101 protein-coding genes and 2 pseudogenes (2 of these 103 running past the window's edge) are annotated in these 114,461 nt (G+C 73.9%); 43 read left to right on the forward strand and 60 right to left on the reverse strand.

What is annotated here, in order from left to right; all coding sequences use genetic code 11:
- From ligD (ABDB74_RS12275) to ABDB74_RS12290, 4 genes are all read right to left on the reverse strand, one after another.
- Window positions 1-211, reverse strand: partial view of a non-homologous end-joining DNA ligase gene (ligD, locus tag ABDB74_RS12275; RefSeq protein WP_346618831.1) — the start only. 707 nt of this gene lie to the left of the window's left edge; the window shows 211 of its 918 coding nt (coding positions 1-211); its start codon is at window positions 209-211; its stop codon lies beyond the left edge, outside the window.
- A 46-nt stretch (window positions 212-257) separates the two neighbouring features.
- The gene (gene ligD / locus ABDB74_RS12280; protein WP_346618832.1) at window positions 258-1,229 is read right to left on the reverse strand and encodes a non-homologous end-joining DNA ligase; all 972 of its coding nucleotides are present in this window, start codon (window positions 1,227-1,229) and stop codon (window positions 258-260) included.
- 1 nt (window position 1,230) lies between these two features.
- The gene (locus ABDB74_RS12285) at window positions 1,231-2,268 is read right to left on the reverse strand and encodes a Ku protein (RefSeq protein WP_346618834.1); all 1,038 of its coding nucleotides are present in this window, start codon (window positions 2,266-2,268) and stop codon (window positions 1,231-1,233) included.
- A 143-nt stretch (window positions 2,269-2,411) separates the two neighbouring features.
- Window positions 2,412-2,987: a DUF1360 domain-containing protein gene (locus tag ABDB74_RS12290; protein WP_346618836.1), complete on the reverse strand. Its 576-nt coding sequence runs from the start codon at window positions 2,985-2,987 to the stop codon at window positions 2,412-2,414.
- A 195-nt stretch (window positions 2,988-3,182) separates the two neighbouring features.
- Between ABDB74_RS12290 and ABDB74_RS12295 the strand changes: the two genes are divergently transcribed.
- A complete protein-coding gene (locus ABDB74_RS12295; RefSeq protein WP_346618837.1) occupies window positions 3,183-3,596 on the forward strand; it encodes a hypothetical protein in 414 nt (137 codons plus the stop codon).
- Between the two features lie 261 nt (window positions 3,597-3,857).
- Window positions 3,858-4,256: an STAS domain-containing protein gene (locus tag ABDB74_RS12300; protein WP_346618839.1), complete on the forward strand. Its 399-nt coding sequence runs from the start codon at window positions 3,858-3,860 to the stop codon at window positions 4,254-4,256.
- A gap of 69 nt (window positions 4,257-4,325) precedes the next feature.
- Here the strand turns inward: ABDB74_RS12300 and ABDB74_RS12305 are convergent, their stop codons facing one another.
- A complete protein-coding gene (locus ABDB74_RS12305) occupies window positions 4,326-5,348 on the reverse strand; it encodes a DNA topoisomerase IB (protein WP_346618841.1) in 1,023 nt (340 codons plus the stop codon).
- 58 nt (window positions 5,349-5,406) lie between these two features.
- Window positions 5,407-7,236 (reverse strand): SpoIIE family protein phosphatase, encoded by a 1,830-nt coding sequence (locus ABDB74_RS12310; protein WP_346618842.1) that lies wholly within the window; start codon window positions 7,234-7,236, stop codon window positions 5,407-5,409.
- A 222-nt stretch (window positions 7,237-7,458) separates the two neighbouring features.
- Between ABDB74_RS12310 and ABDB74_RS12315 the strand changes: the two genes are divergently transcribed.
- Window positions 7,459-7,956, forward strand: coding sequence for an ATP-binding protein (locus tag ABDB74_RS12315; RefSeq protein WP_346618843.1), 498 nt, complete (start codon window positions 7,459-7,461; stop codon window positions 7,954-7,956).
- The gene (locus ABDB74_RS12320; RefSeq protein ID WP_346618845.1) at window positions 7,953-8,900 is read left to right on the forward strand and encodes an RNA polymerase sigma factor SigF; all 948 of its coding nucleotides are present in this window, start codon (window positions 7,953-7,955) and stop codon (window positions 8,898-8,900) included. The genes ABDB74_RS12315 and ABDB74_RS12320 overlap by 4 nt, the downstream gene beginning before the upstream one ends.
- Before the next feature lie 92 nt (window positions 8,901-8,992).
- On the opposite strand, the gene ABDB74_RS12325 is transcribed toward ABDB74_RS12320, so the two are convergent.
- Both ABDB74_RS12325 and ABDB74_RS12330 read right to left on the reverse strand, forming a co-directional pair.
- Window positions 8,993-10,222, reverse strand: a complete 1,230-nt coding sequence (locus tag ABDB74_RS12325; protein ID WP_346618846.1) for an SPFH domain-containing protein — start codon at window positions 10,220-10,222, stop codon at window positions 8,993-8,995.
- A gap of 78 nt (window positions 10,223-10,300) precedes the next feature.
- Complete coding sequence (locus ABDB74_RS12330; RefSeq protein WP_346618847.1) at window positions 10,301-10,738, reverse strand: NfeD family protein; 438 nt, start codon at window positions 10,736-10,738, stop codon at window positions 10,301-10,303.
- Window positions 10,739-10,811: 73 nt separating this feature from the next.
- Here ABDB74_RS12330 and ABDB74_RS12335 point away from each other — a divergent pair, with 73 nt between their 5' ends.
- On the forward strand, window positions 10,812-11,543 hold the full coding sequence (locus ABDB74_RS12335) for a hypothetical protein (protein WP_346618848.1): 732 nt from the start codon (window positions 10,812-10,814) through the stop codon (window positions 11,541-11,543).
- 49 nt (window positions 11,544-11,592) lie between these two features.
- Window positions 11,593-13,041, forward strand: coding sequence for an argininosuccinate synthase (gene argG, locus ABDB74_RS12340; RefSeq protein ID WP_346618849.1), 1,449 nt, complete (start codon window positions 11,593-11,595; stop codon window positions 13,039-13,041).
- Window positions 13,042-13,140: 99 nt separating this feature from the next.
- On the opposite strand, the gene ABDB74_RS12345 is transcribed toward argG, so the two are convergent.
- The 4 genes from ABDB74_RS12345 to ABDB74_RS12360 all read right to left on the reverse strand — a co-directional run bounded on the left by ABDB74_RS12345 (window position 13,141) and on the right by ABDB74_RS12360 (window position 16,366).
- Entirely contained in the window at window positions 13,141-14,283 is a 1,143-nt protein-coding gene (locus ABDB74_RS12345; RefSeq protein ID WP_346618850.1) for a ferrochelatase, read from the reverse strand.
- Between the two features lie 69 nt (window positions 14,284-14,352).
- A complete protein-coding gene (fabI, locus tag ABDB74_RS12350; RefSeq protein ID WP_346618851.1) occupies window positions 14,353-15,126 on the reverse strand; it encodes an enoyl-ACP reductase FabI in 774 nt (257 codons plus the stop codon).
- Window positions 15,126-15,830, reverse strand: coding sequence for a beta-ketoacyl-ACP reductase (locus ABDB74_RS12355; RefSeq protein ID WP_346618853.1), 705 nt, complete (start codon window positions 15,828-15,830; stop codon window positions 15,126-15,128). The genes fabI and ABDB74_RS12355 overlap by 1 nt, the downstream gene beginning before the upstream one ends.
- Before the next feature lie 116 nt (window positions 15,831-15,946).
- Complete coding sequence (locus ABDB74_RS12360; RefSeq protein ID WP_346618854.1) at window positions 15,947-16,366, reverse strand: hypothetical protein; 420 nt, start codon at window positions 16,364-16,366, stop codon at window positions 15,947-15,949.
- A 69-nt stretch (window positions 16,367-16,435) separates the two neighbouring features.
- Here ABDB74_RS12360 and ABDB74_RS12365 point away from each other — a divergent pair, with 69 nt between their 5' ends.
- Entirely contained in the window at window positions 16,436-17,224 is a 789-nt protein-coding gene (locus ABDB74_RS12365) for a crotonase/enoyl-CoA hydratase family protein (protein ID WP_346618855.1), read from the forward strand.
- Window positions 17,225-17,232: 8 nt separating this feature from the next.
- Here the strand turns inward: ABDB74_RS12365 and ABDB74_RS12370 are convergent, their stop codons facing one another.
- The 3 genes from ABDB74_RS12370 to ABDB74_RS12380 form a co-directional block, all read right to left on the reverse strand.
- A complete protein-coding gene (locus ABDB74_RS12370; protein ID WP_346618856.1) occupies window positions 17,233-17,739 on the reverse strand; it encodes a hypothetical protein in 507 nt (168 codons plus the stop codon).
- 154 nt (window positions 17,740-17,893) lie between these two features.
- Window positions 17,894-18,814, reverse strand: coding sequence for a diacylglycerol kinase family protein (locus ABDB74_RS12375; RefSeq protein WP_346618858.1), 921 nt, complete (start codon window positions 18,812-18,814; stop codon window positions 17,894-17,896).
- An 82-nt stretch (window positions 18,815-18,896) separates the two neighbouring features.
- On the reverse strand, window positions 18,897-19,613 hold the full coding sequence (locus tag ABDB74_RS12380; protein ID WP_346618859.1) for a CPBP family intramembrane glutamic endopeptidase: 717 nt from the start codon (window positions 19,611-19,613) through the stop codon (window positions 18,897-18,899).
- A gap of 2 nt (window positions 19,614-19,615) precedes the next feature.
- Here ABDB74_RS12380 and ABDB74_RS12385 point away from each other — a divergent pair, with 2 nt between their 5' ends.
- The 4 genes from ABDB74_RS12385 to paaI all read left to right on the forward strand — a co-directional run bounded on the left by ABDB74_RS12385 (window position 19,616) and on the right by paaI (window position 21,645).
- Window positions 19,616-20,005, forward strand: a complete 390-nt coding sequence (locus ABDB74_RS12385; protein ID WP_346618861.1) for a hypothetical protein — start codon at window positions 19,616-19,618, stop codon at window positions 20,003-20,005.
- Window positions 20,002-20,199: a DUF6186 family protein gene (locus ABDB74_RS12390; RefSeq protein ID WP_346618863.1), complete on the forward strand. Its 198-nt coding sequence runs from the start codon at window positions 20,002-20,004 to the stop codon at window positions 20,197-20,199. Before ABDB74_RS12385 ends, ABDB74_RS12390 begins: the two co-directional genes overlap by 4 nt.
- Window positions 20,200-20,334: 135 nt before the next feature.
- Window positions 20,335-21,189 (forward strand): 3-hydroxyacyl-CoA dehydrogenase family protein, encoded by an 855-nt coding sequence (locus tag ABDB74_RS12395; protein WP_346618864.1) that lies wholly within the window; start codon window positions 20,335-20,337, stop codon window positions 21,187-21,189.
- A 15-nt stretch (window positions 21,190-21,204) separates the two neighbouring features.
- Complete coding sequence (gene paaI, locus ABDB74_RS12400; RefSeq protein ID WP_346618865.1) at window positions 21,205-21,645, forward strand: hydroxyphenylacetyl-CoA thioesterase PaaI; 441 nt, start codon at window positions 21,205-21,207, stop codon at window positions 21,643-21,645.
- Window positions 21,646-21,675: 30 nt separating this feature from the next.
- Here paaI and ABDB74_RS12405 read toward each other — a convergent pair whose 3' ends face one another.
- The gene (locus ABDB74_RS12405) at window positions 21,676-22,281 is read right to left on the reverse strand and encodes a TetR/AcrR family transcriptional regulator (RefSeq protein WP_346618866.1); all 606 of its coding nucleotides are present in this window, start codon (window positions 22,279-22,281) and stop codon (window positions 21,676-21,678) included.
- Window positions 22,278-23,615, reverse strand: a complete 1,338-nt coding sequence (gene paaK, locus ABDB74_RS12410) for a phenylacetate--CoA ligase PaaK (RefSeq protein WP_346618867.1) — start codon at window positions 23,613-23,615, stop codon at window positions 22,278-22,280. Before paaK ends, ABDB74_RS12405 begins: the two co-directional genes overlap by 4 nt.
- Before the next feature lie 229 nt (window positions 23,616-23,844).
- On the opposite strand from paaK, the gene paaA reads away from it, so the two are divergent.
- From paaA to ABDB74_RS12450, 8 genes are read left to right on the forward strand one after another with little or no spacing between them, the layout of a single operon-like run.
- Complete coding sequence (gene paaA, locus ABDB74_RS12415) at window positions 23,845-24,813, forward strand: 1,2-phenylacetyl-CoA epoxidase subunit PaaA (RefSeq protein ID WP_346618868.1); 969 nt, start codon at window positions 23,845-23,847, stop codon at window positions 24,811-24,813.
- A 44-nt stretch (window positions 24,814-24,857) separates the two neighbouring features.
- Window positions 24,858-25,181, forward strand: coding sequence for a 1,2-phenylacetyl-CoA epoxidase subunit PaaB (paaB, locus tag ABDB74_RS12420; RefSeq protein WP_407062173.1), 324 nt, complete (start codon window positions 24,858-24,860; stop codon window positions 25,179-25,181).
- Between the two features lie 14 nt (window positions 25,182-25,195).
- Window positions 25,196-26,107 carry a 1,2-phenylacetyl-CoA epoxidase subunit PaaC gene (gene paaC / locus ABDB74_RS12425; protein WP_346618870.1) on the forward strand — a complete coding sequence of 304 codons (912 nt, stop codon included), beginning with the start codon at window positions 25,196-25,198 and terminating at the stop codon, window positions 26,105-26,107.
- 5 nt (window positions 26,108-26,112) lie between these two features.
- A complete protein-coding gene (gene paaD, locus ABDB74_RS12430; protein WP_346618872.1) occupies window positions 26,113-26,607 on the forward strand; it encodes a 1,2-phenylacetyl-CoA epoxidase subunit PaaD in 495 nt (164 codons plus the stop codon).
- Window positions 26,607-27,683 carry a 1,2-phenylacetyl-CoA epoxidase subunit PaaE gene (gene paaE / locus ABDB74_RS12435; RefSeq protein WP_346618873.1) on the forward strand — a complete coding sequence of 359 codons (1,077 nt, stop codon included), beginning with the start codon at window positions 26,607-26,609 and terminating at the stop codon, window positions 27,681-27,683. The genes paaD and paaE overlap by 1 nt, the downstream gene beginning before the upstream one ends.
- 51 nt (window positions 27,684-27,734) lie before the next feature.
- Window positions 27,735-28,964, forward strand: coding sequence for a homogentisate 1,2-dioxygenase (locus tag ABDB74_RS12440; RefSeq protein ID WP_346618875.1), 1,230 nt, complete (start codon window positions 27,735-27,737; stop codon window positions 28,962-28,964).
- Window positions 28,964-30,166, forward strand: a complete 1,203-nt coding sequence (gene fahA / locus ABDB74_RS12445; RefSeq protein ID WP_346618877.1) for a fumarylacetoacetase — start codon at window positions 28,964-28,966, stop codon at window positions 30,164-30,166. Before ABDB74_RS12440 ends, fahA begins: the two co-directional genes overlap by 1 nt.
- The gene (locus ABDB74_RS12450) at window positions 30,163-30,441 is read left to right on the forward strand and encodes a zinc-ribbon domain-containing protein (RefSeq protein WP_346618878.1); all 279 of its coding nucleotides are present in this window, start codon (window positions 30,163-30,165) and stop codon (window positions 30,439-30,441) included. Before fahA ends, ABDB74_RS12450 begins: the two co-directional genes overlap by 4 nt.
- A 78-nt stretch (window positions 30,442-30,519) precedes the next feature.
- Here the strand turns inward: ABDB74_RS12450 and ABDB74_RS12455 are convergent, their stop codons facing one another.
- From ABDB74_RS12455 to ABDB74_RS12490, 8 genes are all read right to left on the reverse strand, one after another.
- Window positions 30,520-31,713, reverse strand: a complete 1,194-nt coding sequence (locus tag ABDB74_RS12455; protein WP_346618879.1) for a ferritin-like domain-containing protein — start codon at window positions 31,711-31,713, stop codon at window positions 30,520-30,522.
- Window positions 31,710-32,570 (reverse strand): PhnD/SsuA/transferrin family substrate-binding protein, encoded by an 861-nt coding sequence (locus ABDB74_RS12460; RefSeq protein ID WP_346618881.1) that lies wholly within the window; start codon window positions 32,568-32,570, stop codon window positions 31,710-31,712. The genes ABDB74_RS12455 and ABDB74_RS12460 overlap by 4 nt, the downstream gene beginning before the upstream one ends.
- Window positions 32,570-33,733 carry an acyl-CoA dehydrogenase family protein gene (locus tag ABDB74_RS12465; protein WP_346618882.1) on the reverse strand — a complete coding sequence of 388 codons (1,164 nt, stop codon included), beginning with the start codon at window positions 33,731-33,733 and terminating at the stop codon, window positions 32,570-32,572. Before ABDB74_RS12465 ends, ABDB74_RS12460 begins: the two co-directional genes overlap by 1 nt.
- A gap of 444 nt (window positions 33,734-34,177) precedes the next feature.
- Window positions 34,178-35,773: an MFS transporter gene (locus ABDB74_RS12470; protein WP_346618883.1), complete on the reverse strand. Its 1,596-nt coding sequence runs from the start codon at window positions 35,771-35,773 to the stop codon at window positions 34,178-34,180.
- A gap of 299 nt (window positions 35,774-36,072) precedes the next feature.
- Window positions 36,073-37,491, reverse strand: coding sequence for a vanadium-dependent haloperoxidase (locus ABDB74_RS12475; protein ID WP_346618885.1), 1,419 nt, complete (start codon window positions 37,489-37,491; stop codon window positions 36,073-36,075).
- 1,405 nt (window positions 37,492-38,896) lie between these two features.
- Window positions 38,897-39,646: a 4'-phosphopantetheinyl transferase superfamily protein gene (locus ABDB74_RS12480; RefSeq protein ID WP_346618887.1), complete on the reverse strand. Its 750-nt coding sequence runs from the start codon at window positions 39,644-39,646 to the stop codon at window positions 38,897-38,899.
- 29 nt (window positions 39,647-39,675) lie between these two features.
- Window positions 39,676-43,689 carry an amino acid adenylation domain-containing protein gene (locus ABDB74_RS12485; RefSeq protein ID WP_346618889.1) on the reverse strand — a complete coding sequence of 1,338 codons (4,014 nt, stop codon included), beginning with the start codon at window positions 43,687-43,689 and terminating at the stop codon, window positions 39,676-39,678.
- Window positions 43,686-48,731, reverse strand: a complete 5,046-nt coding sequence (locus tag ABDB74_RS12490; RefSeq protein ID WP_346618890.1) for an amino acid adenylation domain-containing protein — start codon at window positions 48,729-48,731, stop codon at window positions 43,686-43,688. Before ABDB74_RS12490 ends, ABDB74_RS12485 begins: the two co-directional genes overlap by 4 nt.
- 107 nt (window positions 48,732-48,838) lie before the next feature.
- Here ABDB74_RS12490 and ABDB74_RS12495 point away from each other — a divergent pair, with 107 nt between their 5' ends.
- Complete coding sequence (locus ABDB74_RS12495) at window positions 48,839-50,530, forward strand: ABC transporter ATP-binding protein (RefSeq protein ID WP_346618892.1); 1,692 nt, start codon at window positions 48,839-48,841, stop codon at window positions 50,528-50,530.
- Between the two features lie 40 nt (window positions 50,531-50,570).
- Entirely contained in the window at window positions 50,571-50,789 is a 219-nt protein-coding gene (locus tag ABDB74_RS12500) for a hypothetical protein (protein WP_346618894.1), read from the forward strand.
- Between the two features lie 190 nt (window positions 50,790-50,979).
- On the opposite strand, the gene ABDB74_RS12505 is transcribed toward ABDB74_RS12500, so the two are convergent.
- Window positions 50,980-51,636, reverse strand: coding sequence for a response regulator transcription factor (locus ABDB74_RS12505; RefSeq protein ID WP_346618896.1), 657 nt, complete (start codon window positions 51,634-51,636; stop codon window positions 50,980-50,982).
- Entirely contained in the window at window positions 51,624-52,889 is a 1,266-nt protein-coding gene (locus tag ABDB74_RS12510; RefSeq protein ID WP_346618898.1) for a sensor domain-containing protein, read from the reverse strand. The genes ABDB74_RS12505 and ABDB74_RS12510 overlap by 13 nt, the downstream gene beginning before the upstream one ends.
- A 156-nt stretch (window positions 52,890-53,045) precedes the next feature.
- Between ABDB74_RS12510 and ABDB74_RS12515 the strand changes: the two genes are divergently transcribed.
- The 7 genes and pseudogenes from ABDB74_RS12515 (at window position 53,046) to ABDB74_RS12545 (ending at window position 61,440) form a co-directional block, all read left to right on the forward strand.
- On the forward strand, window positions 53,046-53,270 hold the full coding sequence (locus ABDB74_RS12515; protein ID WP_346618900.1) for a hypothetical protein: 225 nt from the start codon (window positions 53,046-53,048) through the stop codon (window positions 53,268-53,270).
- Entirely contained in the window at window positions 53,267-54,031 is a 765-nt protein-coding gene (locus tag ABDB74_RS12520) for an ABC transporter ATP-binding protein (RefSeq protein WP_346618902.1), read from the forward strand. Before ABDB74_RS12515 ends, ABDB74_RS12520 begins: the two co-directional genes overlap by 4 nt.
- Before the next feature lie 3 nt (window positions 54,032-54,034).
- Window positions 54,035-56,572 (forward strand): FtsX-like permease family protein, encoded by a 2,538-nt coding sequence (locus tag ABDB74_RS12525; protein ID WP_346618904.1) that lies wholly within the window; start codon window positions 54,035-54,037, stop codon window positions 56,570-56,572.
- 258 nt (window positions 56,573-56,830) lie between these two features.
- Window positions 56,831-57,259, forward strand: a pseudogene (locus tag ABDB74_RS12530) (IS3 family transposase); the annotation flags it as partial.
- 253 nt (window positions 57,260-57,512) lie between these two features.
- Entirely contained in the window at window positions 57,513-59,609 is a 2,097-nt protein-coding gene (locus ABDB74_RS12535; RefSeq protein ID WP_346618906.1) for an MMPL family transporter, read from the forward strand.
- A complete protein-coding gene (locus ABDB74_RS12540; RefSeq protein ID WP_346618908.1) occupies window positions 59,609-60,781 on the forward strand; it encodes a histidine kinase in 1,173 nt (390 codons plus the stop codon). The genes ABDB74_RS12535 and ABDB74_RS12540 overlap by 1 nt, the downstream gene beginning before the upstream one ends.
- A complete protein-coding gene (locus tag ABDB74_RS12545; protein WP_346618909.1) occupies window positions 60,778-61,440 on the forward strand; it encodes a response regulator transcription factor in 663 nt (220 codons plus the stop codon). Before ABDB74_RS12540 ends, ABDB74_RS12545 begins: the two co-directional genes overlap by 4 nt.
- 161 nt (window positions 61,441-61,601) lie before the next feature.
- On the opposite strand, the gene ABDB74_RS12550 is transcribed toward ABDB74_RS12545, so the two are convergent.
- Window positions 61,602-62,087: a hypothetical protein gene (locus tag ABDB74_RS12550; protein WP_346618911.1), complete on the reverse strand. Its 486-nt coding sequence runs from the start codon at window positions 62,085-62,087 to the stop codon at window positions 61,602-61,604.
- The gene (locus ABDB74_RS20700) at window positions 62,018-62,536 is read right to left on the reverse strand and encodes an SDR family oxidoreductase (RefSeq protein WP_407062119.1); all 519 of its coding nucleotides are present in this window, start codon (window positions 62,534-62,536) and stop codon (window positions 62,018-62,020) included. Before ABDB74_RS20700 ends, ABDB74_RS12550 begins: the two co-directional genes overlap by 70 nt.
- Before the next feature lie 176 nt (window positions 62,537-62,712).
- Between ABDB74_RS20700 and ABDB74_RS12555 the strand changes: the two genes are divergently transcribed.
- Window positions 62,713-63,684 carry an NADPH:quinone oxidoreductase family protein gene (locus tag ABDB74_RS12555; RefSeq protein WP_346618912.1) on the forward strand — a complete coding sequence of 324 codons (972 nt, stop codon included), beginning with the start codon at window positions 62,713-62,715 and terminating at the stop codon, window positions 63,682-63,684.
- 43 nt (window positions 63,685-63,727) lie between these two features.
- On the opposite strand, the gene ABDB74_RS12560 is transcribed toward ABDB74_RS12555, so the two are convergent.
- The 7 genes and pseudogenes from ABDB74_RS12560 to ABDB74_RS12590 all read right to left on the reverse strand — a co-directional run bounded on the left by ABDB74_RS12560 (window position 63,728) and on the right by ABDB74_RS12590 (window position 72,324).
- Window positions 63,728-64,684 carry a VWA domain-containing protein gene (locus ABDB74_RS12560; protein ID WP_346618914.1) on the reverse strand — a complete coding sequence of 319 codons (957 nt, stop codon included), beginning with the start codon at window positions 64,682-64,684 and terminating at the stop codon, window positions 63,728-63,730.
- Window positions 64,681-65,709 carry a DUF58 domain-containing protein gene (locus ABDB74_RS12565; RefSeq protein WP_346618915.1) on the reverse strand — a complete coding sequence of 343 codons (1,029 nt, stop codon included), beginning with the start codon at window positions 65,707-65,709 and terminating at the stop codon, window positions 64,681-64,683. The genes ABDB74_RS12560 and ABDB74_RS12565 overlap by 4 nt, the downstream gene beginning before the upstream one ends.
- 260 nt (window positions 65,710-65,969) lie before the next feature.
- Window positions 65,970-66,890 (reverse strand): annotated as a pseudogene (locus ABDB74_RS12570) (AAA family ATPase); the annotation flags it as partial.
- 358 nt (window positions 66,891-67,248) lie between these two features.
- Window positions 67,249-68,586 (reverse strand): NlpC/P60 family protein, encoded by a 1,338-nt coding sequence (locus tag ABDB74_RS12575; RefSeq protein WP_346618916.1) that lies wholly within the window; start codon window positions 68,584-68,586, stop codon window positions 67,249-67,251.
- Window positions 68,587-68,763: 177 nt separating this feature from the next.
- Window positions 68,764-70,299, reverse strand: coding sequence for an AMP-binding protein (locus ABDB74_RS12580; RefSeq protein ID WP_346618917.1), 1,536 nt, complete (start codon window positions 70,297-70,299; stop codon window positions 68,764-68,766).
- Window positions 70,300-70,582: 283 nt separating this feature from the next.
- A complete protein-coding gene (locus ABDB74_RS12585; protein WP_346618919.1) occupies window positions 70,583-71,341 on the reverse strand; it encodes an NAD-dependent deacylase in 759 nt (252 codons plus the stop codon).
- The gene (locus ABDB74_RS12590; RefSeq protein WP_346618920.1) at window positions 71,338-72,324 is read right to left on the reverse strand and encodes a phosphatase PAP2 family protein; all 987 of its coding nucleotides are present in this window, start codon (window positions 72,322-72,324) and stop codon (window positions 71,338-71,340) included. Before ABDB74_RS12590 ends, ABDB74_RS12585 begins: the two co-directional genes overlap by 4 nt.
- 253 nt (window positions 72,325-72,577) lie before the next feature.
- On the opposite strand from ABDB74_RS12590, the gene ABDB74_RS12595 reads away from it, so the two are divergent.
- From ABDB74_RS12595 to ABDB74_RS12610, 4 genes are read left to right on the forward strand one after another with little or no spacing between them, the layout of a single operon-like run.
- Window positions 72,578-75,448 carry an aconitate hydratase gene (locus ABDB74_RS12595; RefSeq protein ID WP_346618921.1) on the forward strand — a complete coding sequence of 957 codons (2,871 nt, stop codon included), beginning with the start codon at window positions 72,578-72,580 and terminating at the stop codon, window positions 75,446-75,448.
- A gap of 25 nt (window positions 75,449-75,473) precedes the next feature.
- Complete coding sequence (locus tag ABDB74_RS12600) at window positions 75,474-76,235, forward strand: SDR family oxidoreductase (protein WP_346618923.1); 762 nt, start codon at window positions 75,474-75,476, stop codon at window positions 76,233-76,235.
- Between the two features lie 5 nt (window positions 76,236-76,240).
- Window positions 76,241-76,957: a sirohydrochlorin chelatase gene (locus ABDB74_RS12605; RefSeq protein ID WP_346618925.1), complete on the forward strand. Its 717-nt coding sequence runs from the start codon at window positions 76,241-76,243 to the stop codon at window positions 76,955-76,957.
- A 5-nt stretch (window positions 76,958-76,962) separates the two neighbouring features.
- Complete coding sequence (locus ABDB74_RS12610; protein ID WP_346618926.1) at window positions 76,963-77,127, forward strand: hypothetical protein; 165 nt, start codon at window positions 76,963-76,965, stop codon at window positions 77,125-77,127.
- Between the two features lie 82 nt (window positions 77,128-77,209).
- Here ABDB74_RS12610 and hppD read toward each other — a convergent pair whose 3' ends face one another.
- Complete coding sequence (hppD, locus tag ABDB74_RS12615) at window positions 77,210-78,415, reverse strand: 4-hydroxyphenylpyruvate dioxygenase (protein ID WP_346618928.1); 1,206 nt, start codon at window positions 78,413-78,415, stop codon at window positions 77,210-77,212.
- Window positions 78,416-78,587: 172 nt separating this feature from the next.
- Here hppD and ABDB74_RS12620 point away from each other — a divergent pair, with 172 nt between their 5' ends.
- Window positions 78,588-79,091 carry an Lrp/AsnC family transcriptional regulator gene (locus ABDB74_RS12620; protein ID WP_346618929.1) on the forward strand — a complete coding sequence of 168 codons (504 nt, stop codon included), beginning with the start codon at window positions 78,588-78,590 and terminating at the stop codon, window positions 79,089-79,091.
- Between the two features lie 270 nt (window positions 79,092-79,361).
- Window positions 79,362-79,994, forward strand: coding sequence for a DUF881 domain-containing protein (locus tag ABDB74_RS12625; RefSeq protein WP_346618930.1), 633 nt, complete (start codon window positions 79,362-79,364; stop codon window positions 79,992-79,994).
- A gap of 10 nt (window positions 79,995-80,004) precedes the next feature.
- Here ABDB74_RS12625 and ABDB74_RS12630 read toward each other — a convergent pair whose 3' ends face one another.
- The 5 genes from ABDB74_RS12630 to ABDB74_RS12650 all read right to left on the reverse strand — a co-directional run bounded on the left by ABDB74_RS12630 (window position 80,005) and on the right by ABDB74_RS12650 (window position 85,794).
- The gene (locus ABDB74_RS12630; protein ID WP_346618931.1) at window positions 80,005-80,469 is read right to left on the reverse strand and encodes an SgcJ/EcaC family oxidoreductase; all 465 of its coding nucleotides are present in this window, start codon (window positions 80,467-80,469) and stop codon (window positions 80,005-80,007) included.
- Between the two features lie 255 nt (window positions 80,470-80,724).
- Window positions 80,725-82,617: an ABC transporter ATP-binding protein gene (locus ABDB74_RS12635; RefSeq protein WP_346618933.1), complete on the reverse strand. Its 1,893-nt coding sequence runs from the start codon at window positions 82,615-82,617 to the stop codon at window positions 80,725-80,727.
- An 87-nt stretch (window positions 82,618-82,704) separates the two neighbouring features.
- Window positions 82,705-83,496 (reverse strand): enoyl-CoA hydratase/isomerase family protein, encoded by a 792-nt coding sequence (locus tag ABDB74_RS12640; protein ID WP_346618934.1) that lies wholly within the window; start codon window positions 83,494-83,496, stop codon window positions 82,705-82,707.
- A 73-nt stretch (window positions 83,497-83,569) separates the two neighbouring features.
- Window positions 83,570-83,797 carry a helix-turn-helix domain-containing protein gene (locus ABDB74_RS12645; RefSeq protein ID WP_346618935.1) on the reverse strand — a complete coding sequence of 76 codons (228 nt, stop codon included), beginning with the start codon at window positions 83,795-83,797 and terminating at the stop codon, window positions 83,570-83,572.
- A 395-nt stretch (window positions 83,798-84,192) separates the two neighbouring features.
- Complete coding sequence (locus ABDB74_RS12650; protein ID WP_346618936.1) at window positions 84,193-85,794, reverse strand: ABC-F family ATP-binding cassette domain-containing protein; 1,602 nt, start codon at window positions 85,792-85,794, stop codon at window positions 84,193-84,195.
- 84 nt (window positions 85,795-85,878) lie between these two features.
- Here ABDB74_RS12650 and ABDB74_RS12655 point away from each other — a divergent pair, with 84 nt between their 5' ends.
- Window positions 85,879-87,681, forward strand: a complete 1,803-nt coding sequence (locus ABDB74_RS12655) for an SCO7613 C-terminal domain-containing membrane protein (RefSeq protein WP_346618937.1) — start codon at window positions 85,879-85,881, stop codon at window positions 87,679-87,681.
- A gap of 95 nt (window positions 87,682-87,776) precedes the next feature.
- Here the strand turns inward: ABDB74_RS12655 and ABDB74_RS12660 are convergent, their stop codons facing one another.
- From ABDB74_RS12660 to ABDB74_RS12695, 8 genes are read right to left on the reverse strand one after another with little or no spacing between them, the layout of a single operon-like run.
- On the reverse strand, window positions 87,777-88,181 hold the full coding sequence (locus ABDB74_RS12660) for a metal-sulfur cluster assembly factor (RefSeq protein WP_346618938.1): 405 nt from the start codon (window positions 88,179-88,181) through the stop codon (window positions 87,777-87,779).
- A complete protein-coding gene (gene sufU / locus ABDB74_RS12665; RefSeq protein ID WP_346618940.1) occupies window positions 88,178-88,663 on the reverse strand; it encodes a Fe-S cluster assembly sulfur transfer protein SufU in 486 nt (161 codons plus the stop codon). Before sufU ends, ABDB74_RS12660 begins: the two co-directional genes overlap by 4 nt.
- A 13-nt stretch (window positions 88,664-88,676) precedes the next feature.
- Window positions 88,677-89,990, reverse strand: coding sequence for a cysteine desulfurase (locus tag ABDB74_RS12670; protein WP_346618941.1), 1,314 nt, complete (start codon window positions 89,988-89,990; stop codon window positions 88,677-88,679).
- Window positions 89,987-90,760, reverse strand: a complete 774-nt coding sequence (gene sufC, locus ABDB74_RS12675; protein ID WP_346618943.1) for a Fe-S cluster assembly ATPase SufC — start codon at window positions 90,758-90,760, stop codon at window positions 89,987-89,989. Before sufC ends, ABDB74_RS12670 begins: the two co-directional genes overlap by 4 nt.
- 15 nt (window positions 90,761-90,775) lie before the next feature.
- Window positions 90,776-91,141 (reverse strand): non-heme iron oxygenase ferredoxin subunit, encoded by a 366-nt coding sequence (locus ABDB74_RS12680; protein ID WP_346618944.1) that lies wholly within the window; start codon window positions 91,139-91,141, stop codon window positions 90,776-90,778.
- Window positions 91,142-91,143: 2 nt separating this feature from the next.
- Window positions 91,144-92,460, reverse strand: coding sequence for a Fe-S cluster assembly protein SufD (gene sufD / locus ABDB74_RS12685; protein WP_346618946.1), 1,317 nt, complete (start codon window positions 92,458-92,460; stop codon window positions 91,144-91,146).
- On the reverse strand, window positions 92,460-93,899 hold the full coding sequence (gene sufB, locus ABDB74_RS12690) for a Fe-S cluster assembly protein SufB (RefSeq protein WP_346618947.1): 1,440 nt from the start codon (window positions 93,897-93,899) through the stop codon (window positions 92,460-92,462). The genes sufD and sufB overlap by 1 nt, the downstream gene beginning before the upstream one ends.
- The gene (locus ABDB74_RS12695; RefSeq protein WP_346618948.1) at window positions 93,896-94,681 is read right to left on the reverse strand and encodes a winged helix-turn-helix transcriptional regulator; all 786 of its coding nucleotides are present in this window, start codon (window positions 94,679-94,681) and stop codon (window positions 93,896-93,898) included. The genes sufB and ABDB74_RS12695 overlap by 4 nt, the downstream gene beginning before the upstream one ends.
- A gap of 251 nt (window positions 94,682-94,932) precedes the next feature.
- Between ABDB74_RS12695 and ABDB74_RS12700 the strand changes: the two genes are divergently transcribed.
- A complete protein-coding gene (locus ABDB74_RS12700) occupies window positions 94,933-95,877 on the forward strand; it encodes a COX15/CtaA family protein (protein ID WP_346618950.1) in 945 nt (314 codons plus the stop codon).
- 54 nt (window positions 95,878-95,931) lie between these two features.
- Here ABDB74_RS12700 and ABDB74_RS12705 read toward each other — a convergent pair whose 3' ends face one another.
- Complete coding sequence (locus ABDB74_RS12705) at window positions 95,932-96,846, reverse strand: DUF559 domain-containing protein (protein WP_346618952.1); 915 nt, start codon at window positions 96,844-96,846, stop codon at window positions 95,932-95,934.
- Between the two features lie 134 nt (window positions 96,847-96,980).
- A complete protein-coding gene (locus ABDB74_RS12710) occupies window positions 96,981-97,913 on the reverse strand; it encodes a heme o synthase (protein ID WP_346618953.1) in 933 nt (310 codons plus the stop codon).
- A gap of 291 nt (window positions 97,914-98,204) precedes the next feature.
- Between ABDB74_RS12710 and tkt the strand changes: the two genes are divergently transcribed.
- From tkt to pgl, 6 genes are all read left to right on the forward strand, one after another.
- On the forward strand, window positions 98,205-100,418 hold the full coding sequence (tkt, locus tag ABDB74_RS12715) for a transketolase (RefSeq protein WP_346618954.1): 2,214 nt from the start codon (window positions 98,205-98,207) through the stop codon (window positions 100,416-100,418).
- 38 nt (window positions 100,419-100,456) lie between these two features.
- Window positions 100,457-101,557 carry a transaldolase gene (gene tal / locus ABDB74_RS12720; RefSeq protein WP_346618956.1) on the forward strand — a complete coding sequence of 367 codons (1,101 nt, stop codon included), beginning with the start codon at window positions 100,457-100,459 and terminating at the stop codon, window positions 101,555-101,557.
- 49 nt (window positions 101,558-101,606) lie between these two features.
- Window positions 101,607-103,208 (forward strand): glucose-6-phosphate isomerase, encoded by a 1,602-nt coding sequence (locus ABDB74_RS12725; protein WP_346618957.1) that lies wholly within the window; start codon window positions 101,607-101,609, stop codon window positions 103,206-103,208.
- Between the two features lie 100 nt (window positions 103,209-103,308).
- Entirely contained in the window at window positions 103,309-104,826 is a 1,518-nt protein-coding gene (gene zwf, locus ABDB74_RS12730; RefSeq protein WP_346618958.1) for a glucose-6-phosphate dehydrogenase, read from the forward strand.
- A 40-nt stretch (window positions 104,827-104,866) separates the two neighbouring features.
- The gene (locus ABDB74_RS12735) at window positions 104,867-106,000 is read left to right on the forward strand and encodes a glucose-6-phosphate dehydrogenase assembly protein OpcA (RefSeq protein WP_346618959.1); all 1,134 of its coding nucleotides are present in this window, start codon (window positions 104,867-104,869) and stop codon (window positions 105,998-106,000) included.
- On the forward strand, window positions 105,997-106,809 hold the full coding sequence (gene pgl / locus ABDB74_RS12740) for a 6-phosphogluconolactonase (protein WP_346618960.1): 813 nt from the start codon (window positions 105,997-105,999) through the stop codon (window positions 106,807-106,809). The genes ABDB74_RS12735 and pgl overlap by 4 nt, the downstream gene beginning before the upstream one ends.
- A gap of 3 nt (window positions 106,810-106,812) precedes the next feature.
- Here pgl and ABDB74_RS12745 read toward each other — a convergent pair whose 3' ends face one another.
- From ABDB74_RS12745 to whiA, 8 genes are all read right to left on the reverse strand, one after another.
- Window positions 106,813-107,154 carry an RNA polymerase-binding protein RbpA gene (locus ABDB74_RS12745; protein WP_346618962.1) on the reverse strand — a complete coding sequence of 114 codons (342 nt, stop codon included), beginning with the start codon at window positions 107,152-107,154 and terminating at the stop codon, window positions 106,813-106,815.
- Between the two features lie 129 nt (window positions 107,155-107,283).
- A complete protein-coding gene (gene secG, locus ABDB74_RS12750) occupies window positions 107,284-107,517 on the reverse strand; it encodes a preprotein translocase subunit SecG (protein WP_346618963.1) in 234 nt (77 codons plus the stop codon).
- Between the two features lie 56 nt (window positions 107,518-107,573).
- The gene (locus ABDB74_RS12755) at window positions 107,574-109,346 is read right to left on the reverse strand and encodes an ABC transporter substrate-binding protein (RefSeq protein ID WP_346618964.1); all 1,773 of its coding nucleotides are present in this window, start codon (window positions 109,344-109,346) and stop codon (window positions 107,574-107,576) included.
- A gap of 50 nt (window positions 109,347-109,396) precedes the next feature.
- On the reverse strand, window positions 109,397-110,209 hold the full coding sequence (gene tpiA, locus ABDB74_RS12760; RefSeq protein WP_346618966.1) for a triose-phosphate isomerase: 813 nt from the start codon (window positions 110,207-110,209) through the stop codon (window positions 109,397-109,399).
- Window position 110,210: 1 nt separating this feature from the next.
- Window positions 110,211-111,416, reverse strand: a complete 1,206-nt coding sequence (locus ABDB74_RS12765; RefSeq protein WP_346618967.1) for a phosphoglycerate kinase — start codon at window positions 111,414-111,416, stop codon at window positions 110,211-110,213.
- Window positions 111,416-112,420: a type I glyceraldehyde-3-phosphate dehydrogenase gene (gene gap / locus ABDB74_RS12770; RefSeq protein WP_346618969.1), complete on the reverse strand. Its 1,005-nt coding sequence runs from the start codon at window positions 112,418-112,420 to the stop codon at window positions 111,416-111,418. Before gap ends, ABDB74_RS12765 begins: the two co-directional genes overlap by 1 nt.
- Window positions 112,421-112,542: 122 nt before the next feature.
- A complete protein-coding gene (locus tag ABDB74_RS12775) occupies window positions 112,543-114,198 on the reverse strand; it encodes a diguanylate cyclase (RefSeq protein ID WP_346618970.1) in 1,656 nt (551 codons plus the stop codon).
- A gap of 239 nt (window positions 114,199-114,437) precedes the next feature.
- Window positions 114,438-114,461: the final stretch of a DNA-binding protein WhiA gene (whiA, locus tag ABDB74_RS12780; protein WP_346618972.1), read on the reverse strand. 957 nt of this gene lie beyond the right edge of the window; only the last 24 of its 981 coding nucleotides appear in the window; its start codon lies off the right edge, out of view; its stop codon occupies window positions 114,438-114,440.

Consider the following 114,461-nt stretch of genomic DNA (forward strand, 5'->3'; position numbering starts at 1 on the left):
TGTTCTTCTCGAAGAAGGCCTGCCCCTCCACACCGTCGGGCCAGCGGGTGAAGGTGACCGGCCGGCCGGAGAGGTGCGGCAGCAACGCCGGTGCGATGCGGACGTAGTAGTCGATCACCTGCGCCTTGGTGAACGAGACCTCCGGGAACAGGACCTTGTCCAGGTTGGACACCTCGAGCTGCCGCCCGTCCACCCGGACCCGCTGCCTCACGGGTGCCTCCGTGCCCGGGGACGGTGGACCGCACGCGTCGGTCCGCTCACGGCTCCACCACCACGTCGGCGACGTCGACGTCGTCCCGCAGCCCGCGCCACGACGCGTGGCGCAGCCGGCCCTCGGCGGTCCACCCGGCGAAGGCGACCTCGCCCACGAGCTCCGGCTCCACCCACTGCGCGTCCCGGGTGACCTCCCGCGGGAGGTCACCGGCGAACGGGCTGGTGCGCCGCGGGGTCACCGCGGCCTGCAGCTCGCGCAGCGCCCGGTCGGTGAACCCGGTGCCGACGTGACCGGCGTAGACCAGCCGCCCGTCGTCGTCGTGGACGCCGAAGAGCAGCGAGCCGATCGTCCCGGCCCGCCGGCCGGCACCGGGCCGCCACCCGCCGACGACGACCGACTGCGTGCGCACGTTCTTCACCTTCACCCAGTCGGGGCTGCGCGCCCCGGGCCGGTACGGCGAGTCCAGGCGCTTGGCGACGACGCCCTCCAGCTGGTTCTCCCGGCTCGCGGCGTGCACCCGCGCTCCCCCGCCCCGGAACCACGGCGTGGTCACCCAGCGCCGGCCACCCGGGGGCAGCGCCTCCAGCCGCTCCCTCCGCTCGGCGTAGGGCAGCCCGGTCAGATCCGCGCCGTCGTGGGCCAGCAGGTCGAAGACCAGGTAGGTCACCGGGCGGGCGGCGGCCAGGCGCGGGACCTCCGGGCCGGTGCGGTGCATCCGGTTCTGCAGCGCACCGAAGTCGGGGCGGCCGGCCGCGTCCATCGCCACGATCTCCCCGTCCACGACCGTCCGCCGGCCGCCGACGCCGGCGGGCAGCGCGGCCAGCTCCGGATAGCGGACGGTGATGTCGCCACCCTTGCGCGAGGCGAGCGCCAGGCGGTCGCCGTCGACCGCGGCGACCGCGCGGACGCCGTCCCACTTGAACTCGTAGCCCCACGCGTCGTCGTCGGCGGTCGGCAGCTCGCCCGCGACCGCCAGCATGGGCAGCGGGAGCTCGGCCGGGCCGGGCGCGACCACCTCAGGCGGTGCGGCGGGAGCGCTTGGCCGGCGGCTCCTCGCCGGCGGCGGCCTTCGTGGCGGCCGCCTTCTTCGCGGCAGCGGCCTTCTTCGCCGGAGCGGCCTTCTTCGCGGCGGTGCTCTTCTTCGCCGCCCGCTTCGCGGCGGGCGCGTCGTCGGCCCCCGCCGCGGAGGCCTTCCGCGCCGGCGCCTTCCTGGCCGGCGCCTTCCTGGCCGGCGCGGCCTTCGCCGGCGCCTTCTTCGCCGGTGCGGCCGGGGCCGGGTCGTCGCCGCGGGCCCGCTCGACGCTGCGCCGGAGAGCGCTCATCAGGTCGACGACCGCGGCGCCGCTGTCGGCCACCTCCGGCACCGGCTGGACGTCGCCGCCGGTCGCCTTCGCCTCCAGCAGCGCGGTCATCGCCTCGCGGTAGTCGTCGGTGAACTCGGTGGGGTCGAACTCGCCGGACATGGAGGCGATCAGCGCCTCGGCCATCTGCAGCTCCTGCGGCCGGACGGCGATGTCCTCGTCGAGGAAGGCGAAGTCGGGGCGCCGGATCTCGTCGGGCCAGCGCATGGTGTGCAGCACGAGGACGCCGTCGCGGACCCGCAGCGCCGCGAGCGACTCGCGCTGCCGGATGGCGATCTTGGTGATCGCCACCTGGCCGGCGTTGTCCAGCGCGTCCCGCAGCAGGACGTACGGCCGCGTCGCGGCGCCGTCGGGCTCGAGGTAGTAGGTCTTCTCGAAGTGGATCGGGTCGATCTGCTCCTGGTCGACGAACTCGAGCACCTCGATCTCCCGCCGCGAGCTCAGCGGCAGCTGCTCGAAGTCCTCGTCGGTGAGGATGACCAGCTGACCGTCGGGCAGCTCGTAGCCCTTCGCGATGTCGCCGTACTCGACCTCCTCGCCGTCGATGGAGCAGACCCGCTTGTACTTCACCCGGCCGCCGTCGGCGGCGTGCACCTGGTGGAAGCGGATGTCGTGGTCCTCGGTGGCGGAGTAGAGCTTCACCCCGATGCTGACCAGGCCGAACGACACGGCGCCGCGCCAGATCGATCGCATGCCGTCCTCCTCCAGCCCCGCCGTCCCGGGCGTCCGGCGACCCCGACCGGGTCAAGATCGCAGGATAGGTCCGGAGCCGTACCCGCGGCAGCCCGGACGACGCCTCCGCTCCCCCTGACGGAGGACGGCGGGGACGGCCGTGGTCAGACCTGCACGTCGGCCTCGTCGTCGGCGGGGGCCAGCGCCCCGTTCTGGATCGCGTCGTACACGAACTGCAGGACGTCCGAGCCGGCCACCGTGGTCATGGTCAGGGCCGCCAGCCGCGTCGCACGGGGTGCGGAGACGTAGCCGAAGACGAACGCCGTCCCGACCCACTGCGCCAGGCAGAACGGGCAGGTCAGCAGCTCTCCGACGGCGTGCTTCACCCCGCCGTGCTCGCGCACCTCCTCGGCCACCTCCGCGTGACCCGACGGCCCCTGGAACGCGGTGAAGGGCGCCCGGAGCGGCGCGGTCACGGGGTCCTTGGCCAGCCGGCGGGCCAGTCGGAACGTCGCGATCGTGAGGAGTGCGGCGTCGCCGAAGGGGATCCGCTCCGGCAGCTCGCGCCCCGAGGCGCGCACCACCGCCGCCCCGGCGGTCACCAGGCCCACGTACACCCCCATGGCGCCGAGGTCGCCGCCCAGCGGCCGGGCCTCCCCGTTCCCGTACTCGCGCTTCTGGATCCGGGCCCACCTGCGGAGGGGGGCGCCCATCCGCTGCACCTCGTCTGCGATCGCCATGCGGCCCCAGCTACCCCCTGCGGTCCGCCCTCATGCCGTGACCCGGCACCCAGTGCGCCGACGCACACGGGCGCATGCCCGTGGGCACCCCGGGTAGGGCGGTGGTCCGACGCCGGTCCCCCGACCGGCTCCGGCGTCCCCGCGGGGACGCCACGAGGACGACGCGCGCACGCCGCGCAGAGACGGAGGCACCGCATGACGCAGCCCGAGGGCCAGACCGCGCGCGACATCTTCCCCGAGGACGACGGCATCCCCGAGGTGTCGCAGGACGACTCCCCCACGATGGACCGGGCGGAGGACCCGCAGTTCGAGCCGATGCCCGGTGAGCGGGCCAACGCCAGCGTCGACTTCGGCACGACCGCCTTCGAGCAGTCCGAGGGCGAGTCGCTCACCGGCCGGCTCGATCGGGAGCTCCCCGACGACGCGGCCGACGTCCGCCCGGCCGAGGACCCCGACCGCGCCGACGCCCAGCTGGAGCAGGACACCTCCACCACGCCCGACAGCGACTCGGGGACCAACCGCACCGCCGACGACATCGAGGCCACCGCCGACGCCCCCGTGGGCGGCGAAGGTCCCGAGGAGGGCGCGGTGCACGTCATCGACGGCTGACCCGCCGCCGCGCCTCCGCCGCCGCCCCACCTCCGGGACCACCTGCATGGGTGTTCCGCGGGGGTGGGTTGGCGCGCGCCCGCTCGGTTGTCTACGTTGAGTCAGCGGTTCAGCAGGTAGCCGCGCCGTGCCGGACCGCGTGGTCCGGCACGGGACACGATCGACCACCGGTGGGACGGGGACGTCGAGTCCCCGGAACGCACAGCGGTAGATTGTCCGGGCGGCCCGCCGTCCGGATGCCGCCGAGAGGAGCAACAGTCCGTGACCACTTCCGACCTGCCTGCCGAGGGGCAGCCCGACGTGTCGACCGAGGGCACCGAGGCGCCCTTCGACGACGTGATCACGCTCTCGACCTCCACCGATGAGGACGGCACGGTCACGGTCACGGTCGTCGGCGAGGTGGACACCTTCACCGCCCCCGTGCTGCGCTCAACGCTGGACAGCCAGCTCGAGCAGCAGCCGCGGGAGCTCGTGATCGACCTCTCCGGCGTCCAGTTCCTGGGCTCCGCCGGCCTCGCCGTCCTCGTCGAGACGCAGAAGTCCGCCCGCAGCCGCGACGTCGCGCTGCGCCTGATCGCCACCACCCGCGCGGTCACCCGCCCGCTCGAGGTGACCGGCCTGATCGACCTCTTCACGATCGCCGACAGCCCCGCGCGCTGAACGTCGCCGGGCCCGTCCCGGCGTACGACGAAGGCCCCTCCGCACCGCGGCGGGGGCCTTCGTCGTGTCTCAGCCGGAGAGCAGGGCGCAGACGGCCTGCTCCAGCACCTTCTGGGTGTCCCGGTCGGCCACGCCCTCCGTCGCCAGGGTCTCGTCCGCGGCGTGCAGGGCATCGGCCACGGTCTCCCCGTGCTCGAAGCGGTCGACCACCCGGGGGTCGACGTAGCTGGCCTTGCAGACCGCCGGTGTGTTGCCCAGCTGCTCGGACACCGTCCGGTAGGCGGCGTTGACGACCTTCTTCCGCGCGGTCTTCGTCGCCGGCGGCGGCACCTCGGCCAGGATGGCGGCCATGAGGACGGTGGCGTTCCAGGTCCGGAAGTCCTTCGCGGTGATCTCCGCTCCGCTGATCTCCTTCAGGAACGCGTTGATCTCGTCGCTGGTGACGTCCCGCCACACGCCGTCGTCGGTCCGGTAGGCCAGCAGCTCCTCGCCGGTGCCCTCGGGGCGCTCCAGGAGCTGCCGCACCACGGTGGCCGTGGGGCGGTCGGTCAGCTCGACCTCCCGCTCGATGCCGCCCTTGGCCGTGTAGGAGAAGAAGGTCCGCTCCCCGCGCACCCGGACGTGCTCACGGCGCAGCGTGGCCAGGCCGTAGGTGCCGTTCTCCTCCGCGTACTGCTCGCTGCCGACGCGGAACGCACCCAGGTCCAGCAGCCGGATCGCGGTGGCCAGCACCCGCTCACGGTTCAACCCCCGGGTGCGCAGCGCCGAGACGACGGCGTCGCGCACGTCGGGCAGCTGCCGGGCGATCTCCAGCACCCGCTCGTGCTTCTCCGCGTCGCGACGGGCCCGCCAAGCGTCGTGGTACCGGTACTGACGCCGGCCGGCCGCGTCGACGCCGGTGGCCTGGATGTGGCCGTTGGGCCACGGGCAGATCCAGACGTCCTTCCAGGCGGGCGGGACGGCCAGCGCCCGGATCCGGTCGAGCCGGTCGTCCTTGATCAGCGCACCGTCGGTGTCGTAGTAGGCGAAGCCCCGCCCCGCCCGCCGGCGTCGGTACCCGGGGCCGTGCACGTCGCTGCGCCGCAGTCTCACGGGCGGTGGATGAGCACCGTGAGCGGTCGGCAAACCCGCCGCGACGGTGGGTCACCCCTCAGCGCAGGTCCACCAGGCCGTTCAGGCCGCTGATCTCCAGGACGTGCCGGGTGACGCCACCCTCCGGCGCGTGCACCACCAGGCGCCAGGCCTCGTCCCGGGCGATCCGCGCCATCGCCAGCACCACCCGCACCGCCGCGCTGCTGAACAGCGACACCCGGCACAGGTCGAGCTCCATCCGGGCGGCGCCGCCGTGGCTGGCCTCGAGCATCCTGATCCGCAGTTGCTCGGCGGCCGGGGCGTCGACCGCGCCGCTGACCCGTACCACCGGACGGTCGCCCTCCCGGTCGACGACCACCTCGGCGTTGTCGCAGACCCGGTACTGGTCGAGCTCCTCGTCGGGCGTCCGGCGCAGCCGGAAGCTCAGCGTCACCGTGGTGCCGTGGTCCTCCTCCAGCGTCACGCCGTCCACGAGCTGGCGCATGATCAGCAGGCCGCGCCCGCGGTCGCCGGGATCCCGGTCCGGCGGGCGCCACGTCCCTTGGTCCTGGACGGTCACCGTGAGCATCCCGTCGACGTCGACCTTCGCCGTCACCGACATCGGCCCCGGTTCGGCACCCCGATAGGCGTGCTCGGCGGCGTTGGCGCACGCCTCCCCGACGGCCACCATGACGCCCACCCGGTCCTGCTCGCCCATCCCGAGGCCGGCCAGCCAGGCGTTGAGCCGGCGCCGGACCCCCGGGAGCGCCGACGGCACGGCCACCAGGTCCAGATGCAGCGACTCGTGCGGGGTGGCCCGCCGGTGGGCCACCAGGACGGCGACGTCGTCCAGCCAGCCGTGCGGCCGGCGAACGCCCTCGGCGACGGCCGCGGCGAGGCCGCTGCCGGCCTCCACGTCCAGGGCACCGGGTACGGCCAGCACCTCGCGGGCGACCTCGCCGAGCCGGTCCAGCGCCTCCGCCGGGGCGTCGGCGGTGCCGAGGACGGCACCGTTGGAGAAGAGCACCAGCGTGGCGCCCTGCGGCAGCCGGTCCTCGTGCACCGGCGTGGGCGCGCCCGGCAGGCTGCCGAGGGGCGGGCGCGGCGTCACCTCCAGGAACGACGTGTCCCCGTCGGCCCCGATGACCAACGGCGCCGGGTGCCCGGCCGCGCTGTACACGAGCCACCCCGTGGCGGCGTCGAGCACGCCGTAGAAGATCGACGCGCCCTCGACGTCGTCCATCTGGGCGGCGAAGTCGTCGAGCGCGCCGAGCACCGCGCCGGGCTCCGGGTCGCGCAGGAGGGTGGAGCGCATCGCCCCGCGGAGGCGGCTCATCGCCCCGGCCGCCGGGACCCCGTGCCCGACGGCGTCGCCGACCACGAGCGCGACCCTGCCCTTGCCGAGCGGCACCGCGTCGTACCAGTCACCGCCGGCGACGGAGACGTCGGTCGCCCGGTGGTAGCTGCCGGACAGCCGCAGGTCGGGGAGCAACGGCAACGACGGCGGGAGCAACGACAGCTGCGCGAGGTGGACGTTGCCGGCGGTGTCGGTACCGAACTCCTCGACGATCACGACGGCCCCCGGCTCCCCCGCCACCGTCATGGGGCGGGCGGTCACCGTGGCCAGGGGGCCGTCGACGCCCAGGGCCCCGTGCGCCGTCTCCGGGCGGCCGGTGCTGATGGCGATGTCCACCAGGTCGGCCACCGGCCGGCCGGCGACCTCGGGCAGACCGTTGCGCCCCGCGTCCAGCGCGCGCGCCCGCGCATTGGCCCAGAGCGGTCCCGCACCGTCGGACGCCAGGCAAAAGACGGCGTCGGGGGCGCTCTCGAGCGCGGCGAGCAGGACGGCCGACCCCGTGTCCAGGGTGCCGTCGGGTGCGGGTGGCAGACTGCCGGAACTGGCGCTCATCTCGGGCCAGGAAACAACAGCGTCCCGCCCGCGGCAACCGCGCCCGGATCGTGATCGACATCGCGGCGGCGGGCAGGTTTCAGCGGCCGGGTGCCGCGGGTAACCAGCAGTCTTGTGCCAACGGGATGACGGTCCGGCCCCGCCGGTGGCCCGACCGCCCGACACGACGGACCGCCGCGACTCGAGAGCCGAGCGCGCCGGGAACGAAGGAGCGGACGACGGATGGTCGACTCGAGGGGCACCCTCGCGCAGGACGGACGACGTGTGGAGCGGCTGGAGCTGCGGGTGCCCACCACACCGACCCAGCTGCCCGCCGTGCGGGCGATGGCCGGTGACCTGGCGATGCGCATGGACTACGACCTCGACGCGGTGGAGGACCTCCGCCTGGCCGTCGACGAGGCCTGCGCGACACTGACGACGATCGCCCTCGGCGACGCCCCGCTGACGGTCGTCTTCGAGACCACCCGCGCCGGTCTCCGCATCGACGCCTGGGTTCCCACCGCCTCCGGCACCGAGGTGCCGACCGACGGCTTCGGCTGGGTCGTCCTGGCGGCGCTGGTGGACGCGGTCGAGGGACGCCGGTCCAGCCAGGGCGAGGTGCCCGCGGGGAACGGCTCCGACGCCCCGGTGGCCGTGATCTCCCTGGTCAAGTACCTGCCCGGGCACAGGCCGGCCGAGACGGGGAGCGACTCGGGGCAGAACCTCTCGGTGGCCCGGTGACCCGGTCGGCCGCCGCCGACTCCCTCGAGGAGGAGCCGCTGAACGCCACCCCCGGCGCCGACGCGACGCCGGCCGAGGAGCCCTCGGCCGACGCCGTGGAGGAAATCGCCGCCGCCGAGCCCGCTACCGCCGAGCCCGCCGTCGCCGAGCCGGCCGTCGAGGCCGACACACCGCCGCTGTCGGAGAACCGGCGCCGGGCCGAGCGCACCGCGCCGTTGTTCGCGGAGCTGGCCACGCTGGAGAAGGACGACCCGCGGCGCGAGCGGCTGCGGGAGATCCTGGTCGAGGAGCACCTGCCCCTGGTCCGGCACTTCGCCCGCCGGTTCAGCAACCGCGGTGAGCCGTTCGACGACCTGCTCCAGGTGGGCACGCTCGGCCTGATCGCCGCGATCGACCGGTTCGACCCCACCCGCGGGGTGGAGTTCCTGTCCTTCGCGGTGCCCACGATCACCGGGGAGATCAAGCGGCACTTCCGCGACCAGGGCTGGTCGGTGCGGGTCCCGCGCCGGCTCCAGGAGCTGCACCTGTCGCTGAACTCCGCCGTCGGCGAGCTCGCCCAGAAGAACGGTCGGGCGCCCACGCCGAGCGAGCTGGCCGAGCACCTGGGGATCCCGCGCGCCGAGGTGCTCGAGGGGCTCGCCGTCGCGAACGCCTACCGCAGCAGCTCGCTCGACGAGCGGCTCTCCGGCGAGGACGACTCCCCCACGCTGGCGGCGACGCTGGGCGCGGAGGACGCCGCACTCGAGGGCGTGGAGTACCGGGAGTCGCTGCAGCCGCTCCTGGCCACGATCCCGGCTCGTGAGCGCCGGATCCTCATCCTGCGGTTCTTCGGCAACATGACGCAGTCGCAGATCGCCGCCGACATCGGCATCTCGCAGATGCACGTCTCCCGGCTGCTCAGCCAGACCCTGGCCAAGCTCCGCGAGGGCCTGCTCAAGGACTGAGCCGTCCGTCGTCCCCTGGACGAGTGGCCGCGAACACCGGTGGCCCGGAACCCGTGCGGTTCCGGGCCACCGGCGTCCGACGTCGGGACGGGCTACTGCGGGGGCAGCTGCGGCGGGCCGTCCGGCGCGTCCGGATCCGTGCTGCCGTTCCGGTTGCGCGGGTCGGCAGCCGGACCGCTCTCCCGCACGTCCTGGGCGACCTGGGACAGCGGCGGCGGCGTCGGCACCGCGGGCGCGGTGTCGGTGATGCTGGACAGCTCGATCTTCGCCTCGGGCTGGTCGGCCGCCCGGGGCAGCTGCGACTCGAACCAGCTGCTGGTGTCGAGCCCGCCGTCCTTCGGGCCGCTGCCGCCGTCGCCGGCCGGCACGTCCATCCAGGACTTCCCTTCGGCGGCGCCGCCCAGGTTCGCCAGCCCGTCCAGCGCCTTGCTGAACTCGCTCGGGACGATCCACATCTTGTTGGCGTCGCCCTGGGCGATCTGCGGCAGCGTCTGCAGGTACTGGTAGGCCAGCAGCCCCTGGTCGGGCTTGCCGTCGTGGATCGCCTGGAAGACCGTCTCGATGGACTTCGCCTGGCCCTGCGCCTGCAGGTACAGCGCCGCCCGCTCACCCTCGGCCTTGAGGATGCGGCTCTGCCGCTCGGCCTCCGCCTCGAGGATGGCGGCCTGCTTCTTGCCCTCGGCCGAGAGGATGGCCGCGGCCTTCTCGCCCTCGGCGGTGGTGATCGCCGACTGGCGCGCGCCCTCGGCGGTCAGGATGATCGCCCGCTTGTCGCGGTCGGCGCGCATCTGCTTCTCCATCGAGTCCTGGATGGAGGGCGGCGGGTCGATCGCCTTGATCTCCACCCGGGCGACCCGCAGGCCCCAGGGGCCGGTGGTGCCGTCCAGCACGGTGCGGAGCTGGCTGTTGATTCCGTCGCGCCCGGTGAGCGCGCCCTCCAGGTTCAGCCCGCCGACCACGTTGCGCAGCGTCGTGGTGGTCAGCTGCTCCATGCCGGTGATGTAGTTGGCGATGCCGTACACGGCCAGCCGGGGGTCGGTGACCTGGAAGTAGACGACGGTGTCGATGCCGACCTGGAGGTTGTCGGCGGTGATGACCGGCTGCGGCGGGAAGGAGATGACCTGCTCGCGCAGGTCGATCGTCGCCCGCACGCGGTCGATGAACGGCACCAGGAGGGAGAGACCGGGCGACAGCGTCCGGCTGTACCGGCCCAGCCGCTCGACGACCTTGGCCTGGGCCTGGGGCACGATGGTCACGCTCTTGGCGATCACGACGATCACCAGCAGGGCGACGACGATCAGTGCGATGAGTGCCGCATCCACAGCGGGCTCCCTTCGTCGGGGGTCACCGTCGATCCTCCCCCGCCGTGTCCACCCCGGTCAGCACCAGGGGGTCTCGGATCACTCCAGCGCGTCGCCGACGACCGCCGTGGCGCCCTCGACCTCGAGGATCCGCACCGTCGTGCCGGCGGGGAAGCTCTCGCCGCTGTGCTGGGTGCGTGCGGTCCACTCGTCGGCGCCCAGCCGGATCCGCCCGCCGGAAGAATCGACGTCCTGGGTCACCTTCGCGGTCTGGCCGATGAGGGTGTCGACGCCGTCGAGCTGCAGCGGGGTCCGGTTCGTGAGGTGCTTGGCCGCGATCGGGCGGACCAGGACCAGCAGCGCCCCCGAGACGATGATGAAGGTGATCAGCTGCAGCCACGTCGCCCCGCCCAGCAGCGCGACCGACATCGCGCCCAGCGCGCCGCCGGCCAGCATGAGCAGGACGAGGTCGAGGGTCAGCATCTCGCCGACGGCGAGCACTCCCGCACCGATGAGCCAGAGCAGCCAGGCAGCCATGGCCCGAGTCTCGCAGAGTTTCGGCCCCTGGTCGGCTCCGAGCCACCCGGCCGCGCCGACGTAGCCTCGGCCGGTGCACGACTTCCCCGCCGGCCGCCTCGCGGTCTGGGCCACCGCCTGGCTGTCCGGACGGACCTCCTACGACGAGGCGCTGGATGCGCTCACCGGTGCGCACGCCCACCTGGTGGCCGGGATGCCGGGGAACCCGGAGGCGGCGCCGCTGGGCACGGCGCTGGCGGCGCTGCGCGGGCTGGGCGAGCGGCGGCTGCGCCTGGTGCTGCCCGTGCCCGGCGACGTGCGCGGCCTCCCGGCGGTCCCCGGGCTGGCGCCGGCCGGCCTGGAAGCCGGCCAGGCCGCCGTCGGTGATCGGGTGGTGCTCGTGCCGCGGCCCGGCCCGGAGGTGGTGGCCTGGACGGCGTTCCCGCTGGACGGTGCCGCTCCGGCCCCGCCCGTCGAGGGGACGCTGCGGGCGGCGTCCGGCGCGCTGGACCTGGCCGTCGGCGACGCGGCGCGCACCCTGGCCGGACTCGACCTGGCCCGCTGGCACCCCGAGGTGCCGGCGCTGCTGGCCGACCTGGCCCGGCCGAAGCCGGCGCCCGGGCTGCCCGCAGACCACGACCCGCTCGCGTTGTCGGTGCTGGGCCGGGCGCAGCGGCTGGCGGCCGTGCTGGACCTGGCGACGTCCGACGCACCGGGCGGGGCGGTCAACCGCGTCCAGGCCAGCGCCCGGGACGCAGCCCTCCGGCCGCTGTCGGACGCCGTCCGCGACGCGGTCGTGGCGGCGTACAACGCGATTCCCCGCTGAACCACCCCCGCGTGTGCATGGTCATGCATCGCCATGAATACTTGTGCTCGTGTCCAAGGTGCTCACGTCCCTCCCGACCGGCGAACGCGTCGGCATCGCGTTCTCCGGCGGTCTCGACACGTCCGTCGCCGTCGCGTGGATGCGCGACAAGGGGGCGGTGCCCTGCACCTACACGGCGGACATCGGGCAGTACGACGAGCCCGACATCGCCTCGGTGCCCGGACGGGCCACCGCGTACGGCGCCGAGCTCGCCCGGCTCGTCGACTGCCGCGCCGCGCTGGTCGAGGAGGGCCTGGCCGCGCTGACCTGCGGCGCCTTCCACATCCGGTCCGGCGGCCGCAGCTACTTCAACACGACCCCGCTCGGCCGGGCGGTCACCGGCACGCTGCTGGTCCGGGCGATGCTCGAGGACGACGTCCAGATCTGGGGCGACGGCTCGACCTACAAGGGCAACGACATCGAGCGGTTCTACCGCTACGGGCTGCTGGCCAACCCGGGGCTGCGCATCTACAAGCCGTGGCTGGACGCCGACTTCGTCACCGAACTCGGCGGGCGCACGGAGATGTCGGAGTGGCTGGTCGCGCACGGCCTGCCCTACCGCGACAAAGCCGAGAAGGCCTACTCCACCGACGCCAACATCTGGGGCGCCACCCACGAGGCCAAGACGCTGGAGCACCTCGACACCGGCATCGAGACCGTCGAGCCGATCATGGGCGTGCGGTTCTGGGACGAGTCGGTGGAGATCGCGCCCGAGACGGTGACGATCGGCTTCTCGCAGGGCCGGCCGGTCACCATCAACGGGCTGGAGTTCGACTCCCCCGTCGACCTGGTGCTGGCGGCCAACGCCATCGGCGGCCGGCACGGCCTGGGCATGTCCGACCAGATCGAGAACCGGATCATCGAGGCCAAGAGCCGGGGCATCTACGAGGCGCCGGGCATGGCGCTGCTGCACGTGGTCTACGAGCGGCTGGTCAACGCGATCCACAACGAGGACACCCTCGCCACGTACCACAGCGAGGGCCGGCGGCTGGGCCGGCTGATGTACGAGGGCCGCTGGCTGGACCCGCAGGCGCTCATGCTGCGGGAGTCGCTCCAGCGCTGGGTCGGCATGGCGGTCACCGGTGAGGTCACCCTGCGGCTGCGGCGCGGCGAGGACTACTCGGTCCTCGACACCTCGGGGCCGGCGTTCAGCTACCACCCGGACAAGCTGTCGATGGAGCGGACGCAGGACTCCGCGTTCGGACCGGTGGACCGGATCGGGCAGCTGACCATGCGCAACCTCGACATCGCCGACTCCCGCGCCCGGCTGGAGCAGTACGCCCGGATCGGCATGGTCGGCGGCGCGACGCCCACCGCGATCGGGGCCGCCCAGGCGGCGGCGACCGGCCTCATCGACGCCTCCGAGCCCGGCGGTGCCGAGGCGATCGCCTCGCGCGGGGAGGTCTCCGCGCACGACGAGTTGCTCGACCGCGCCGCGATGGAGTCCGGCACCGACTGAGGGCGGCCGCGCTTCGCGGGTGTTGTTCGCGCTGAGGGGGTCCTGCAGCACCCCCTCAGCGCGAACAACACCCCCGGAGCAGAGCGCCGGGGCCCTACGTCAGCTGGTCGGGCGCGGGCGGGGCGGCACGAAACAGCAGCTGGCGGGGCAGTTGGTGCCCAGCCGCGGCTCGCCGCCGGCCCGTCGCTCGGCGAGCAGGTCGACCAGCGACCGCACGAACTCCGGGTGCGTGCCGGCGGTCGCCGCGCGGGCGAAGGCCAGGCCGACCTCCTCGGCGGTCTCCTTCGCCTCGTTGTCGAGGTCCCAGATCACCTCGAGGTGGTCGCTCACGAAGCCGACCGGGAAGAGGACGACGGCCTTCTCGCCGGCCTCGGCCAGCGCCGTCAGGTGGTCGTTGACGTCCGGCTCCAGCCACGGCACCGACGGCGGGCCGCTGCGGCTCTGCCACACCAGGTCGAACGCCCGCCCGGGAGCGGCGAGGTCGACGACCTGCTGGGCGGCGGCCATCAGCTCGGCCTCGTAGGCGTGGCCCTCCGGCCCGGCGACGGCGGCCATCGTGTCGGGGATGCTGTGCGCGGTGGCGACCACGCGGGCGCCGTCCCGGACGTCGTCCGGCAGCTCGGCGAGCGCCGCGGTCAGGGCCTCGGCGTTGGCCCGCACGAAGCCATCGGCGTCGAAGTAGTGCGGCAGCTTCTCGGCGGTCGGGCCCCCGGGCGCCGCGGCATCCCCGGTGAGCGCGGTGCGGGCCCGGGCGATGTCCTCGTGGTACTGCCGGCAGCCGGAGAAGGACGCGTAGGCCGACGTCGCGAGCACGTAGGCGTGCTGGATTCCGTCGTCGGTCATCTGCTGCCAGACGTCCTCGACGTAGGGCGCCCAGTTGCGGTTGCCCCAGTAGACCGGCAGGTCGATCCCCGCCGCACGCAGCTGCATCTCCAGGGCCGCGATCAGCGCCTTGTTCTGGTCGTTGATCGGGCTGACGCCACCGAAGTGGTGGTAGTGCTCGGCCACCTCCTCCAGCCGATCCCGCGGGATGCCGCGGCCGCGGGTGACGTTCTCGAGGAAGGGCATGACGTCGTCGTGGCCCTCGGGACCGCCGAACGACAGCAGCAGCAGCGCCTCCCGCCGGCCGGGCGGGGCGGGCTCGGCCGACGGCGGGACACCGCCGTTGTTGCGGACGGCGAGCGAGGGGTCCTCGTCGGGTCGCTGGCCGGCAGGGGTGATGTCGACGATGGCGCGGGGCACGTGGGTTCTTTCCTCTTGCGGGGTGCCGCCGGATGCACGCGCGGTCCGGCGGAGTGGCTCTGTGACGGGTCACACGCCTACGGCGTGGAACCCCCCGTCGACGTGGACGATCTCGCCGGTGGTGGCCGGGAACCAGTCCGACAGCAGCGCGACGACGGCCTTGCCGGCGGGCTCGGTGTCGGTGACCGACCAGCCCAGCGGGGCACGGCCCTCCCATGCCTCCTCGAACTGCTTGCTGCCGGGGATGGACTTCATGGCCATGCTGCGCAGCGGACCTGCGGCGACGATGTTGGACCGCACGCCCTCGGGGCCGAGCTCGCGGGCCACGTAGCGGGAGGTGGACTCCAGCGCCGCCTTCGCCGCCCCCATCCAGCCGTAGACCGGCCAGGCGACCGAGGCGTCGAAGGTGAGCCCGACGACCGAGGAGGGGTTCGCCAGCAGCGGCCGGCAGGCCTGGGTGAGCGAGGCGTAGGACCACGCCGACACCTGGAACGCCGTCGCGGCGTGCTCCCAGGCGACCTCGGGGAAGCCCTCCCCCATCGCCTCCTGCGGCGCGAAACCGATGGAGTGGACGACGCCGTCGAGGCGGTCGACGCCCTGCTCCCGCAGCCGGTCGGCGAGCGTGGCCAGGTGCTCGGTGTCCGTGACGTCGAGCTCGACCACCGCGGCCTCCTGCGGCAGCCGCTTGGCGATCCGCGTGCACAGCGACAGGGCACGGCCGAAGTTGGAGAGGACGACGGTGGCGCCCTGCTCCTGGGCCAGCCGGGCGGTCGCGTAGGCGATCGACGCCTCCGTCAGGACGCCGGTGATCAGGACCTTCTTGCCCTCGAGAATCCCGCTCATCAGTGCCCCATCCCCAGTCCGCCGTCGACCGGGACGACCGCCCCGGTGATGTAAGCCGCCGCGTCGGAGGCCAGGAAGCGCACGACGCCGGCGATCTCGCCGGCGTCGGCGTACCGCCCCAGCGGCACCTGCCCCAGGATCTCCTGCTGCCGGGCCTCCGGCAGCTCCGCGGTCATGTCCGTGGTCACGAACCCGGGCGCCACCACGTTGGCCGTGATGTTCCGGCTGCCCAGCTCGCGGGCGATCGAGCGGGCCAGGCCCACGAGGCCGGCCTTGCTCGCCGCGTAGTTCGCCTGCCCGGCCGAGCCCAGCAGCCCGACGACCGAGGACACGAAGACCATCCGGCCCGAGCGGGCGCGCACCATCTTGGCGCTGGCCCGCTTGGCCACCCGGTAGGCGGCGGTCAGGTTCGCGTCGACGACGTCGGTGAAGTCTTCTTCCTTCATCCGCATCAAGAGGCCGTCGCGGGTGATGCCGGCGTTGCTGACCAGCACCTCCACCGGCCCCTGGTGCTCCTCGACCTCGCCGAACGCGCGGTCGACGTCCTCGGCGCTGGTGACGTCGCACCGCACCCCGAACAGCCCGTCGGGGGCGCCGCTGCCGCGGTGGGTCACCGCCACGGAGTCACCCTGCTCGGCGAAGGAGCGGGCGATGGCCAGCCCGATCCCCCGGTTGCCGCCGGTCACCAGCACCGACCTGCCCACGTGCCACTCCCCTGCGCCGACGATCCGGTTACTCGTCGAACCTATCCCGTGGTCGCAGGTCACACCGCCTACCGGCCGGTACGGAACCACCGCCGCGCACCGGCGGGCGGCGCCTGTCAGCGGGCGTCGGGGGTCCGCGGTGCTCGGGATCGCCGCAGCCAGCCGCCCCCGAACAGCGCCCAGAGGACGAGGACGGGCTGGAAGAACAACCGTGCGAGGCGCTCGCGGTCGGTGTCGAGACCGAAGGCGTCGGTGCCTTCGAGGTACTGCGCGACGTTGCCGGGGATGACGACCACGAAGAACGCCGCCAGCAGCGCACCGATCAGCCGCCGCTGGCCGGGAAGCACGAGGAAGGCCACGCCCAACGCGATCTCGACGACGCCCGAGGCCACCACCGTCAGGTCCTCGTCGACCGGGAACCAGTCGGGCACCTGGGCCCGGAACTCCTGCCGCTGGGTGGTCAGGTGCAGCACGCCGGCGCCCACCATGACCGCGCCGAGCAGCAGGCGGGCAGCGGTGCGGGCGGCCGAGGTCATGCGCGGACCCTAACCGCGGGCCCGCGCCGCGCGTTGACAGCCGGACCGGGCCGCCCGTAGACAGCGGGGATGGCTGACGACGTCCCGCGCCGGGTGGCGCTCACGGTGGCCGACGGCGTGGCGACCGTCCGGCTGGACCGCCCCGAGAAACTGAACGCGCTGGACCACGCGATGTTCGAGCAGCTCGTCGCGGCCGGGACCGAGCTCGTCGAGCGGGACGACGTCGGGGCGGTGGTGCTCACCGGGGCCGGGCGGGCGTTCTGCGCCGGCCTGGACTTCGGCCGGTTCGCGGCGATGGCCGAAGGCGGCGAGCGCGTCGTCGTCCCCCGCGAGCCGCTAGGCGCGGCGGGCGCGCTGGCCCAGCAGACCGTGCACGTCTGGTCGCTGGTCCCCGCGCCGGTGATCGCGGCGGTGCAGGGCGTGGCGTTCGGCGGCGGCCTGCAGATCGCGCTCGGCGCCGACATCCGGCTGGTCGCCCCCGACGCGCAGCTGTCGCTGATGGAGATCCTCTGGGGCATCGTGCCCGACATGTGCGGCACGCAGCTGCTGCCCGAGCTGGTCGGCCGCGACGTCGCCAAGGAGCTCGCGTTGACCGGGCGCAAGGTGTCGGGCACCGAGGCGGTGCGGCTCGGGCTGGCCACCCGCGAGGCCGCCGACCCGCTCGCCGCCGCGCTGGAGCTGGCCACCGAGATCGCCGGGCACAGCCGCAGCGCGACCCGGGCGGTCAAGCGGCTGGTCGACCTCGCCGGCCGGGTGCCGCTCGCCGAAGGACTGGCCGCCGAGCAGGCGGAGATCGGCGCGCTCATCGGCTCGCCGGAGCAGGCCGCCGTCGTCCGGCGCCGGCTGGGGAAGGGCTGAGCGGCGCCCTACAGCGCCACGTGGCAGTACAGCCGGGCATCCCCGGCCGAGCGCACCAGGTCCCGGAGTCGGGAGAGGAACTCGACGAGGTCCTCCGGCGGGATGTCCGCGAGCTCCTCGGTGCGGTTCCACGCCGCCGCGATCTCCCGCAGGCGAGTGTCGTCCACGGTGACCAGGGCGGCCCGCAGCCCGTCGGTCACCGCCAGCACCATCCGGTCCCCGGACGGAGTGCACGCGATCTCGGCCCCGTGCCGCGGATCCTCCTGTACCGAGTCGTACGGCACGCCGGTGAGGAGTTCTGCGAGCGTGCCGAGCGCCACGACCGGGTCCACGCCCCGCGAGGCGAAGCCGGGGTAGCCGGGACCGAGCTCCGTCACCACGGGCTCCCTGCGGAACAGCCCGGTCTTCCGGTGGCCGGTGACCTCCGGTCGGCCCAGCGGCCCACCCGGCCGCGACAGGGCACGGGCGGCGGCCCCGTCGTCCTCGGCGAGGAAGTAGTCCAGGTCGATTCCCATGAGAGACGATCCTGGCAGGCCGGGCGCGGCATTCCGGGTCCCCGCCGCCCTGCCCCACCCGGGCGGGCCAGGGCGTGCACGTCAGCCCCTCGGCCGCGTCGACCACGTGTTCGCGGGTGCGCCTCCAGCCCGCCCGGTGCGTGACAGGGCGTGCCTACCGCGGCGCCAGCACCGACCAGGCGGCCGGCTCCACCCGCCACGTCCGCGCGTCCGCGAGCTCGTCGAGCTCGCCGTCGGCGTCGACGTCGACCGGGCCGCCCGAGACGCGCACCTCCCGGCCGCGGGTGACGAGGACGTCGGGCCGGTCCACGTGCCCGCCGGTGGTCAGGGCCGTCCCGAAGGCGACCCGCGCGACCGGGCCGGTCGCGATGCTCACGACGACGTCGAGCCATCCGTCGTCGGGCCGGGCACCCGGGGCCAGCGCCGTACCACCGCCGATGGTCGAGCCGTTGCAGACGCCGAGCATCAGGACGCCGCGGCCGCCGTCGGCCGCCCACCCCTCCGCCTCGTGCGTGGCGATCCGGCCGTCGATCTCCACCCGCAGGTCCCAGCCGGTGCCGGCCACCCCCGCGATCGCGGCACCCAGGGGGTAGGCCGCCGCGCCGAGCCGGCCCTTGAGCCGGACGGCCTCGGCCGCGGCCTCGGCGCCGACGCCGGCGTGGACGGCGTTGACCACCACCTGCCCACGGTCGTCACGCACCAGGTCCAGGGGCCGGGGTGTCCCGGCAAGCACCGCCGCGGCACCTTCGGCAGGGTTCAGCGGCAGCCCGAGCGCGCGGGCGAGGTCGTTCCCGGTGCCGCAGGCGATGATCCCCACCGGCGCGTCGGGTGCCAGCCGCCCGGCCCGGTCGAGCGCCCGGACCACGGCGTGCACCGACCCGTCGCCGCCGAGCACGACCACGCGCCGGTCGGGCTCGCCGCCGAGCACCTCGTCCAGTTCCGCGGCGTCGGAGGTGGCGGCCACGACGACGTCGGCGCCCGTGCGCAGCTCGGTCGTCGCCGCCTGAACCGCCTCGTCGTGGGCGGTGCCCGCGGCCCCGTTCACGACCAGGAGCAGACCGGGGGTGTCGGACATGGGGCCTCCTGCCTCGTCGGGTCACGACCGTAGTGCCGCCTCCACCTGGGAGGACGGCCGGCCGGGACCGGGCCGGCCCCGGTCAGCCGAGCCGGTGGGCGGCGGCCGCGGCCAGGATGCCGAGCGAGTTCGTCGCCAGGTGGAGCAGCGTGGGCGCGAGGAGGCTCCCACTGCGCAGCCGGAGCCAGGCGAACAGTCCACCGGCGACGGCCGTGGCCAGGCAGCCGAGCAGCACGAGCACGGCCGTCCGGACCGGCCCGTCGGCGAGGTCGTTGGCCGCCACGGCGCTGAGCGTGGGCCGGACGTGCCAGATCCCGAAGACGGCCGCGGAGACCGCTGCCGCCCTGCTCGCGGGCAGCAGGCGGGCCAGCGCGCCGAGCAGCACGCCGCGGAAGGCGACCTCCTCCCACAGCACCGTGCCCAGCGGGATGCGGACCAGCACCTGGTAGGCGATCCCCGGGGCATCCAGCCCGGCGACGCGGGCGTCGGCGAGCAGCGGGCGGAGCGCGGGGACGGCGAGGCCGACGGCGTAGCCGCCGGCGACGACGGCGGCGCAGGCCCCACCCCACCGGAGCCCGGCGCCCAGGCGGTGCCGGGCGAGCCCCAGCTCCGCCCACGACAGGCCGCCGGCCCGCGCCGCCACCAGGAGCGCCGCGGTGGCGGCGAGGTTCGCGGCGACGTAGGACCCGGGATAACCGGGCAGCCGGGTCACGACGACGTTGTTCCAGGCGCTGAGGAACAGCACCGACGACGCCGCGAGGACCAGCACCCGTCGGCCGGCGGGTGGGCGAACATGCACCGGTGGTGTCTTCCCGCTCCACCCGCCGGCTCACCTACCTCGCGGTGTCCGTCGCCTGCGTCGCCGCCGTCGCGTGGTTCGGAGAGCTGACCACCGGCGCACTGCTGGCCGTCGGCGGCGCCGGGGTGCTCGTCGCGGCCCGGGGACTGGCCGGCCACGCCGGCGAGGCCGCACCCCCGGTCGGCCGCCGAGGCCTGCCGTGGCTCGGCTGGCTGGTGGTGGCCCTGGTCTGGGAGGTCGTCACCCTGCTCGATCCCGGCCTCCCGACCCTGAGCGATCTCGCCGATCCGGTCCTCGCCTCCCCGGCGGCCCGCGCGGCGGCCACCGTGGTCTGGCTGGTGGCCGGGGCCTGGCTGGTCACCCGGCCCGCCCACCGGCCGGAGCGACCGTGAGCGGCGGCGCGGTGTCCCTCCTCGGCTTCACCGCGCTGGTGGTCTGGGGAGCGGCCCTGGAGCTCTCCGCGCACCGCGGGGACGGCCGGGCGACCCTCGCGGAGGCGCTCGCGGCAGCCATGCGCACGACCCCGGGGCGGGCGGCGGTGCTCGTCGGCTGGATCTGGCTCGGGGTGCACTTCCTGGCCCGCTGACCGGCGCGGAGGGGGGCGCGAACCACCCCGACTTCGAGCCGGCCGTCGTCGGTGGGATGGCATGGTGTGCACCAGCTCACCGGTGGACGGGAACGGCACCGCGCGTGCGGCGACACGCGCCAGCGAGGAGGACACATGAGCGACCTGCCCGCCCGCGTGGGCGTGATCGGCGGCGGCCGGATGGGCGCCGGGATCGCGCAGGCGTTCCTGACCGCGGGCGCGCGGGTGGACGTGGTGGAGGCCGGCGGCGACGCCGCGGAGGCCGCCCGCGCCCGGGTGGCCGACGGCCTGGAGGAGGCCGCCCGCCGCGGGAAGCTGGACGGCGACGTCGAAGCCGTCCTCGGCCGGCTGACCCTGCTCGACTCCCCCGCCGACCTCGACGCGGGGACCGGGCTGGTGGTCGAGGCCGTGCCGGAGCGGGCGGACCTGAAGGCCGAGGTGCTGCGCGCCGCCGAGTCCGCCGTCGGGCCCGACGCCGTCCTGGCGACGAACACCAGCTCCCTGTCGGTGACCGAGCTGGCGGCCGCGCTCGACCGCCCCGCACGGTTCCTCGGCCTGCACTTCTTCAACCCGGTCCCGGCGTCGAAGCTGGTGGAGGTCGTGGTCGCCGCCGGGACCGACCCCGGGCTGGTCGGGACGGCCGGCCGCTGGGTGCGGGCGCTGGGCAAGACCGAGGTCGTCGTCACGGACTCCCCGGGGTTCGCGTCCTCGCGCCTGGGCGTGCTCCTGGGCCTGGAGGCCATCCGGATGCTCGAGGAGGGCGTTGCCGACGCCGAGGCCATCGACACCGCCATGGAGCTGGGCTACCGCCACCCGATGGGCCCGCTGCGGTCGACCGACCTGGTCGGGCTCGACGTGCGGCTGGCGATCGCCGAGTACCTGCACCGGACCCTCGGCGAGCGGTTCGCGCCGCCCCAGCTGCTCCGCGACAAGGTCGCCGCCGGCGAGCTCGGCCGGAAGAGCGGCCGCGGCTTCCACACCTACGACTGACCGGGAGACCCACCCATGACCGCCCCGTCGCCGCAGCGCGTCGCGGAGGATGCGGTCCGCCGCTACCTGGCCGACGACGCGACCGCCCGGGCGCTCGGCGTCACCGCGAGCGCGATCGGCCCCGGGGCCGTGACGACCCACCTCACGGTCCGCCCCGAGATGCTCAACGGCGCCGGGAGCGCGCACGGGGCGGTGCTGTTCGCCCTCGCCGACATCGCCTTCGCCCTGGCCTGCAACTCGCACGGGTACCCGGCGGTCGGGCGCTCCTGCAGCATCGAGTACCTGGCGCCCGCGTCCGCCGGTGACGCCCTCAGCGCCACCGCCGTCGAGCGCGTCGTCGTCGGGCGGGGCGGCATCTACGACGTCGCCGTGACCCGGGACGGCGACGGCGCGCTGCTGGCCGAGATGCGCGGGCACAGCCGCCGGGTCGGCGCCGTCCCGGCCGAACCGGCCTGACGACGGCCCACCGCCCGCCACCCGGATCGGTCAGGTCCGGGTGCGGAGCCCTTCGAAGCTCGTGCGGATCAGGGCGTCGGCGAGATCGTCGGCGGAGAGCCCGCCGTCGGGGCGGTACCACTCGGCGAGGGAGTTGACGGCACCGAACAGCAGGCGGCTGGTGACGGCAGGGTCGACGTCGGGCCGGACGTCGCCCTCCTCCTCGGCCGCGCGCACCAGGTCGGTGACGAACCGGTCGAAGGCGCGCCGCCGGGCCAGGGCCGCCCGCTCGACCTCGGAGTTGCCCCGCACCCGCAGGAGCAGGGTGACGGAGGGCAGTTCCGCGGCGAGCACCCGGACGGAGCCGCGGACGACGTGCTCGAGCCGGTCGATCGCCCGGCCGCGGGTCGCCCCGGGTTCCTCGGTGACGGCGAAGAGCGCGTCCAGCGCACGGTCCAGCGCCAGCCGCAGCAGCTCCACCTTGCTCGGCACGTGGTGGTAGATCGCGGACTTGGTGACCCCCAGGCGCACCGCGAGCTCGTCCATGCTCGTGGCCTCGAAACCCCGCTCGATGAAGGCGGCCACCGCGATGTCGAGCAGCGACTCCAGCGAGTGCCCGGGGCGCCCCCGCCGTCCGTTGCCGGTGGTGAGCGTCATCGGGAGCGCTGGTCCGACAGGCGCTGCAGCTTGCCGACCGACCGGGGCAGGCTCTCCGGCTCCACGACGACGACCTCGACGCTGGTGCCGACGGTGTCCTTCACCTGCGTGGCCACCTCCGCGGCGGCCGGCGGCCGGCGCTCGGCCGGGCAGTCGGGGCGCGCCTCGACCTCGACGGTCAGGTGATCCATCCGCCCGCGGGTCGACAGCACCAGGCGGAAGTGCGGTGAGAGCCCCGGCGTGCGCAGCACCACCTCCTCGATCTGGGTCGGGAAGAGGTTCACCCCGCGCAGGATGATCATGTCGTCGGTGCGGCCGGTGACCTTGTCCATCCGGCGCATCGCCGGGCGGGCGGTGCCGGGACGCAGCCGGGTCAGGTCGCGGGTCCGGTACCGGATGACCGGCATGGCCTCCTTCGTGAGGGAGGTGAAGACCAGTTCGCCCTCCTCGCCCTCGGGCAGGGGCTCACCGGTGAACGGGTCGATGACCTCCGGGTAGAAGAGGTCCTCCCAGACGTGCAGGCCGTCCTTGGTCTCCACGCACTCCTGGGCGACGCCGGGGCCCATCACCTCGGACAGGCCATAGATGTCGATGGCCTCGATGTCGAGCCGCTGCTCCATCTCCTGGCGCATCTGCTCGGTCCACGGCTCGGCGCCGAAGATGCCGATCTCCAGGGAGGACGAGCGCGGGTCGATGCCCTGCTTCTCGAACTCGTCGATGACCGTGAGCATGTAGGACGGCGTCACCATGATCAGCCGGGGCCCGAAGTCCTGGATGAGCTGCACCTGGCGCGGGGTCATGCCGCCGGAGACGGGGACGACGGTGCAGCCGAGCTTCTCCGCGCCGTAGTGGGCGCCGAGCCCGCCGGTGAACAGGCCGTAGCCGTAGGCGTTGTGCAGCACGTCCCCCGGGCGCCCGCCGGCGGCGCGGATCGACCGGGCCATCGCCGTCGCCCACGTGTCGATGTCCCGCTCGGTGTAGCCGACGACCGTCGGCTTGCCGGTCGTCCCCGACGAGGCGTGCACCCGCCGGACCTGCTCGCGCGGGACGGCGAACATGCCGAACGGGTAGTTCTCCCGGAGGTCGGCCTTGCCGGTGGTGGGGAACCTGGCCAGGTCGGCGAGGTCACGGCAGTCGTCCGGGTGCACGCCCGCGGCGTCGAACGACCGCCGGTAGTGCGGCACGTTGTCGTACGCGTGGCGCAGCGTCCAGCGCAGCCGCTCCAGCTGGAGGGCGCGCAGCTCGTCGACCCCCATGCGCTCGGCCGGGTCGAGCGTGCCCGGATCGGGCGCCTCCCCCAGGCGTCTCGCGGTCGGACCCGTCGCAGCCGTCATGGCCGATGCCTCCGTGTTCAGACCCTCGTCACCGGACGGGCCGGCGGGCAGCAGGCAACCGATTACCGACCAGATGGTCAGGTAACCAACCCCTCACCGGGGGCGCTGTCAAGTCCGGGCGCACCGTCCCGCGGCACGGGGTTGTGAGGCGGCGTGAACTCCGGCACACTGATTACCGACCATACGGTCAGTAAATGCGCTGACCGTCGTCGCACCCGAGGGGACGTCGATGTCCGCACCCACGATCGAGCGGCCGACCGCCGACGACGAGGCCGCGCTGCAGGCGCGGTTCGACGCGGTCATCGCCGCCGAGCACCGGATCGAGCCGCGGGACTGGATGCCCGAGGGCTACCGGAAGACGCTGGTCCGCCAGATCGCCCAGCACGCGCACTCGGAGATCATGGGGATGCAGCCCGAGGGCGACTGGCTGCTGGCTGCGCCGAGCCTGCGGCGCAAGGCCATCCTGCTGGCCAAGGTGCAGGACGAGGCCGGCCACGGCCTGTACCTGTACTCGGCGGCCGAGACCCTCGGCGCCGACCGGGCCGACCTCACCGACAAGCTGATCGAGGGCCGGCAGAAGTACAGCTCGATCTTCAACTACCCGACCCTCGCCTACGCCGACGTCGGGGTCATCGGCTGGCTGGTCGACGGCGCCGCGATCTGCAACCAGGTGCCGCTGTGCCGGTCCTCCTACGGGCCCTACGCCCGGGCGATGATCCGGGTCTGCAAGGAGGAGTCGTTCCACCAGCGGCAGGGCTTCGAGCTGCTGATGACGATGATGCGCGGCACTCCCGAGCAGCGGGCGATGGTGCAGGACGCCGTCGACCGGTGGTGGTGGCCCTCGCTGATGATGTTCGGCCCGCCGGACGACGACAGCCCCAACTCGGCGCAGTCGATGGCCTGGGGCATCAAGCGGCACAGCAACGACGAGCTGCGGCAGCGCTTCGTCGACATGTCGGTGCCGCAGGCGCAGGTCCTCGGCGTCACGCTCCCCGACCCGGAGCTCGCCCACGACGCGGAGACCGGCCACTACCGGTTCGGCGCGATCGACTGGGACGAGTTCAAGCGGGTGGTCGGTGGGCAGGGCCCGTGCAACGACGAGCGGATCACCCGCCGGCGCGCGGCCCGCGACGACAACGCCTGGGTGACCGAGGCCGCCACGGCCTACGCGCGGAAGCACGCCGGGGTGGCTGCCTGATGAGCACCGACCTGACCAGCGAGGGCGGGCACGGCGCCGTTCCCATGGGCCCGGAGGTGCCGGTCGAACCGAAGCCCGCGACCACCCGGCGCGACTGGCCGCTCTACGAGGTGTTCGTCCGGGGCAAGCGCGGCCTCAACCACGTGCACGTGGGCTCGCTGCACGCGGCGGACGACGAGATGGCCGTGCACAGCGCACGCGACCTCTACACCCGGCGCAACGAGGGCGTCAGCATCTGGGTGGTCAAGGCCGCCGACATCACCGCGTCCAGCCCCGACGAGAAGGACCCGATGTTCGCCCCGAGCGGCGACAAGGTCTACCGCCACCCGACGTTCTACGAGATCCCCGAGAACGTCCCCCACATGTGAGGCGAGATCCGGCCATGGCGCACGAAGAGACGGTCTACGAGGCGCTCGACCACGCGCCCGGGGACGAGGGGCACTGGGCCTTCGGCACCGGGTTCGACGAGCCGCTGGCCGGGGTCGACACCACCGTGCCCGACGGCGTCGACCCGGCCGATCTCGGCACCTACTGCCTGATGCTCGGCGACGACGCCCTCGTGCTCGCGCAGCGGCTCACCCAGTGGGTCACCGCCGCCCCCGAGCTGGAGGAGGAGGTCGCCGTCGCGAACGTGGCGCTGGACCTGCTCGGCCAGGCCCGGCTGCTGCTCGCCCGGGCCGGCTCCGTCGGGGTGCTCGGCCGGTCGCGCGAGAGGGCGACCGCATCGATCCCCGACGAGGACGCCCTGGCCTACTTCCGCGACCCCGACGAGTTCCGCTGCACCGACCTGGTGTCCGCGCCCAACGGGGACTTCGCGCGGACGATGGTCCGCCTGCTCGTGGCCTCGACGCTGCGGCTGGCCCTGTTCGCCCGGCTGCGCGGGTCGCGGGACCCGGTGCTCGCCGCGATCGCGGCCAAGGGCGTCAACGAGCTGACCTACCACCGCGACCACGCCGCCCGCTGGGTGCTGCGCCTCGGCGACGGCACCGAGGAGTCCCACCGCCGGGCGCAGGCCGGCGTCGACGCCGTCTGGCCGCTGCTCGACGACGTCTTCGGCGCCACGGACGTCGAGCGGCGGCTCATCACCGCCGGCGTCGCCGTCGACCCGGCCGGCACCCGTGACGAGGTGACCGGCGTGCTCCGCCAGGTGCTGGACCGGGCGACCCTGACGACGCCCGCCTGGCCCGACGGGACGCCGCCACGCGGCCGCGTCGGCGTGCACGGCCCCGAGCTGACCGACCTGCTCGGCGAGCTGCAGGGCCTGGCCCGGCAGCACCCGGCGGCCACCTGGTGACCGCCGTGACCAACGACCCGCGGGCCGTCGCCGAGACCGTCACCGACCCCGAGCTGCCGGCCCTCACCCTCGCCGACCTCGGCGTGCTGCGCGACGTCCGCGTGCACGACGGCACCGTCGTCGTCGACATCACCCCCACCTACAGCGGCTGCCCGGCCATGGGCGTCATGCGCGCCGACCTGCTGCACGCCCTGCACTCGGCCGGGTTCGACGACGTCGAGGTGCGCACCGTGCTCTCCCCCGCGTGGAGCACCGACTGGATCAGCGAGGACGGCCGCCGCAAGCTCAGCGCCGCGGGCATCGCGCCGCCCGGCCGCGCGCCCGAGCGCACCGAAGGCCCCGTGCCCCTGCAGCTCGGACCGACCCGGCGGACGGCGCCGTGCCCGCTGTGCGGCTCCCCCGACACCGAGGAGCTCAGCGAGTTCGGCGCGACGGCGTGCAAGGCGCTCCGCCGGTGCCGGAGCTGCCGCGAGCCGTTCGAGCACGTGAAGGAGATCTGATGAGCGCCCCGCCGCGCCGCCGGCCGCAGTTCCACCCGCTGACCGTCGCGGGGGTCGAGCGGCTCACCGACGACGCCGTCGCCGTCACCTTCGACGTCCCGCCCGAGCTCGCCGACGACTACGCCTTCCGGCCCGGGCAGGCGCTGACCCTGCGCCGGATCGACGGCGACCGCGACGAGCGCCGCTCGTACTCCATCTGCGCCCCGATGGGGGCCGCGCCACGGGTCGGCGTCCGGGAGGTCCCGGGCGGGTTCTTCTCCTCCTACCTGGTGCACGAGGTGCAGCCGGGCGACGAGATCGACGTCCTCCCGCCGTCGGGCACGTTCACCGCCGACCTCTCGCAGCCCGGCGACCACGTCTTCGTCGTCGCCGGCTCCGGCATCACGCCGGCGCTGTCGCTGGCCGGGACGGTGCTGCGCGACGGCGTGTCCACCGTGACGGTCTTCTACGGCAACCGGCGCACGAACACGGTCATGTTCGCCGACGAGCTGGCCGACCTGAAGGACCGCTACGGCGCCCGGCTGCAACTGGTGCACGTGCTCTCCCGCGAGCAGCGCGACGCCGAGCTCACCAGCGGCCGGCTCGACGGCGACCGGCTGCGCACGCTCGTCGACAACCTGGTCGACGCACCACACGTCGACCACTGGTGGCTGTGCGGGCCGCACGGGATGGTGCAGGACGCCCGGGAGCTCCTCGCCGGGCTCGGGGTGCCCGCGGAGAAGGTGCACCAGGAGCTGTTCTACGTCGACGACGTCCCACCGGAGCCCGTCCGGGGTGACGAGGAGACGGTCGACGGGCCGAGCGCCCAGGTGACCGTCGTCCTCGACGGCCGGACGACGACGCTGGCCCTGCCGCGCGACGAGCCGGTGCTCGACTCGGCGCAGAAGGTGCGCGGCGACCTCCCCTTCGCCTGCAAGGGCGGCGTGTGCGGGACCTGCCGGGCGCGCGTGACCGACGGCGAGGTGACCATGCGGCGCAACTACGCGCTCGAGCCCGGGGAGGTCGAGGCCGGCTACGTCCTGACCTGCCAGTCGCTGCCGGTCTCCGACGCCGTGACCGTCGACTACGACGCCTGAGCCCCGCGGTGGCCCCGCCGCCCGCCCGCTCCATCCCCGCCTGAAGGAGGCATGTCCGTGGCGTTCTACCGGCAGGTGGGCGAGGTCCCACCGAAGCGGCACACCCAGTTCCGCCGGCCCGACGGCGGCCTGTACTCCGAGGAGCTCGTCGGCGAGGAGGGGTTCTCGTCGGACTCCGCGCTGCTCTACCACCGGGGCATCCCGTCGGCGATCGTCGACGCCCGCCCGTGGGAGCTCCCCGACCAGACGCTGACCCCCAACGCACCGCTGGTGCCGCGGCACCTCAAGCTGCACGACCTCTTTCCCGGCGAGGAGGCCACGTCATTCCAGGAGCGCGGGTCCACCGATGCGGTGACCGGCCGGCGGCTCGTGCTGGGCAACGGGGACGTCCGCATCTCCTACGCCGTCTCCTCGGTGCCCTCGCCGTACTACCGGAACGCGACCGGTGACGAGTGCGTCTACGTCGAGCGCGGCGCGGCGACGGTGGAGACCTCGTTCGGCGCCCTCGAGGTGGGCCAGGGCGACTACGTGATCCTGCCGCGGACCACCACGCACCGCTGGGTCCCGACCGGGAACGAGCCGCTGCGGACGTACGTCGTCGAGGCCAACAGCCACATCGCCCCGCCCAAGCGGTACCTCTCCCGGTACGGGCAGTTCCTCGAGCACGCGCCCTACTGCGAGCGGGACCTGCGCGCCCCCACCGAGCCGCTGCTGGCCGAGGGCACCGACGTCGAGGTCTACGTCAAGCACCGCGGCGCCGGCCCCGGCGGGCTCGCGGGCACCGTCCACGTCGTCCCGGAGCACCCCTTCGACGTCGTCGGCTGGGACGGCTGCCTCTACCCGTACGCCTTCAACATCGCCGACTTCGAGCCGATCACCGGCCGGGTCCACCAGCCGCCGCCGGTGCACCAGGTCTTCGAGGGCCACAACTTCGTGATCTGCAACTTCGTGCCCCGGAAGGTCGACTACCACCCGCAGGCGGTGCCGGTTCCCTACTACCACTCCAACGTCGACTCCGACGAGATCATGTTCTACGTCGACGGCGACTACGAGGCCCGCAAGGGGTCCGGCATCGGCAAGGGATCGGTCTCCGTGCACCCGGGCGGGCACTCGCACGGCCCGCAGCCGGGCGCGGTGGAGCGGTCGCTGGGGATCGAGTACTTCGACGAGCTGGCCGTCATGGTCGACACCTTCCGGCCGCTGGATCTGGGTGAGGCAGGCGTCGCCGCCGACGACGGGAAGTACGCCTGGACCTGGTCGGGACGGGGCCCGTCGTCGTGATGACCGGCTGGCTCGACCTGCCGGCCGACACCGGCTTCGGCCTCGGCAACCTGCCCTACGGCGTCTTCTCCACCGCGGGCACCCGGCCCCGCACCGGGGTGGCGATCGGCGGCTCGGTCCTCGATCTGCACGGCGTCACCGGCGACGACGCGCACGCCACCGGTTCCCTCAACGCCTTCATGGCCCGGGGCCCGGAGGCGTGGGGGGCGCTGCGGTCGGACCTGACGGAGTGGCTCACCGACGCGGCGCACCGCGAGCGGGTCGAGCCGCACCTGGTCCCGCAGGGCGAGGTGACGATGCACCTGCCGGTCGAGGTGGCCGACTACGTCGACTTCTACAGCTCCCGGCACCACGCGGAGAACCTCGGCCGGATGTTCCGCCCGGACTCGGCAGCGCTGACGCCGAACTGGAAGCACCTGCCGATCGGCTACCACGGCCGCTCCGGCACGGTGCGGGTCTCCGGCACCCCGGTGGTCCGCCCGTCCGGTCAGCGCAAGGCGCCCACCGACGACGCTCCCACCTTCGGGCCCTCGCAGCGCCTGGACATCGAGGCGGAGGTCGGCTTCGTCGTCGGCACGCCCTCGGACCTCGGCCGCCCGGTGCCGCTGGGCGCCTTCCCGGAACACGTGTTCGGCGTCTGCCTGGTCAACGACTGGTCGGCCCGCGACCTGCAGTCCTGGGAGTACGTGCCGCTCGGCCCTTTCCTCGGCAAGTCGTTCCTCACCTCGGTGTCGCCCTGGGTGGTGCCGCTGGCCGCACTGGACGAGGCCCGCGTGGCCCCGCCCGCCCGCGACCCGAAGCCGCTGCCCTACCTCGACGACACCGGCAGCGAGCCCTGGGGCCTGGACATCGCCATCGAGGTCCACCTCAACGGCGAGCTGATCTCCTGCCCGCCTTTCGACCTCATGTACTGGACGCCGGCGCAGCAGCTCGCGCACATGACCGTCAACGGCGCCAGCCTGCGCACCGGCGACCTGTACGCCTCCGGCACCGTCTCGGGCCCCCGGCCGGACCAGCGCGGCTCGTTCATCGAGCTCTCCTGGGGCGGGGAGGAGCCGCTCCGGCTCGCCGACGGCTCGACCCGCACCTTCCTCGAGGACGGCGACGTCGTCACCCTCACCGCCACCGCGCCGGGAGCCGGCGGCAGGCGGATCTCCCTCGGCGAGGTAACCGGCCGGATCGAGCCGGCATCCGCGCGATGAGCACGACCGCACCCCACCGCACCGCCACCGACGCCCGCGCGGTGGGCAGGCCTGCTCCCTACGCTGACGTGATGTTCTTCCTCTTCGGTCTCGGCACCAAGCAGAAACCCCTCGGTCCCGGCGAGACCCGCACCTGCCCGAACTGCCACAACACCACGCGCTGGACCCGCGTCCGGCAGTACAAGCAGTTCTCGCTGTTCTTCGTGCCGGTCGCCCGCTGGAAGCGCCGGCAGCTCGAGGTGTGCGGCATCTGCGGCACCACCGTCGCGGTCTGAGCCCACTCCCCTGCCGCGTTGCCGAGCGTCGTCGTCGGTACGCGGATCGCCGTCGGAGGCGGACGAGGTCGCCTCCGACTACATGAAGTTGCCCGTGTGGAGCGCAGAGAGCTCCGAGGCTTCGTCGTCCGGGAAACCGAGCCTGTGCAGCCGCTGACGCCTGCCGTCGTCCATGGCGCCGTGCAGGTCCTGGACCGCGCGATAGCCGCGAGCGATCGCCTCGGGCGTCCAGGAACCGGCCGCGAGGAGCACGAGGGAGTCGAAGACGTCCGCATTGAGTCCTGCGGTGTCGGCCAGCGCGTCGTGCCGCCGCTCGACCGCGGCCCGCAGTCGTCCTCTCAGTGTGGGGTCGAGCCTGCCCTGGTGCTCGAGGTGTGCGACCCCGAACGCCACGTGCCTGGCCTCGTCGACGCGAGCGAGACGGGTGACCTGTCGGGTCACCGGGTCCGGCGCGTGTTGGTCGAGGAAACCGAGCAACGACAGGAAACTGCCCTCACCGAGCACGGACAGCAGGAACGAGGCGAGGGAGAAGTCCGGCTCGTCGAGCAGCGAGTGGAGCGAGGCCCGCCCACCGGCCGAGCTCGTCCCCATGTCACTGCCGGTCAACAGGGCGCGACGGGTGAAGATCTCCATGTGGCGGGCTTCGTCGGCGGCCTGCACCGCGAGCAGTTGGAGCACCTCGTGGAAGTGCGGATGGACTCGGGCCAGCAAGCGGGACGGGATGACCAAGGCGGCCTTCTCGTTCTCGACGAGGTAGGTCATCACCTGGACGACGGCGGTCTCGATCTCGGGCGCCAGTGGATCCTGGATCGCCCAGTCGACCGCCGTCGCCGGATCCCACTGGGCGGCCGCCGCGTGGGCGTAGAGGCGAGGTGCGAGATCGGCCCAGACGACGTCCCGATCGGCGATGTCGAAGCCCGGGGTCGGACCACCGGCCTCCACGAGAGCGCCACGAGCCGCGAGCCCCCAGTTCGCCGGTGGGTGGCGGACGATCCCTGCGGGAGTCGGCCCGCCGGCCCGCTCCGCCCCAGCCCACCGCCGCTCCTCGGCTTCCCCGCGGACCACGTCGTACCCGCCGTCGGGGTCGACGGAGAATCCGTGGCCCTGGGCCCGGCACCAGGCGCGCAGGTGGACGCCGAGCGAGGGGTCGGTCCCGCGGACCCGCAGCCGACCGCGGACCGGGAGAGACTGGAGCCCTCGTTGCACCAGCATGTGCGCACCGTTGTCGAAACCGAGCCGCGCCAGGTCCAGCAGCGCGGCGGGAGCGGTCACGGCGCGTACCCCGCATCTCCGATCGAGCCGTCCCGGCCATAGAAGCCGCTCTCGTCGACGGCGTCGACCAATGGGCCGTAACCACTGACTCGACCTCGGCGCCACTCGTGCAACCCCTCCAGATCCATCAGCGGACGCACCTCGGGATCGGCGTACGACATCGAGAGCAGCAGCTCGATGAAGCGGTGGGTCAGTTCGGAAGGGCCGGTGTCGACCGTCGTCATCGTGCAGTGGTCGAAGACCGGTGTCTGCGCCAGCACCCGCGTCGTCTCGCTCGGCAGGACGCCCTCCTGGAGGAAGAGCAGGTGGTTGCCGTCGATCATGCAGGCGGCATCCACTTCCCCGGCCATCAACGCCCGGGCAGCGTCTCGTTCGCCGCCGATGTGGTCGCCGTGAAGACCGACCCCGACGTCGAAGTGGTGGACGGACAGGTCGTTGTCCGGATCCAGGTCGCTGGCCCGCAGGAGTGACAGCGGCAGCAGCGTGGCCTGCGGTGAGTCGATGGCACCCGTACCCACCGACCGTCCCTTCAGGTCCGTGACCGAGGTGATGCCGGAGTCGGTGCGGACCACGATCACCGAGGTGAGGTCCTGATCCGTGTCGCGCATGACCGTCGAGCGGACCGTGCGTCCCCTGGCAGCGGCCAGACGGTCGGCCCGTATCCACGCAAGGGGTGAGTTCCATGCGGCGTCCAGGTGACCGGCGACGAGGTCCTCGACCTGGCGCTCGTAGTGGGAGTAGAGGACGAAGTCGAACGGCAGGCCCGCGGCGCGGAACCACCTGCGAAACCCCTCCCAGATCGTCACGACCTTGGCGTCGTACGCGACGGCACCCATCACGAGCACGTCCCCAGGCATCAGGCGTCCGCCCCGTCGAACAGCGGCAAGCCGAGGCTGATCCGGCCGACGAAGTCCTGGAGGGCCGCGGTCGTGGGTGCCATGACGCGTGCCGCGAGCGTGTCACGGAAGCGGCGCTCGACTCCCAGTTCCTTGCGGAAGGCTGCACCGCCGCAGAGCTTCATCACCCCGTCCGCGACGTCGGAGGCCGCCTCCGCGGCGACCGCCTTGACCTCCAGCACACGGAGCGTGCCGTCGCCCCGTCCGGAGGCCAGTGCCGCCAGGGTGTCGGCGAGGAAGGCCTCGACGCCGTCGACGACCATCCGAAGCCGGGCGAACTCGGCACGCGCCACCGGTTGTTCCGCGAGCGAGGCGCCGAGATGCTCCAACCGGGTGTGCGTGAGATGCGTCGACGCGTCAGCGAGGAGCGCCCGCATCAGCCCCAGGGAGAAGGCGGCGTTGCCCACGAGGAACGTGGGCAGTGCCGTGGCCAGCGCAATGGTCAACCCCTCACCGTCATGTCCCAACTGCGCGTCGGTGGCCACTCGAACGCCTCGGGCCTGGATCGGCCGGGAGGAGTTCCCGCGGAGCCCCACGCCGTCGAACGGTCCACTGATGGTCAGTCCGGGAGCGTCCGCCGGCACGAACCAGAGGGTCATCGGTCCCTTGGCGCGAACCGGGCGGCTGGACCACACGTAGCTGTCGGCCTCACCCGCCGAAGTCACCCAGCTCTTGGTCGCGTCGAGCTGGACGTGGTCGGCGTGCGGTGTCGCGCTGCTCATCGGCGCCCAGAAGTGGCTACGTGACCCCGGTTCCGAGAAGGCCAGCGTGCTGACGTGTTCACCTCGGGCGATCGCCCGCCGGACCTCCTCGGGCCCGTGCGCCTCCAGCACGGCGCTCGCCGCGTAGTGCATGAGCAGAACCATCGCCGCTGACCCGTCGGCCGCTGCGACCCGCTCGACCACCGCAGCCATGTCCGCCAGCGATCCACCGTGCCCACCGACCTCGCGGGAACTCAGGAGACCGAGAGCTCCCGCCCGCGCCAGCGCATCGAGGCTGGCTCGGGGGAAGGTGCCGGTGGCGTCGATGGCGACCGCCTCGGGGCCCACCGTGTCGGCGAGGGCAGCGGCCAGTCGGCTGGACAGGTCCGACGTGGGACCCTCAACGATGGGGGTGGCGGTCATGTCGGAAGCCTGCCGCGCTGCCGAGCGAGGGGCCAGAGCCGCGATCGCCGTTGAACCCTGAACGCGATCGGCCGACCGCTGCCGGCCGCGCAGACGCCGTCGCTACACCGCCCGGCTGGAGCCGACTCTGCCTCACGGGGCTGCCGGCCTCGTCGGTTGGACGTCGGCGCGAGACTCCTGCCCCCGGGTCCGCCGACGAGACCCTGCCTGCCGTCGCCGTCGCTCGGTGTCACCGACCACGACGACGATGGTCACCGATCGCCCCGGACCGCGGAGCCCGGTCGAGGTGAGGCGCTGGGCGGTCCACGTGCTGCTCAGGAAGGCGTGCTCCGGTCGTCCTCGGTCGGCGTCCGGCGGCCGGCGGCCGGGCACCGCCTGGGAGTTCCTCGTGCTCGGGCGCCCGATCGGGGGCGCACCTCACCGCCGGGTCTCGCTCGCCCGGACCTACATGGCTGCGCGATCACGCCGAGCGGTCACCGTCCCCGAGCAACGTGAGTCCACCGGTGCCCCCGGAGGAGGGCAGTCAGATGGACCCACCGGTCTCGACACGCTGTTCTCCTCCGCAGCGAGAGCTGGAGCCGGCGCCCGGACCAGCCACCGCCGCCGGGCGCCCAGCAGGAAGGCCGCAGCCGCCGTGGCGACTGCCAGAACGGCCGTCGCCGCGAGGACACCGCGAGTCGTGGAGACGAATTGCGCCAGCAGCAATGGTCCGCACAGCCCGCCCAGTCGATTGAAGAGCGAGACCCTTCCCGTTGCACGCCCCCGCGTGTCATAGCCGGTCAGGGTCGCAGCGATGGGGAGGAAGACGGCCGCCATCGTGTTGACGAGGAAGAGCACCGCGGCCAGCACTCCGACAGCGAGCCAGCCGATCGACGCGATCGTGCCGACTGCAGTCAGGGCGATCATGACGCAGGCGGCACCCCCCGCGAGGACCGCGAGAAGGGTGATCGGCCCGGTCCTGCGGTATGCCACGGCAACGACCAGAGCACACGGCACCATCACCAGGGCCGTCATCGTGAGCAGCTGATTCGCGGTCGTGACGGACACCCCGCCCGATCTGGCTACGGAGGGCACCCAGGTGGCGAGCCCGAACGTCAGCAGGCCGATCAGGAAGGCGAAGAGTTTCTGGACGTCGCGCGACAGCACCAGCACCACCGATGCACTGATGTCGTCACCGAGAGCCGGGGACTCAGGACTTCGACGTCGAGCCGGGATGACGGGCGTCAGTGCGATCAGGACGAGCCCCGTCGGAGCACCGATCAGCCACAGGACTCTCCAGCCGAAGATCGGCTCGAGCCACAGTGCGGACCCTGCCGCCACCAGATAGCCGACGGCCGTCGCTACGACGGACAACCCCACGACCCAGTGGGCCCGCCGTCCGTGGAACTCGTCGGCGAGCACGGTCACCAGGAGGGGGGCCAGACCGCCCACCGCGAGCCCCATGACGGCACACATGACGAGGTTCCCCGCGAAGCTCGGCATCGAGCCGCACATGCTCGTGACTGCGAACCCGAGAGTGGCCAGCAGATACGCCGGTCGCCGTCCCAACCGGTCGGCGAGGCTCCCGAAGACGATGGCCCCCAGAGCCGTGCCACTCAGGCCGGCCACTGCGAGGAAGGACGCGGCCTGGGGAGAGATCCCGTACTCGGCGCGCAACCCGGGGATGACGAAGCCCAGCGTCGACGTCTTGCTGATGTCGATGGTCAGTCCGAACGTGGCGACCGTCGCGACCGCGAAACCGCGAGCTGACGACGGCGAACCGTCGGACGGCCCGGGCGGTGGACGCGTCGGGCGGAGGGCCGCCCCGAGAAGGAAGAGCACGATCCCCACTCCGGCGACGTACATCTCGGGCATGTCGGCAAGCGGCATCCCGTGCAGCGCGCGGGAGGCCTCCGTCGACTGCATCTGCATGGCCGGCGCCATCTCCCGCATCCGGAAGGTCCGGACCAGGTTGACACCGGTGGCGACCACGGCGATCAGGACGCCGGCCGCCATGACCGTGGAGACGTACGGGGTCCTGTGGTCGTGCGAGGCCTTCACGAGCGCTCCGAGGACTCGACGAGAGCTGGATGGACGGCGTCTTCCCGGCCCGCACCACCCACCCAGGCCGCGCTCCCCTCCCAGGCGGCACCCGGTGCCACGGACCCCTGACGGTCTCGTCGGCCACCGTCCCGCCGGCGCCAAGGCCTGCTCCTGATCGGGAGGGCGCCGGCCCGCCCGATCAGCACCGACCCGCGGAACCCGCCGTCCGACCTCAGCTCACACCGCCTGCCCTGAGCGCGAAACGCTCCCGCGCGTGTCCCCGACCCGGTCGGTGCCGTCACCGCGGCGACGGTCGGTCACCTTCCTCCGAGCTTGTTCTGGATGAACGTGTACGCCGCGTCCCCGATACCCGTGGCGTACTGGGCCGTGTTCTCGATCGACGACCGGAAGTGCACGCCGGCCCAGAATCTGCTCAGGCTGCAGTCGTTGGCCATGTCGGTCCACGTGTCCCAGTGCAGGACGAGGTCGTTGGCCGGTGTCACCCCGGGCTCGACGAAGGACGACCCCTTCATCCGTGGGAGGGTGATGTCGATCTGGTCGGTGCCGAGGAATCGTCGCGCCGCCTGGGCGTAGGCGAGGCAGAGCGCCGCCGAGCCGGAGGGGTACTCCGGGTGATCCGCCGTCGTGAGGTAGCTCCGCCACTCGGAGCCCCTGATGTCGCTGACGGTCCCCTTTCCGGGGCCACCCCAGGCGGTCAGCTTCTTGTTGCCGTAGAGATGGCGGATCGCGCTGAACGGACGGACCGAGTCGAACTTCCGCTTGAAGTACCAGCTGGCGACGGCAGCATCGAATATGGCGATCTCCACCGTGGCGACGTAGTGGATGGTCTTCTCGATGTCCATCCGACCCGCCATCGCCGCTGCACCGCCGGCGACGATCCCGAGGGCGAAGATCTTGTCGTTGAACAGTTCGGCGATCATCTTCTGCCGGTCAGTCATCTGCGCCGACGCATCGATCACCTCGTCCACCTGTCGCCTGTACGACGGCCCACGGTGGTGCATGCTCTTGAACGGGGGCGACAATGTGAGATCTGACGGTCTGCCGTAGGTGATCGGCTTGACCTGACCGTACTGCGGTGTCACGAACTGCTGAACCGTGAAGATGCCGTCCCTGGAGATTATGTTCGGCTGCCAGCGGGACGGATCAGTCAACTCGTAGGCGGTATTGACCGGCCGATATCCGGTGTAGTCCGCATAGGGCTGTCGATTGTACGTACGCCCCCCCGCGTCGCCCGCACGGTTCGAGCCGTCGTTGCGCCGTGCTTCCAGGACCATTCTGGCCGCGAGATTGCCGATTCCGGCCGGAGAGGTTCGGTTCTCCTCCCTGTTGTCGGGATCGAGGCCGGCCGACGCCACCATCGCGCGCCACTCGGCATGGGCGTGCGGAAAGGTGACGTTCAGCGTCGTATAGGCAGCGTAGATGACCGCCGTGTTCTTGTTCCGGATCGTGTCCTCGCTCCGGGGACGGCGACCGAGGTCGGAGAATATGCCGACGGCCGTCTGGTGGTACGGAGCGATGGCGTCGAACCAGGCCAGCTCGGGCAGCAAGAGCTGATCGACGACGAGTGTGGCATCCGATCCGTCCGGCGTCTGCAGCCGCTGCACCCGCTCGAGGGGAGGGTAGATGACCTCGAACAGGGCGTTTCCGTGATCGATGTCGAATACGCCACCGACCGGTGGCGCAGCCTCGGCCCGCCCGGCCGCCAGATGCTGCATGACCACTGTGGCGGCGGCGACGGATCCGGCCGTCGCCAACATCTGACGTCGACTCAGGCTCACACTCTCGGATATCACAGGAAATCGCCCTCCATATCGCTGCTGTCGAATCGGGACCGTATCGCTGCACGCTTCCTCGTCGCACCACCGGCCGATGGAGTCGATTCCCGGGGCTCGAAATCCGAACCGATATGCACGGCAGGATCACCGCAGGACCAGTGGGTTACGCTGACCATCACCCGGATACACGGGGAGAGAATTCCGGTTCCAGTCGACCGGATTGCAGTCGGGACACTTTGCGGGTCTGCCAGGAGAAGCGTCTCGCCCGCAGCCCGATGGTCACATCCGGTACACCGGGGGTCAACGCAGAGCGCGAATGACGAGCTGAACAGGAAAGCAGTCGACCGGCCCGTTTTCGACGCTCCGGGCGGCGGGCCCGGCCTGGGCGCAGGCGGGGACGGGTCGTCGCCCGGTAGTGGCCGGAACCGCCGCGGTATGGACCGTCGAGACGGCGCTGCGAAGCCCTCGCGCTCGGAACGCGCGCAAGATCGGCCTTTCTGGCACGACTCCGGCGAGTGCATCGCGCCGGGCACAGGGATGCGCTCCGGGCCGATCGGACGTCGATCCCCGCGGCCTGCACGGTGCCTTCCGGGATCGTCGGTGGTTCGAGCGATGCAGGGGTCCGCAAACGTCCGGATGACGACCGCAGGATTCCGCCGTTGCGCGCCGTCGCGGAGGGGATATCGGCGCGTCCACGACGATCGCCCGACTCCTGCGGCTCGTTCGTGTGGGGAATCTGCACAGTCGAACGCACGACCGCGGTGGTTCCTGGCGCGGTTCCCACAGCCACGGAACAGCGCGGTGCCGCTACGCTGCGCGCAGCGTGGACAGGCGGAAGCCGCCGGTGCGGCGATCTCGCTGGTGTCCCCGCCGCTCTCACGCTGCCCGGCGTCAGGGCACGCGTCAGGGCGGTCGGCGAGCGACGCCACGAGTGCCCGGGCAACACCGTGTCGTCCAGCGACTGCCCCATGCACGGCACGTCTGCGTCGGCAGGCATGGCAGGCAGGCGGGGGATCTCCGCAAGGACCATCCCTCTCCGGTACGGCTGGCGTACGCGTGGATCCGATCGACCATGCGGCACGCCGGCCTCGGGCCGGCGAGCCCGTCGTGTTCACCGCCGTCGGCGGGCACGTCGATCCCGACGTGAGCGGTCTTCGGGTCTACTCCCCTCGCTGCAGTATCGGCCGACCACCGCCGCAGTCCGACGAGGGGCGACTCCGCCCGGGTGGACCAGCACGAGGCCGGGCCCCGGCTGAGGCCCGTGCCGTGAATGGCTCTGGCCCCACCTGAATGCGAGCCGGGGACCACCCGGCTTCGCGACCTGCCCACCGCGCGGCGACGCCGGTCAGCGAACTTCGCCCACGTCGTTCCCGGTGGTGCTCGTCTCCGCCGGGTCGTCCATCGCACCGTCGTGCCGGGCACCGGACCGGCCGGGGGCGATCCGGCCCTCGGCCGACCACCCGACGGCCACGGCGAGGGCAGCGAACCCGTCCGGGACCGGCACGTCCGCCAGGACCATCTCGCCGGGCAACGCTCCGTCGACCGACACGGTTGCGACCGGGAGCCGGGCGTCCACCACGAAGCTGCGCAGATCGCGGTGCAGCCCCTCGCCGGTGCACTTCACCACCGCCTCCTTGCGCACCCAGGTGGCGAGAAAGCGCTCGGGTGCGGCGGGGCCACCCCGGGCGATCCACCGGGCCTCCGCCGCCGGCAGCACGTGCTGCGCGACCACCAGGCCGTCGGGGGGTCCGGGTGCCTGCTCGAGGTCCACACCGACCGGTACGTCGGCGAGCGCGACCAGGGCGCGGCCGCCGCTGGAGGACACGGAGCAGTACCGACGGTGGCCGCCGGGGGTCTCGGCCGTCCGGGGGCCCGCGCCCACCGGCACGCGGACGTCCTCGACCCGGCAGCCCGCCTCGGCCGCGACGATGCCGCGCAGCAGTGCCCGCCGGGCCAGCAGCCGATCCGCCTCGCACGACCCCAGCCGTGCCCACCGGGCGTGGTCGTCCCCGGACAGCCCGGCCCGTGCCGCGTCGCACGGGTGCGACCGCAGGTCGAGCGACCACAACTCGATCCCCGCGACCGGCGAGGGCATGCGCCGTGACCTCCGCAGCGCGCCGTCGGTCACGACCACCGGCCCAGCACCTCCTCGATGCGCTGGGTGGTCTGCTCGACGTGCGGCTGCACTAGGAGGCTGATGTGGTCACCGGGCACCGGAACGGTCGCCACATCCGGCGTCCAGCGGTGCCAGCCGAGGTCGGCCCAGCGGCTCTCCCCCCGGCTCGCCTCGGCCACGAGCACGGTCAGCGGGAAGTCGACCGGGCGCATGCGCAGACGCAACACCGCCTGGGAGTCCTGGTGCAGGCGCAGCGAGTGGATCGCATTCGACGGCAGCACCGTGTCGCCGGCGGCGGGCGCCCGTACCCGGCGGCGGGCGAGGACCAGGCGGCTGCGGACCCCGTCGGCGGCAGCGACGACGTGGCGCAGCGGCGTGCGGGACCACAGCGGGGGGGCGTAGGTGTCCAGGAGGACGGTTGCCCCTCTCCGGTCGCCCAGCCGGCGAGCCGCCTCCACCGCGACCAACCCGGACGCGGAGTGGCCGAGCAGGTGGACCGGCCCCGGCGGGAACCGCTCGCGCAACGTCGCGGCGACGAGCTCCCCCGTCAGGGCGAGATCCGGGACGTCGTAGCCCAGCGGCGGCATGGGCCGGATGAGCGCCCACACCGGCCGCTCGGGATCCAGCCGGGCCAGGAAGTGCCGCAGCACCAGGCTGGTCTCCCCGTCCCGGGTGACCAGGACCGTCGGCGCGAGGCGTCCCGTCGCCCGGACGGCCACCAGCCGGGGCTCCCGCTGGGGACAGGTCGCGTCCCGGCCCAGGTTCTCGTAGGCCAGCGCCGTCATGCCCCTCGGGGTCGACCGGCTCAGCAGTTCGTGCAACGGGATGGCGGCCCCCAGCACGGCGCTCAGCTGGCCGGTGAGCCGGGCCGCCAGGAGGGAGTTGCCACCTGCCTCGAAGAAGTCGTCGTCCGGGCCGACGTCCTGGCGGTCGAGCACCGAACGCACGACCGACAGCACGACCGGTCCCAGACCCCGGCGGGTGATGTCGTCGAGGTCCGACGATACGGCCGCCGTCGACCGCGGAGGCGCCTCTCTGCGCAGGGCGTGCCGGTCCAGCTTGCCGCTGGGCAGCCGGGGCAGGGCCGAGCGCAGGACCACCGCCTCCGGCAGCCACGCCGCGGGAAGCCGTGCCGCGAGGTGCTCCCGCACGCCGACCAGCTCGGGTTCGACGAACAGCACCAGGTGCCGGTCGCCCGGGCCCTCGATCATCTCCACCGCGGCATCGCGGACACCCGGCATCGACCGGGCCACCGCCTCCACCTCGCCGAGCTCCACCCGCTGCCCGCGCAGTTTCACCTGCCGGTCCCGACGTCCGACGTAGTCGAGCCGGCCGTCCTCGCGCCACCGCACGACGTCCCCCGTGGCGTACCAGCGCACCTGCCGGCCGCCGTCGTCCGGGACGACGGAGAACGGCCCGTCCCCGGCCGGCATCCGACGGCCGGGGGCGTCGGGGTCGTCGTACCCGTCGGCCACGCACGGACCGCCGAGGTGCAGCTGCCCGGCGGTCCCTACCGGGACCCGCCTGCCGTGCCGGTCCAGCACGCGGGCGAGCGTGCCCGGGTGCGGCCGGCCGATCGGCGGCCGGCGGCCGCCGGTCAGGTCGTCGGTGGTGATCATCGCCGCCGTGGCGGTCACCACGGTCTCGGTCGGGCCGTAGACGTTGAGGAGCTGCGCCTCCGGCACGGTCAGCTGGTGCAGCCCGGGGATCGCCGCGGGCATGACCTCGCCGCCCACGCACAGCCGCCGGCAGGAGGTCAGGGCGCCGGGTCGCGCCACCCGCAGCACCGCCTCGTACAGCGCGGGGACGAAGAACGTGTCCGTGATCCCGTGCTGCTCGATCAGGTCCGCGAGGGCCAGCGGGTCGACGGCCTGCCGGTCGTCGGCGAGGGTCAGGCGGCCGCCGACCGCCAGCACCCAGAACAGGTACATCGCCGCGTCGAAGGTGAGCGACGAGTGCAGCAGGTAGCGGACGCCTGAGGGCGCGAGCGTGGTGCGGTAGGAATCGACGCGCGCCACGATCGCGCTGTCGGGGACCCGCACCGCCTTCGGCCGTCCCGTGGAGCCCGAGGTGAACAGGACGTAGGCCAGGTCGTCCGGCGACCGCTGCGGCCAGGCGTCCGGCGTCCGGGCGGGGGCCCGCGACGGAGCACCCAGGTCGTCGACCGCGACCGCGATCCGGCCGGTCGCCTCGGCGAGCGCCCCGGCCCAGCTCTCGGCGCCCACGACGACCGACGCGCCCGACCGGCGGAGCAGGTCGGCCTGCCGGGCGGACGGATGGGCGCTGTCGATCGGCAGGAACGTGCCGCCGGCCCGGAGCACGGCGAGCAGCGCGACGACCATCCCGGGGACCCGCCGGCTGGACACCGCGACCCGCGTCCCGGTGGTCACCCCCGCATCGGCCAGGGCGCCGGCGAGCCGCTCCGCCCGGGCGACGAGGTCGGCGCCGGACCAGCAGACGTCACCGGCCACCAGCGCCGGCTCCGGCGAGCGCGCCACGGCCTGCCACACGGTGGTCACCAGGTCGCTCCGGGGCACGTCGTCGAGCCGCCCCTCCCACGACCGGATCAGCGCCGCCTCCGCCTGCTCCACGCGCTCGGCGCCGGCGACCGGGACGTCCGGTGCACCGCAGATCAGCTCCACGAGCCGGACGACGTCCGCGACCAGCCGGCCGGCCGCCTCGTGACCGATCCGCACGCTGTCGTACTCCAGCCGCAGGCCCAGCCCACCGTCGCGGCTGACCACCGTCCACGCCAGGTCGGCCTTGGCCTCCCCCAGCGGTGGATCCAGGTGGATCACCGCGGGACCGGCCGCTCCGAGGGTCGAGCTCTCACCCCCGTCCAGCCAGGTGACGTACGCGTGCAGGGGGACATCGGTCGTGGAGGACGCGCCGGCCTGCCGCAGCCGGTCGACGACCCGGTCGAACGGCGGCGGCTGCTGCAGCGCGGCGGCCACCGTGTCCCGGATCCCGGTCATCACCTGGTCGGGCGAGCGGGTCAGGGCATCCGGCAACGGCACCGCGACCGTCTCCACGAGGAAGGACACCACGTCCTCGCCGTCGTCGAGCCGCCACCGCAGGTCGACCGGGACGCCGAGCACCGGGGTGTCGACGTCCAGGGTCTCGGCGATCGCCGCCCCCAGTCCGGCGCACACCACCGCGAACGGCGCGACGTCGTGGGCGCCGGCGGTCCGGTGGACGGCCTCGGCCAGGGGGCCGGGCAGGTCGGTGCGCAGCACGGCGACCGGCCCCGGCCGGCCGGCGCCGGCCTGTCCCTGCCCCGCCTCCACCCCGGCCTCCAGCAGCGCGTCGGCGGAGGCGGTCACCGCGTCCTGCGACTCCGGCGAGGTCTGCAGCCGGCGGACCTCGCGGGCGACGTCACGGGCCGATCGCGGCACCGGCCGGTCGAACCCGGCTCTCGTGACCAGCGCGTCGTACCGCGCCCCCACCTCGTCGACGAGCACGGCCAGCGAGGAGGCGTCGCAGGCGAGGTGGTGCACGACGAGGACCAGCAGGTGCTCCTCGTCGCTCCAGCGCCCCAGCCCGGCGCGCCAGATCCGGCCCTCGGCCGGCGAGAACGGTTCCTCCACGAGGATCCGGACCCAGGCCAGGGCCGCCTCGTCGAGCACCTCCTCGGCACCGTTCCCGGTCCGGCTCGACCGCCCCCCGGCCGGACCGGGCCCGGCCCCGGCCAGCCGGGTCGCCACCACGTCCGGCTCGATCCGGTCGTCGACGACCTGCACCGGGCCGTCGGGGCCGCCGTCGACCCGGCTGCGGAGCCACTCGTGCCGGGTGGGCAGCGCCCGGACCGCGGTGAGGAGCGCCTCCTCGTCGAGCGGGCCGGACAGCCTCATCACGACGCTCTCGGCGTAGGCCACCGAGCCCGGGTCGAGCTGCTGCAGGAACCACAGCCGCTCCTGGTTGGGCGCCAGCCGGGCCGGCGCGTCCCTCCGGGCGCGGAGCGCCTCGGCGAGCCGCCGGCGCTTCTCGTCCGCGAGCGGGGACCCCGGCGCGCCGGTGCTCACTGCTCCCCCAGCCGGGCCAGCAGGGCGGTGACCTGGTCCTCGGGGAGCTCGTCGATCCGGGCGAGCAGTTCCTCGACCTCCGTCATGCTGAGCTCCGCGACGGCGGGGGGTGGCGCGGGCGGCTCCGTGTGCGGCGCACCCTCCGGCAGGAGCCGGTCGATCACCGCCGCGACATCGGCCACCCGAGGAGCAGCGAGCACCTCCCCCATCGGCAGGTCGACCGCGAAGTCCGCCCGCAGCCGGGCGACCATCCGCGCAGCCAGCAGGGACTGGCCGCCGAGCGCGAAGAACGACTCGTCCGCGGGCACCGGACGGCCCAGGAGCTCCGCCCAGACCGCGGCGACCCGTCGCTCGGTCGGCGTCCCGGGCTCCCGCCCGCCGGTGACGAACGCGGTCCGCGGGCGCGGGAGCCGACCCCGGTCGATCTTCCCGGTGGTCGTCTCCGGCATGGCGTCGAGCACGACCAGTGCCTGCGGGACCATCCACTCGGGCAGCTCCCCCAGCAGCTCCCTGCGCAACCGGTCCGCCGGGTCCTCGCCCACGGGCTGCCTGTCGCCGGCCACCTGGACCCAGCCCACCAGGACCGGGGCTCCGCTGACCACCTCGACGGCGTCCACGGCTGCGCGGAGCACTCCCTCGCAGCGCTCGAGGACCGCCTCGACCTCCCCGGGCTCGATGCGCCGCCCGCGCACCTTCAGCTGCCGGTCGGTCCGGCCGAGCAGGTCCACCTCGCCGTCCGCCGTCCAGCGCGCCCGGTCACCGGTGCGGTACCAGCGCCGGCCGTCGCGGACGACGAACCGCTCCGCGGTCCGCACCGGGTCACCGAGGTAGCCGTCGGCCAGCAGCTCCCCGCCCAGCAGCAGCTCACCGGTGACGCCGGGGGGCAGCCGGTGGCCCGCGGCGTCGCCCACCCGTGCGAGCACGCCGGCGATCGGCCGTCCCACGGGGACCCGGCCCGTCTCCGCGCCCGTGCAGGTGTGCGCGAGCGCCCACACGGTGCACTCGGTGGGCCCGTACTCGTTGACGAGGGTGGCCCGGGGCAGGACGGCCCGGTGCGCGCTCACCAGCGACGGCGGGCAGGCCTCGCCACCGAGTGTCACCAGCCGCAACGAGGCCAGGCTGTCGGCCGCGGCCAGGTCGAGCAGCAGTCGGTGGTGCGACGGCACGATGTCCAGCTGGCCGACCCCGTGGCGGTGCACCAGCCCGGCCAGCAGCTCCGGGTCCAGGCGCTCCTCCTCCCGGGCCATCACCAGGACGCCGCCGGTCCAGAGGTACCAGCCGATGATGCCCAGCCCCGCGTCGAAAGCGAGGTCGTGGCTCACCAGGGCCACCGGCGGCCGGTCGGGATAGGCCTCCACCCGCGCCACCGTCGAGGCCGCGAAGGCCGCCTGACCGACGACGACACCCTTGGGCTCCCCGGTGCTGCCGGACGTGAACAGCACGTACGCCGCGGGTCGGGGGGCGCTGTCCGCCTCCTCCCACGGCTGCGCGAGCTCCGGCAGGGCGTCCATCACCGCCCGGTCGAGCACCGTGCGCGCGCCCGCACCCGCGGCCACGGCAGTGAGCCGGGCGGCCGGCAGGGTCTCTCCCACCGGCACCGGGACGGCGGCCGCCCGCCAGCACCCCACCACCGCAGCGACGGCGTCCGCGCAGCCGTCGAGCGCGACGACGACGGCCTCGCCGGGCCGGGTCCCGTTCGCGGTGAGCCAGGCGGCCACGGCGCCGGCCCGGTCCCACAGCTCGGCGCGGGTCCAGGTGCCGGTGGAGTCGACGACCACCTGGGCGGTGGGCTCCTCGGCCACCCGGAGCCGGAACTGGTCCAGCACGGTGGTGGGCACCGGCTCGGCCGGCCGGCCCTCCCACTCGTCGAGCCGCCGCTGCTCGGCCGGGGTGAGCAACGGGAGCGCGGCCACCGGGGCGTCCGGCTCCCGCAGCGCCGCCGCGAGCAGCCCCAGCCACCTTTCGACCAGCACCTCGACGGTCCCCCGGTCGAAGCGGGCGGTGGCGTAGACGGCGTCGAGGACGAGTTCGCCGTCCCGGCGCTCCAGGTACAGGTCGAGGTCCGAGTAGGCCGCGGCGCTGGGCCGGCCGACCCTGCGCATCCGGCCACCGGGCACCGTGAGGTCCGGCTGCTGCGCCTCCAGGAGGTTCAGGAGCACCGTCGGCGCCTCCTCGCGGACGGCCTCGCCGACCTCCCGCATCGCCAGTTCCACGGGCAGCCACCGGTGCGGCTCACCCGCCGCGGCCTCCACCGCGACCCGGCGCGCCACCTCGGCGAAACGGGGATCGCCGGAGACGTCGACACGGAACAGCGCGGTGTTGATGCAGCAACCCACCACGCGGTCCAGAGCGGGGTCCCCACGGCCGGACGACGGGCCGGAGAGCACCAGCTCCTCTCGGCCGGCCGACCGGGCGAGCAGGATCCCCAGCGACGCGGCCAGGACGGCGTACGGGGTCACGCCCAGCCGCCCGGCGACCTCGGTGAGTCCCGCGTCCAGCCGCTCGCCGACGGGGAGCGACACGACGGCGCCGGTGAGGTCCGGCTGGGCCGGGCGTGGGCGGTCGTAGGGCAGCACCGCTCCCCCGACGCCGGCGCTGCGGTGCAGCTGGTCGGTGACGTACGCGACGGCGGCCCGGCGCCGCTCCCCGGTGTGCTCGGCGGTCCACTCGACCAGGTCGGCGTACTCGACCGCGGGCACCGGCAGGTCCGTGGCGCTGCCGCCGGCGCGGACACATGCCGCGATCTCCTCGGCGATCAGGCCGAGACTCCAGCCGTCCGCGACCGTGTGGTGCACCACCAGGAGCAGCGCGGGGCCCTCCGGGGTCGACGCCACACCGGCGCGCACGAGCGGTGCCGAGCCCAGGTCGAAGGGCGCCGCGGCGAAGTCGTCGGCCAGGGCCTCGAGCGACGGCCGGTCCGGCGCGGCCGGGAGGTCGGAGAACGGAACCGCGACCTCCGGGTGGACCACCTGCTGCAGGCCGTCGGCGGTCAGCTCGAACGCGGTGCGCAGGGCGGCGTGCCGGGCCACCAGGTCGGCCACCGCCCGATGGAGCAGCCCGGCCTCGGTGCCGGAGGGGAACACCAGTGCCTCGACCAGGTTCGACCGGCCCGCACCGCCGCGGACGTGCTCCAGGTACCAGAACGACTCCTGCCGTGCCGCGGCCGGGAGCCGGTAGCCGGCCGGGCGGGGACGGCGGCGCAGCACCGGCCCGGCGACCGCGGGCGGCCGGTGCCGCACCCGGTCGGCGAGCGCGGCGACCGTCGGGCCGGCGAGCAGGTCGGCGGGGGCGACGTCGACTCCCAGGTCGTCGCGCAGGCGCGCGACCACGCGGGCGACGCCCAAGCTCTGGCCACCGGCGCCGAAGAAGTCGGTGTTCCGGTCGGCCTCGGCACCCAGCACGGCGGTGAAGGCGGCGGCCACGCACCGCTCGACGTCGTCCCGCGGTGGTTCGGCGCCCGGGCCCGCGGCCGCCGCCGGCCGAGGCGGCGCGGGCAGCCGGCGGCGATCCACCTTGCCGCCCGGTGTCAGCGGGAGCGCGTCGAGGACCACCACCGCGGCCGGACGCAGGTGCCGGGGCAGCCGCTCGGCGAGCGCGGCGAGCAGCCCCTCCTCGGTCAGCGTCGCTCCCGGCACCGGCCCGACGAACGCGACCAGCCGCTCCTCGGGGCCGCGCGCATCCACCTCGACGGCGGCCGCCGACACCCCGGGCAGGCCACCGAGGACCGTCTCGATCTCCTCGGGCTCGATCCGCTGACCACGGATCTTGACCTGCCGGTCCCGGCGGCCGCAGAAGTGCAGCAGGCCCTCGTCGTCCCACCGCACCAGGTCGCCGGTGCGGTAGCGGGGCTCCCCCGTCGCGGGGTCGGGCTCGAAGGCCGGGTGATCGGGCCGGCCCGCGTAGCCCCTGGCCACGCACGGGCCGGCCACCCACAGCTCCCCGACCGCTCCGTGCGGCACCGGTCGCCCCGCCTCGTCCAGCACCGCCACCGCGGTGTTCGGGTGCGGCCGGCCGATCGGGACGTCGTCCCCCTGCCAACCGGCCGGCACGTCGAACGCCGTGGCCGCGACCGTCACCTCGGTCGGTCCGTAGTCGTTGACCAGCCGCGCCCCCGGGAGAGCCCGCCGCGTCGCGGCGACGAGCCCCGGCGGCAGCACCTCACCGCCGAGGATGACCTTGCGGACGGAGTCCAGATCGCCCGGCCGGGCCAGCTCCACCAGCGTCGCGAACCAGGACGGCACGGGTTCCAGGTGGGTGATCCGCTCGGCCCGGACGACCCCCGCCACCCGCCCCGGGTCGCCGGCCAGCCCGTCCGGCACCATCACCAGGCAGCCGCCGCGGGCCACCGTCGAGTAGAGGCCGCCGACCGCGCCGTCGAACGTCATCGAGCTGTGCAGCAGGTAGCGGCAGGGCTCGTCGGGCCGGTCCAGGTACGCCGGCAGCCGGTGCAGCACGTTGGCGTGCGAGACCTGCACGCCCTTGGGCCGGCCCGTGCTGCCGGAGGTGAACAGCACGTAGGCGAGCGCGGTCGGCAGCACGTCCGCCGGGGGGCACGGTTCGTCCGGCAGCGGCGCATCGAGGTCGACGACCCGCCCGCCCGGCCCCAGCACCGCGGCCGCCCGGTCGGGCGAGAGCCTCGCCCCGGCGAGCGTGCGCGCGCCGGAGACCTCGGCGACGTACGCCCAGTGCTCGTCGGGGGCACCGGGGTCGACCGGCACGTAGGTGACCCCGGAGCGGACCAGGGCCAGGATCGCGGGGACCAGCGCGGGTGACCGGGTGGCCACCAGCAGCACCGCGTCCCCACGGTGCAGCCCGGCCAGCTCGAGCGCGTGGCAGCGTCGGGCGACCTCTGCCTCGAGCTGCCGGTAGGTCCACCGGACCGTCGTCCCGTCGTCGCCGAGCACGACCAGGGCCTCGCGCTCCGGGAACGCCGCGGCCGACCGCGCCAGCAGGTCACCGAGCACGTTGCCGGGGGCCGGGAGCGTCGGCCCCACCACCCACTCAGGTCGACCGCTGGCCCGTGCGCCGGGCGGCTGATGCATCGGTGAGTCCCCTGCTCGCAAGTGTGACGGCCCGACACAGGGTGGCACATGCGGTCACCGTTCCGGCACCATGCGTCTTCATACCCCCAGATCGAGCAGGGAGTCGAGTGACCACCGCGCTGCGCCGGCTGTACCGACTGTTCGGCGTCGGCCACCGACGCCGGTGGGCGCTCCTGCTGCTGCTCGTCGGCGTGAACGGCCTGATGGAAGCCGTCGCCACCGCGCTGGTCTTCGCGCTGGTCGGCCTGCTGGCCGGCGGCTCGGTCGGGCTGCCCGTCCTCGGCGTGATCACCACCGACGCCCTGGGCATGTTCGCCGGGCTGGTCACGGTCGCGTTCCTCGTGCGCGCCGGCCTCGTCATCCTGCAGAACGCGGTGCTCTACCGGGTCAGCTACCAGGCCGGCGCCGAGCTGGAGGAACGGCTGCTCGCGGGCTACCTGTCCCTCCCCGCGCGCGACCTCCGGCGCCGGGGGCACGCCGAACTCGTCCGCAACGTGCACGACACGGTCATCGTCGTGGTCGAGGAGTGCCTGATCGCCTCCGTGCTGACCATCGGCAACGGACTGCGCATGTTCGCGATCGTCGCCGTCATGGTCGCCGTCGCGCCCGTGCCGTCGCTGTTCGCCGCCCTGGTGTTCGGCCCGGTGCTGTGGCTGGTGTCCCGGCTGGCCCGCAGGCCGGTCCGCCGGCTCGGTGAGCAGGTGGAGGCGACGCTGGCACGCAGCCTCCACCAGGCGACGGAGACCTTGGCGCTGTCCGCCGAGATCCGCGCGGCCGGCCGGACACGGCAGTTCAGCGCCCGGTTCGGCGACACCCGGCGGCAGCTCGCCCGCGCCGCGGGTACCGAGGAGGTGATCGGTGCGGTCCCCCGGTTGACGGCGGAGACCCTGCTCGTCCTGTTCGTGGTGGGCTACGTGGCGGTGGCCTTCGCCCGAGGGGCGGAGGAGAGCGTCCTGCCGACCCTCGGGCTGTTCACCTACGCCGCGCTGCGGGTGCTCCCTTCGCTGATCGAGGCGGTCTCGCTCGTGCACTCGGTCAACCACGCGGGTCCCGCGCTCGAGACGGTGATGGCAGACCTGCCCCTGCTCGCCCGGCCGACCGCCGAGGAGCCCCCCGTCCACCCGGTTGACACCATCAGGTTGTCCCGCGTGACCGTGGAGATCCCGGAGACCGGCCGGACGGTGCTGTCCGATGTCGACCTGGAGCTGCGCCGCGGCGACGTCGTGGCCGTGGTCGGCCGCAACGGCTCGGGGAAGTCGACCCTCCTCGACGTGCTCGCGGGCGCCCTCCCGCCGGCGCGGGGCGAGATCGTCGTCGACGGGACGCCCGTCCGGGCGGGGTCGGGCTCGTGGTTCGCCGGCGTCGCGCAGGTCTCCCAGCACGTCCACCTCCTCGACGCCGACATCCTCACCAACGTCACGCTCGACCCGTCCGGGGCCGAGGCGGACGATCCGCGTCTGGCGGCCGTCATCGACGAGGTCGGGCTGCGGCCCGTGGTCGAGCGGCTGGCCGGCCGGACCGTCGGGGAGGACGGTCGATCGCTGTCCGGCGGTGAGCGCCAGCGGGTGGCGCTGGCCAGGGCGCTCCACCGGGACGCCGACGTCCTGCTCGTGGACGAGGGCTCCTCGGCCCTCGACCGCGCTGCGCGGGATGCCCTGGCCGACCTGATCCACCGCGGCGCCGCGGACCGGATCACCGTCCTGGTGACGCACGACCCCGAACTCGTCGTCACGTGCAACCGCCGCATCCTGGTCGAGGACGGTCGACTGCACACCGAGGAGCTCGACGCCCGGACCTGACCGCGGTGAGCCACCTGGCCACCGCCTGCGGGACGGAGCTGTGGCTGCCGCACGACGGACGGGCGCCGAGCCCGGCGCACTCGACGAGGTCCTGGCCCGACCCGAGCGTGCAGTCCAAATCACCCGCTCCGGCGGTCCCCAGGTCCTCGACGTCGTCGACATCCGCGATCCGGAGGCCGGTCCCGGGCAGCAGCTCTACGACGCCTCCGCCGCCGGCGTGAACTTCGCCGACACCCACCACGCCCTGTCGACCAACTGAACTGACACCCAGCGCCTCGCCGACACGCGTCGCGCCACGGCCCCTATGGACGCCAGCCGATCACCCCGACCAGGGCGGGTCGGTCCGTTGCCCGAGTGCGGAGCACCGAGGTCTCGAGGGGCATCGCTCTTCCTCCGGCTGCCAGGGAGGTCACGGTGCCGAGGGGGCCCGGCATCGAGACCTCGCCGCGTCACCGGTCGGGAACGGTGTCCAGGTACCGCAGGACGGCGGTCACCCGCCGGTCGGTGGCGTCGGTGGGGGGCAGGTCGAGCTTGGCGAAGATGCTGCGGATGTGCTTGTGCACCGCCCCCTCGGTGACGAACAGCCGCTCCGCGATCGCCGTGTTGCCCAGCCCTTCGGCCATCAGCGCGAGCACCTCCCGCTCGCGGGCGCTGAGCCGGTCCAGCCCGTCGTCGGGCCGGCTGCGGGCGAACAGCTGCGCCACGACGTCCGGATCGATCGCGCTCCCCCCGTTCGCCACCCGGTGCAGCGCCTCCAGGAACTGCTCCACCCGGCCGACCCGCTCCTTGAGCAGGTAGCCCAGCCGCCGGGCCCCGCCGGCGAGCAGCTCGGTTGCGAATGCCTGCTCCACGTAGGCCGAGAGCACCAGCACGGCCAGCTCCGGGTGACGGCGGCGTGCCTCCACCGCGGCGACGATGCCCTCGTCGGTGTGCGTGGGCGGCATCCGCACGTCGACGATCGCGACGTCAGGCCGGTGCCGGTCCACTGCGGCCAGGAACTCCTGGGGCGTCCCGGCGGTGGCGACGACGTCGAGCGACTCCGCCCGCAGCAGCAGGGCCAGACCCTCCCGGAGCAGTGCGTCGTCCTCGGCGATCACGATCCGCACGGCAGCTCCGCCTCCACCACGGTCGGCCCCCCGGCGGGGCTGACCACCCTCAGGGTCCCGTCGTGGGCCTCGACCCGGCCGCGGATGCCGGCCAGCCCCGACCCCGCGCGCTCGTCGGCGCCGCCGCGGCCGTCGTCCGCCACCCGCACGACCAGCCGGCCATCCCCCTGCCGCACCGTCACCGTGGCCGCCCGCGCCCCGCTGTGCCGGGCCACGTTGGTGAGCGCCTCCGCGACCGCGAAGTACGCCGTCGCCTCCACGCTCGCCGGACACCGGACCGATACGTCGACCTCGACCTGGCACGGCACGGGGCACGCCGCGGCCAGCCCGGCGAGCGCCTCGGCGAGCCCGCGGTCGGCGAGCACCGGCGGCACGATGCTGCGGACGACGGAGCGGAGCTCGGCGAGCGCCAGCTCCGCCGCGTCCTGCGCCCGCTCCAGCAGCTCGTCGGTACCCGCCGGGTCGCGGGCGAGCGAGCGGCGGGCCGCACCGAGCAGGACGGTCACCGCCACCATCCGGTTCTGGGTGCCGTCGTGCAGCGACCGCTCGATCCGCCGCAGCTCGCTGACGTGGGCGTCGAGTGCGGCCGCCCGGCTCGCCGTCAGCTGGGCGACCCGCAGCGAGAGGTCCGTGCCCGGCGGCGTCAGGAACCAGCGGGCCGTCCGCGCCTGGAGCCGGGCCATCCTCGGCGCCGCCCCGACGGTGAGCGCGGCCCAGCCCAGTCCCAGCAGCGCGACCGCGAGGACACCCGAGACGGTGTCCTCGCCCCACCACCAGAGCCCCTCGGACTCCACCTCGTCGGGCAGCAGCGGCCGCCAGAGCGGATAGGTCGTGTCCCGGACGGCGTACAGCGGCAGCACGACGCCGATCAGGGTCCAGAGCAGTCCGCCGGTCGCGTGCGCCGCCACCCAGGCGAGTTCCCGCCCGACGACGGGGCTCCGCAGGGCGGCCCGGACGGTGCGCGGAACGGGCCCGGGGCTCGGGACCTCGACCCCCCACCGGCCCAGCCGCGCCCGCTCGCGGTCGGCGAGGCCGCGTACGGCCCGGAGCGCTCCGGGTACCAGCAGCAGACCCACGCCGATGAGGGACGCCGCGGCGACCAGCAGCAGCCAGGCGAAGAGGACGAACGCCAGCAGCGCGGTGCCCAGCCCGCCGGCGAGCTGCTCGACCGCCGTGAGCGTCGTGCGGGCGACCGCGGCGGTCGCCGGCCGGAGCCCCGCGGACCGCGCGGACCCCGGCGGCGAGATCGGCACACCCGGACGCTAGGAGGCCGCGGGCCGCACGTCATCACCCCTCACCCGGAAGTACAGCCTGCACCACCCCCGGTGGGCAGCGTGCGGGATGGGACGAGCCGCCCGGACTCCGAAGGATCGAGGACGTCCCCATCCGCCCCTCCCGAGGAGCTCCCCGTGCCCGATCCCTACGCCCTCGATCCCCAGGGCCCACCCACGCCCGCCCGGCCCACGACCGGCGGCGCGCTGCGCGCGTTCCTGTGGGCCCTCCTGGCGCTCAGCGTCGGCGGCAACACCCTGTCCTCGTTCGCGAGCGTGCCGGTGTGGGTGAGCCTGTCCTTCGGACTGGTCACCGCGGCGTGCATCGCGGGGCTGGTCCTCGTGCACCGCCGCGCCCGATGACCACCGCGGTCACCCTCCCCGAACGGCCGGGGACCCCGGCCGGGTCGCCGGCCGTGCAGCTGGTCGGCGTGAGCCGCATCCACCCACCGGACGTCCGCGCCCTGGACGACGTGAGCCTCACCGTCGACCGCGGCAGCTACCTCGCGGTCATGGGCCCGTCGGGCTCGGGCAAGAGCACCCTGCTGCACTGCGCCGCCGGGCTGGACTCGCCGACCAGCGGCCAGGTGCTGCTCGCCGGGCGCGAGATCGGCGGTCTGGACGAGACCCGCCGCACCGAGCTGCGCCGCGAGCACGTGGGGTTCGTCTTCCAGGCCTACAACCTCCTGCCGGCCCTGTCGGTCGCCGACAACGTGACCCTCCCGCTGCGGCTGGCGGGCAGGCCGCCGGAGCCGGACTGGGTGCGTTTCCTGCTCGACCGGGTCGGGCTCGGCGGGCACCTGGCCCGCCGCCCCGGCGAGCTCTCCGGTGGCCAGCAGCAGCGCGCGGCCATCGCCCGCGCTTTGGTCGCCCGGCCGGCCGTCGTCTTCGCCGACGAGCCCACCGGCGCCCTGGACCGCGCGAGCGCCGCCCAGATCCTCGGCCTGCTCCGCGACGTGGTCGACGAGCTCGGGCAGACCGTCGTGATGGTCACCCACGACCCCGCCGCCGCGGCGGAGGCCGACCGGGTGCTCGTGATGGCCGACGGCCGGGTCGTCGACGCGCTCGACCGGCCGACCCCGGGCGCGCTGGCCGCGCGCCTGGTCGCGCTCGGGGAGGGCTGAGCCGTGGTCCGTCTGGCGCTTGGCATGGCCCGCCGCCGCATGGCCGCCCTCGTCGCCGTGGCCTTCGCCGTCCTCGGCGGGGTGGCGATCGTCACCGGCACGGGCGTGCTCCTCGAGTCGGGCCTGCGATCCGAGCTGTCCGCCGGGCGGCTGGCCGGCGCCGACGTCCTCGTCGCCGCCGACCCGACGGTGCCGCGGGCCGAGGACCTCGACCTCGCGCTGCCCGAGCGGCGCCCCGTCCCCGCCGAGCTGGTGCACGACCTCGCGAACGTGCCGGGCGTCACCGCCGTCGCCGGCGACGTCAGCTTCCCCGCCGCTGTCCTGGACGGCGACGCCGCGGTCGCGCCGGTCGGCGACGCGGCCACCGACGGCCACGGCTGGTCGTCGGTCGCGCTGCTCCCCCGCGCCGCGGTCGAGGGCGCGCCGCCCACCGGCGCCGACGAGGTGGCCCTGGACGCCGACCTCGCGGCGGCGGCGGGGCTCGAGGTCGGGGACACCGCACGCCTCGTGGCCGCCGGCGTTCCCGGCGAGTACCGCGTCACGGCCGTGGTGCGCCCGGCCGGAGCCGGGGTGCTGTTCGACGACGCGACCGCCGCGGAGCTCGCCGGGCGCACCGATGGTGCCCGCGCGGCGACCGTCGACCTGGTGGGTCTCCGGGTCGAGCCGGGGGCGACCGACCGCGTCGCCGCCGCCGTCCGCGCCGAGCTGCCGGGCACCGGCCTGGTGGTCGCCACCGGCGACGACCGGGGGGAGGCCGTCCTGCCGGGGGCCGCCTCGTCGCGGTCGCTGCTCGTGGTCCTCGCCGGCTCGCTGGCCGGGGTGCCGCTGCTGGTCGTCGGCTTCCTGGTCGCCGGGGCGGTGAGCGTGTCGATCGCCGGGCAGCGGCCGGAGCTGGCCCTGCTCCGCGCGGTCGGGACGACGCCGCGGCAGCTGCGCCGGCTGGTGGCGGCCCAGGCCACCGGGATCGGTGCGGTCGCCGCCCTGCCCGGCCTGCTGCTCGGCTACCTGCTCGCCGGCCGGTTCCGCTCGCTGCTCGTCGACATCGGGCTGCTTCCGGAGGCGCTCCCGCTGACCGTGAGCCCCCTGCCCGCCGTCGCGGCCGTGCTCCTGCTGCTGCTTGTCGTGCAGGTGGCGGCCCGCGGCGCGGCCTGGCGGGTCTCGCGGGAGCCGGTCACCACGGTCCTCGGCGAGTCGCGCACGGGGCCCCGGACGCCGTCGGCCGCCCGGACCCGTGCCGGACTGTTCCTGCTGGTGGCGGCCGTCCCGCTGGCGGTGCCACCGCTGCTGGTCCGCTCGTCCCTGGGGGCGGCGTCCACCTCGATGGCCGGCATCGTCGCCGCCGTCGGGCTGGCACTGGCCGGCCCGGCCCTGCTCCGGCGGGTCAGCGGCGGCCTGGCCGCCCGGCTCCCCGCACGCGCCTCGGCCCCCACGTGGCTGGCCACCGCGAACCTGCACGGGTACGCGCTGCGCTCCGCGGGCGCGATCAGCACGCTGGCGATGGCCGTCGTCTTCGTGCTCACCTACACCTTCGCCCAGACCACGGTGACCGGCGCGGTCGCCCGGGACGTCGAGACGGCGACGCTCGCCGACGCGACGGTCGACGCCTCCGCCGTCGGCGGCGTCCCCGACGGGCTGCTCGAGGAGGTCCGCGCCACCGAGGGCGTGCGGGCCGCCGCGCCGGTGAGCACCACCACCGTGCTGCTCACCGGGCGCACCCTGGGGACGGAGACGGTCGAGCCCTCCTCCGCGCTGGTGCTCTCCCCCGCCGCTTCGGACGTCCTCGACCTCGGCGTCCGGTCCGGCGACCTGATCGACCTCACCGGCCCGACCGTCGCCATCGGCCGGGAGCTCGCCGAGGCCCGGGGCACCACCGTCGGCGACGACGTGGCACTCACGCTCGGGGACGGGACGGGCGTCGAGGCCCGGGTGGTGGCCGTCTACGACCGCACCCTCGGCTTCGGACCCGTGGCCCTCTCCCCCGATCTGGCGGCCGGGCACCGGGGCTCGGACCTCGCCGACAGCCTGCTGGTGCGCACCGACGGCACGGCCGGGGCCTCGGAGCGCCTCGCGGCGCTGCAGCCGGACTGGCCCGGCATCGCTGTGAGCGGGGTGGACGCCGGCAGCGGCATCGCGCAGGCCACGCCGCCGGAGGTGTGGGTGAACCTGGCGGTGATCGTCGTGCTGCTGGGCTACGTCCTGCTCGGCACCACCAACGCGATGGTCGCCGGCACCGCGCAGCGCCGGACGGAGTTCGCCACGCTCCGGCTGACCGGCACCACACCGCGGCAGATCCGGGCGATGGTGCGGCGGGAGGCGGCGTTGATCTCCGCGGCGGCCGTCGTCGCCGGGCTGCTGCTGGCCGCCCTGCCGCTCGCCCTGCTCGGCGTGGGTTTCCTGGCCCGACCGTGGCCGGCAGGGCCGTGGTGGCTGGTGCCGGCGACCGTGGTGGTGGTCGCCGTGGTGGCGTTCCTCAGCACGGAGGGCCCCACCCGGCTGGCCCTGCGGACGCCGCCCGCGGAGACCCTCGGCCGGGCGGGATGAGCCGGGAGCGGCGGCGCCTCAGCAGGAGCCCCCCGTCTGGACTGCGCAGCCACCGATGGCTGGCCGCACCGGTCACCGCCCGGGTCTCGTGACGGCGCACCGGGCCGACGCGCCGTCCGACGCCCACCGGGACGACCCGGAGTTCGGTTACCGACTCGTCGAAGGGGCCGCCGCGAACGGGCAGCCGAGAACCGCTCGGACGGCCTGGGCGATCTGTGCGGCCAACCGGTGGTGGAGCGCTTCCGGCTCGTCCCGACGAGGCAAGGGCGGCCGGCCGGACCGCCAGTGCTCGACGACCGGGTCAACCGGGTTCACCGCCGAGGCGTCCAACGCCTTGTGGTTGATCGGCATCACCGAACACCGCACCGCCGAAGGCAAGCTCTGCCTGTGCACGACCACCGACGTGCATTCCAACCGAATCGTCGGCTACTCCATCGACAAGTCCCGCAGGCGGAAGTTCGTTCACCCCCCGATCAGCATCAGCTCACCGGCTCGATGGGCCCAGTCGGCGCGGCCGGCGACAACGCCGCCATGGAGTCGTCCTTCGCCCTGCTGCAGAACGTGCTCGACCGCCGACAGTGGCACACCCGACAAGAGCTGCGGATTGCGATCGTCAGCTGGATCGAACGGGCCTATCACCGGCGGCGCCGTCAAGACGTCCTCGGTCGACTCACGCCCATCGAGTAGGAACGATCGTGGCCACTCAGGGCCGCGTGACTCCGTGCATCAGTCCCGACGTTGGGTTCTCACATACTGCAATTGCCGTAGATGAAGCCTGCACCGGCATGACGACGGAGGGTGTGCCGGCGCAGGAGGCTGCCAATCGCCGACAACGGAACCGGAGTATCAGATGGCAGCCTTGCTTGATCGTCTCGGTCGTTTCTCCTTTCGAAAGCGGTGGTGGACAGCCTCGCTCTGGCTGCTGGTCCTCGCGGGGGCGGTGACGGCCGCCGTCACGTCCGAGGGCCCGGTGAACACCCGGGCGACCATCCCGGGCATCGAGTCGCAGGACGCCTTCGACCTCCTCGCCGAGCGCTTCCCCGACACCCCCACGGACAGCGCGTCGGCGACCCTCGTGTTCGTCGCTCCCGGGGGCGGTGCGCTGGAGGAGCCGGCGAACCGGGCGGCGGTCGAGGAGGCGCTGGCCAACGTGGCCGGCAGCCCGCAGGTGTCCCGGGTGGTGCCGCCCTCGGCCGGCACGAGCATCAGCGCCGACGGCTCGACCGGCCTCGCGTCGGTGACGTACGACGTGCCGTCGGCGGAGGTCACCGACGAGTCGCGCGCCCTGCTGGAGGAGTCCGTCGAGCAGGCGCGGGACGACGGGCTGACCGCCGAGATGCGCGGCTCGGCGCTCAACAGCCCGACCAGCATGAGCGCCACCGAGCTCCTCGGGGTCGCGATCGCGGCCGTCGTCCTGCTGATGACCTTCGGGTCGCTGGTGGCCGCGGGGCTGCCCCTGGTCACGGCGATCATCGGGGTGGCCGTCTCGTTCCTCGGAGTCTGGGCACTCGCCGGCCCGCTGGGGATGGCGATCACCAGCGGGATGCTCGCGCTGATGCTGGGGCTGGCGGTCGGCATCGACTACGCCATGTTCGTCGTCTCGCGGTACCAGGAGGAACGGCAGAGCCAGGACGACGCCGAGACGGCGGCCGGTCGCGCCGTCGGCACCGCCGGATCCGCGGTCGTCTTCGCCGGGACGACGGTGGTGATCGCGCTCGCCGGGCTGTTCGTGGTCGGGATCCCGTCGCTGATGAAGATGGGGCTGGCCGCCGCCGGCGCCGTCGTCGTGGCCGTCCTGGTCGCGCTGACGCTGGTCCCGGCGCTGCTGGGCGTGTTCCCGAACCGGGTCCGCTCGCGGGCGCAGCGGCGCGGTGGTCGCACCTCGCCCCGCGTCCCGGTGGCCCGGTCGTGGATGCGGCTGGTGCAGCGCCGTCCGCTCCTGGTCACGGTGGCCGGGGTCGCGGTGCTCGCTGCTGTCGCCGTCCCGGCGCTGTCGTTGCAGCTGGGCACCCCCGGCGACGCCTCGCTGCCGACCACGGCCACCGAGCGCCGGGCCTACGACCTCCGGGCCGAGGCGTTCGGGCCCGGCTCCAACGGTCCGCTGACGGTCGTGGTCGACGCCCGCGGTGCGAGCGACCCCGAGACCGCGGTGGCGGCCGTCGCGGACGACCTCGCAGCGGCCGACGGCGTGGCCTCGGTGTCGACCGCGACCTTCAACGAGCAGGGGGACACGGCGGTGTTCACCGCCGTCCCCACCACCGGGCCGACCGACGAGCGCACCGAGCAGCTGGTGGAGTCGCTGCGGGACGCCCGCCCGGCCGTGGAGCGTGACCAGGGCGTGAGCTACGAGATCACCGGAACGACGGCGCTCGACATCGACATGGCGCAGAAGACCCAGTCGGCCCTCGTGCCCTACGTCGCGCTCGTCGTCGGTCTCGCCGTGCTGCTCCTGCTGGTGGTGTTCCGCTCGATCTGGGTGCCGGTCAAGGCCGCGGCCGGCTTCCTGCTCTCGCTGTTCGCCTCCATCGGGGTGATCGTCGCGGTCTTCCAGTGGGGTTGGGCGGGTGATCTGCTCGGCGTCGAGCAGACTGGCCCGGTCATGAGCCTGATGCCCATCCTGCTGGTGGGGATCGTGTTCGGGCTGGCGATGGACTACGAGGTGTTCCTGGTGTCGCGGATGCGTGAGGCGCACGTGGACGGTGTGCCGGCCCGCCAGGCGGTCGGAACGGGCTTCGCGCAGAGCTCGAAGGTCGTGGTCGCCGCGGCGGTGATCATGATCGCGGTCTTCGGCGGGTTCGCGGCGGCCTCGGAACCGTTGATCAAGATGGTCGGTCTCGGGCTCGCGGCGGCGGTCTTCTTCGACGCGTTCGTCGTCCGCCTGACGCTGGTGCCCGCCATCCTGCAGCTGCTCGGTGAGCGGGCGTGGTGGCTGCCGCGCTGGCTCGATCGGCTGCTGCCGCGCGTCGACGTGGAGGGTGCGTCGCTGGCTCCCGCGCAGGCCGAGGCGCGACCCGACCTGGCGCTGAGCAGCCGCTGATGAGCACCGGCCGGATCGGGGTGCGGGACGCGGCGGCCGCGTTCGTGGCGTTCCTCTTTGCCGCCCTCGGTGCCAGCATCGGCACCCAGGGGATCGTCGGTCCGGCCGTGCTCGTCCCCGGCGTGCTGCTCAGCCTGGTGGCCAGCGGCGCGCTGTTCACCGCGGCCCGGTGGCCGCGCGCCGCGACGGCCGTCGCGATCTGCTGCGAGACGGCCGCGTGCGCGCTCGGCTACCTGCCGACGCCGTTGCTGCTGGCCCCGCTGATCGGCTGCCTGTACTGGCTCGCGGTCGTCGGGTCGGTGCGGGCGGTCGCCTGGTGGACCGGGTCCGCGGTGGCCGCGGTCATCCTGGGCGGCCTGACCGACACACCCACCGGGGGCTCGCTGGTGCTGCGCACCGTCGGCGTCGCGCTGTGGCTGCTGCCGGCGGTCTTCGCCGGCCGGACGACGCAGGCCCACCGGTCCTACCTCGACGTGGTCCGGGCCCGCGCCGAGGACGCCGAGCGCAGCCGGGACGACGAGATCCGGCACCGGGTGGGCGAGGAACGCCTGCGCATCGCGCGGGAGCTGCACGACGTCGTCGCCCACCACCTCACGGTGGCCCATGCGCAGGCCGGGACCGCGGAGCACCTTGTGAACAAGCGTCCCGAGCAGGCACGGGAGCTGCTGGCCGGGCTGAGCGTCTCCACGTCGGCGGCGCTCCAGGAGCTCAAGGCGACCGTGGCGGTGCTGCGCACCTCCGACGACGACCCCCCGGTGGACACCGTGCCGGCACCGGGGCTCGATCAGCTCGCGGAGCTGGTCGAGCCCTGCCGGGCCGCCGGCATCGAGGTCACGGTGCTCCGCGAGGGGTCGCTGGCGTGCCTGCCCCGGCTGATCGACGTCACCGCGTACCGGGTCGTCCAGGAGGCCCTGACCAACGTCACCAAGCACGCGGTCCGGCCGTCCGTGACGATCACCGTGAGCCGAACCGAGGACACCTTCTGCGTCCAGGTGGTGAACACCGGCGTCCGGCCCGGTCCGGTGGGATCGGGCTACGGGCTGATCGGGATGCGCGAGCGCGCGCTCGCGCTCGGCGGGACGGTGGAGGCCGGCCCGGCCGGGGAGGGTCGGTACGCCCTCACTCTCGTCGTCCCGCTGGCTCGCTGGCAGGAAGCGCAGGAGGCACGATGATCCGGGTGCTCCTGGCGGACGACCAGGCGCTGCTGCGGTCGACGTTCCGCATGCTGATCGACTTCTGCGACGACATGACGGTCGTCGCCGAGGCCGCGAACGGCGAGGAGGCGGCCGATCTCGCCCGGCGGCACCGTCCCGACCTGGTCCTGATGGACATCCGGATGCCGGTCCTGGACGGGCTCGCCGCGACCCGGCAGATCTGCTCCGCCCCCGACCTGGCGGGCACGCGGGTGCTGATCCTGACCACCTTCGAGTCCGACGAGCACGTGGCGCACGCGCTCCGAGCCGGGGCGAGCGGCTTCCTGGGCAAGGACGCCACGCCCGCCGAGCTGCTCGCCGGGATCCGGACGGTCGTGGCCGGGGAGGCGCTGCTCTCGCCCGTCGCCACCCGGGTGCTGGTGAACCGCTTCCTCGCCAGTCCGGACGGCATCGGCGACCTGCCGCGCGGACTGCTCCCGAGGTTGACCGACCGCGAGCGCGAGATCACCGGGCTGGCCGCGCTCGGCCTGTCCAACCAGCAGATCGCCGAGCGGCTGGTCGTGAGCCCCCTGACAGTTCGCACACACGTACACCGGGCGATGACGAAGCTAAAAGCACGCGACCGGGCGCAGCTGGTCGTCATCGCCTACCAGGAGGGGTTGGTACGTAGTGCATGACGGGGGTCACGGCTTGATCGTCGTCGGCTGAACGGTCGCGCCCGTGTCACGGGCGAGCCACTGCGTCCCTGACCGTGGACGGACCCGCCTCGGGTGACCGCCGATGCGGGTGGACGTCCGACCCGCCTTCTCCTGCTTCACTGACAACAGCCAGCGACGGGTCAACGTCGCCAGGCTCCAGCAGCCGCCGCCCGGACCGCGTACTCCTCGAAGGAGCGAGGCGGACGACCGAGTACGGCCCTGACGTCATCGGTCGTGCCAGCGATGACGCCGCGGGCCATCATCACGAACATCTCCGAGACGTGCTGTGCCGCTTCGCGAGGCACCCCCCGCGCAACCAGGACGTCGGTGTATTCCTGAGGCGAGATCTGGCGGTAGGTCATCGGCAGCCCGGACGCCAAGGCTAGGACCTCGACGGCTTCAGCGAACGTGAGCGCCCGCGGCCCGGTCAGTTCGTAGACGCGCCCTGCATGCAGTCCCGGTTCGGTCAGCACGGCGGTGGCCACGTCGGCGACGTCCTCCAGATCGATGAACGGCTCGGGTACGGAACCGGCTGGCAACGCCAACTCCCCCTCCATCAGGGGGGCGTACCAGAGCTCCTCGTCGAAGTTCTGGTCGAAGTTCGACGCTCGCAGCACACCGTCCATTCCAGGTCCGATGTCCGCACGGCCTGCTCGGCCGAGAGCATGTCCTGCCCGAAGGAGGTGTCCCCCCAGACGTCGGCGCCGTGCCCCGACTGCAACACCAAGCGCTGCACGCCAGCTGCGACGGCTCGATCGACCAGCTGGTGGACCGGGCCGGGCACAGCCGGAGGAACGATGTAGACCGCGTCGGCGCCGCGCAGCGCCGCATCCCACCCACCCGGGTCGGACCAGTCGAAGGGGGTGGCGCTGTTCCGCGACGCGGCACGGACAGTCAGACCTCGCAAGCGCAACCTCGGGGTGATCCGCCTGCCCGCCTTGCCGGTGGCTCCCAGCACCAAGACAGTGGCATCGCTCATCCCCTCAGTTAACAAGCAGACGGCGGACGCGACGAGAGGAAAGGCTGGATCCCCGTCGCTGATGGGCACGTGAACGCCGTCGGAACTCCTGAGCATGAGATCGACCTGAGGCGGGAGGAGTGGGCATCGCCTTCTTTCCGCTCGGAGCCGACCAAGGCCCACGGCCGGTATCCCGAAGCGCGGACCGCCCACACGACCCCACCCGCCTGCTGGCCCGCCGAAACACCCTGCTCCATGCTCCCTCCCCCGAGCCACGCCTTAGCGTCAGCGATATGCGAGCCGTGCAGATCACCCGCTTCGGCGGGCCCGAGGTCCTCGACGTCGTCGACATCCCCGAGCCGGAGGCCGGCCCCGGCCAGCAGCTCTACGACGTCTCCGCCGCCGGCGTGAACTTCGCCGACACCCACCAGATCGAGAACTCCTACCTGGCCGAGCAGAAGCTGCCGCTCGTCCCGGGCGCGGAGTTCGTCGGCACCCCGGTCGGCGGCGGGCAGCGCGTCGTCGGCCTGCTCGACGGTGGCGGCTACGCCGAGAAGGTCGTCGCCCACGACGCGCTCACCTGGCCGGTGCCCGACGGCGTCAGCGACGAGCAGGCGCTGGCCGTCGTCCTGCAGGGCTCCACCGCCTGGCACCTGCTGCGCACCAGCGCGCACCTGGCCGAGGGCGAGTCGGTCGTCGTCATCGCCGGCGCCGGCGGCGTCGGGTCCCTGGCCGTCCAGCTGGCCCGCCGCTGGGGCGCCGGACGGGTCATCGCCACCGCCTCCAGCCCGGAGAAGCGGACGCTCGCCGAGGAGCTCGGCGCGCACGCCACCGTCGACCCGGCGCTGGCCGACGACGACCCTAAGGCCTTCACCGGAGCCCTGCGCGAGGCCAACGGGGGCAAGCCGGTGGACATCGTGCTCGAGATGACCGGCGGCAACGTCTTCAGCGGGTCGCTGTCGGCGATCGCGCCGTTCGGCCGGCTGGTCACCTACGGCATGGCGGCGCGGGAGGAGACCCCGTCGGTCCCCCCGGGCATGCTCATGCAGAAGAGCCGGGCGGTCATCGGTTTCTGGCTGGCGCACTGCATGGCGCGGCCGCAGATGATGACCGACGCGATGACCGACCTGCTGCAGCAGGTCGCCGACGGGCAGCTGCACCCGGTGATCGGCGGCCGCTACCCGCTGTCGGCCGTCCGCGACGCCCACCAGGACCTGCGGGCCCGCCGCACCACCGGCAAGCTCGTCCTCGACCCCGCCCGCTGAGCGCGTCGGCCCGGCGCCGCCGCGCGGTGCCGGGCCGACGTCGCTACACCAGGCGGTTGGTCCAGAACAGGCTGAGGAGGGCGCCGAGCAGCACCGCGGCGACGCCGGCCCGCACGAACCAGGGGCTGATGTCCTTCGGCTCGGTGGTGTAGCCGATCTGGCTGCCCAGGTCGGCGTACACCTTCTCCAGCTCGGCGGCGCTCGCGGCCTCGCTGTAGCTGCCGCCGGTCTCGTCGGCGATCTCCTCCAGCGCCGCGCGGTCGACCGGCACCGGGACCTGCTCGCCGTCGATGTCCAGCACCCCGTAGTCGGTGCCGAAGGCGATCGTGGACACCGGCACGCCGGCGGCGCGAGCGGCGTCGATGGCCTGGGTCTCGTCGCGGCCGACGGTGTTGGTGCCGTCGGAGAGCAGCACGATCCGGGCCGGCGGCGGCTCCTGGCCGCGGCTCTCCAGCGCAGCCTGGAAGTTCTCGATCGCGCTCAGCGAGGTGAACACCGCCTCGCCGATCGCGGTCGCCTCCGCGAGGTCGAGGTTCTCGATCGCGATCGCGACCTGCGCGCGGTCCGTGGTCGGCGGGACCACGGTGGTGGCGGTGCCGGCGAAGGTGACCAGGCCGAGGTTGATCCGCTCCGGCAGGACGTCGACGAACTCGGTCGCCGCCCGCTGCATCGCCTGGAACCGGGTCGGCTCGACGTCGCGGGCCTCCATCGACAGCGACACGTCGACCGCCATCACCACGGTCGCCCGCTCCCGCGGGACGCGCACCTCGGTGCTCGGGACGGCCAGCGACACGACCAGGGTGGCCAGGCCCAGGGCGACAAGGCCGAAGGCCAGGTGCCGCTTCCAGCCGGGCCGCCGGGGCACGAGCGAGCCGAGCAGCGACACGTTGGTGAACCGGGCGGCGTACGCCTTGCGGCGCAGTTGCAGCACCACGTAGACCGCGACGAGCGCGGCGACCACGAGCAGGCCCAGCAGCCACCACGGGGACTGGAACGTCATCGGGAGGCTCCTCCGTTGCCGGCACGCCGGCGTTCGGCGACGAAGCGGACGACGTCCATGAGCCAGTCACGGTCGGTCCGCAGTTGCAGGTGACCCGCGCCCGCCCGGCGCAGGGCGGCGGCGACCCCGGCCCGCTGGGCCGCGGCTCCTTCGGCGTAGCGGGCGCGGAACTCGGCGTTGCCGGTCGGCACCTCGAGGGTCTGTCCGGTCTCGGGGTCCACCACGGTCAGCAGCCCGACGTCGGGCAGCTCGAGCTCGCGGGGATCGACCACCTCGACGGCCAGCAGGTCGTGCCGCGTGCCCAGCCCGCGCAGCGGGCGCTCCCACTCGCTGTCCCCCAGGAAGTCGGAGATCACGACGACCAAACCCCGCCGGCGCAACGGCCGGCGCAGCGTCTCCAGCGCCGCGGCGAGGTCGCCCCGGCGGCCGCTGGCCGCCCGTGGCGTCGCCACGACCGATCGCAGCAGCCGCTCGGCGGCCAGCCGCCCGGGCAGCGCCGGGTAGCGGTCGACCCGCTCGCCGGTGGTCACGACGGCGCCGAGCCGGTTGCCGCCGTGCACGGTCAGGTGGCCCACCGCGGCCAGGCCGGCGATCGCGAGGTCGCGCTTCTGGCAGTTGGCCGTGCCGAAGTCGAGGCTCGCGGAGAGGTCGACGACGGCCCAGGTCTCCAGCTCGCGGTCGGCGATGGTCTCCCGCACGTGCGGCACCTGGGTGCGGGCGGTCACCGGCCAGTCCATCCGGCGCACGTCGTCGCCGGGGTGGTAGGTGCGGGAGTCCCCGGCCTCGCTGCCCGAGCCGGGCACCAGGCCCAGGTGGTCGCCCTGCAGCAGCCCGTCGAGACGGCGGCGGACGGTCAGCTCCAGCCGGCGCAGCAGGACGTCGGTGGGGCCGTCGGTGAACCGCGGCGGCGCACCGTCGGTCCCCCCGGTCCCCGTGCCCGATCCGGGGGTCGCCGGGTGCAGGAGCAGGCCGGGGTGCTCCGGTGCGTCCGGCAGCGACTGCTCGCGCCGACGACGGCGGATCACGTCTGCTGCGACCCGGGCGCGGTGCCGTTGGAGTGGCCCTGTCCCCCGGCCGCCGAGGCGCCGTTCCCGCCGGGGCCCTGCGGGGCGTGACCGTAGGGGCCGGGGCCACCCGGTCCCTGCGGGCCGCCCTGACCCCACTGCCCGCCGTTGGGCACGCCCTGCGGCGGGCCGTAGAAGGGGCCGGAGGGCACCGAGGGCCCACCGGGGACGCCCGGCCCGCCACCGGCCGCCCCCTGGCGGGACGCGACCTGCGGCAGCGGCACCGTCTGCACGATCCGCTTGACGATGTGGTCGGCGGGCACCCCGTCGGCCAGCGCGTCGTAGGAGAGCACCAGGCGGTGGCGGAGCACGTCGCCGGTGACGTCGAGGACGTCCTGGGGCAGCACGTAGTCCCGGCCGCGCACCAGCGCCAGCGCGCGGCTGGCGGCGATGAGCCCCAGCGAGGCGCGCGGGCTCGCGCCGTAGGACACCCAGCCCGCGACGTCGTCCATGCCGTGCTCCCGCGGCGAGCGGGTGGCCACCACCAGCCGGACGACGTAGTCGACCAGCGCGTGGTGCACGAAGACGTGGGACGCGGTGCCCTGCAGCCGGCGCAGCTCGTCGGGCCCCAGCACCGTCTCGGCCACCGGGCGCTCGGTGCCCATCCGGTAGATGATCTCGCGCTCCTCCTCGGCGCTGGGGTAGTCGACGAGGACCTTCATGAGGAAGCGGTCGCGCTGGGCCTCCGGGAGCGGGTAGACGCCCTCGGACTCGATGGGGTTCTGCGTGGCCAGCACGAGGAACGGGTCGGGCAGCCGGTGGGTGACCCCGCCGATGGACACCTGGCGCTCGGCCATGACCTCCAGCAGCGCCGACTGCACCTTCGCCGGCGCGCGGTTGATCTCGTCGGTGAGCACGAAGTTGGCGAACACCGGGCCCAGCTCGGTGTCGAAGGCGTCCTGCCCGGACTTGTAGATGCGGGTGCCGAGGATGTCGGCCGGCACCAGGTCGGGGGTGAACTGCAGGCGGGCGAACGTGCCGCCCACGACGGTGGCCAGCGTCTCCACCGCGAGGGTCTTCGCCACGCCGGGCACGCCCTCGAGGAGCACGTGGCCGCGGGCCAGCAGGGCGACGAGCATCCGCTCGACCAGCCGGTCCTGGCCGACGATGACGCGCTTGATCTCGAACATGACCCGTTCCAGCCGGGCGGCGTCGACCGAGGGCGGCACCGGCGCCTGCGGGTGGGCGGGCACGCTCTCGATCGGAGTGCTGGCAGCGCTGGACACGTGGCTCCCTGGTCGTGCCGGGCCGCGACCGCCCCGGCACGGGCAGGCCGTCGACGGGGCGGTGTCGTCCCGGCCCCCCGCCCAGTGTCCTACACGATCGCGGTGCGGGTCCTGCACGACCGCGGTGTGGCCACCCGCCCTCGACGGGGAGTCCGCGGACGAGCCGCGCAGGGCGGGTCCAGGGGCGTGCGAACCCCTGCCCGGCCACCGCTCCGACTGCTAGCCTGGCCCTGCGTCGGGCAGCTCCCCCCGTGGCTGCCCGACGCCTGTTCGTTCAGGCGCTGGGGCGCACCGCGCCGACGTAGCCGCGCCACCACATGGCCGAGACCTTCACGACGTCTCCGCTCTGCGGCGCCTGCAGCACGCGTCCGCCACCGAGGTACAGCGCGACGTGGGTGATCGAGTTCGGGTCGGCCGGGTTCGTCCCCCAGAACACCAGGTCGCCGCGGCGGAGATCGTCGCCGGCGACCTTCGGCAGCGACGCGTACTGCGCCCGGCTGTTGCGCGGGATCGAGATGCCGGCGCGGGCGTAGGCGTACTGCGTCAGCCCGCTGCAGTCGAAGCCGATGATGCCCTCGTCGGGGTCCTGACCGGGGCCGGGCCCGCGGCGCCCACCACCGCCCCAGGCGTAGGGCGTGCCGAGATAGGCCATGCCGGCGTCGATCGCCTGCTCGGCGGCCGACGCGTCGCCGGTCCCGGTCGCCGGGGGCGGGGTGGCCGGCCGGTCCTGCACCGGCGGCGGGCTCGGGACCGGAGCCGGCGCGCGGACTGGAGCCGGGGCGGGCTCGCGGACCGGAGCCGGCGCGGGCTCGCGGACCGGAGCCGGCGCGACGGCCGCGGCGCGCTCGGCGGCGGCGCGCGCCCCGACCAGCGCCTCGAGCTCCTCGCGGGCCCGCCCGAGCTCCTGCTGCAGCTGCTCCTGCTCGGCGGCCACCGTGGCCGCCTCCGCCCGCGCGGTGATCTCCGCCGAACGGGCGATCTCCAGCGTGGTCGCGGCCTCGGCCTGCAGCGTGTCGGCCTCCACCAGGGCGGTGCGGGCGACGACGTCGGCGCGGTCGGCGACCACCTTGAGCTCCCTGACCCTGACCAGCACGTCGGTCCGGTGGCTGCCCGCCGCCTCCAGCAGCGCGGCGCGCTCGATGAGCTGCCCGGGGTCGCCGGCCGTCACCAACGCGGCCGCGCCCGCGTAGGTGCTGCCGTCCATGTAGCTGCTGCGGGCGAAGCCGGCCACGTCGGCGCGGGCCCCGCCCAGCTCGGTGGCGGCCTGCGCCGCCGCGGCCGTGGCGGTGGCCGCGCGCTCCTGCGCGGCCTCGAGGGCCTCCTGCGTCGCCTGGTACCGGTCGAGCGCGAGGGCAGAGGTGGCGCGCGCGGCGTCCACCGACTCCTGGGCCGCGGTGAGCCGCCCGCTCAGGTCGCCGATCCGCCCCTCGATGGCGCGGGCCTGCTGCTCGGCGGCGGCGACCTGGCCGTCACCGGGACGCCGGGGCGCCGCGTCCGCCACGCCCGGGGTCAGCCCGAGGACGACCAGGCCGGCGAGCGCCGTCCCGACCACCCGCAGCGCCGTGCGGACCTGCGCGCGTCGCGCCGTGGCGCCCCGGATACCGCTGTCCACGTTGTCCGACCTCTTCCAGCACATAGACGACCGGCGCCGGAGGGCGCCACCGTGCTGGTGTTCGGTGCGGACGAGGACGTCGTTGAGCGCGTCTCACCCCGAAGGGTGGGACGACACGAGCGGGTGAGAAATCCTCCTGCGGGCAGGGTCCGTCGGCCGCGGCCCGGCCCGCGCTCCCTAGTTGACCTGGCGGTCAGAGCCGGCCCAGAAGTCCTCGCGCAGCTTGAACTTCTGGATCTTCCCGGTCGCGGTACGGGCGAGCTGGTCGCGGAACTCCACCTTCTTGGGCGCCTTGTAGCCGGCGAGCCGGGCCTTGCAGTGGGCGATGATGTCGCCCTCCGTGGCTTGCTCCCCCTCGGCCAGGACGACGACCGCCGTGACCATCTCCCCCCACTTCTCGTCGGGGATGCCGATGACCGCGACCTCGGCGACGGCCGGGTGGCTGAAGACGACGTCCTCGACCTCGATGGACGACACGTTCTCGCCGCCGGTGATGATCACGTCCTTCTTGCGGTCGGAGATCGTCAGGTAGCCGTTCTCGTCGATGCTGCCGCCGTCGCCCGTGTGGAACCAGCCGCCCTCGAGCGCCTCCGCGGAGGCGTCGGGGTTGTCCCAGTAGCCGGCGAGCACGGTGTTGCTGCGCGCCAGCACCTCGCCGTTGTCGCTCACCGCCATCCGCGTGCCGATAGACGGCACGCCGGCGCGGGACAGCCGCTTCGCGCGCTCCTCGGCGTCCAGGTCGTCGTACTCGGCGCGCGGCCGGTTGATCGTGAGCAGCGGCGCGGTCTCGGTGAGGCCGTAGATCTGGTTGAACTCCCACCCGAGCTCGGCCTCGACCCGGGCGATCGTCCGCGACGGCGGCGGCGCACCGGCGACGATGATCCGCACCCGGTCGCGTCCCGGGATCTCGCCGTCCCAGTCGGCGGCGGCGTCCAGGACGGCGTTCCAGACGGCGGGCGCCCCGGCCATGATCGTCACGCCGTGCCGGTCGACCCGGCGCAGGATCTCCGCGCCGTCGATCTTGCGGATCACCACCTGGCGGGCGCCGACCCCGGCCATGGCGTAGGGCAGGCCCCAGCCGTTGCAGTGGAACATCGGCAGGGTGTGCATGTAGACGTCGCGGTCGCTGACCTGCATGTGCATGCCGAACGTGACCGCGTTGACCCAGATGTTGCGGTGGGTCATCTGCACGCCCTTGGGGCGGGCCGTCGTGCCGCTGGTGTAGTTGATCGTCGCCGTCGCGTCCTCGTCCGGCTCCGACCACGGCCGCGGCTCGGTGTCGTACCGCAGCAGCTGCTCGTACTCCTCGCCCGTGCCGAACCGGTGCTCGGCCCGCACGCCCTTGAGCGCGGCCTCCAGCTCCGGGTCGACCAGCAGCACCCGGGCCCCGGAGTGACCGACGATGTACTCGACCTCCTCGGGCTGCAGCCGGAAGTTGATCGGCACGGCGACGCGCCCCGACGACGGCACCGCGAGCAGCAGCTCGAGCAGCCGGGCGGCGTTGTGGCTGACGATCGCCACCCGCTCGCCCTCGCCGATGCCCAGTTCGTCGAGCCCGGCCTGCAGGGCGCGGCCGCGGCGGGCCACCTCGCGGTAGGTGACCTCGCCCAGCGACGGCGCCGGCTGGGCCGGCTCGTCGACGATGCCGACGCGGTCGCCGTAGACCAGCTCGGCGCGGTCGAGGAAGTCACGACTGGTGAGGGGCACGCGCATGCCGGCTCCCGAGGTGCAGGGCCGGAACGGGCCGGCCGGTCCAGTGGTCCACGTCACGCTATCGGTCCGTAGGGTCCGCCGACGAGCCGGCCGGGGACGGATCAGGCCGGGTCGCGGGAACAGCCCGAGGGGCCTGCAGCGGCGGCTCGACCCGGCAGGCGTGTTGCGCCACGGCCACGTGATCGCCCGACCCGGCCCGCCGGGATCAGGTGACCTGATCATGGAGCCTCCTCCCTCGGCGCGGACGGTGAGGGAGGACGCTCCACGGTGAGGGAGGACGCCGTCAGCCGGCCCCGACCAGCCTCGGCAGCGCGGTGCCGATCGGCTCGCGGACGACGAGATCGGCGACGTCGTCGTAGGGCGTCGGCTCGGCGTTGACCACGACGACCCGTGCACCCGAGGCCGCCGCGAGGTCGACCAGCCCCGCCGCCGGGTGCACCTGCAGCGACGTCCCGACCGCGAGCAGCACGTCGCAGTCGCGCGCGGCCGCGGCCGCCGCGTCGATCACGTCGGGGTCCAGCATCTGCCCGAAGCTGATCGTCGCCGACTTGAGGATGCCGCCGCAGACCGAGCAGGCCGGATCGGGCTCGCCGGCGTCCACCCGGGCCAGCGCGTCGGCCATGCTGGTCCGGTCGCGGCAGGACAGGCACTCGACCTCGTGGACGGTGCCGTGCACCTCGATGACCAGGCCGGGCGACGAGCCGGCGGCCTGGTGCAGCCCGTCGACGTTCTGGGTGACCAGCGCGCGCAGCCGGCCCTGCTGCTCGAGGTCGACGAGGGCGGCGTGGCCGGGGTTGGGCCGCACGTCGTGCGCACCCATGTCACGGCGCATCAGCCAGGCCCGGCGCCGGATGTCGGGGTCGCGCACGTAGTACGACAGCGTCACCAGCTTCTCCGCGTCCGGATCGCGCGTCCAGACACCGTTCGGCCCCCGGTAGTCGGGGATGCCGCTGTCGGTGGAGATGCCCGCGCCGGTGAGCACGGTGATGCGGGAGGCTGCGGTCAGCCACTCGGGCAGGGGGTCGGGGACGGCGCCGGTCACACCCGCCACGGTAGGGACAGCGCGGCCCGGCGGCCGCCGGAGCGCACCAGCCGCTCCGCCGGCGGCAGGAGCAGGACGACGCCGCAGGCGTAGGCGACGCCGAGCAGCGTGTCGACGACGTAGTGCTCCCCCGACCAGACCAGCACCAGCGGCATCAGCGCCGCGTAGGCCACCAGGGCCGCCCGCTGCCACGGCCGCCGGGCCAGCGGCAGGAGCACGATGCACATGAGGACGGCGAAGGCGGTGTGCAGCGACGGCACCGCCGCCACGAGGTTGACCTGGCCCTGGCTGGTGTCGAGCAGGACGCCGGCACGGGGCAGCCCGAGCACGGCCCACCCGGCGCTGCTGATCCGGTCGACCGGCTCGATCACGCCCTCCTTGGCGGCCAGCCACGGGGGCGCGGCCGGGTACAGCACGTAGGTCACCAGGCCGGCGACCGAGAGCGCGACGACCAGGCGGGCGCAGCGCGCCCAGCGCCGCCGGTCGCGCAGCCACAGCACCGCCAGGACGACCGGAGTCAGCACGAAGTGGCTGCTGTAGACCAGCGTCGCGAACGCCTTCCACCAGTCGGCCTGCAGCTGGTCCTGCAGCCAGACGGTGGGCAGCACCCCGCCGGTGAGCCACCGGTCGGCGGCCGCGAGCTCGGCCACGTGCACGGGCATGCCCAGACCGTCGGCCAGCCCCCGGGTGGCGTCGTAGGCCAGGAGGACGGCGACCAGCGGCAGCCAGTCCACGAGGAGCCCGCCGAGCCGGCCGCGCCCCTGGGTGGCCGCGTGGATCCCGAGCCCGGCCAGCACCCAGCCCAGCAGCACCACCCGGTCGGTGGGCAGGCCGCGGACGACGCAGGTGAGGACGAACGCCAGGAGCAGCCCGCCCCAGAGCGCGGCGATCAAGAACCGGGCCGGCGCCCTCCGGCCCGCCGGCAGCCCGGGGCCGGGTGGCGCCGGGGCCAGGGCGGATACCGGTGAGTCGACCGCGGTCATGGCGCGGCACCGTAACCGCGCGGTCACGATGACAGCCCGCCCCTGTCGCGGCACGCCGGTGGCGCCGGACGGGAGTGACGGGTGGGCCGTCCCGGGCAGGAGGGACGGCACGGGCGCCCGGATGTTTCCCCTCGGGTGACAGAGGTCACCGGGTGAGGGAAGGGTCGCCTGACTCGGTGCTCCCACGCGCGGGCTGGGATGATCGGGGGTGGTCAACGAAGCGTGATGAACCACGAGGGGTAGGCGCAGAGCAGTGGCAGCCAGCAAGGACACCTTCGGAGCACGGGCGACGCTCTCCGTCGACGGCACCGACTACGACATCTACCGGCTCGACGCGGTGGAGGGCTCCGAGAAGCTGCCCTTCAGCCTCAAGGTCCTCCTCGAGAACCTGCTGCGCACCGAGGACGGCGCGGACATCACCGCCGACCACATCCGGGCGATCGCCGACTGGGACCCGTCGGCCGAGCCCGACCAGGAGATCCAGTTCACCCCGGCGCGCGTGGTCATGCAGGACTTCACCGGGGTCCCCTGCATCGTCGACCTCGCCACCATGCGCGAGGCCATGGCCGACCTCGGCGGCGACCCGAACAAGATCAACCCGCTCGCCCCGGCCGAGCTGGTCATCGACCACTCCGTGATCGCCGACGTCTTCGGCACGCCGGAGAGCTTCGAGCGCAACGTCGAGATCGAGTACGAGCGCAACGGCGAGCGCTACCAGTTCCTCCGCTGGGGCCAGGGCGCGTTCGACGACTTCAAGGTCGTCCCCCCGGGCACCGGCATCGTCCACCAGGTCAACATCGAGCACCTGGCGCGCGTGGTCTTCCCTCGCGCTGAGGAGACTGCGGGCGGCACACGAGTAGTGGCCTACCCCGACACCTGCGTCGGCACCGACAGCCACACCACGATGGTCAACGGCCTCGGCGTGCTGGGCTGGGGCGTCGGCGGCATCGAGGCCGAGGCCGCGATGCTCGGCCAGCCGGTCTCGATGCTCATCCCCCGCGTGGTCGGCTTCAAGCTGACCGGCCAGCTGCCCGACGGCGCCACGGCGACCGACCTGGTGCTGACCATCACCGAGATGCTCCGCGAGCACGGTGTGGTCGGGAAGTTCGTCGAGTTCTACGGCGCGGGCGTCTCCGCCGTCCCGCTGGCCAACCGGGCCACGATCGGCAACATGAGCCCTGAGTTCGGCTCCACCGCGGCGATGTTCCCGATCGACGAGGAGACCATCACCTACCTGAAGCTCACCGGCCGCAGCGAGGAGCAGGTCAAGCTGGTCGAGGCCTACGCCAAGGAGCAGGGCCTCTGGCACGACCCGTCGCGCGAGCCGGCCTTCTCCGAGTACCTCGAGCTGGACCTCGCCACCGTCGTCCCGTCGATCGCCGGGCCCAAGCGCCCGCAGGACCGCGTGGCGATCACCGAGGCCAAGCCGGCGTTCCGCACGTCGCTGGCGAACTACGTGGCCGACGACGAGACCGGCGGCGAGGACCGCAAGCCCGGGGTCCCCGGCCAGGAGCAGCCCTACGGCGTCGAGTCCGCGGCCGACGAGGCCTCGGCCGAGTCCTTCCCCGCGTCCGACCCGGTGAGCCCGTTCGCCCACGGCAACGGGGAGGCCGGCAAGCCGAACCACCAGACCGTCCCGGACCGGGTGCCCGACCGCCCCTCGAAGCCGACCCGGGTGGTCATGGAGGACGGCACGGAGACCCACGTCGACCACGGCCACGTCGTGATCGCCGCGATCACCTCCTGCACCAACACCTCCAACCCGCAGGTGATGATCGGCGCCGCGCTCCTGGCGAAGAACGCCGTGGAGCGCGGGCTGACCAGCAAGCCGTGGGTCAAGACGACGCTGGCCCCCGGGTCGAAGGTCGTCATGGACTACTACGAGAAGGCGGAGCTGACCCCGTACCTGGAGAAGCTCGGCTTCTACCTGGTCGGCTACGGCTGCACCACCTGCATCGGCAACTCCGGCCCGCTGCCCGAGCCGGTGTCGGCCGCGGTCAACGAGGCCGACCTCGCCGTCGTCTCGGTGCTCTCGGGCAACCGGAACTTCGAGGGCCGGATCAACCCCGACGTCAAGATGAACTACCTGGCGTCGCCGCCGCTGGTCATCGCCTACGCGCTGGCCGGCTCCATGGACGTCGACCTGAACAACGACCCCCTGGGCACCGACGCCGACGGCAACGACGTCTTCCTCCGCGACATCTGGCCCTCGCCGCAGGAGGTCCAGCGGGTCATCGACCACGCGGTGTCCGCCGAGCAGTTCGGCGACAGCTACCAGGACGTCTTCGCCGGCACCGAGCAGTGGCAGAACCTGCCCACCCCCGAGGGCGACACCTTCGACTGGGCCGAGGAGAGCACCTACGTCCGGCGTCCTCCGTACTTCGACGGCATGCCGGCCGAGCCGGCCCCGGTCGAGGACATCGCCGGCGCGCGCACCCTCGCGGTGCTCGGTGACTCGGTGACCACCGACCACATCTCGCCGGCCGGTTCCATCAAGGCCGACAGCCCCGCCGGGAAGTACCTGCGCGAGCACGGTGTGGACCGTCGCGACTTCAACTCCTACGGCTCCCGGCGCGGGAACCACGAGGTGATGATCCGCGGCACGTTCGCCAACATCCGGCTGCGCAACCAGCTGGTGCCCGGCACCGAGGGTGGCGTCACCAAGAACCACCTGACCGGCGAGACGACGACGATCTACGACGCCTCGCGCGCCTACATCGACGCCGGCATCCCGCTGGTCGTGCTGGCCGGCAAGGAGTACGGCTCGGGCTCGTCGCGCGACTGGGCCGCCAAGGGCACCGCGCTGCTGGGCGTCAAGGCGGTCATCGCCGAGAGCTACGAGCGGATCCACCGCTCCAACCTCATCGGGATGGGCGTGCTGCCGCTGCAGTTCCCCGAGGGCCAGAACCGCGACTCGCTCGGCCTGACCGGCGACGAGGAGTTCACCATCACCGGGATCACCGCGCTCAACGACGGCGAGATCCCGCGCACGGTGAAGGTGAAGGCCGGCGACGTGGAGTTCGACGCCCGCGTCCGGATCGACACCCCCGGCGAGGCGAACTACTACCGCAACGGCGGGATCATGCAGTACGTCCTGCGGTCGCTGCGCGGCTCGGCCGCCTGACCGACGGACGTCTGAGAACCCGCTGATGGACCTGGGCCTGGGTGGTCGTGGATTCCTGCTCACCGGCGCGAGCCGGGGGCTGGGGTTCGCGACCGCCCGGGCCCTCGTCGACGACGGGGCCCGGGTGCTGGTCAGCTCCCGCTCCGACGACGGCGTCCGCTCGGCCGTCGAGTCGCTCGGCGGCGAGCCGGCCGCGGTCGGGCTGGCCGCCGACCTGGCCGACCCCGAGGCCGCCGAGCGGCTGGTGGACGACGCCCGCGCCCGGCTCGGCCGCATCGACGGCGCGCTGATCTCGGTGGGCGGGCCGACGCCCGGCACCGTGCTCAGCACCCCCGAGGACGCCTGGCGCAGCGCCGTCGACAGCGTCCTCCTCGGGCCACTGCGCCTGGTCAAGGCGCTGGTCCCCCACCTCGGCGAGGGCGCCGCGATCGCGTTCGTGCTCTCGATCTCCGTGCGCCAGCCGATCGGGCACCTGGCGATCTCCAACGGGCTGCGCCCCGGCCTGGCGATGACGGCGAAGGCGCTGGCCGACGAACTCGGGCCCAAGGGGATCCGCGTCCTCGGGCTGCTGCCCGGCACCATCGCCACCGACCGGATCGCCGAGATCGAGACCGCCTCGGGGGACGCGGCCGCCATGCGCGCCCGGACGGAGGCATCGATCCCCCTGCGCCGGGTCGGCCGGCCCGAGGAGTTCGGCCGGGTCGCGGCGTTCGCCCTCTCCCCCGCCGCCTCCTACCTGACCGGGACGATGATCGCCGTCGACGGCGGCGTCACCCGGGCGCTGTGAGACCGATGACCGCACCGGTGCTGGTCGCCTGCGCGCACGGCACCCGCAACCCCACCGGCCGTCGGCTGATCGCCGAGCTGGCCCTGGCCGCCCGCGCCCAGCGCCCCGGCCTCGTCACGACCGCGGCGTTCGTCGACGTCCAGCCGCCCACCGTCGTCGACGTCGTGGCCGGGCTGTCGGCCGAGGGCCGGCCGGCCGTCGTCGTCCCGCTGCTGCTGTCGGGCGGCTACCACGTGCACGTGGACATCGCCGGCGCCGTGGCCGACGCCGAGGCCGCCGTCGCCGCCCGCCCGCTCGGCCCCGATCCCCGGCTGGTGGCGGTCCTGCACGACCGGCTCCTGGCTGCCGGCGCCGACCCGCGCGACCCGCTCACCGCGGTGGTCCTGGCCGCCGCCGGTTCCAGCGACCCCCGGTCGGTGGCCGACGTCGAGAACACCGCCGACCTGCTGCAGCGCGACTGGGCCGGCCCGGTGACGACCGGGTACGGCTCGGCCGCGCAGCCACCGGTCCCCGACGCGGTGGCCGCCGCCCGGAAGGCCGGGGCGGAGCAGGTGGTCATCGCCTCCTACCTGCTCGCGCCGGGCCACTTCCACGACAAGCTGGCCGGGGCCGGCGCGGACGCGATCACGGCGCCCCTCCTGCCCGACGACCGCATCGCCGCCGTGCTCCTCGACCGCTACGACGCGGCGCTCCCGGACGGGCCCGGCCGGCCGATAGCCTGACGCCGGTGACGTCGCTGATCATTCTCGCCCTGTACCTGGTCGTCGTCGGCCTGTTCCTCCTGGCGATCTACGTGGTGGTGAACCGTGCGGTGCTGCACGCCCTCCGCACCCACCACGCCGAGCTGCGCACCGCCGCGACGCCGGGCGACCGATCCCGCCCGGGCGGCTGAGACCGCGCACCCGGGCTGCCGCCGAGGGATCCGGGACGAACCCCGCTCCGCGGGGGGAACGGCCACCTGTGCCCTCCGAGGCTCAGAAGTTGCCGCGCCGTTCCTGCTCGCGCTCGATCGCCTCGAAGAGCGCCTTGAAGTTGCCCTTCCCGAAGCCCAGCGAGCCGTGCCGCTCGATCAGCTCGAAGAACACGGTGGGCCGGTCGCCGGTGGGCCGGGTGAAGATCTGCAGCAGGTAGCCGTCCTCGTCCCGGTCGACCAGCACCCCACGCCGCTGGAGCTCCTCGATCGGTGCCCGGACCGCGCCGATGCGCGCCCGCAGCTCGGGGTCCTCGTAGTAGGACGCCGGGGTGGGGAGGAACTCGACGCCCTCCTCCCGCATCGCGTCCACCGTGGCCAGGATGTCGTTGGTCGCCAGGGCCACGTGCTGCGCACCCGGCCCGCCGTAGAACTCGAGGTACTCGTCGATCTGCGACTTCTTCTTCGCCGGCGCGGGCTCGTTGAGCGGGAACTTGACGCGATGGTTCCCGTTGGCGACGACCTTGCTCATCAGCGCCGAGTAGTCGGTGGCGATGTCGTCTCCGATGAACTCGGCCATGTTGGTGAAGCCCATGACCCGGTTGTAGAAGTCCACCCACCGGTCCATCTCGCCGAGGGCCACGTTGCCCACCACGTGGTCCACCGCCTGGAAGAGCCGCTTCGGGCTGCCCGGCCGCTTCGCGTAGGACGACGTTCGGGTGACGTAGCCGGGCAGGTAGGGCCCCGAATAGCGTGACCGGTCGACCAGCGTGTGGCGCGTGTCCCCGTAGGCGGCGATCGAGGCGACCCGCACCGTGCCGTGCTCGTCGGTCAGGTCGCGCGGCTGCTCGAGCACGGTGGCGCCCTGCGCCGCGGCGTGCGTGACGCACCGGTCGACGTCGGGGACGGCGAGCGCGATGTCGACGATGCCGTCGCCGTGCCGGCGGTGGTGGTCGGCCAGCGGGCTCGCCGGGTCGTACGCCCCCTTGACCACGAACCGGGCAGCGCCGGACCGGAGCACGTAGGAGTGGTGGTCGCGGTTGCCGGTCTCGGGGCCGGAGTAGGCCACGAGCTCCATCCCGAAGGCGGACTGGAAGAAGTGCGCGGTCTGGACGGCGTTGCCCACCACCCACACCAGCGAGTCCCAGCCGGTGACGGGGAAGGGGTCGGCCGAGGGGTCGTGCGCCACCAGACCGACCAGCTGCTCGAGCTGGCGCAGGTCCAGTCCGGCCAGTCGCTCCTCGTCGTTCAGCGCCTGTTCGAGCGTCATCGTGCCTCCTTCGTCGCGCGGCGGTCGGGGTGTCCCTCCCCACGGGACACCCTGGTCACGGGGCTGCGCAAGCTCCCTGCCACGGTCCGGCGAGCCTGCACATCCGGGCTAGCGCGACCCGGGCCCGGCTGGGCAGACTGCACAGATCGCGTCCGCACCGACCGGAGGCCCGATGCCCGCGCACGTCCTCGACACCCTCGACGTCGCCCTGCTCGAGGCCCTGCGCGACCACCCGCGGGTGGGGCTGCAGGAGATCGCGCGGATCGTGGGCGTCGCCCGCGCCACGGCCACGGCGCGGCTGCAGCGGCTCGAACGCGCCGGCGTCGTCACCGGCTTCGGTCCGGACGTCGACGTGACGGCGGCGGGCTTCGGCGTCCAGGCCTTCGTCACCCTGGAGATCGCCCAGGGCGCGCTGGAGGAGGTGCACCGGGAGCTGGCCGCGCTCCCGGGCATCCTCGAGGCGCACGCCACGACGGGCAGCGGCGACGTGCTGTGCCGGGTCGCGGCGTCGTCGCACGAGGCCCTGCAACAGGTGCTCGTGCAGCTCAACCACTCGCCGTCCGTGGTGCGCTCGACGAGCGTGGTGGCGCTGTCCTGCGTCGTCCCCTGGCGGACGCTGCCGCTGCTGCGGTCGGAGGCGGCCCCCGGCTCGGGTCGGTCACCCAGCTACCGCTGAGCGCCGGCACCGCCCCCTGCGGACGGGCGCCGATCCACCGTCCCGGCCCGCGGCTGACCTACTGTGGAGGCGATGGAGCGCGAGCCGACCACCGACGGGGCACCGACCCCCGCGCCGGAGGTCCCGCCCGCGGGAACCGAGGAGACAGGGCCCGCCGCAGCCTCCACCACGGCGGCCGCCGAGGGCCGGGAGAACGGCCCGGAACCGGCCAGGCCGGAACTCTCGACCTCCGGTAGAGGTTCAGCACGGCGACGGACCTGGAGCCGACCTGTGGCCGCCCTCGCCACTGCTGCGCTGACCATCGCGCTCGGCTTCGGGCTCACCGTGCAGATCCGCAGCACCACCGAGCCCGAGGGGCAACCGGATCAGCGCGAGGAGGACCTGGTCCTCATCCTCGACAGCCTCAACGCCCGCGAGGAGACGCTGCGCCGGCAGATCGCCGAGACCCGGCAGACGATCGAGGACCTCAGCAGCGGGCAGGAGCAGTCGGGCGGCGCGCTCGACGAGGCCGAGTCCCGGGCCGAGGCGATCGGCGTCCTCGCCGGCACCCTTCCCGCCCGGGGGCCGGGTCTCCGGATGACCGTCCAGGATCCCGACGGCGCCGTCCCGGCCTCGGTCGTGCTGGGTGCCATCCAGGAACTGCGCGGCGCCGGCGCCGAGGCGATCCAGGTCGACGACGTGCGGATCGTGGTGTCCAGCGCGGTGACCGGGACCCCGGGCGAGCTGCGCATCGACGGACAGCCGATCAGCGCCCCCTACGAGTTCCGCGTGATCGGCCCGCCCCGGGAACTCGACGTGGCGCTGAAGGTCTCCGGCGGGGTCGTCGCCGACGTCGGCCGCGTGGGCGGCAAGGCACGGGTCGAGCAGGCCGACGACGTCACGGTGGACGCGACGGTCGACTGACCCGCTCCGCTCACTGCGGGATGAGCAGCCCGCGCAGCTCCTCGGTGAGGGCCTCCCGGGCCGCGGGGTGCTGGTGCCAGGCGGCCGGGGTGACCTGGAACAGCGAGATCCGCCACCGGCCACGGCCTTCGTCGACGGCGACGAGCGTGTGGACGGCGTTGAGCTCCGGATCCAGGTCGTTGCCACCGGCCGGGATCATCCCGGCGTGCGCGGTCAGCATGGCGACGCCTGCCGCGACCGGGCGGACCGAGCGGACCACCGCGACATAGGCCGGCGTCGGGTGACTGCCGAACACCTGCCGCAGGTCGGCCGCGATCGACAGCCGCCCGCGGTGGTGGCTGCCGTCGAACCCGATGATGTCCCCGTCGTCGGTGAACCCCGCGGCCACCGCCGCGCCGCTGCGCCGGTTCCACCCGTCGATGAAGTCGGTGTACAGCGAGCGGATCTGGGCGTCCTGCGGGTGCGCTGCGGTCACGTCTCCTCCTCGCTGGCGTTCGCCGGTACGTCCGACGCCTGCTCTGTTCCTGCGTGACCGCGCCAGCCCGGTCACGTGCCCCGGGCTGTGGACGCCTGGGACAGGAGTGACGGTAGTGCTCCGGTGCCCCCGACCGTTCGACCCCCGCCGGTGCCACACGCCGTCTCCTCCGCGGGTTCCGGGCTCCTCCCGAGCGGCTGCCACGCGCCGTGCCCGGTCGTGCGCGGAGAGCCACGCCGAAGACTCGGCCGCCGGTCACCCGACGACGATCGAGCCGCGCTCCCCCTGGGCGAACTGGGTCCGGTACAGATCGGCGTACCGACCCTCGCGCGCCAGCAGCTCGTCGTGGGTGCCCGTCTCGACGATCCGCCCCTCGTCGACCACCAGGATCTGGTCGGCACGGCGGATCGTCGACAGCCGGTGGGCGATGACCAGCGACGTCCGGCCGGCGAGCGCGGTGTCGAGCGCGTGCTGCACCGCCGCCTCCGACTCGCTGTCCAGGTGGGCGGTCGCCTCGTCGAGGATCACGATCCCGGGGGCCTTGAGCAGGACCCGGGCGATGGCCAGCCGCTGCTTCTCCCCGCCGGAGAGCCGGTAGCCCCGGTCCCCCACCACGGTGTCCAGGCCCTCGGGCAGCGAGCGGATCAGGTCGGCGATGCGCGCCCCGGACAGCGCGTCCCACAGCTGCTCGTCGGTGGCCTCGGGCCGGGCGTAGCGCAGGTTGGCCCGGATGGTGTCGTGGAACAGGTGCGCGTCCTGGCTCACCACCCCGATGGCGTCGCGGAGCGAGTCGGAGGTGGCCCGCCGGACGTCGACCCCGCCCACCCGGACGGTGCCCTCGGTAGCGTCGTACAGGCGGGGCACCAGGTGGGCGATCGTCGACTTGCCCGCACCCGAGTGCCCGACGAGCGCCACCAGCTGCCCCGGGGCGACCCGGAAGGAGATGTCGTGGAGGACGGCCGTGGGGCCACCGTGCTGAGGGAGCGACACTTCTTCCAGTGACGGCAACGAGACGTCCGCGCCGGCCGGGTAGCTGAAGGACACCCGCTCGAACTGCACCGACCGGTCGTCGGCCGGCACCGGGACGGCGTCGGGCGCCTCCCGGATCATCGGCGGAAGGTCGAGCACCTCGAAGACGCGGTCGAAGCTCACCATCGCGCTCATGACGTCGACCCGCACGTTCGCCAGCGCGGTGAGCGGTCCGTACAGCCGGGACAGCAGCAGGGCCAGCGCGACGACGTCGCCCGCGGTCAGCGCGCCGGTGAAGGCCAGCCACCCGCCGAGGCCGTAGACCAGCGCGGTCGCCAGCGCCGCCACCAGGGTGAGGGCGGTGAAGAAGGTGCGCCCGTACATGGCCGACAGCACGCCGATGTCCCGCACGCGGGCGGCGCGGCCGCGGAAGGACTCGGCCTCGACGGCGGGCCGGCCGAACAGCTTGACCAGCAGGGCGCCGGCGACGTTGAACCGCTCGGTCATCGTCGCGTTCATCGACGCGTTGAGCGAGTACGACTCCCGGGTGATCTCCTGCAGCCGGCTGCCGATGCGGCGGGCGGGCAGCACGAACAACGGCACCAGCACCAGCGACAGCAGCGTGATCTGCCAGGACAGCGTGAGCATCACGCCGGCGGTCAGCACCAGGCCGATGACGTTGGAGACGACGCCGGAGAGCGTGGAGGTGAACGCCTGCTGGGCGCCGATGACGTCGTTGTTGAGCCGGCTGACCAGGGCCCCGGTCTGGGTGCGGGTGAAGAAGGCGACCGGCATGCGCTGCACGTGCTCGAACACCCGGCTGCGCAGGTCGTAGATGACGCCCTCGCCGATGCGGGCCGAGTACCACCGGGTGCCCAGCGAGATGCCGGCGTCGATCACCGCCAGCCCCGCGATGATCAGCGCGATGCGGATGATGCCCCCGGCGGTGCCCTCGAGCCCGGCGATCCGGTTGACGATGTTGCCGGCCAGCAGCGGGGTGATCACCCCGATCACGGAGGAGCCGACGACCAGGGCCAGGAAGAAGCCCAGTTCGCGCCGGTACGGCCGGGCGATCTCCAGGATCCGCCGGACGGTGCCCTTCGGCAGCTTCCGCGACGTCACCGACGGGTCCCGCTTGAACGACCGCATGGCCGCCATCGAGGTCATGGGGCTGCTCACGTCCACCGCCCCTCCTCGCCTCCGCCGGTCACGCCCCGGCTGCTCGTCCAACCGGGGCGTGACCGCGCTTGTTCCGCCGTCCGGCGGTCAGCGTCCGCCGGTGAGATCGTGCAGTCGCTGTACCTGGGCGGCGCGCTCGGCGGCGTCCTGGGTCGGGAAGTCGTTGCGCACGGCGGACCGGACCAGCGCCGCCGTCGCCCTGCTCGCCCCGACCGGGGGCGCCAGCAGGGCCGACGTGAGGTCGGCGACGGCGTCGTCCAGCTCCGCGGCGGGCACCACGGCGGTGGCCAGGCCGATCGCCTGCGCCTCGGCCGCGCCGACCGCACGTCCGGTCAGGCACATCTCCAGCGCCCGCGAGTAGCCGACCAGCTCCACGAGCGTGCTGGTCCCCGTCAGATCGGGCACGAGCCCGAGCGTGACCTCCGGCAGCCGGAGCTGGGCGTCGTCGGCCATCACCCGCATGTCGCAGGCCAGCGCGAGCTGCGCGCCGGCGCCGATGGCGTGGCCCTGCACCGCGGCCACCGAGACGACGCCCGGCGAGCGGAGCCAGCGGAACCCGGCCTGGTAGGCCCGGATCCGCTCCTGCGCCTGCTCGACCGGCAGCCGGACGAGCTCCCCGAGACCCCCACCGCTGGTCGACGCGGTGTCGAACATGCTGCGGTCGAGGCCGGCCGAGAAGGAGCGGCCCTCGCCGCGCAGGACAACGACACGGACGTCGTCGTCGAGCGCGGCGCCGACCTCGGCCAGCGCCGACCAGGTGGCCGGCGTCTGCGCGTTCAGCTGCTCGGGGCGGTCCAGGCTGACGGTGAGGACGGCGCCGTCGCGACGCGTCCGCACCCAGCCGGACTCGGACAAGGACGTGGTGGGGTCTGCAGTCACGCCCCTGCCTCGCTGACGCTCGTCGGGCGCGGACCGCGCGGCGCTGTGCCTACTGGTTCGTTCGCAAGCTCACTCACGTCTTCTTACTATTCCGGTTGGCCCCACCGCGACTGCGCAGCGAGGCCCCGGACTCCGACAGGAGCCGGTGCACGAACCCGTAGGACCGGTTCGTCGAGGTGGCCAGGGACCGGATGCTCTCGCCCTCGTCGTACCGCTTGCGCAGCTCGTCGGCGAGCGTGGACCGGTCCCCGCCGGTGATCCGCTTGCCCTTGCCGAGGTCCGCAGTGTTCGTGTCGGCCATGGCTCCCCTCCGTGTCGACCGCCGGCTGATCCGCACCGGCGCTCCCGGTGCCGCGCGGCGGCCTGTGCTGGGCTGTCGCCCTGGTGCCGCCGTCCCGTCGACCACGGCTCCCGTCAACCCATGATCACCCAACGCCCCGGGGTCGGCCACGTGAACTGTCGGCGATCTCGGCGCTCCCCCGGCGGGGAGCAGCAGCCCCGCGCCCCGTCCTGCTGTGGCTTCGCGTCCTGCCCCCACCTGGGGGCAGGAGCCGAGACGGAGCACCACCCGTCCCGGGCCGGTTTCGGACCCTGCCCCCACCTGGGGCAGGGTTCGAGGTGCCGCGGAACCTACTCGTCACCCGTCGCCCGGGAGGACCACCTCGCGACCGGCACCGTCCGGTCGATCACCGGCGATCAGGCCAGTTCGACCAGGTCGGCCAGGTCCTCGCTCCAGGCGTCCTCGGTGCCGTCGGGCAGCAGGATCACCTTGTCGGGGCTGAGCGCCCGAACGGCGCCCCCGTCGTGGGTGACCAGCACGATGGCGCCGGCGTACGTGCGCAGCGCCTCGAGCACCTGCTCCCGGCTCGCCGGGTCGAGGTTGTTGGTGGGCTCGTCGAGCAGCAGCACGTTGGCGCCGGAGACGACGAGCGTCGCCATCGCCAGCCGGGTCCGCTCACCACCGGACAGCGTGCCCGAGCGCTGGTCGACGGACTCACCGGAGAAGAGAAACGCGCCGAGGATCCGCCGCAGCTCGGTGTCGGTGCTGTCCGGCGCGGCCGACCGCATGTTCTCCAGCAGCGAGCGGTCCATGTCGATCGTCTCGTGCTCCTGGGCGTAGTAGCCGACCCGCAGCCCGTGCCCCGGCTTCACCTCGCCGGTGTCCGGGCTCTCGGTGCCGGCCAGCATCCGCAGCAGCGTGGTCTTCCCGGCGCCGTTCAGGCCGAGGACGACGACGCGTGCGCCCTTGTCCACCGCGAGGTCGACGTCGGTGAAGATCTCCAGCGAGCCGTAGCTCTTCGACAGGCCCTCGGCGGTCAGGGGCGTCCGTCCGCAGGGCGCGGGGGTCGGGAAGCGCAGCTTGGCGACCTTGTCCTGCACCCGGACGTCGGCCAGGCCCGCGGCCAGCCGCTCGGCCCGCTTGTCCATGCTCTTGGCGGCCTTGGCCTTGGTGGCCTTGGCGCGCATCTTGTCCGCCTGGGCGTTGAGCGTGTCGATCTTCCGCTCGGTGTTGGCCCGCTCCTGCTTGCGCCGGCGCTCGTCGGTCTCGCGCTGGGCCAGGTAGGGCTTCCAGCCGAGGTTGTAGATGTCGACGGTGGCCCGGTTCGCATCGAGGTGCCAGACCTTGTTGACCACGGCCTCGAGCAGCTCGACGTCGTGGCTGATCACGATCAGCCCGCCGCGGTGGCTGGAGAGGAAGCCCTTGAGCCAGGTGATCGAATCGCCGTCGAGGTGGTTGGTCGGTTCGTCGAGCAGCAGGGTCTCGGCGTCGGAGAACAGGATCCGCGCCAGCTCGACCCGGCGGCGCTGACCGCCGGAGAGGGTGCGCAGCGGCTGGGCCAGCACACGGTCGGGCAGACCCAGGTTGCTGCAGATGCGGGCGGCGTCGCTCTCGGCGGCGTACCCGCCCAGCGCCGCGAACTGGTCCTCGAGCCGGCCGTAGCGACGGACGGCCTTGTCGCGCTCGGCGTCGTCGGCCGGCTCGGCCATCGCGACCTGGGCCTTGACCATCTGCGACCGGATGACGTCGAGCCCGCGGCCGGAGAGCACCCGGTCGCTGGCGGTGATGTCGAGGTCGCCGCTGCGCGGGTCCTGCGGCAGGTACCCGACCTCGCCGGTGACCTCCACCTTGCCGGTGTGCGGCACGCGCTCACCGGCGAGCGTGGTGAGCGTGGTCGTCTTGCCGGCCCCGTTGCGCCCCACCAGGCCGATGCGGTCGCCCGGCTGTACCCGCAGGTCGGCCTCGCTGATGAGGATGCGGGCGCCGGCGCGCAGCTCCAGGCCCGTCGTCGTGATCACTGAACCCAGGGTAGGCGCTCCCCGGCCGGACTCCGAGCGGATTGCGGGTGATTCGGGCGGCATCCCGGCGGGCACGGTGCTGCGGTGACCCAGGGGATGCGGACGACGCCGTCGGCGCCGGTGCCCCCGTTCCCCTACCGGAGCCGCCCACCGCAGGTCCTGCTGGCCGTCGGCGCGGTGCTGCTCGTGAGCGCCGGCGCGACGCTGGCGTCGGCCTACGGTGGGCCGGTCGTCCGGGCCGCGCTGCTGGCGCTGGCCGGAGGGGCCGCGGCCGGCTCGGTGCGGGCCGGGCGGGCGGGGTTGCGCAGCTCCGCCGAGACGTTCGCCGCCAGTGCCGCCGGTCTCGCCCTGGCCGCCGGCGACGTCGGCGCCGCCCTCACCACCGGGTCGGCGCTGGCGCTGGGCGGCGGTTTCCTCCTGCTGGGCCGGGTCTCCCCCGCGACGGCCGCCTGGCCGCTGGCGGCCTGGGTCGCGGTACAGGTGGCGGCGCTGCGCTCGCTCGACGCCGTCCCCGAGGTCGTGCGCGCCGAGCTCGTGCTGGGCGTCGCCCTCGCCGGGCTGGGTGTCGCGCTGGTCGCCCGGCCCGTCGTCGCCCGGGCGGCCGCGGTCACGACGGCGCCGTGGTGGGCGGCCGGGGTGCTCGCCGGGACCCGCCAGGCGTGGACCGCGGACGCCGGCGGGCGCTGGCTGGCCGCCGGGCTGGTGACCGCGGTGGCGGGCGGGCTGCTGCTGGCGCGGCTCCGGGAGCCCCTCGACGTGCTGCTCGGCCCGCCCCGCCTGGTCCCCGCGGTGTCGGGTGCCGTCACCGGGGCCGCCCTGGCCGGGGCCTCGGCGGCCGGGGGCCCGGTGGCCGTGGCGGTCGCGGGCTTCGTCGGCGTCCTGCTCGCGACCGTGGCCCCGGGTGAGCTCCGTGGGCGGCACCGGGGGCTGCTGCTCCCGGCGGCGCAGACCGGTGGGGTGCTGCTGGCCGCGCTCTCGATCGCCCGGCTGGTGGTGGGCGCGCACTGGTCGGCGCTGGCGCTGCTGCTCCTGCTGACCGCGGCGCCGACCGGGTGGGTGGCGGCGGCGCGTCCCGGCGACCGTCCGGTGGCTGCGCCCACCGCGGTCGGCTGCCTGGCCGGGGCGGCGCTCCTCGGGCTGCCCGCCGGCTGGGCGTCGCCCGCCGTCGTCGCGGCGGCGCTCACCGCGCTCTACCTGCTCTCGCTGGCCGCCGCGGCGCCGCTCGCCCGGGACGCGCGGCGGGCGACGGTGATCGCGGCGGCGGCCTGCGCCGTCGTCGCCGTCCTGCTGCTCCTCGCCGGGGACGACGGCTGGCTCGCGCTGGGGCACCTGACGGTCCAGGGCATCGCGACGCTCGGCTGGGCGTGGTGGACCGGCCGCCCGGAGGGACCGGACGCCGGCGACGACGCCCCGGCCGCGTGGCGGGCCGGGGCCGCGCAGCTCGTGCTCGCCGCCTGGGTGGCCGCCGCGCTCACCGGCACCGGCGTCGTGGAGGCCTACACGCTGCCGGCGGCCGCGGGGCTCCTGCTGGCCGCGGGACGGCGGCTGGTCCGCGACGCGTCCTGGCCGGCCTGGGGACCGGGGCTGCTGACGGCTGCGGTGCCGTCGACCACCCTCGCCGTCCTGGCGTCGGACCCGGTGCGGCCGGTGCTCGTGCTGGCCCTGGCCGCCGCGGCCATGGTCGCAGGCGCCCGGGCGGGGCTCCGCGCGCCGCTCGTGGTCGGGGCGGGAACCGCGCTGGCGCTGGCCCTGGGGCTCGCGGTCCGGGCACTCCCCTGGCCGGTTGCCGCCGCCTTGGCCGTGGGCGCCGTGCTGCTGGTCGTCGGCACGCGGCGCGAGCGCACGCCGGTCGCCGGGTTCGCCGCCCGCCTCGCCGAGCTCAGGTGAGTGCGAGCCGGCCAGAAGACGACGATGTCCCTGAGCCGGCCGTTCCGGCATCCGGAACGGCCGCCTCAGGGACAACGGGCGCTGAAGGAGCTGCGTTACACCCGGAAGCCGAGGGCGCGCAGCTGCTCGCGGCCGTCGTCGGTGATCTTGTCCGGACCCCACGGCGGCATCCAGACCCAGTTGATCCGGATGTCGTCGACCAGCCCGGGGCCGGGGCCGCCGGTGAGCGCCTGGCGGGCCTGGTCCTCGATGACGTCGGTCAGCGGGCAGGCCGCCGAGGTCAGGGTCATGTCGATGATCGCGACGCTGGTGTCACCGTTGCTGTCGTCGACGTCCATGCCGTAGACGAGGCCCAGGTCGACGACGTTGACCCCCAGCTCGGGGTCGACGACGTCGCGCATGGCCTCCTCGAGGTCCTCGATCAGCGCCGACTTGTAGGCCGGCAGGTCGCCCGGCGCGCCGTCGGTCGCGGGCGTCGCGTTCTCGGTGGTCTCGCTCATGGGTTGCTGCCTCCGGTCTGGTGGGCGGACAGGGCCCGGGCGGACGCGTCCTTGAGGGCCATCCAGCTCATCAGCGCGCACTTGATCCGCGCCGGGTACTTGGACACCCCGGCGAACGCGACGGCGTCCTCCAGCTCGTCCTCGAGCTTCTCGGCCACCGCGGGGTCGCCCTTGGCCTGCATCAGGGTCATGAAGTGCTCGCCGGCCTCCAGCGCCTCGGTCACGCGCTTGCCGACCACGAGGTCGTACATCGCCGAGACCGACGCCTGGCTGATCGAGCAGCCCATGCCCTCGTAGGACACGTCCGACAGGACGGAGTCACCGGTGGCGTCGTCATGGATCTTCACGCGCAGGGTCACCTCGTCACCGCAGGTCGGGTTGACGTGGTGCACCTCGGCGTCGAACGGGTCGCGCAGACCGCGTCCGTGCGGGTTCTTGTAGTGGTCCAGGATGATCTCCTGGTACATCGACTCCAGCTGCATCAGCGCATCGACCTCACACCGTTCCGAAGAACTTCTGGGCCGCGCGAATTCCGTCGGCCAGCGCGTCGATGTCGTCGTACCCGGTGTGCACGTAGAACGTCGCCCGGGTGGTGGCCGGGACGCCGTAGCGGCGCACCACGGGCCACGCGCAGTGGTGTCCCACGCGCACGGCGATGCCGAGGTCGTCGAGCACCTGGCCGACGTCGTGCGGGTGGATGCCCTCGACGGTGAAGGAGACGGCTCCCCCGCGGGCGACGGTGTCGGGCGGGCCGATCACGGTCACCCCGGGGATCTCGGCGAGCTTCTCCAGCGCGTACCCGGTGAGCGCCTTCTCGTGCGCCTCGACCCTCTCCATGCCGAGCGCCTGCAGGTACTCGACGGCGGCGGCCAGGCCGATGACCTGCGCGGTCATCGGGACGCCGGCCTCGAAGCGCTGCGGCGGGGCGGCGAAGGTGCTGGCCTCCATCCGCACGACCTCGATCATCGAGCCACCGGTGAGGAACGGCGGCAGCCTGTCGAGGACGTCGTAGCGCCCCCACAGCACGCCGACCCCGGTGGGCCCGAGCATCTTGTGCCCGGAGAACACCAGGAAGTCAGCGCCGAGCTCGGTGACGCCGACCGGCTGGTGCGGCACCGACTGCGCGCCGTCGACCAGCACCAGGGCGCCGACCGCGTGCGCGCGGTCGACGATCTCCCCGAGCGGGTTGATCGTGCCGAGGATGTTCGACTGCTGGGTCACCGCGACCAGCTTGGTCCGCTCGTTGACCACGGTGTCCAGGTCGGAGAGGTCCAGCCGGCCGTCGTCGGTGAGCCCGAGCCAGCGCAGGGTCGCCCCGGTGCGCTCGCACAGCTGCTGCCACGGGACCAGGTCGGCGTGGTGCTCCATCTCGGTGACCACGATCTCGTCACCCTGGCCGACGGCGTAGGTCCGGAACTCCGGCTCCTTGGCCGTGACGGCGTTGGACATCGCGTACGCCACGAGGTTGATCGCCTCGGTGGTGTTGCGGGTGAAGACGATCTCGTTCTCCGGAGCCCCGATGAACGCACCGATCGTCGCCCGCGCCTGCTCGTAGGCGCCGGTGGCCTCCTCGGCGAGCTGGTGGGCCCCCCGGTGCGGCGCGGCGTTGACGTTCTCGTAGAACCAGCGCTCGGCGTCCAGCACCGAGCGCGGCTTCTGCGAGGTGGCCCCCGAGTCGAGGTAGACCAGCCGCTTCCCGTCGCGCACGGTCCGCGTCAGGATCGGGAAGTCCGCCCGGATCGCCTCGACGTCCAGGGGCAGGGGCACCTGCTGCGCCCCGGCTCCGGGACGCGAGGCGGTCTGGGTCATGACTGGGCAACCTCCGCGGACGCCTTGACGTAGGACGCGTAGCCCTCGTTCTCGAGCTTCGCCGCCAGCTCCGGACCGCCCTCGTCGACGACCTTGCCGGCCACGAAGACGTGCACGAAGTCGGGCTTGATGTACTTCAGGATCCGCGTGTAGTGCGTGATCAGCAGGACGCCGACATCGCTGTCCTCGCGGCTGCGGTTCACGCCCTCGGACACCACGCGCAGCGCGTCGACGTCCAGGCCGGAGTCGGTCTCGTCGAGGATCGCGATGGCCGGCTTGAGCAGCCGCATCTGCAGGATCTCGTGGCGCTTCTTCTCACCGCCGGAGAAGCCCTCGTTCACGTTGCGCTCGGCGAACGCCGGGTCCATCTCGAGGCCGGTCATCTCGGTCTTGACGTCCTTGACCCAGGTGCGCAGCTTCGGGGCCTCGCCCTTGATGGCGGTGGCGGCGGTGCGCAGGAAGTTCGACACCGAGACGCCGGGCACCTCGACCGGGTACTGCATGGCGAGGAACAGGCCGGCGCGGGCCCGCTCGTCGACGCTCATCGCGAGGACGTCCTCGCCGTCGAGCGTGACCGTCCCCCCGGTGATCGTGTACTTGGGGTGGCCGGCGATCGAGTAGGCCAGGGTCGACTTGCCCGACCCGTTGGGGCCCATGATCGCGTGGGTCTCGCCGGCGCGGACGGTCAGGTCGACGCCACGGAGGATCTCCTTGGCGTCGTCACCCTCGCCCACGCTGACGTGCAGGTCGCGGATCTCCAGAACGGACACTTCTCTTCTCGCTCCTCAGTTGCCGGCCGCGCGGGGAAGGGCGTCGTCGGACACGGCGCTTGCTTCCGTGTCGACGAGCACGTCCTCCCCTTCCACGCGTACGGGGTAGACGTCGACCGGCTCGGTGGCCGGCAGGTTGGTGGGTTCGCCCGTGCGCAGGTCGAAGCACGAGCCGTGCAGGAAGCACTCGATGGTGGGGGCGCCCGCGAAGATCTCGACGTCGCCGTCGGTCAGCGGCACGTCGGCGTGCGAGCACCGGTCCTCGAGGGCGTAGACCTGACCCTCGAACCGGACGACCGCGACGTCGACGTCGGCCAGCTCCACCCGCAAGGACCCGTTCTCGGGGACCTCGGAGAGCGCGCAGACCCGCTCGAACGCCATGGTCAGGCCACCTCGACCGGCTGCTCGTCCAGGCCGGGCAGCGCGCCCAGGCGGGCGTCGATGGTGGCCATCAGCCGGTCCTGCAGCTCGTTCACGCCGATGTGCTGGACGACGTCGGCGAAGAAGCCGCGCACCACCAGACGGCGGGCGGTCTCGGCGTCGATGCCCCGCGAGCACAGGTAGAACAGCTGCTCGTCGTCGAACCGGCCGGTGGCGCTGGCGTGGCCGGCGCCGACGATCTCGCCGGTCTCGATCTCCAGGTTCGGCACCGAGTCGGCGCGGGCGCCGTCGGTGAGCACGAGGTTCCGGTTGAGCTCGTAGGTCTCGGTGCCCGTCGCCGCGGGACGGATGCGGACGTCGCCGATCCAGACCGTGCGCGCACCCTCGCCCTGCAGCGCGCCCTTGTAGAGCACGTTGCTGGTGCAGTTGGGCACCGCGTGGTCGACCCACAGGCGGTGCTCCTGGTGCTGTGTCTCGTCGGAGAAGTAGACGCCGAAGAGCTCCGCGCTGCCGCCGGGGCCGGCGTACTGCACGTTGCTGACCAGGCGGACGAGGTCGCCGCCGAGGGTGACCACGATCTGCTTGAACGTGGCGTCCCGGCCGACGACGGCGTCGTACTGGCCGCCGTGGACGGCGCCGGGCGCCCAGTCCTGCACGGACACGAGGGTGACCTGCGCGCCGTCGCCGACGAGCACGGTGACGCCACCGGCGTAGCGGGCCAGGCCGGTGTGGTCCAGGACGACGGTCGCCTTCGCGAACGCGCCGACCTCGACGACCAGCTGACCCCAGACGACGTCGTCCGAGCCGGTGCCGGCCAGGCCGAGGGTCACCGGGCGGTCGAGCTGGGCCTCCTGCGCCACGCGGACGACGGCGGCGCCGCCGCTGCGCTGCCGCGCCAGGGCGGCCAGCCGGTCGACCGGGTCGGGCAGGCCCTTGAGCAGCGGGTCGCCGGCCTCGACGCTGGTCAGCTCGACGCCCTCGGGCAGGTCGGGAGTCCAGGTCAGGTGGGCGTCGGACGGGGCGCCGTCCAGCAGGGGACGGATCCGCTTCATCGGCGTGAAGCGCCACGTCTCCTCGCGCCCCGTGGGCACGCCGAAGGCGTCCGGGTCGGTGGAGGTGAACCGCTCGGCAGGCGAGCCGGTCGGGGTCGGGCCACCGTGCGAGTGCGCACCCGGGGCGGCCTCACCCGCGGCGCCCGTGTCGGACGCCGGGGTGGTGGGCGGGCCCGCCTGCGCGCCCACGCCCGGAGCGAAGAGCTCCGAGGCGAGGGTCGCCGGCTGGGTGGTGAGGTCGGTCGTGCCGGTGTTCTGGTCGGTCATCAGCCGACGGCACCTTCCATCTGCAGTTCGATGAGCCGGTTCAGCTCGAGGGCGTACTCCATGGGCAGCTCGCGGGCGATCGGCTCCACGAAGCCGCGCACCACCATCGCCATGGCCTCGTCCTCGGAGAGGCCGCGGCTCATGAGGTAGAAGAGCTGGTCCTCGCTGACCCGCGAGACGGTCGCCTCATGCCCCATCGAGACGTCGTCCTCGCGGACGTCGACGTAGGGGTAGGTGTCCGACCGGCTGATCGTGTCGACCAGCAGCGCGTCGCACTTGACCGTCGACTTCGAGCCGTACGCGCCCTCGTCGACCTGGACCAGGCCGCGGTAGGAGGTGCGGCCACCACCGCGCGCCACCGACTTCGACACGATGGTCGAGGAGGTGTGCGGCGCGGCGTGCACCATCTTGGCGCCGGCGTCCTGGTGCTGGCCCTCGCCGGCGAAGGCGATCGAGAGCACCTCGCCCTTGGCGTGCTCGCCGGTCATCCAGACCGCCGGGTACTTCATGGTCACCTTGGAGCCGAGGTTGCCGTCGACCCACTCCATGGTCGCGCCCTCGTGGGCCACGGCCCGCTTGGTGACCAGGTTGTAGACGTTGTTCGACCAGTTCTGGATGGTCGTGTACCGGCAGCGCGCGTTCTTCTTGACGATGATCTCGACGACCGCGGAGTGCAGCGAGTCGCTCTTGTAGATCGGCGCGGTGCAGCCCTCGACGTAGTGCACGTAGGCGCCCTCGTCGACGATGATCAGCGTCCGCTCGAACTGGCCCATGTTCTCGGTGTTGATCCGGAAGTAGGCCTGCAGCGGGATCTCGACGTGCACGCCCTTCGGCACGTAGATGAACGAGCCGCCGGACCAGACCGCGGTGTTCAGCGCGGCGAACTTGTTGTCGCCGGAGGGGATCACCGAGCCGAAGTACTCCTGGAAGATCTCCGGGTGCTCCTTGAGCGCCGAGTCGGTGTCCAGGAAGAGCACGCCCTGGTCCTCCAGCTCCTTCTGGATCTGGTGGTAGACGACCTCGGACTCGTACTGCGCGGCGACACCGGAGACCAGGCGCTGCTTCTCGGCCTCGGGGATACCGAGCCGGTCGTAGGTGTTCTTGATGTCGTCGGGCAGGTCCTCCCACGAGGTCGCCTGGGCCTCGGTGGAGCGCACGAAGTACTTGATGTTCTGGAAGTCGATGCCGGAGAGGTCCGACCCCCAGTCGGGCATCGGCTTGCGGCCGAACAGCTTGAGGGCCTTGAGGCGGCGCTCGAGCATCCACTCGGGCTCGCTCTTGCGGGCCGAGATGTCGCGGACGACGTCCTCATCGACCCCGCGGCGGGCCGAGGCGCCGGCGACGTCGGCGTCCGCCCAGCCGTACTCGTACCGGCCGAGCTGGTCGATCTGCTCGTCCTGCGTCAGGGGCGTGCTCACCGGCTGCTGCGTGCTCGTCATGCGGGCGTCCTCTCCCGGTCGTTCGTGGGGGTGGTGGTGCTGGACGGTGCGGTGCGCTCCCGGGCGGGCCGGGACGCTCCTCGCTCACCGGGTACAGGGCGTGCGGGGGCCGATCTGTTCCCCGCACGGGTGTGGTCCCGGCCGCTGGGCCGGGTCCCGGGCACCAGCGGCCCCGGGATGTGGGTGGTGCAGATCCCGTCGCCGTGGGCGATGGTGGCCAGCCGCTGCACGTGGGTTCCCACGAGGCGGCCGATCACCGCGGTCTCGGCCTCGCACAGCTGGGGGAACTCCGCCGCGACGTGCGCCACCGGGCAGTGGTGCTGACAGAGCTGCCCCCCGCCGGAGATCGCCGAGGCGTTGGCAGCGTAGCCCTCGGCGGTGAGCGCGGCCGCGAGCACCTGGGCCCGGTCGACCGGCTCCCCCGTACTGGCGTGGACGGCCGACTCGACGGCGTCGGAGCACCGCTGCTCGAGGCCGGCCAGCTGCTGCTCGGCCACCGCGCGGACCGCGTCCGGCCCACCGGCGCCGGCGACGTACCGCAGGGCGGTCAGCGCCAGGTCGTCGTAGGCGTGCGGGAACGCCGAGCGACCGGCGTCGGTGAGGTGGAACCGGCGGGCGGGCCGGCCGCGGCCGCGGTGCGCGTCGCGCCCCAGCCGCTCCTCCACCCGGCCGCCGGCCAGCAGCGCGTCCAGGTGCCGGCGCACGGCGGCCGCGGAGATGCCGAGGCGGCCGGCCAGCTCCGTCGCGGTCTGCGGCCCGTGCTCCAGGAGCAGGGAGGTCACGCGGTCGCGGGTACGCCCGTCGTCGGCAGGCGCCGACGGCCGGAGGCGTGCCGCGATGGATTCCACAACACGAGTGTGTCCTATTTCGAGGGGGCCGCAAGCAAGGTCGACCTAAGAACGGGTCTCCCGGCCGCCTCCCGTGAGCAGGGTCACCACGGGCCGGTGACGCTCCTCACCGACGGGCCGGGGCGCCCGTGACCAACGCGGCCGTCGTCCCCTGCCCGGCGCGGAGGAGCGCCTAGCATCGACCCGTGCCGGTCCTGCCCACCGCCTTCTCCCCCGCCACCGTCTCGCGCCTGGCCTTCGCCAACGTGGTCGCGAACGGGCTCATCGTGGTCACCGGCGGCGCCGTCCGCCTGACCGGCTCGGGCCTCGGCTGCCCGACGTTCCCCACGTGCACCGAGGACAGCCTGATCACGACGCCGGAGATGGGCGTCCGCGGCGTCATCGAGTTCGGCAACCGCACGCTCACCTTCCTGCTCGCCGCCATCGCGCTCGCGGTGCTGGTGGCGGTGTGGCGCTCCCCCCGGCGCGACCTGCGCCCGCTCGCGGTGCTCGGCTTCCTGGGCATCCCCGCCCAGGCGGGCCTCGGGGGCATCACCGTGCTCACCGGGCTGAACCCGTGGACGGTCGCCGCGCACTTCCTCATCTCGATGGCCCTGGTCGCGATCGCGACGGTGCTGTGGCTGCGCTCCCGCGAGCCGGGCGTGGGGCAGCCGCTGATCCGCCGTCCCCTGGTCCTCCTGGTGCGGGGCATCGCGGTGGTCACCGCCCTCGTCCTGCTGCTGGGCACGCTGGTGACCGGCAGCGGGCCGCACAGCGGCGACGTCGACGCGAACGACGTCCCGACCGGTGACCGCATGGGCTTCGACCTCGAGCTGATCAGCCAGCTCCACGCCGACGCGGTGTTCCTGCTGCTCGGCCTCACCATCGCCCTGCTGGTGGCCCTGTACGCCACCGACGCCCCCGGCCGTGTCCGCCGGGCCGCCCGCGACCTGCTCGTCGTGCAGCTCGCGCAGGGCGTCATCGGCTACGTGCAGTACTTCACCGGGCTGCCCATCGTCCTGGTGCTCCTGCACATGCTGGGCGCGGTGCTGATCGTCGCCTACACCGCACGTCTGGTGTGGGCGGTGCGTGGGCCGGCCTCCGACCTCCCGCTCAGCAGCTCGCCGCAGCCGGCGGCCGCCGCACGCTGACCCGGGGCCGTGGCGTGTGCGCCCAGGCCGGATCCGGACCGGGAGAACCCGGCGTCAGTGCACACCACCGAGCAGCAGGCGTCGCCGGGCGGCATGCACCGACCGGATCTCCCGGCGGCACTCCTCGGGCTCGCCGGTCAGCCGGCGGTAGCTGAAGCGGAGCGTCTGCCAGCCGACGGTGGCCAGCAACGCGTCCCGGCGGATGTCCCGCTCCCGCTGCTCCCGCGACCCGTGCCAGGCGGCGCCGTCCATCTCGACGGCGAGCAGGACGTCGTCGTAGGCGGCGTCCAGCCGGTGGACCCGGCCGCCGACGGTGACCCTCCGCTGCTGGGTGAACCGGGGCATCCCCGGCGCGCGGAGCACCTGGAGGCATCCCCAGATCTCGAGCTCGCTCTGGCAGCCGTCCGCGAGGAGCCCGACCAGGTCGACGAGCGCCGCGCGCCCGGGCAGGCACGGCCGCCGCTCGATCTCGCCGGCCAGCTGCCGCGGGAGGCACAGCCGTCGACGCACGGCGGTGATCGCGGCGGCCCGGAGATCCGACCGGTGCGCTCCGTGCGGCCGCCCCCAGGTGTCCACGACCGCGCGTTCGGCGCAGGTCACCGGCAGGCCGTCCACCCGGCGGAGCGGGTCGGTGACGTCGCGGCTGCGGTGCAGCACGACACCGGCCGGCCCCCTGCCGCTGCGTGCCAGGTCGACGGTGAGGTGCACCGGGCCCCCTGGTGGGAGGAGACCCCAGAGGGCGAGCGCCGTGTGGTGGCTGAGGACCCCCTCGCACGCCCGTACCGCGGCACGGACACGGACCCGCCAGTCGTCGGCGACGGCGGGGAGCGCGTACACCCCCGGCTGGATGCGGCGCACGCTTCCGGCGGCCACCCACGCCGTGAGCGTGCTGCGATCGATCCGGTCGGTGAGTTCCGCCCACGTCGCCCAGCCGTGGGGGCCGAACAGGGCCGGGAGGTCGTACGCCATGCCGCGACCTTGCCGAGCAGGTCATCCGCGGGGGGACGCTCTCCTGCATCTGTGGACGGCTGCGCCCAGTGTGTGCAGCCGGGCCGGCTTCTGGGTGCGTTCCCCCGGCGCGGGCGCACACGCTCGGCCCCGGATCAGACGATGGCGTCGACGACGATCGCGACCATCAGCAGCGCCAGATACGAGATCGAGACGTGGAACAGCTGCATGGGCCTGGTGTCCCCGCCGCCCGCGATCCGGCGGAGCAGGCGGTGCGACTCCACGATGAACCAGCCACCCAGGAGCGCCGCGGCGATCGTGTAGCCCGGGCCGATGCCGTAGTCCTCGGCGACCGGCCACAGCGACAGCGAGACGGCCACGGTCACCCAGGCCCAGGCCACCGTCTGCCGGCCGACGGACAGGGCGGAGGTGACGACCGGCAGCATCGGGACGTCGGCCCGCGCGTAGTCGTCCTTGAACCGCAGCGCCAGCGCCCAGAAGTGCGGCATCTGCCAGCAGAAGACGACGCCGAAGACCACGACGGCCGGCCAGTCGAGCGAGCCGGTGACCGCGGCCCAGCCGATCAGCACCGGCGCCGCCCCGGGGACGCCGCCCCACTCGGTGCTCCGGCGGGTGTGCCGCTTGAACACCATCGTGTAGAGGACGGCGTAGTAGAAGATCGCCGCCGCGGCCAGGGCGGCGGCCAGCGGCGTCGTGGTGAGCGCCAGCAGGACGATCGACGTCACCGTCAGGACCACGCCGAAGACCAGCGCCGCCCGCGGGGATACCTGCCCGGTCACCAGCGGCCGCTTCTGGGTGCGCTCCATCAGGCGGTCGATGTCACGGTCGAAGTAGCAGTTGAAGACGTTGGCCGCGCCCGCCGCGAGGGTCCCGCCGAGCAGGGTCCACAGCAGCAGCGGGAGCGAGGGCCACCCGCGGGCGGCGAGCATCATCGCCGGCACCGTCGTGACGAGCAGCAGCTCGATGATGCGGGGCTTGGTCAGGCCGACGTAGGCCCCGATCCGGGAACGCAGGCGGGTGGAGAGGCGAGCAGACGACGCAGCGGGGCGCTCGGAGAGCGCCGTCACCGGGTGCCCTCGTGCGCGGTCGCGCGCGGGCAGCAGGGCACCACGGGATCCCTTCGAACCGGGGAGCGGAACGCACCCACTGTAGCCCCGGCCGGATCCGAGCCAGGCGCGCGGCACCGGGCCGGATGACTAGGCTTGATCACGTTGATGCCGCCGGTCCAGCGGGTAGGGGCGACGCCGACGACGCAGTGGCGTCCCCCGGCCCCGCCGACGGTCGCGTCGCCGGCGCGCCCGGCGGGCGGCCGCCCACCCGGCACGACGTCAGGCCTACCGCGAGGGAGAACCGACCAGATGGACACGCGAAGCACCGAGGCGGAAGCGCCGGCCGAGGCCGCGACCGACGCGCCGACCGGCAACCCGTCGCAGCCGCGGCCGACCCTCCCCGAGGACTTCGGGGACCTGGACCGCCGGGCCGTCGACACCGCCCGGGTGCTGGCCATGGATGCCGTCCAGAAGGTCGGCAACGGCCACCCGGGCACGGCCATGAGCATGGCCCCCACCGCGTACCTGCTGTTCCACAAGTGGCTGCGGCACGACCCGACCGAGCCGAACTGGGTCGCCCGCGACCGCTTCGTCCTCTCGATGGGCCACTCGAGCCTCACGCTCTACGTGCAGCTGTTCCTCTCCGGCTACGGCCTGGAGCTCGACGACCTCAAGGCGCTGCGCACCTGGGGCTCGAAGACCCCGGGCCACCCCGAGGTCAACCACACCCCGGGCGTCGAGACGACGACCGGCCCGCTGGGCCAGGGTGTCGGCAACGCGGTCGGCATGGCGATGGCCGCGCGCCGGGAGCGCGGGATGCTCGACCCGGACGCCCCCGAGGGCGAGAGCCTCTTCGACCACCACATCTGGTGCTTCGCCTCCGACGGCGACATGGAGGAGGGCGTCAGCGGCGAGGCGTCGTCGCTGGCCGGCACGCAGCGGCTCGGCAACCTGACGCTGGTCTACGACGACAACAAGATCTCCATCGAGGACGACACGACCGTCGCCTTCACCGAGGACGTCGGCAAGCGCTACGAGGCCTACGGCTGGCACGTGCAGCACGTCGACGACGGCGAGGACCTCGCCGCCGTCGACGCCGCCTTCGCCGCGGCCAAGGCCGAGACCGGTCGCCCCTCCCTCATCGTGCTGCGGACGGTCATCGCCTGGCCCGCCCCCACCAAGCAGAACACCGGCGCCTCGCACGGCTCGGCGCTCGGCGAGGACGAGGTGCGCGCGACCAAGGAGATCCTCGGCTTCGACCCCGAGCGCACCTTCCAGGTCGACGACGACGTGCTCGCCCACGCCCGCTCGGTCGTGGACAAGGGCCGCGCCGACCGCGCGACGTGGGAGGAGCGGTTCGCCGCCTGGGAGCAGGCGAACCCGGAGGGCGCGGCGCTGCTGGCGCGGATGCGCGAGCGCCGGCTGCCCGAGGGCTGGGCCGACGAGCTGCCGTCCTTCCCCGCCGACGACAAGGGCGTGGCCACGCGGAAGGCCTCCGGGAAGGTCCTCGCCGCGCTGTACCCGCGGCTGCCCGAGCTGTGGGGCGGCTCGGCCGACCTCGCGGAGAGCAACAACACCGCGGTCGAGGGCGAACCGTCGTTCCTGCCGGCCGACCGGCAGACGAAGATGTGGTCCGGTGGCCCCTACGGGCGGACCATCCACTTCGGCGTCCGCGAGCACGCCATGGGCGCGGTCATGAACGGGATCGCCCTGCACGGCGGCACCCGCGTGTACGGCGGCACGTTCCTCACCTTCTCCGACTACATGCGGGGTGCGGTCCGGCTGGCCGCGCTCATGCAGCTGCCGGTCACCTACGTCTGGACCCACGACTCGATCGGCCTCGGCGAGGACGGCCCCACCCACCAGCCGATCGAGCACTTCGCCGCGCTCCGCGCGATCCCCGGCCTCGACGTCGTGCGTCCCGCCGACGCCAACGAGGTCACCGCCGCCTGGCGGACGATCCTGGAGAACAACGACCGCCCGGCCGGCCTGCTGCTGTCCCGGCAGAACCTGCCGGTGTTCGACCGCGAGCAGTTCGGCGCGGCCGACGGCGTGGCCCGCGGCGCCTACGTGCTGGCCGAGGCGTCGACCGGCAGCCCCGACGTGATCCTGCTCGGCACCGGTTCCGAGGTGCAGATCGCCATGGCCGCCCGCGACCGCCTGGAGGCCGACGGCGTCCCCACCCGGGTCGTCTCCGTGCCGTGCGTCGAGTGGTTCGCGGACCAGGACCAGGCCTACAAGGACGAGGTGCTGCCCCCCACGGTCCGTGCCCGGGTGAGCGTCGAGGCGGGCGTGCCGATGGGCTGGCGGGAGTTCGTCGGCGACGCCGGCCGGATCGTCGGGCTCACCCACTACGGCGCCAGCGCCGCGTACACCGTCCTCTACGAGGAGTTCGGCCTCACTGACGAGGCCGTGGTCGCCGCCGCCCGGGAGAGCATCGAGGCGGCCCGCTCGGGCGCCGCCGTCCCGGCCGGTCCCGTCGCCGCCACCGGCGGGCTCCCCCAGGCCACCGGCGACCGGTGATAGAGGACCCCGCTGTCCCACCCACGGAAGGCATTGACATGGCACAGAACGAGAACCTGGCCGAGCTGTCGTCAGCGGGGGTCGCCGTCTGGCTCGACGACCTCTCGCGTGACCGCATCCGCAGCGGCAACCTCCAGTCGCTGGTCGACGAGCACTCCGTCGTCGGCGTGACCACGAACCCGACCATCTTCGCCGCGGCGATCAGCGGGTCGGACTCCTACGACGACCAGCTGCACGCCCTCGCCGTCCGCAAGGTGAGCGTCGAGGAGGCGCTGCGGACCATCACCGCCGCCGACGTCCGGGACGCCTGCGACCTGCTGCGCCCGGTCGCCGACCGGCAGCCGGGCGACGGCCGGGTGTCCCTCGAGGTGGCCCCCGGCCTGGCCCACGACACCGACGCCACGGCCGCCGAGGCCGGGCACCTGTGGTGGCTGGTCGACCGGCCCAACCTGTACATCAAGATCCCGGCGACGGAGGCGGGCCTGCCCGCGATCACCGAGACGATCGCCAACGGCATCAGCGTCAACGTCACCCTGATCTTCAGCCTCGAGCGCTACCGCGCGGTCATGGAGGCGTACCTCGCCGGCCTCGAGAAGCGGGTCGCCGCGGGCGGCTCGCTGGAGGGCATCGCGTCGGTGGCGTCCTTCTTCGTGTCCCGGGTGGACAGCGAGATCGACAAGCGGCTCGACGCGGCCGGCGCCGACGTCTCGCTGAAGGGCAAGGCCGGCATCGCCAACGCGCAGCTCGCCTACCAGGCGTACGAGGAGGTCTTCTCGTCCGACCGCTGGCAGGCACTGGAGGCGAAGGGCGCGGCGCGGCAGCGGCCGCTGTGGGCCTCGACCGGGGTGAAGAACCCCGACTACTCCGACACGATGTACATCAGCGAGCTCATCGCGCCGGGCACGGTCAACACCATGCCGGAGAAGACGATGATGGCCTACGCCGACCACGGCCGGCCGGGCACGCCGGTGCAGAAGGCCTACGACGACGCCGCCGCCGTGATGCAGTCGGTGCGCGACGCCGGGGTCGACCTCGACGACGTCTTCCGGGCCCTCGAGGAGGAGGGTGTGCAGAAGTTCGTCGACTCCTGGGACGAGCTGACCGCGTCGGTGCGGAGCGAGCTCGAGGACAAGAAGTGACCGAGCTCCCGGGTTCGGCGGACCCGGCAGGGGCCGGCGAGGAGGGCACGTGAGCCTCTCGGTCAGCACCCGGGGGGTGGAGCTCCCCGAACCGGTGCTGGCCCAGCTGCGGCAGGACGACGTCGCTGCGCGGCTGATCCGCAAGGACGCCACCCTGTGGGGCCCGGACGCCGAGAGCGACGCCGCGGTCCGGCTGGGCTGGCTGGACCTGCCGGCGACCTCCCGCTCCCTGGTGGTCCAGCTGGCCGAGCTGCGCGCCGAGCTCGCCGCCGAGGGGCTGGACCGGGTCGTCCTCTGCGGGATGGGCGGGTCGTCGCTGGCCCCCGAGGTGATCTGCCGGACCGCGGGGGTGCCGCTGGTCGTGCTGGACTCCACCGACCCCGGCCAGATCGCCGCCGCGCTGACCGATCTCGAGCGCACCGTCGTGGTGGTCAGCTCGAAGTCCGGCGGCACGGTGGAGACCGAGAGCCAGCGCCGGGTGTTCGTCGCCTCGTTCGCCGAGGCGGGGCTGGACGAGAAGGAGATCGGCAGGCGGTTCGTCGTCGTCACCGACCCCGGGTCGCCGCTGGCCGAGATCGCCGCCGCCATGGGCGCGCGGGCGATCTTCCTCGCCGATCCCACGGTGGGCGGCCGCTACAGCGCCCTCTCGGCGTTCGGACTGGTTCCCTCGGCGCTGGCCGGCGCGGACGTCGCCGCGCTCGTCGACGAGGCGGAGGCGCTGGCCGAGGGGCTGGCCGATCCCGGCAACGCCGCCATGGCGCTCGGGGTGGCCCTGGGCTGCGCCTTCCGCACCGGACGCGACAAGGTCGCCCTCGCCGACACGGCCGACACCCCGATCCAGGGGTTCGGCGACTGGGCCGAGCAGCTGATCGCGGAGTCCACCGGCAAGGAAGGCCGCGGCATCCTGCCGGTCGTCGTCGGGTCGCCGGCGACGCCCGGCGCGGCCGCGGCCGACGTCCTGCTGGCCGTCGTGGGTGCGCAGGCGCCCGAGCAGGCCCCCTCGGTCGGGGTGACGGGGCCGCTGGGAGCGCAGTTCCTGGCCTGGGAGTACGCCGTCGCCGTGGCCGGGCGGATCCTCGGGATCAACCCGTTCGACCAGCCGAACGTGACCGAGAGCAAGGAGAACACCAGGACGATCCTGTCCGCCGGGTTCACCGACGAGCCGCCGGTGGCGACGGTGGGTGCCGTGGAGATCCGTGGCACCGCGGCCGTGCTCACCGACGTCGACGTCTCCCTGCACGACGGGCTGTCGCTGGTCCTCGACGCGCTGCTGGCCTCCGTCCCGCCCCGCGGGTACCTCGCCGTCATGGCATACCTCGACCGGATCCGGGACGCCGCGGCCGCGGACGTGCGCGAGGCGCTGGCCCGGCGCACCGAGCACCCGGTGACGTTCGGCTGGGGCCCGCGCTACCTGCACTCCACCGGGCAGTACCACAAGGGCGGCCCCCAGGTGGGCGCCTTCCTGCAGCTCACCGGGGTGGTCACCGATGATCTCCTCGTCCCGGACCAGCCCTACTCGTTCGGCACCCTGCAGGCGGCGCAGGCGGCCGGCGACCGGAAGGCCCTCGCCGACCGCGCCCGCCCGCTGCTGCACCTGCACCTGACCGACCGGCGGGCCGGCATCCGTCAGCTCCTCGAGGCCCTCTGCTGACCTCCCCGACGCAGGAGCCCCCGATCCGCGCCCGATCCACCCCGCCGTCCGGTCCGCCACCGGGCCGGACGGCGGGTCACCCCGACCACGAGGACGGACGATGATTCCCAACCCGCTGCGCGATCCGCGGGACCGGCGGCTGCCCCGGGTGCCCGAGCCGTGCACCCTGGTGGTCTTCGGCATCACCGGCGACCTGGCGCGCAAGAAGCTCCTCCCTGCCGTCTACGACCTCGCCAACCGCGGCCTGCTGCCGACGAACTTCGCGCTGCTGGGCTTCGCCCGCCGCGACTGGGGAGACACGGAGTTCGCCGAGCTGGCCCGGGACGCGGCCCGCCAGAACGCCCGCACGCCCTGGCGCGAGGAGGTCTGGGAGCAGCTGGCGTCGACCGTCCGCTTCGTCCAGGGCTCCTTCGACGACGACAACGCCTTCGACGAGCTGGCCGCCAACCTGGCGGAGCTCGAGGGCAGCCACGGCATCGGCGGCAACGCGGCGTTCTACCTGTCGATCCCGCCCTCGATGTTCCCCGTCGTCCTGAAGCAGATGCAGCGCACCGGCATGGCCGAGAACACCGAGGGCCGGTGGCGGCGGGTCGTGGTGGAGAAGCCGTTCGGCAACGACCTCGGGTCCAGCCGCGAGCTCAACGAGCTGGTGGACTCGGTGTTCAGCGCCGAGGACGTCTTCCGCATCGACCACTACCTGGGCAAGGAGACCGTCCAGAACCTGATGGCGCTGCGGTTCGCGAACTCGCTGTTCGAGCCGATCTGGAACGGCCACCACGTCGACTCGGTGCAGATCACCATGGCCGAGGACGTCGGGATCGGCGGGCGGGCGGGCTTCTACGAGAAGACGGGTGCGGCGCGCGACGTGCTGCAGAACCACCTGCTGCAGCTGCTGGCGCTCACGGCCATGGAGGAGCCGGTCGAGTTCTCCGCCGAGGAGATCCGCACCGAGAAGCTGAAGGTGCTGCGGGCCATCTCGCTGCCCGAGGACCTGGAGACCGCCGCGGTGCGCGGTCAGTACCAGCAGGGCTGGCTGGCCGGGCAGCGGGCGAAGGGGTACCGGCAGGAGGAGGGCGTCGACCCCGGGTCGACCACCGAGACCTACGCCGCGGTCCGGCTCGGGGTCGAGACCCGTCGGTGGGCGGGTGTCCCGTTCTACCTGCGCACCGGCAAGCGGCTGCCCCGCCGGGTCACCGAGATCGCGCTGGTGTTCAAGCGCGCCCCGCACCTGCCCTTCGCCGACACGGACACCGAGGAGCTGGGCAACAACCAGCTGGTGGTCCGCGTGCAGCCCGACGAGGGGGTCACCCTCAAGTTCGGGTCGAAGGTGCCGGGCAGCGTCATGGAGGTCCGCGACGTCTCGATGGACTTCCTGTACGGCGAGCAGTTCACCGAGTCCAGCCCCGAGGCGTACGAACGGCTGCTGCTCGACGTCCTCCTCGGCGACGCCACCCTCTTCCCCCGCAACGCCGAGGTGGAGGCCTCCTGGGCGGTCATCGACCCGCTCGAGGAGTTCTGGCAGGGCACCGAGCCGTATCCCTACCGCGCCGGCGAGTGGGGGCCGCGGGCCGCCGACGAGATGCTGGCCGCCGAGGGCCGCCGGTGGCGGCGCCCGTGAGCACCCCGCCGCCCCTGCCCCGTCGATCCGAGGAGACACCGTGACGACACTGTGGGACACCACCGGATCGGCGGTGGTGAAGGAACTGGCCGCCCAGCGGCGCACCGGGGGCGCGGTCCTCTCCGGCGTCGCCCTCACCCTCGTCGTCGTCGCCGACGAGGGCCGGGTGAACGAGGCGGAGGAGGCGGCGACGCACGCCGCGGAGATGCACCCGTGCCGGGTGCTCGTCGTGGTGCGCCGGCAGATCGACGCCCCTGCCCCCCGGCTCGATGCCGAGGTCGTCATCGGCGGCCGCCTGGGCCCCGGCGAGGCGGTGGTGCTGCGCATGTACGGCCGCCTCGCGCTGCACGCCGAGTCGGTCGTGCTGCCGCTGCTGGCCGCCGACGCGCCCGTCGTCACCTGGTGGCACGCACAGCCGCCGGAGCGGCTGGCCACCGACGCGCTGGCCGTCTTCGCCGACCGCCGGATCACCGACAGCTCCCTGGCCGACGACCCGCCGGCCGCCCTGCACGTGCGGGCCGAGGACTACGCGCCCGGTGACACCGACCTCGCGTGGACCCGCAGCACCGCCTGGCGGACGATCCTCGCCTCGACGCTGGACTCGGTGTCCGGCCGCCGCGGCGAGCCCGTGCGGGTCCGTGGTGGCCGGATCGAGGGAGATCCGCAGAACGCCACCACCCGCCTGCTCGCCGGCTGGCTGACCTCCCGCTGCGGCTGCCCGGTGGACCTCGCGGAGGGCTCGCGCGCCCCCGGGCCCAGCGGCGTGGAGGCGGTCACCCTGCAGCTGGACCAGGACGAGGAGGTGCAGGTCCGGGCCGATCGCCGGGGCGGCGCGGTCATCTCCCAGCCGTACCGGCCGGACTCCACCGTCGCCCTGCCCGAGCGCGTCCTCGGTGACCTGCTCAGCGAGGAGCTGCGCCGGCTGGACGACGACGAGCCCTACAGCGAGGCGCTGGAGGCCACGACCGGGCTCCGTGGGCTCTCCGACCGCCCCGGCGTCCGCGAGCACGTGTGGTTCGACCCGGCCAACCCGGACGGCACCGGTCGCACGGCCACAGCCCGGCCGACCGCCCCCACCGTCCCGGGTGATTCCGAGGACGCCGACGAGGTCGCCCTCGCCGGCTCCCCCGACGACGCCGGCCGGCCCGCCGGTCAGGACGGAGCGACCTCGTGAGCCTCTCCCCCGGCGACCGCGTGTCCGCCGAGCTCACCGGATCCGGGCGCCCCGCTGCGGACGTCGTCATCGAACCCGACGCCGAGCGACTCGCCCGCGCGGTGGCCGAGGCGGTGGTCGCGCGGCTCGCCGCCGCCCAGGCGGTGCACGGAAGCGCGTCGCTGGTGGTCACCGGGGGCGGGATGGGGATCGCCGTCCTCGAACGGATCGCCGGGCTCGCCGCGGAGCCGGTCCGGGAGACGGTCGACTGGACGGCGGTCGACATCTGGTGGGGCGACGAGCGGTTCGTCCCGGCGGACGACGACGAGCGCAACGAGAAGCAGGCCCGCGCCGCGCTGCTCGACGTCGTCGGCGTGCCGGCCGAGCGGGTGCACGCCATGCCGCCCTCCGACGGGCCGTTCGCGGAGCCCGAGGACGCCGCGGCCTGGTACGCCGGGCAGCTCGCCGACGCGGCACCCGAGGGACGGATGCTGCCCCGCTTCGACGTGCTGCTCCTGGGCATGGGCCCGGAGGGTCACGTGGCCTCGATCTTCCCCGCGTCGCCGGCCGTGCGGGACGACCGCCCCGTGGTGGCGGTGCGCGACTGCCCCAAGCCGCCGCCCACGCGGGTGAGCCTGGGGCTCCCGGCCATCAACAACGCCGAGGAGGTGTGGCTGCTGGTCGCCGGCGGGGGCAAGGCGCCGGCCGTCGCGCAGTCGCTCGGTGGCGCCGATCCCGCGGATCTCCCGGCGGCCGGCGTGCACGGCCGCCGCGCCACCCGATGGCTGCTCGACGCCGAGGCGGCCGCCGAACTCCCCAGCGGCGGCTAGCGCTCAGCCGCCGCGGCGGACCCGGAGCCGCTCGAGGGCCTCGGCCAGGAGCGCGTCCCCGTCGGCGTCGCTGCGCCGTTCGCGCACGTAGGCGAGGTGGGTCTTGTACGGCTCGATCCGCGGCGCCGCTGGCGGGGCCTCGCGGTCCTGACCGGCCGGCAGCCCGCACCGGGGGCAGTCCCAGAACTCGGGGACGTCGGCGTCGCTCGCCATCACCACTCGGGTCTCGTGCCCGTTGGCGCACCAGAACGGGATGCGCCGGCGTGGCACGGCCTCGCCGCGTTCGACCTCGCCCGTCGGACCCGCGCCGATCCGGCTGCCCCGGATCGCGTTCCCACCAGCCACGTGTGCCCCCTGATCGTCTGTCCGGGTCGCGGCAGAGCTGACGCCGCGCGGGAAGTCTAGGGCCTGCAACGCCCGTTCCCGGTCACGATTGCGCGCCGGTTCGCACGGCAGCGCGGGGGGTGGTACGGCTCAGCCGGCCTTGAGCAGGATGCCCAGGGCGACGATGCACACCGACCAGACGGCGGCGGTCAGCACGGTCAGACGGTTCAGGTTCTTCTCGACCACCGACGACCCCGACAGCGAGGAGGACACCGCGCCGCCGAACATCGACGACAGCCCGCCACCCTTGCCGCGGTGCAGCAGGATGAGCACGATGAGGATCAGGCTGCTGAGGACCAGCAGCACGTTGAGCACCAGCTCCATTGACCTCTCCGGAAAAGCTCGACGACCGGCGACGGACGCCAGCTCTCGTCCCGAGCCTAGCTGACGCCGGCCGTGGCGACGTCGTACCCGCTGTAGGGCCGCATCACCACACCGTTACGCAGCCGCTGTCCGGCGAGGAGCTGGATGCGGGTCTCCGCCAGCGGCACGTAGGCCCCGGTCGCCTGCGCCGCCGCGGCGACGGCGGCCCAGCCGTCGTCCCCGCCGGCCGGCGCCTGGTCCACGAGCGCGTCGATCGCGGGGTCGGCGAGCCGCGCGTAGTTGGTGTTGCCGACCCGGGCGATGCTGCGTCCGTCGACCAGGGGGACGAGGAACGACCCGGGCGTCGGGAAGTCCGCGGTCCGGGTCGCGAGCACGATGCCGTACCCGTTGTCCCGCACGCTGTCGGGGTTGCCGACGTCCGTGGCGTAGAAGGTGGCCGGGTCCAGCGGTCGGATCTCCACGTCGATGTCCACCTCGCCCAGCTGGGCGGCGACCTCCTCGGCCAGCTGGACGCTGCTCCTGGTGTCGGGGACGGCCAGCCGGGTCGTGAACCCGTCCGGCTGCCCGCAGCGCCCCAGGGCGGCCCGGGCCGCGTCCAGGTCCGGCCCGGCCTCGGTCTCGGCGGGGCCCCCGTCGAGCGCGCGCGGCCAGAGCCGCGAGCTGCGCACCGCGTCGACCGCCCCACCCAGCGCCGCCTGCACCGCTCGGCGGTCGATCGCCGCGGCCACCGCGGCGCGGCAGTCGGCGTCGTCCAGGGGGGCGACGTCGGTCGGCAGCGCCAGCAGCCGCACCGCGCCGGTGGTCACGTCGTCGACCCGGGCCAGCAGCGGGTCGTCATCGCCGGAGAGCCGGGCCGTGGTCGCGGGCTGGACCCCGGTGCCGGAGATGTCGAGGTCGGCGGAGCCGGCCAGCAGCGCCTGGTCGCGGGCCAGCCCGGACAGCCCGGTGCGCACCACGACGCTGTCGGGCAGGGCGGTGCGGACGTCGTCGGTGGCCGGGTCCCACTGCGGGTTGCGCTCGAGCAGGATGCCGGTCACCGGGTCGACGGTGGTGATCGCGTAGGGGCCGGACGACACCGGGTCGCGCCCGTAGTCCGCACGGGTGTCGGCCTCCACCGGGACCGGGCTGCTCGACGGCAACGCGAGCACGTACGGCAGCTCCGCGCGGGGGGAGCGCAGCCGGAAGACGATCGTCCGCTCGTCCGGCGTCTCGATCGCGGTCAGATCCGGGTCGTCCTCCTCCTTGGAGTACGGCCCCGGGTAGGGGTTGCCCGGGTCGTCGAGCAGATCGACGACGTAGGTGGGGCCGCCGACGATCACGTCCGACGCGAACGAGCGCTGGATGCCGTATTTGACGTCCTGCGCCGTGATCGGCCGCCCGTTCTCGAAGCGGACGCCCTCGCGGAGGGTGAAGGTCCAGCTGAGCCCGTCCTCGGAGACGGTGCCGAGGTCGGTGGCCAGGTCGGGGACCAGCTCCCCGGTCGCCCCGGGCTCGCTCGAGTAGGTGACCAGCGTGCGGGCGTAGAGCCGCATCAGGTTCCACACGCCCGGCAGGTAGGAGCGCTGCGGGTCGAGGCTGTCGATCTCGGGTGCGACGACGCGCAGCGTGCCACCGGCCTGGTCCGACGGCGATCGGATGCCCTCCACGGCCACGTCCGGGCCGTCGGCCAGCACCGGGACGTCGGCCCTGCCGCCGTCGCCCCCCAGAGAGCTGACCCCGAGCACCACGACGATCACCACGATCGCGATCGCCGCCAGGACCCGCCGTCGCGGCACGCCCCGGGCCCACTCGGGCAACCGGTCGGCGTACCGATCCAGCGTCTCCTGCACCACCTGCTGCCCGCCCCCATGCGTGTTCGGCCGGCGGCGGGCAGCAGGGCTCAGCTACCGCCGGCGGCGATCCGACAGATCTGCGCGAACTCGTCGGCGTCCAGGCTGGCACCACCGACGAGCGCACCGTCGACGTCCGGCCCGGCCAGGATCCCGGCCGTGTTCGCGGCCTTCACCGACCCGCCGTAGAGGATACGTACCGTGGCCGCGCTGTCACTCCCGAACCGCTCGGCGAGCCGTGCCCGGAGCGCCCCGCAGACCTCCTGGGCATCATCGGGGGTGGCGACCTCCCCGGTCCCGATCGCCCAGACCGGCTCGTAGGCGATCACCACGCCCGCGACCTGCTCGGCGGTGAGTCCGTCGAGCGCAGCGTCCAGCTGGCCGGTGCAGTGCGCGACGTGGGCGGCGGCCCGGCGGACCTCCAGCCCCTCCCCCACGCAGACGATCGGCACGATGCCGTGCCGCAGCGCCGCCTGCACCTTGCTGCCGACCACGGCGTCGTCCTCGGCGTGCAGCGCCCGGCGCTCCGAGTGCCCGACCACGACGTAGCCACAGGCCAGGGCGCTGAGCATCCCGCCGCTGACCTCGCCGGTGTAGGCGCCGGAGTCGTGGGCGGAGAGGTCCTGCGCGCCGTACCCGATCGCCAGCTTGTCCCCGGCGACGAGGGTCTGCACGCTGCGCAGCGCGGTGAACGGCGGGAGCACGACGACCTCGGCGGTGTCGAGCTCCTTCTCCTTGAGGGAGAACACGACCTTCTGGACCAGGCCGATGGCCTCCAGGTGGGTCATGTGCAGCTTCCAGTTACCCGCGATCAGCGGCCGGCGCCCGTCCCGGGACGGGGTGGTGCGGTCGGTCCGTGCCATGTCACTCCCCCGCTCGGGCGGTCAGCACCTCGAGGCCCGGGAGCTCGCGGCCCTCGAGGTACTCCAGCGACGCGCCGCCGCCGGTGCTGATGTGGCCGAAGGCGGCCTCGTCGAGCCCCAGCACGCGCACCGCGGCCGCCGAGTCACCACCGCCGACCACCGACAGCCCGTCGACGGCGGCGACCGCCTGGGCCACGCCCCGGGTACCCGCCTGGAAGGGCGCCAGCTCGAACACGCCCATCGGCCCGTTCCAGAAGACGGTGCGTGCGTCGCCGAGCGTGGTGCCGAACAGCTCCACGGTGCGGGGGCCGACGTCGAGCCCCATCTGGCCGTCCGGGATCTCCTCCACCCGCACGACGGTCGTCTCGGCGTCGGCGCTGAACTCGGGTGCGCAGACGACGTCGACCGGCAGCACGATGCGGTCGCCCGCATCGGCGAGCAGCCGCCGGCAGGTGTCGACCTGGTCGGCCTCGAGCAGCGAGTTGCCCACCCCGTGGCCCTGGGCCGCGAGGAAGGTGAAGCACATCCCGCCGCCGACCAGCAGCCGGTCGACCTTGGGCAGCAGCGCCTCGATCACCGCGAGCTTGTCGCTGACCTTGGAGCCGCCGAGCACGACCACGTAGGGGCGGTCGGGGTCGGTGGTCAGCCGGGTCAGGACGTCGAGCTCCTGGGCGACCAGCCGCCCGGCGACGTGCGGCAGCCGCTCCGCCACGTCGAACACGGAGGCGTGCCTGCGGTGCACCGCACCGAACGCGTCGTCGACGTAGACGTCGGCGAGCGCGGCGAACCGGTCGGCCAGCTCCCCGCGCTCGGCGTCGTCCTTGCTGGTCTCGGCGGCCTCGAAGCGGACGTTCTCCAGGAGGAGGACGTCGCCGTCGCCGAGGGCCCCGGCCTTGGCGCGCGCGTCGTCACCGGCGACGTCGGCGGCCAGCGGCACCGCCGTGCCCAGCAGCTCGCCCAGCCGCGCCGCCACCGGCGCGAGGGAGAACTGCGGGTCCGGCGTGCCCTTGGGCCGGCCGAGGTGCGCGGCCACGATCACCCGGGCGCCGGCGTCGCGGAGCGCCTGCAGGGTCGGCAGGCTGGCCCGGATCCGGCCGTCGTCCGTGATCGCGCGGGTCTGCTTGTCGAGCGGGACGTTCAGGTCGGCGCGCAGGAGCACGCGCCGACCCGAGACGCCTTCGGCGAGGAGGTCGTCGAGCGAGCGCATCAGAGGGACTTGCCCACCAGGGTGGTCAGGTCGACGAGGCGGTTGGAGTAGCCCCACTCGTTGTCGTACCAGCCGAGGACCTTCACCATCGGGCCGAAGACCTTGGTGAGCTTGGCGTCGTAGATGCACGACGACGGGTCGGTGACGATGTCCGACGAGACGATCGGCGCGTCGGTGTAGGTCAGGTACTTGCCGAGCGGACCCGCGGCAGCCTCGCGGTAGGCGGCGTCGATCTCGTCGGCGGAGGCCTCACGGGTCAGCTGGACGGTGAGGTCGGTGGCCGAGCCGGTGGGCACCGGGACGCGGATGGCGTAGCCGTCGAGCTTGCCCTTGAGCTCGGGCAGCACCAGGCCGATCGCCTTCGCCGCACCGGTCGAGGTGGGCACCATGTTGAGGGCGGCCGCGCGGGCGCGGCGCAGGTCCTTGTGCGGGCCGTCCTGCAGGTTCTGGTCGGCGGTGTAGGCGTGGATGGTCGTCATCAGCCCGCGCTCGATGCCGAACGCGTCGTTGAGGACCTTGGCCAGCGGGGCCAGGCAGTTGGTGGTGCAGGACGCGTTGCTGATGATCGTCTGCGAGCCGTCGTAGAGGTCGTCGTTGACGCCCATGACGATCGTGATGTCGTCGTCGGTGGCCGGCGCGGAGATGATGACCTTCTTCGCGCCACCGGCGTCGACGTGCTTGCGGGCGTCGGCGGCCTTGGTGAAGAAGCCGGTGGACTCCACGACGACGTCGACACCCAGGTCGCCCCACGGCAGGTTCGCGGGGTCGCGCTCGGAGAGGACCTTCATGGTCTTCCCGCCGATCTTGATGCCCTCGCCGTCGGCGGCGACGTCCTCGGCGAGCTTGCCCAGGATGCTGTCGTACTTCAGCAGGTGCGCCAGGGCCTCGGGGCTGGTCAGGTCGTTGACCGCCACGATCTCGATGTCCTGGCCGCTGGCCGCGGCGGCCCGCCAGAAGTTGCGGCCGATCCGGCCGAATCCGTTGATGCCTACCCGGACCGTCACTGCAGACCTCCCATAGGAACCGTCACGTTCGCCGGGCCGCGCAGACACGCGACCTCGCTCCGTAGACCCTATCGGTCGGGGTCTGCCGCGGCTCCGGTCGTCCCGGTCCGGAGGGTTGAGGGTCAGCTGCCCAGTGCCGGCTGCGACATCGCCGGGGCTGCCAGCGACACGTCGCGGAGGAGCGCACCGGAGGCCACGACCCGGTTCCGGCCGGTCGCCTTGGCGGTGTAGAGCGCCCGGTCGGCGGCCTCGAGCAGGGCTGCGGCGGTTCCCTCGTCGTCGGGGCACACGGCGACCCCGGCGCTGATGGTCACCCGGACCGCCTCCCCGTCGAGGAGGTGCACCGCCGCGGCGACGTCCCGGCGTATCTGCTCCGCCCGCGCCACGGCCTGCTCACGGCCGGCGCCGGGCAGGATGACCAGGAACTCCTCGCCGCCGAGGCGGACGGCGGTGTCACCGTCGCGGACGGCGGCCTGCAGCAGCCGGGCGACGGCGGTGAGGACCCGGTCGCCGGCCCCGTGCCCGAAGCGGTCGTTGACGGTCTTGAAGTGGTCGATGTCGACGGCCAGGACGGCCACCCGGCCGTCACGCGGCCGGCGGTCGAGATCGGCCGGGAGCACCTCGTCGAGGTGGCGGCGGTTGTGCAGTCCGGTGAGCGGGTCCCGGACGGCGTCCTCCGCGAGCTCGGCGCGCAACCGGTCGATCACGCGGACCTGCTCCGCCAGCTGGCGGTTCAGCGTCTCGACCGCCTCCTGCCGGGCCTGCTGCTCGCTCACGTCCCGCACCACCAGGATCCGGCCCAGCGAGCGGCCGCGGGAGTCGCCGACGGCGGTGTCCCGGATGTCGAGCCAGAGTCCCGGGGCGACCTCGGCCACGCGGCGGCCGTCCTGCCGCTCGATCTGCCCGAGGGCGGCGAGGGCCCGTTGGCCGGCGATCTCCGGCAATGGCCGGCCGATCAGCTCCCGGTCGCCGAGTTCCGGGCGCAGGCGGCGCAGCATGCGCCGGGCGGCCGGGTTGACGTCGATGAGCACCTCGTGGGGGTCCACGACGAGGACGGCGTCCGGAACGGTGTCGACGACCTGGTCGCGGGCGACCGGCACCAGGCGCAGCAGGCCCAGCCGCAGGAGCGCCCAGCAGTGGACCAGTCCGGTGGCGACGAAGAACAGGGGGGTCACGTCGACGCCCTGCCCGTCGAGCTGCGACACGACCGCCACGACGTTGCCCACGGTCGACACGACCGCCGCGCCGAGGAGGACGGCGATCTGGGAGCGGAAGACGCCGGCGGCGCTCCTCCACCGGCGCAGCAGGTGCAGGTAGGCTGCGCCGACGACGACGTACGAGTACAGGCTGTGGACGGCGAAGGCTGCTCCGAAGGTCACCCGCTCTCCAGCCGCCAGGTGACCTGCGATGACGAGGTCCCGGGTGGCCGGCAGGGCGGCCAGCACGACCATGACGACGGGCTCCACCGCCATCAGGGCGACCCCTCGCCGGGCCGGGCGCCACGAGGGGTCCGTGACGGTACGGGCGATGGCGTAGGTCCCGGCGACCACCACCCCGACCGCGGCCATGAGCACCGGCGGGTAGGCCCGGCGCACGAGTTCGGATCCGATTCCGAAGAGGAGCGCGTCGGCGCCCGACCAGGTCGCCACGCCGGCCATGGTGCCGGCGAACGCGATCGCCGCCGGCGTGCGGTCGCGGCGCCGCCAGGCCAGCACGCCGACCACGACCGCGATGACGGCTGCGCAGGCGAACAGCACCGCCCATCGCTGTGACGTCATGCCCGGCTCCTCGGTCGCCCGGCCGGGCGTCGGTCGCCGGCCGCTGCCCCGGAGATCGGACGCGACGCCATGTCCCTGGAGCCGCCGTTCCCCCCTCCGAGGGAGGCACGCCGGCCCGCCCACACCGAGGTCGACGACGTGCGGGTCCAGCGACGTGCAGAGAGCCGTGTCGAGCGACACGGCGGCTCCCCTAGGGGCCCGCCAGGAGTCTGCGAGCCGGTGAGGGGCGGGCGGTCCTCCTACTGCGTGAGCATGTCGTCGGT

The organism is Blastococcus sp. HT6-4 (assembly GCF_039679125.1).
Classification (GTDB): domain Bacteria; phylum Actinomycetota; class Actinomycetes; order Mycobacteriales; family Geodermatophilaceae; genus Blastococcus; species Blastococcus montanus.

What these genes read in the sequence shown, in the direction of transcription:
- ABDB74_RS12285 (WP_346618834.1), bottom strand. Translation starts at nt 2,268, where the DNA reads ATGCGATCGATCTGGCGCGGCGCCGTGTCGTTCGGCCTGGTCAGCATC.
- ABDB74_RS12290 (WP_346618836.1), bottom strand. Translation starts at nt 2,987, where the DNA reads ATGGCGATCGCAGACGAGGTGCAGCGGATGGGCGCCCCCCTCCGCAGG.
- ABDB74_RS12295 (WP_346618837.1), top strand. Translation starts at nt 3,183, where the DNA reads ATGACGCAGCCCGAGGGCCAGACCGCGCGCGACATCTTCCCCGAGGAC.
- ABDB74_RS12310 (WP_346618842.1), bottom strand. Translation starts at nt 7,236, where the DNA reads ATGAGCGCCAGTTCCGGCAGTCTGCCACCCGCACCCGACGGCACCCTG.
- ABDB74_RS12315 (WP_346618843.1), top strand. Translation starts at nt 7,459, where the DNA reads ATGGTCGACTCGAGGGGCACCCTCGCGCAGGACGGACGACGTGTGGAG.
- ABDB74_RS12330 (WP_346618847.1), bottom strand. Translation starts at nt 10,738, where the DNA reads ATGGCTGCCTGGCTGCTCTGGCTCATCGGTGCGGGAGTGCTCGCCGTC.
- fabI (WP_346618851.1), bottom strand. Translation starts at nt 15,126, where the DNA reads ATGAGCGGGATTCTCGAGGGCAAGAAGGTCCTGATCACCGGCGTCCTG.
- ABDB74_RS12360 (WP_346618854.1), bottom strand. Translation starts at nt 16,366, where the DNA reads ATGACCTCGGCCGCCCGCACCGCTGCCCGCCTGCTGCTCGGCGCGGTC.
- ABDB74_RS12365 (WP_346618855.1), top strand. Translation starts at nt 16,436, where the DNA reads ATGGCTGACGACGTCCCGCGCCGGGTGGCGCTCACGGTGGCCGACGGC.
- ABDB74_RS12370 (WP_346618856.1), bottom strand. Translation starts at nt 17,739, where the DNA reads ATGGGAATCGACCTGGACTACTTCCTCGCCGAGGACGACGGGGCCGCC.
- ABDB74_RS12375 (WP_346618858.1), bottom strand. Translation starts at nt 18,814, where the DNA reads ATGTCCGACACCCCCGGTCTGCTCCTGGTCGTGAACGGGGCCGCGGGC.
- ABDB74_RS12395 (WP_346618864.1), top strand. Translation starts at nt 20,335, where the DNA reads ATGAGCGACCTGCCCGCCCGCGTGGGCGTGATCGGCGGCGGCCGGATG.
- paaI (WP_346618865.1), top strand. Translation starts at nt 21,205, where the DNA reads ATGACCGCCCCGTCGCCGCAGCGCGTCGCGGAGGATGCGGTCCGCCGC.
- ABDB74_RS12405 (WP_346618866.1), bottom strand. Translation starts at nt 22,281, where the DNA reads ATGACGCTCACCACCGGCAACGGACGGCGGGGGCGCCCCGGGCACTCG.
- paaK (WP_346618867.1), bottom strand. Translation starts at nt 23,615, where the DNA reads ATGACGGCTGCGACGGGTCCGACCGCGAGACGCCTGGGGGAGGCGCCC.
- paaA (WP_346618868.1), top strand. Translation starts at nt 23,845, where the DNA reads ATGTCCGCACCCACGATCGAGCGGCCGACCGCCGACGACGAGGCCGCG.
- paaB (WP_407062173.1), top strand. Translation starts at nt 24,858, where the DNA reads ATGGGCCCGGAGGTGCCGGTCGAACCGAAGCCCGCGACCACCCGGCGC.
- paaC (WP_346618870.1), top strand. Translation starts at nt 25,196, where the DNA reads ATGGCGCACGAAGAGACGGTCTACGAGGCGCTCGACCACGCGCCCGGG.
- paaE (WP_346618873.1), top strand. Translation starts at nt 26,607, where the DNA reads ATGAGCGCCCCGCCGCGCCGCCGGCCGCAGTTCCACCCGCTGACCGTC.
- ABDB74_RS12440 (WP_346618875.1), top strand. Translation starts at nt 27,735, where the DNA reads ATGTCCGTGGCGTTCTACCGGCAGGTGGGCGAGGTCCCACCGAAGCGG.
- fahA (WP_346618877.1), top strand. Translation starts at nt 28,964, where the DNA reads ATGACCGGCTGGCTCGACCTGCCGGCCGACACCGGCTTCGGCCTCGGC.
- ABDB74_RS12450 (WP_346618878.1), top strand. Translation starts at nt 30,163, where the DNA reads ATGAGCACGACCGCACCCCACCGCACCGCCACCGACGCCCGCGCGGTG.
- ABDB74_RS12460 (WP_346618881.1), bottom strand. Translation starts at nt 32,570, where the DNA reads ATGCCTGGGGACGTGCTCGTGATGGGTGCCGTCGCGTACGACGCCAAG.
- ABDB74_RS12465 (WP_346618882.1), bottom strand. Translation starts at nt 33,733, where the DNA reads ATGACCGCCACCCCCATCGTTGAGGGTCCCACGTCGGACCTGTCCAGC.
- ABDB74_RS12475 (WP_346618885.1), bottom strand. Translation starts at nt 37,491, where the DNA reads ATGCAGCATCTGGCGGCCGGGCGGGCCGAGGCTGCGCCACCGGTCGGT.
- ABDB74_RS12480 (WP_346618887.1), bottom strand. Translation starts at nt 39,646, where the DNA reads ATGCCCTCGCCGGTCGCGGGGATCGAGTTGTGGTCGCTCGACCTGCGG.
- ABDB74_RS12490 (WP_346618890.1), bottom strand. Translation starts at nt 48,731, where the DNA reads ATGCATCAGCCGCCCGGCGCACGGGCCAGCGGTCGACCTGAGTGGGTG.
- ABDB74_RS12520 (WP_346618902.1), top strand. Translation starts at nt 53,267, where the DNA reads ATGACCACCGCGGTCACCCTCCCCGAACGGCCGGGGACCCCGGCCGGG.
- ABDB74_RS12540 (WP_346618908.1), top strand. Translation starts at nt 59,609, where the DNA reads ATGAGCACCGGCCGGATCGGGGTGCGGGACGCGGCGGCCGCGTTCGTG.
- ABDB74_RS12545 (WP_346618909.1), top strand. Translation starts at nt 60,778, where the DNA reads ATGATCCGGGTGCTCCTGGCGGACGACCAGGCGCTGCTGCGGTCGACG.
- ABDB74_RS12550 (WP_346618911.1), bottom strand. Translation starts at nt 62,087, where the DNA reads ATGGACGGTGTGCTGCGAGCGTCGAACTTCGACCAGAACTTCGACGAG.
- ABDB74_RS20700 (WP_407062119.1), bottom strand. Translation starts at nt 62,536, where the DNA reads ATGCTCAGGAGTTCCGACGGCGTTCACGTGCCCATCAGCGACGGGGAT.
- ABDB74_RS12555 (WP_346618912.1), top strand. Translation starts at nt 62,713, where the DNA reads ATGCGAGCCGTGCAGATCACCCGCTTCGGCGGGCCCGAGGTCCTCGAC.
- ABDB74_RS12560 (WP_346618914.1), bottom strand. Translation starts at nt 64,684, where the DNA reads ATGACGTTCCAGTCCCCGTGGTGGCTGCTGGGCCTGCTCGTGGTCGCC.
- ABDB74_RS12580 (WP_346618917.1), bottom strand. Translation starts at nt 70,299, where the DNA reads ATGCGCGTGCCCCTCACCAGTCGTGACTTCCTCGACCGCGCCGAGCTG.
- ABDB74_RS12590 (WP_346618920.1), bottom strand. Translation starts at nt 72,324, where the DNA reads ATGACCGCGGTCGACTCACCGGTATCCGCCCTGGCCCCGGCGCCACCC.
- ABDB74_RS12600 (WP_346618923.1), top strand. Translation starts at nt 75,474, where the DNA reads ATGGACCTGGGCCTGGGTGGTCGTGGATTCCTGCTCACCGGCGCGAGC.
- ABDB74_RS12605 (WP_346618925.1), top strand. Translation starts at nt 76,241, where the DNA reads ATGACCGCACCGGTGCTGGTCGCCTGCGCGCACGGCACCCGCAACCCC.
- hppD (WP_346618928.1), bottom strand. Translation starts at nt 78,415, where the DNA reads ATGACGCTCGAACAGGCGCTGAACGACGAGGAGCGACTGGCCGGACTG.
- ABDB74_RS12620 (WP_346618929.1), top strand. Translation starts at nt 78,588, where the DNA reads ATGCCCGCGCACGTCCTCGACACCCTCGACGTCGCCCTGCTCGAGGCC.
- ABDB74_RS12645 (WP_346618935.1), bottom strand. Translation starts at nt 83,797, where the DNA reads ATGGCCGACACGAACACTGCGGACCTCGGCAAGGGCAAGCGGATCACC.
- ABDB74_RS12660 (WP_346618938.1), bottom strand. Translation starts at nt 88,181, where the DNA reads ATGAGCGAGACCACCGAGAACGCGACGCCCGCGACCGACGGCGCGCCG.
- sufU (WP_346618940.1), bottom strand. Translation starts at nt 88,663, where the DNA reads ATGCAGCTGGAGTCGATGTACCAGGAGATCATCCTGGACCACTACAAG.
- ABDB74_RS12670 (WP_346618941.1), bottom strand. Translation starts at nt 89,990, where the DNA reads ATGACCCAGACCGCCTCGCGTCCCGGAGCCGGGGCGCAGCAGGTGCCC.
- ABDB74_RS12680 (WP_346618944.1), bottom strand. Translation starts at nt 91,141, where the DNA reads ATGGCGTTCGAGCGGGTCTGCGCGCTCTCCGAGGTCCCCGAGAACGGG.
- sufD (WP_346618946.1), bottom strand. Translation starts at nt 92,460, where the DNA reads ATGACCGACCAGAACACCGGCACGACCGACCTCACCACCCAGCCGGCG.
- sufB (WP_346618947.1), bottom strand. Translation starts at nt 93,899, where the DNA reads ATGACGAGCACGCAGCAGCCGGTGAGCACGCCCCTGACGCAGGACGAG.
- ABDB74_RS12705 (WP_346618952.1), bottom strand. Translation starts at nt 96,846, where the DNA reads ATGGCGTACGACCTCCCGGCCCTGTTCGGCCCCCACGGCTGGGCGACG.
- tkt (WP_346618954.1), top strand. Translation starts at nt 98,205, where the DNA reads ATGGACACGCGAAGCACCGAGGCGGAAGCGCCGGCCGAGGCCGCGACC.
- tal (WP_346618956.1), top strand. Translation starts at nt 100,457, where the DNA reads ATGGCACAGAACGAGAACCTGGCCGAGCTGTCGTCAGCGGGGGTCGCC.
- zwf (WP_346618958.1), top strand. Translation starts at nt 103,309, where the DNA reads ATGATTCCCAACCCGCTGCGCGATCCGCGGGACCGGCGGCTGCCCCGG.
- secG (WP_346618963.1), bottom strand. Translation starts at nt 107,517, where the DNA reads ATGGAGCTGGTGCTCAACGTGCTGCTGGTCCTCAGCAGCCTGATCCTC.
- tpiA (WP_346618966.1), bottom strand. Translation starts at nt 110,209, where the DNA reads ATGGCACGGACCGACCGCACCACCCCGTCCCGGGACGGGCGCCGGCCG.
- ABDB74_RS12765 (WP_346618967.1), bottom strand. Translation starts at nt 111,416, where the DNA reads ATGCGCTCGCTCGACGACCTCCTCGCCGAAGGCGTCTCGGGTCGGCGC.
- ABDB74_RS12775 (WP_346618970.1), bottom strand. Translation starts at nt 114,198, where the DNA reads ATGACGTCACAGCGATGGGCGGTGCTGTTCGCCTGCGCAGCCGTCATC.